Raw genomic sequence first — 115343 nt, 5'->3', positions numbered from 1 at the left:
CACAGCGGCTGAATTGGGTATGTGGTTTTGGAATCTCACTACCGACGAGTTAGTTTTTACACAAAAGTGTAAGGATCTGTTTGGACTAGACCCAGATACCGAAATTAGCTATGAATTTTTCCTCAGTTGTCTGCATCCAGAAGACCGCCAACTCACCTACGAAGCGGCTATGCACGCTATTCAGGAAAAAGCCGAATATAACATTGAATACCGCAATATTTGGCCTGATGGTAGCATTCATTGGATTGCTGCCAGAGGTCGCATCTTTGACGATGCCGAGGGTAAGTTAGTAAAAATGATGGGTACTACCCAGGATATTACCCAGCGTAAACGGGCAGAAGAAGATTTGCGTCAGCGCGAAATGCAATTAAGGTGCTTAGTCGATGCCAATATCATTGGCATTATTTTTGCCACTCCTGACCAAATTACTGAGGCTAATGACGCTTTTCTCGACATGGTGGGCTATACTCGCGAGGAGTTAGTGGCAGGTGAGATATACAGACAACAAATTACTCCACCAGAATACGCCGGTCTCGATCAGCGGGGGCTAGAGGATCTGTTGAGTTTTGGGGTATGTACTCCCTATGAAAAGGAATACATCCGCAAGGATGGTTCCCTGATTCCCATACTCATTGGCGGTGCTTTGGTGCAGCGAGAACCAATATCTTGGGTCTGCTTTATTCTGGATCTGACTCAAATGAAGCAATTAGAGAAGACACTCAGGCAACAAGCAGAGGAACTCCAACAGGCTAATCGCCTCAAAGATGAGTTTCTGGCTATTCTCTCCCACGAATTGCGATCGCCCCTAAATCCAATTTTAGGTTGGTCAACGCTGCTCAAAACCCGCAAGTTTGATGAAGCAGCGACAATTCGTGGCTTGGAGACTATTGAACGTAACGCTAAGTTGCAGATTCAACTGATTGATGATTTGCTGGATGTGTCCCGGATTATTCGCGGTAAGCTAAGTCTGATTTTTACTCCCGTTAATTTGGTATCTGTAATTGATGCTGCATGGGAAACAGTGCAATTAACCGCCGAAGCTAAATCCATCCAAATTCACAAGCAGCTTGATTCTAATGTCGGTCAAGTGGTGGGGGATTTCTATCGCTTGCAGCAAGTGGTAGGTAATTTACTCTCAAATGCGATTAAGTTTGCTTTCTCAGATAGCTGCATAGAAGTTGGACTGTCAGTGGTGAGCGAAGAAGATTCATTGCCAAGCTATGCTCAAATCACAGTCACAGACGCTGGTATTGGCATCTCCCCCGAATTTTTGCCTTATGTATTTGAATCCTTCCGGCAAGCAGATAGCAGCACAACCAGAAAGTTTGGTGGATTGGGGTTGGGATTATCAATAGTTCGCCATTTAGTAGAGTTGCATAACGGTACTGTGGCAGTAAATAGTCTGGGAGAAGGACAGGGAGCAACGTTTACTGTGAGATTACCTCTGATGAGGAAGGAAGAAATCGAGGAGGAGAAGGGATTGGGGGCAGAATCCGAGCAGTTTAACTCCTCACTCTTGGGTGGAGTACGGTTACTGATTGTTGATGATGAAGCTGACACCCTGGAGTTTGTCAGCTTATTGCTTGAACCCTATGGAGCGATCGCAATTTTGGCAACATCAGCAACTGAAGCCTTAGGAGCATTAGCTCAGTCCCAACCTGATATTTTAATCAGTGATTTAGCAATGCCAAAAATGGACGGATACAGCCTAATTCGCCTGATTAGAGCTATGCCGCCCGAAAAAGGTGGAGAAATTCCGGCGATCGCCCTTACCGCCTACACAGGAGAGAGTATTCAACAGCAAGTCTTAGCAGCAGGTTTCCAAAAACACATTGCCAAGCCAGTGGAAGCAACTAAATTACTAACCTCGATTGTTGATTTGCTAAAGCATTAGCGGAACTGAAAAATTTTTCTACTCTGATTTGCCTTCTTCCCCTGTTTTTGCTTCCTCTTTTGGGCGTTGGGTTGCAGGAGGATAATCAATAAATTCTTGGGTTCTGGTCGTATTGGTAGTAGCGCCTTCTAATAGCTGATCCTCAGGATTTACAGATTTGTCAGCAGCAGTATCCATCCGACCTTCAGTATTAGTGTTAGGTTTATCGCCAGTGCCTTTATGGCTTGCATGACCGCTAGGCATAACTTTCACTTCACATTGGTAGAGTAAACACACCATCAGCTTAAACTCGGTGGTTATCAGGCATAAACTACCAGAAGGCTGAAATCTCAATCGGCTCAACAGTAGATAGTTGAGAAGGTAATGAGTTAATAACTCAAACCGAATCTATAGCTATTTTCAGTTGAGAGCAATACACCCAATTTGTAGGGGTACAGCAACAACGCTCTGCCCCTACCGCATATTGCACCCCATAGAGAAAGGACATAGTCAATGACTTAAAAATAATCTAACTCCCGGCGTCCTTCCAAGGCTCTAGCCAAAGTCACCTCATCGGCATATTCTAAATCTCCACCCACAGGTAAACCAAAAGCAATCCGCGTTACCTTGGTAAACGGTTTCAGTAGCTGACCGACATATAACGTTGTCGTTTCCCCTTCTACACTCGGACTAATTGCCAAAATCACTTCTTCAGGTTTTTGCTGACTTACCCGCCGCACCAAAGGCTGAATGTTCAATTGTTCCGGGCCAATACCATCCATCGGGGAAATTACCCCACCCAAAACGTGATACTTGCCTTTATACTCGCGGGTTTTCTCCAGCGCAATCAAATCACGGGAATCTTCTACCACACAGATAATTTTGTTATCCCGCTGGGGATGACGGCAGATTTCACAAATTGGGTCAGCCGATAGGTTAAAGCAGACAGTACAAAAACCCATCTGTTTTTTTGCGTCAATTATCGCTTGCGCCAAAGCCTCTACTTCTGTTTCTGGACGCTTCAAAATATGCAAAGCCAGCCGCTGGGCAGATTTGGGGCCGACTCCCGGTAGGCGTTGCAGTTGCTCAATTAACCGTGCTAAAGGGCGTGCGTAAACCGTGGCTTTGTCTCCAGTGTGTTCTCACCTTTACTATGATGCCATTTTTGGCATGTTTTGGAGTGGTGGGTTAGTTTATCAAAAGCCAAGCAGACAGAGACACACCCTACCTGCCACAGTTCGATGTTCTCAGATCTTTGTGCCCTAGTCATTATTGCAACATAAAAATAATGCAACTATTCCAGCTATTATTGATCAAATATGGCTGGCAGATCCAGAAGATGAGTCAGAAAATATAATCATTTATCATCGATTTATCTAGAGTTTCATAGTGTACACAAGTGATGATTTCCATAAAAAAATAATTATAATAAGTGCAAATATTATCAACAATGTCAAATATCTATGATGGTGAGTTACTTTCACTAACTACAAGTGAATAACTATGCTGCAAGCTAAAATTTTAAGTAGGGACACAGTAATGCTGTGCCCTTACCGTGTCTTACATCGAATTAAATCTCGATAGTTTAATAACTTGGCTGGATTTCCCGACTACGTTTGAAATAAATTACCGAAAAAATCGTAGTGATCTAGTGCTTCCAAAATGCCCCAAGCATAATGCCCTTGAGCAAAATAAATCTGTGGATAGCCCCGTAGCTTCTCGATTTCTTGACTGTAATTTCCAACCACAACTGCCAGCGTGTTTCCACCCAGCATAGATTCATCATTACCTGAAGCTCCAGCCACCAAGAACCGTTTAACAGGTAATCCCCATTTCAAAGCAACATAACGAATAGCATCTCCTTTAGAAGCCCGGAGAGGCACCAAGTCAAGATACATATTATGACTGTAAATTCCTCTGACAGGAAGCTGAAGCTGACGCAGATGGCGGATTATTTCCAAGAAGCTAGGCGATTTGGCTTCATCAACAAAGTAGCTGATCTTCAACTTGCCTTGAGTCTCTGGTGGCTGCAATTCCACACCAGGGATCTGCTTCATGGCTTGATGAATTGCCTCCGATTGCCAATGAGAGCCAATGTGTCTTTGCCAACTCGTGTCCGTCACTATCTGAGGTCCGTAGTATATTTCACTGCCTGCTGAGGTGATTAGCAAATCCGGCATTGGGAACCGCCATTCCTCCAACATACTCAAAGTACTTTCGAGACTGCGGCCGGTTGCAATACCCACTCCAGTTGTATGTCCCTCGTTACGGATTCGCTGAATCAACTGTTTTAAAGCTTCCTGGTCGCCCAATAGTGTGTTATCAATTTCGCAAACAAGGAAACGGTCAGCAGTTGGTAGGCGGTTTGTATCATGCACATTCCAGTCCGGATGCTCGGCTGCTGGAGATTCGCGAAGAGGACTGAGCAGAGATTGAATTCGTCGTTGTGGAAATTGGCGTAATTTCTGCAAATATTGCTCTACATGACTATCCCAGGAGAACTTTTGTCGGACATTACTCAGTCCGTTAATAGACCAGGATTGCCATTGTTCAGCATTTGTCAGAGTTGTTCGCAGTGCATCTTGGATATCTTTAATATTAAGAGGATCAATCAGCAGACCATTCTGGCAAGCTGCCACAATATCCCTTGGTCCGCCGTCAGCAGTAGCAATAATTGGTACACCAGATGCCGCCGCTTCAATCAGGGTCAGTCCAAATGGCTCTGTTAATGCTGGATTGATGAAGACTCCTTGTGTTTTAGCTGTCAGCCGATATAAATCGGGCACATCATCAGCATTGTGGTGTTTGGGATAAGCAATATAACCATAAAGGTCGTAGCGATCAATTAATTGCAAAATTTCCATAAACACCTGGCGTGGTCCCGATTCCATCGCCAAGATATCCTCTCGTTTTCCCAATACAAGCACTAGGTTTGCCAGGTGACGCAGTTCCGGATCTTCGCCATAAGCCTTGATCAAATTACGCACATTTTTACGCATAGCCGGACGGGAGATCGCCATGATCATTGGCTTTTGAGGATCTTTGAGAAACCGCTGCAATTCCTTTTGAATCGGTGGGTTCTGCCAATCATCGGCTGCTGGGTAGAACCGCTCCAGCGTCACACCAGGGGGAATCACCACCATTCGTTCGGGTTGATAGCGATCGTAAACGCTATACTGCTCCTCAACTTCTTGATGAGTACTCGCTACGACTAATGCTGCACTGCCAAGTGTAGTTTCTTCAGCTTCAATTCGCGTAGTAATGTGAAAGTGATCTTCAATGACATCCAGTTTAGTTCCCTGTTCTAGTAATCGTTGCTGCTTAATACGTCCGAGGGAGTGACCAGTATGCACAAGGGGAGTTCCTAACCAGCCAGCTACTCGACAGCCTACATAGCCAGCGTCCGCATAGTGCGTGTGAATAACATTTGGTATTTTTCCCACTTTGCGAATGTGTCTTAGCAATTCATCGGCAAAGGTATCTAAATGCGGCCAGAGAACTTCTTTGCGGAGGTAGCGGCGTGGGCCACAGGACAGGCGAATTATTTGGGCTTTATCTGAGAGAATCTCTACTGGTTGAGCGTAGTCTTGGCTCACTTTTGGGTCGTTCACCAAGCGAGTGACTAGGTCAACTCTTTCTACTTGTGGGTTTTTGGCTAATGTAGAGGCAAGTTCAACTACATATTTTGTTTGTCCACCTGTATCAGCATCTCGTCCTAACTCCAGATTATGTCCCCGAATTAAGCCATGAACACTGACCAGTAGAATGTACAACCCTGGACTGTGTGACATCGTGTCTTCCTTCATAATTGACCGTATAACAGGCTATATCTAACCTTTTTATACCAAATGGATCGTGACTGTTACAGGCTAGATATCTATACAGATGGAATGGAACAGTTATGCTCTCTAATACACCTTAGCAAGCATCTGAGACTCAAAAACAAAAAACGCCCTCCAATTTAGGAGAGCGTTTTTTATTCAGCTAGAGCTTCAGATTAACCGTTGATTGCAGGCGCAGTCAGAGCTACGGGAGCAACATCAGCAGCAGCCAAGTCTAGAGGGAAGTTGTGAGCGTTACGCTCGTGCATCACTTCCATACCCAGGTTAGCGCGGTTGATGACGTCAGCCCATGTACCGATGACGCGACCTTGAGAATCAATGATTGATTGGTTGAAGTTGAAACCGTTCAAGTTGAAAGCCATGGTGCTCACACCCAAAGCGGTGAACCAGATGCCGATTACAGGCCATGCTGCCAACAAGAAGTGTAGTTGACGGCTGTTGTTGAATGATGCGTATTGGAAGATTAAGCGACCGAAGTAGCCGTGGGCTGCAACGATGTTGTAGGTTTCTTCTTCTTGTCCGAACTTGTAACCGTAGTTCAAGGATTCGGTTTCGGTTGTTTCCCGAACTAAGGAAGAAGTTACGAGTGAACCGTGCATTGCTGAGAATAAGCTTCCACCGAATACACCAGCTACACCTAACATGTGGAAGGGGTGCATCAAGATGTTATGTTCAGCTTGGAACACAATCATGAAGTTGAATGTTCCAGAGATCCCCAAAGGCATACCGTCGGAGAATGAACCTTGACCAATTGGGTAGATCAAGAATACTGCTGTAGCAGATGCCAAAGGTGCAGAGTAAGCTACGCAGATCCAAGGACGCATCCCAAGCGGTAAGATAGTTCCCACTGACGACCGAGGTAGCAAGCGCATCCGATCAAGAAGTGGAAAATTACCAGTTGGTAAGGACCGCCGTTGTACAACCACTCATCTAAGGAAGCTGCTTCCCAGATTGGGTAGAAGTGTAAACCGATAGCGTTGGAGGAAGGAACAACCGCACCGGAAATGATGTTGTTTCCGTAAATCAAGGAACCTGCTACTGGCTCACGGATACCGTCGATGTCAACGGGAGGCGCAGCGATGAAGGCGATGATGAAGCAGGTGGTTGCAGCTAGTAGGGTAGGAATCATCAACACGCCGAACCAACCGATATAAATCCGGTTTTCGGTGCTGGTGATCCACTCGCAAAAGCGATCCCATACGTTGGCGCTGGAGCGCTGTTGTAAGGTTGTGGTCATTTTTTTATGAGTGCTTTGTTTTATGAATGTTGATAGGTGGTTTTGCCTATCTGTATACAACCATAACGGCTTAACTGAGATTTGTAAATATATCTTAATACAGATTTAATTATAGCAATTATGAGTTTTACTAATATGTTATGGATGTGACGCACAGAAGGCTAGTTTTTGTACGTCACTGTTGATTTGCTCAACCAGGAGGCCAGGCTAGATGCCGTCCTCCCAGGATATGTAGATGTAAGTGGTAAACAGTTTGACCACCGTCAGCACCTGTATTAATGACTAGGCGATAACCGTTTTTTAGTCCAGCTTGTTCGGCAACACGCTTGGCTGTTAATAAAAGATGCCCCAATAGAGCATGATCTTGAGATTCGGCTTCAGCTAGTTGGGGAATGGGTTTTTTGGGAATGACGAGGATGTGAACTGGTGCTTGGGGGTTGACATCTTTAAACGCCAAGGCTAAATCATCCTCATAAACAATATCTGCGGGAATTTCCCGACGAATGATTTTGCTGAAAATCGTATCTATGCTTGCACTCATGCTAGGTTGCCTATGTATATGCTAAAGATTTTAGGCGATGGCGTAGCCCATCGCTTCTAGCGATCGCATGGTGTACTCTCATAATTGGGGTGCGATCGCTTTTTCGTAGGGAAAAAGTTAAGCTGTTATGTAGTGAATGCGTCTAAACCTCAATGACGAAACCTGCCGATGTCAGCACCAAACGCTTAATTAGCCTCGCACCGGACAACTGGGTAAAATGGGTGACGCAAATACCTGATGTGGTTGCAGGGGAAATTCTCAACTCAGAATTCCAGTGGATTAGTCGAGAAAGTGATGTACTCATCCGCGTGGAAAGTCAAGAGTACGGAAAGTTTCTGGTTCTCAATGAATTGCAATTGCGCTATAAACCAGAAATGCCACGACGAATGCGTGCATATTCAGGATTGGCTGAGGAAAAGTATAAATTACCAACGTATCCTGTACTAATTAACATTCTGAAAACAGGTGAAGCAGAAATACCGACGCGATATGAGTCTAATCTTGCTGGGTTACAAGTTCGTCAAGATTACCGAGTGATTAACCTCTGGGAAGTAGATGTTAGAATTGCCTTAGAGCAACCTTTACCGTCTCTACTTCCTTTTGTGCCGATTCTCAAAGGTGGTGAAAATGAATCCACAATTCGGGAAGCATTGCGTTTATTGCAAGCTGATGAACAATTAAGCCAATTAGAAACGGTTCTGGCATTTTTTGCGACCTTTGTACTAGATAGCGCCTTAGTTCAGGAAATTATGAGGTGGGATATGACAGTTTTACGCGAATCACCTTGGTATGAAGAAATACTGCAAAGGGGTAAAAAAGAGGAAAGACTCTCAAGTATTGAGCTATCTTTAGAAGTTAAATTTGGCAATGAAGGATTAAAGTTCATGCCTACAATTTCTGAAATATCCGATCTTGAAACACTAAAAACAATACAACGCTCAATTCTCACAGTTGAAACTCTAGAGGAATTAAGACTTGTAATGGAAAACTTGTAAGAGTTAATCGTTGAGTAGTTAATTTATTGTTAGCAGTATTGGGGCAAAGGTATCTGAATTTGACATTGATTTTACCTAATTCTGAATCTCGCCGCCTATCTGTTTAACGTTGACCGTTTGAGCATCCACAATTCCCCCTGCAAATTGGGAATTGGGTTGATAATAGATAGAAAGTTTTCCTGAATTTTCTGCTAGTTGTTTATTTTGTTGATTAATTGTAGAAAATAGCTGATTAATAAATTTATCTTTATCCTCAATTCTGGCTTGATATTGTGCCTCTAATGCTTTATGTGCAAATTCATAGCCTTGCATGAAATCACCATGAATCTTTGTCTTGTCAGCATCAGGTGAAGCATTAATTCTAACTACAATAACTCCATCGCCTTTCTTTTCAATGATATTAACATCTAATTGAGCGCCTTGATTTTCAATTTCTATTTTCTTAAAGGAGTAGGCGAAAGCATCCCAGTCTATACCATTACGGAAAATTAAATCAATGGTTTCTAAAGATTTTTGAAAAAGTTTGGTGAATTCTCCTGGTGCAAATTTACCGCTACTAGGACGGCGTTCTTGTTGATTTTCTCGAAGATAAATGTATTCACAAATTACATTATCTAATTCTGTATTGCTGTTAGTGTGCCAGTCTTCTATACAAGCTCCTGTAAGGGTCGCACGGGTAAAATTTGTTTCTAGAGCTTGAATTCTTGTGAAGTCAGCCCCACTGAGGTTAGCCCTACTCAGGTCAGCCTCTATCAGGTCAGCCCCTCTCAAGTCAGCCCCTCTCAAGTCAGCCCCTCTCAGGTCAACCCCACTGAGGTAAGCCGCTCTGAGGTAAGCCTCACTGAGGTTAACCCCACGGAGGTCAGCCCTAGTTAGGTCAGCCTCTATCAGGTAAGCCCCTCTGAGGTTAGTCCTACTTAGGTCAGCCCCTCTCAAGTAAACCCCACTGAGGGCAGCCCCACTGAGGTCAGCCCCTCTCAGATCAGCTTCTCTCAGGTCAGCCTCACTCAGGTCTGGTTCTATTTCAGGATTTTCTTCCCTCCACTCATTCCAAAATTCTACCCCTCGAATAAGTATTCGGAAGTGTTCCTGATTCGCCATTTAAGAAAAACCTCAACATAATAATTAGAAGAATACCAATACAACAATTTATTCAGCTTCTTGCCAACCTTTAATAGCACCAACAATAAAAGCACCAGCAGGGTTATCAATAGCTTTTTCAAAGGCAGCTAAACCACCTTCTGTAATTGCTCTGATTGCTCGTTTTTTTAGATTTGGATTACCTTCAATGTGCTTGATGGCTTCTGCTGCTACTATCAATTGCTCTGATGTTGTGGTGGTTGGGTAAGTCTGCTCTAATTGATTGAGGAGTTGTTGAATCTCTGCTGCTGCTTCTGCTAGATTTTGTTTTTGCTCAGGTGTGATGGTGATATTGCCGCCTATTTGATGTGCTGTCACTGTTTCAGCACTTATCACACCACCAGTAATGTAAGCGCCTTTGAGGTCAAAACTAGAAGTTTTACTGTTTGTGCTTGGCTGGTTTTCGTTATCTTGCATATTATTCATAGTATTTACTTGTTCTGCCTAGCTCATGCTACCACTACAATCAACATTCCACTAACCGAAGGCTCCGGAATAACTTGACATTTATCGCGGCAGAACATCATCGAGACGCAGTTGAAGCGAGGGTAAAAGAGGAGATTTAATAAATTCGCCTAGACGATATTGTTGTTGGCTGTAGTCTTCTCCAATTAGTTGACAAACTGTAAATGTGGGTTGTTTTGGTTTACCAATAAAAACAACGCCACCCAGTCCCCGATAATCGACAATCCAATATTCGGAAATTCCTAACAAGGCGTATTCTTCAACTTTACGGGCATAATCAGTTTCCCAGTTGGTGCTGACCACTTCAACTACTAATTTAATTGATTGTCCTAAAGCAATGACTGGTTCATGTTCCCAAAAAGGTTCATGGTGAAGCACCGTTTCATCTAATACTATAATATCAGGACGGCGGGCTGTGGCTGTCTCTGGGAAAGGACGGATAAGACAGGTGCGAGGAATAAACCAGGGGAGTTGGGCGGTAGTAATGGCAATACCTAGTTGGGTTGCCAGTTTACCACCGACGGTTTCATGGGGGCCAGTTGGTTCCATGTCAATCAATTCTCCGTCTGCAAGTTCATAGCGGGGGTTGTTACCATATTGGACGAGGAATTCTTCAAAGGTTAATGGTTTTGTTAATGCTTGAACCATAAGTCACCTACATCTTTAGCTGCTATTATTTTAGCTTGATGTTTTCCTTATTTTCTGATTATTAACAGTCTTATTGCGTGATTTCACTCATGCAAATGTACCTAGCCATCTGCTAGAGATTTTAAAGGTTCCCTGTATATATTTAAGCAATGCTGGCTAGAGTCTGGAGTGCATCAATTGTTGGCATCGATGCCGTTAAGGTAGGGGTAGAAGTCGATGTTTCTGGGGGTTTACCGGGAATTGTGATTTTAGGTTTGCCAGATTCAGCGGTTCAGGAATCAAAGGAGAGGGTAAAAGCAACGCTGAAGAATGCGGGTTTTGCTTTTCCGATTCGCAAGATTGTGATTAACTTAACTCCGGCAGATTTACGGAAGGAAGGGCCGGCTTTTGATTTGCCGATTAGTGTGGGAATTTTAGCGGCTTCTGAGCAAGTTAGCGCTGATTTGTTGGGGGATTATTTATTCTTGGGTGAAGTTTCCCTTGATGGGAGTTTACGTCCTGTTGCTGGTGTGCTTCCTATCGCTGCAACGGCTCAAAAGATGGGAATTGCTGGGTTAGTTGTGCCGATGGATAATGCTCAAGAAGCTGCGGTGGTGGAAGGATTGGCTGTTTATGGTTGCAACAATATTGCTGATGTGGTGAATTTTTTGAATCATCCGGGGCGTTACAAACCTGTGCAAATTGATGACAATGTAGATAAGTTGCAGGGAACGTCTCTAAATCATTTGGCAGATTTGCAAGATGTGAAAGGACAGGCTCATGGACGACGTGCTTTAGAAATTGCGGCGGCTGGTGGACATAATTTAATTTTTGTCGGGCCGCCTGGTAGTGGTAAAACTATGTTAGCGCGGCGTTTACCGGGGATTTTGCCGCCGTTGTCTTTTGCTGAGTCTTTGGAGGTGACGCGGATTCACTCGGTGGCTGGGTTGCTAAAGAATCGCGGCTCGTTGGTGCGCGATCGCCCTTTTCGCAGTCCCCACCACTCAGCATCTGGGCCTTCTCTCGTTGGTGGCGGTAGTTTCCCCCGTCCTGGAGAGATATCTTTATCCCACTTTGGTATTTTATTCATGGATGAGTTGACAGAATTCAAAAGAGATGTCTTAGAATTTTTGCGTCAACCGTTGGAAGATGGGTTTGTAACGATTTCCCGGACTAGACAATCGGTGACGTTTCCGGCTCAGTTTACTTTGGTGGCGAGTACCAATCCCTGTCCTTGCGGTTACTATGGCGATACTATCCAAGCGTGTACCTGTTCACCGCGTCAACGTGAGCAATATTGGGCAAAGTTATCTGGGCCGTTGATGGATAGAATCGATCTGCAAGTGGCGGTAAATCGCTTAAAACCAGAGGAAATTACTCAACAACCGACGGGAGAAGCATCAACATCAGTCAGGGAAAGAGTGCAACAAGCACGCGATCGCGCAATTACCCGCTTTCAAGCAGAAACAAATCTGCGTTGTAATGCCCAAATCCAGAGTCGTCATCTCCAGAAATGGTGCAAACTAGATGATGCCAGCCGGAATTTATTAGAAGCTGCAATTAGAAAACTAGGGTTATCGGCCAGAGCAAGCGATCGCATTCTCAAAGTAGCCCGAACCATTGCAGATTTGGCGGGAGATGATGACCTGAAACCCCAGCACGTAGCAGAAGCGATTCAGTATCGCACAATTGACAGAATGCAATAGGTAATGGGTAATAGGTGATAGGTAATAGGCAAGGGGTAATAGGTCATAAGGCAATAGGCAATAGGCGATGGACAAGAGAGTTTTAGCTATGTGCATCCGTTTTTACATAGTTATCTTTACCTATGCCTTTTTACTAGAGATACTTGTTATTGCTGGTAAATCACCTCTAATAATTCACTCGCTTGTACTAGAGATGGCAAAACTCGGTAAGCAAAACTTTTTATTTCCGGAGATGGCTGTTCTATATCTGGAACCATAATAGTACGCATCCCAGCTTTAAAAGCTGCTTCCACACCTACACATGAATCTTCAAAAACCACACATTGCGGGGGCATAATATTGATTCTATGACTAACTTCCAGAAAAATATCTGGGGCGGGTTTGCCTGCTGCAACATCTGCACTGGTGACAATTGTCGTGAAATATTGGTAAATACCAGCGTCGATTAAACGGCGGATGGTTCTGGTGCGAGATGTACCAGTTGCCAATGCTATGACTACTTCTAAATCACTCAGTTGCTGGAGTAAATCTAAAACACCTGCTTTTATGGGCAGACCTGCTTGTATTTCTCGCTCATCACCAATTTTAATGCGTTGGGCTGTTACAGACTCAAAAGGGAAGCTGTCTCCATATATTTTTTTAAAGATTTTTTCCCGCCAAGATAAGTCTCTACCAACAAATTTGTGGTATAAATCATCGCCAAAGTTGTAGCCATGACTTTCTACGGCCTGTTTCCAAGCCCACCTTGCAATGCTTTCGGTATCAAAAAGCAGACCATCCATATCAAAAATTGCGGCTAGGAAAGCTTGCGACACATTAAGTCCTTCAATTAACGCTTGACAACATTCAAATATATCAGTAGAGATGAAAATTCTTGCCTCTAAAATGTAGTATTTCTCTAAAATGATGGCTCACAAATCTATGACTGCTAAACGCTTCTATTACATTGGCTTTGGGCTAGAGGATCTGGGTTCAGCACCACCGAAGATTGCTTTATTATCTGGAGATCCGCAACGGGCCTGTTTAATAGCCGAAACTTATTTGCAGGATGTGCAGTTGTTGTCGGAGACTCAATAGCTATGTAGGATGTTTACCCAATGGTCGCCGGGTTTTATCTGCTACTAGTAGTATGGGTGCGCCTTCTCACTCGTATTGTAGTGAATGAGTTGGTACAAGTGGGCATCCAGCAAATTATTCGCATTGGGACTTGTGGATCTATTCAATCCCATGTACCAGTTGGTAGCATTGTTATTAGTAGTGGGGCATTATGTCGTCAAGGTGCGGCTCAAGATATTGAGCCTGTAGAGTATCCAGCCGTTGCCGATCCTTTTCTCACCGTGGCCTTAGTGAAAGCAGCACGAGAATTAAAGGTTGAGCATTATTTGGGGATTACGGCGTCGGTAGATACCTTTTACGAAGAACAGGAACGCAAGAGTTCAGCGAATCCCAATTTAATGCGATCGCCTCCGGCGGGCGCTTTGTGGCATCACCGAAGAATATCGACGGTTAAATATTTTGAACTACGAAATGGAATGGGGCACGCTGTTTAAAATGGCGGGTGTTGATAATTTTGCTGCTGCTGCTGTTTGTGGGGTGGTAGCTCAACGCACCATTGCAGAAAATTTCATCTTACCTCAGAGGTATCTTGCTATCCAAAATGCGATTGCTACTGCTATAAATGCCACAAAATATTTGGAATAATCTGCAAAATCACGAATTTATTAACTTGATTAATTTTGTAAAGATTCATTTTCGGGTAAATATTTTTATCTGCACTTTATCTAATCTTTAATTAATTAATATTAAATTACAGGTAATATGTTCTAGATTAGATTTGGTCTGATTTTATGAGGACGATTTAAGACCAGTCAAAAAGTATAAAAAGTATCAAACGTTAATCCTAAATGCATTTAGAAAAGGATTGCTTAAGTAGTCGCTAATTGTTTATCGCTTCAGCAACCATCGAATGTAAGGATTGTAGATTTGGGATTTTGGCAAAGTTGAGACTGCGAGGGCTGCTGGATCATTTTTAGGGTTTTTCTTCTTAATCGAAAATCTAAAATTCGGTCAGGGGCATCTGGTAAAAAACTTATTTAAGACAATTCGGAGAAGTAGTTAACATGAATGATGCCTTGAGGCGTTGGATGATGACCGGTAACTTAGTTTTGATGGCAGTCATACCAACGCTGACCTTTTTATCATTGTCGTATCGAGTCACAGCTAAAGACCCAGGAGTATGTTTCATGGTGACATCCTCTGGTAAAACTATTAGTTTGGGTATGCTTTGCGGTACAACTATGCCAAATAGCGAAATTGCCCGGATTCCTAAGGTTACAAAGATCCGAAATGGTGAAATTGCTCGGATTCCCATCAAACGCCGCATTGGCAAGACGCCTGTAATTGAAGTCACCTTTAATAACAAACAAAGCTTTGAGATGATTTTAGATACAGGTGCTAACGGCACTCTGATTACTCGCAAAATGGCAAATACTCTCAAAGTCAAGGCTACAGGTAAGATGCAAGCCCTAATTGCTGATGGCAGCAAAGTCGAATTCCTCACTGGACAAATAAAATCGATGGCGGTTGGTGCTGTTGTCGCCAAAAATCTGAAAGTTGCGATCGCCCCAAAAGCAGGTATTGGATTATTGGGGCACGATTTTTTTGGTAACTACGATATTAAGCTTTTGGAAAAAGAGGTGGAATTTCAGCGCCGCTAGTCCAGAAATTCTGCCAAATTGGGTACATCTACCCAGCTTGCTGTTTTATGAGATTCATGGGATAAATCCATCAACAACTGGGAATAAACTCCTTCGCGCAGGGATGGTGTAATTTCCTGGTGAGTTTCGATTCCCTGCACCCATTGATCGACAACGCGGATAAATGCAGAAATTCGTCCATCAGCATAATTTTGCGGAAACAGTAACTCCTGGGGGATTTCGATTTCCGTCAGGGGTTTACCAGGCTTGTTCCCCCAAACCCGAAATCCATGTATATAATCTTTTTGATTTTCACTGCCTAAAATTAACGTCCCGCGATCGCCATATACTTCTATCCAATGGGTTCTCGATGCATATACCGCTGCACTGATAGCAACTTGGCAAGGTGTACCATTTGTCAATTCCAGCGATAACATACAGGTGTCGTCTGTCTCCACTGGCTTTAATTCCCCGGTAGCTGGGTTAATTCTCGCTGGAATGGCAGTACTCAAATGGGCGTTTAATCTGCGTACTGGGCCAAATAGCCAGTGAATGTAATCAAAGGCATGGGAACCCAAAGACCCCAATGCACCACCGCCCTTATCTTGCTCAGAATACCAATTCCAAGGGCGGGAAGCATCTGCACGAGAGGAACCAAACCAATCAATTTTAATTAAGCGCAACTCACCTAGATAATCTGTTGACAACAGTTGAGCAAAAAATTGCCACCCTGGGACAAAGCGAAATTCAAAGTCTACAGCGGCTAAGACGCCTTGTTTTTTAGCTAACTGATAAAGTTCTTTGGACTCAGTGGCATTTAAAGTTGTCGGTTTTTCGAGTAATAAATGTTTCCCAGCTTGCAGCACTGTTTTTGCCATTTCATCATGCAGAAATGGCGGTGTAGAGATGCTGACTGCTTGCACTGCTGGCAAAGCAACAATGTCTGCAAGGCGATCGCAGGCGTGGGGGATATGATGCGCTGCTGCTATGGCTCTAGCTTGATTAATATCTCGATGATAAACGGCAACTACCTCGGTTTGAGGATGTGCTTGAAATCCGGGAATGTGGACTTTTTGACCAAATCCGGTGCCGACAATTGCCACTCCAATCATAATATCTCCGTCTATATACTTAATTTGATTTTTACCGCAAAACTCGAATCGTCAAAGGATATCGATAATGCTCTCCATTGTATGCTTTGATGCCTGCAAAGGTCACCAGAAATAATTGTACTGACAGGATGAATAAAATAAACATCATGAACACAATTAGTAAACTATCTAAGGTGGTATTTACATGATTTGATGCCTGATTGCTAGTCACTGCAAGACCAAAACTGGTTACCATAAAAAACAAAGAGATTATGATGATAATAAAAGTATAAAACGTCAATGAGATTTGAAAGTTCAAAGCCTCTTTACCTTGAAGATCAATCCAGGGGTATTGTGCTTTTTTTAATTGCCAAATCATCAATGGTGGCAAAAGATTTACTGGTAAAAATAACGGCAAACCGAGAAAAATAAAACAACACAAGATTATCCATGCTAAAAGCGCTGAGAGATGACACAACATCGCCCATATACGCATTTGTTGTTTTGGTTTTTCTCGTTGCATGGCTTTTAATTTTCGCAGTGATTGAGGGAGTAATCCTCTATTTTACTACCAAGAATCGCCTAATGTAAGGGGAAAACTAGCGATTGCATCGGAAAAACCCATGTAACGGGGTACCTTGTAAATACGCGGGTGGCTGAAGACAGGTGACGCCCTCTAAACAACTCCGAACAAAGTCAGGAGAGGGGGAGGGCAGTTTAATTTCTGAAAAAAAATATTATTAATCGGAACATAAGCTACCTATAATAACTCTATTAGTGTAGGTAGTATAAAAGTCAAGCCATTTAATTAGATATATCTTTATTATTAAAGGATTAGATTGATGAGACAGCAGATTTGGTCTGTAACTCAAAAGTTAATTGTTAGCAGTCTACTAACACTATATTCGATGACTCCTGTACTAGCTGTACAAGACGAGCAACTAACCCGTGCGGAAGTTTACAAGCTAACGAAGATAGTCGAACTGTTGCTGCAAAATCAAACTCGACGCCCAGCAAAAGCAAAAGATGTAATAGTTCCACGAGATGCAGTTAGGACAGGCGTTAGCTCTGAAGCTCAACTTTTCTTTAACGATAAATCATTAATTCGAGTAGATCAGAGTAGCACATTTCGATTTGAACCAGGTGTGCGTCGCTTTCAACTACCAAATCGCATTGCCCTTCAGGAAATGATCTTTAAGTTGGAGAATGGCACTACTTTAATTTTAAGTCCACCAGGTAGCGTTGGCACGGAAATTGAAACGCCAGAAAGTAAAATAAGTATCCTGGCAGTACTTCCTGCTGCTAATACTAATAATTTAAGTCAAAATAACGGTGGTGCTGTACAACCGACAGCAACTAAACTCGCTCTATCTCAACCAGCAAATCAAGCCAGTGCAGTGATGGTGAGTCACAATTCAGCACGTAACATCACACAAGTTTATGCTTTGACGGATGGAGATATTAAAATCTCTGATTTGAAAGATAAAAAAATCGTTGCTTTAAAAGGTGGTCAGACAGTAGCTGTCAAAAATGGAGTGGTAGGAAATGTACAGGAATTTGACTTAAAAGGATTTTATAAAATAATCACTTTGACTGGTGGTATCGGGCCAGGACAAGAAAATTTAGTTGCTCAAGAAGCGGTTCCAGTGCAGGAAACACTCAAAGCTGTGAGAATTGAAACTTTGGCAGCATTGAGAAATCAAACGAAGAGAATAGAGGGATTTACTAAGACTTTCTTATCAGATGCTTTAAATGGTACTGAGGGAGATTTAAATCCTCGTCCCCGCGCTTCAGTTAGAATTATTAACCAGCAAGTTATCACTGGTACATTCGTCAAAACAGGAGGAAATAATGGCATGTTTATCCCTGATAATAGTTCCAACTCTCCAAAACAAATTTCTGTAGATTTTGATGAAGGTACTGTTACCATTGATGGCACAACAGGTATATCTAATAAAGCTGGTTTGAATGGTAATAATGCAAGTGGCTCAGTTATCGATGCTAATGGTCAAATAACCCAGATTCAAGTTTTTGGGGTCAACGGTGATGAACCCCAAGAGGGAATTCCCTATTATGGTAGTTTGACAACTGGGGTAGCACGCGATCGCTAATCGCTAATTTGTCCAGATATTTATGTGTGATGGGTGATGATGATCTACAACAAATTATTGTTCTTATCTGGAACAGCAGTATTTTGTTTAGCTGCACCAGCTTTGGCAGTTAATGCAAATGAGGAAAATATTCGCAATTTACAAGTAATTTACTCAGAAAAGTCGGAAAATTTAGACAACATATCTCAGAGTTATGAAGACTCTGATAGCAACGACGAGCGGTTGAACTCAGTATCACAATTATCTGATATTCAGCCTAGTGATTGGGCTTTCACGGCATTGCAATCTTTAGTTGAACGTTATGGTGTAATTGCTGGTTATGGCGATGGAACATTTAAAGGCAACCGTCCCTTAACTCGCTATGAATTCGCCGCAGGTTTACAGGCAGCATTAGATAAAATTAATCAATTAGTTGCGGCAGGTTTAACAGAGCAAGTTAAAAAAGCTGACTTGGAAACATTACAAAAACTCCAAACAGAATTTGCAACCGAATTAACAAATTTAACAGGGAGAATTGCCGACTTAGAAGCGCGTAATGCCAATTTAACAGCCCAACAATTTTCGACTACTGTCGGTTTGGGTGGACAAGTAATCTTAGGTTTAGCAACGGGTTCTGGTGGTAAGCCTCCAGGTAAAGGAGAAGCTAACACAATTTTGACTCAACTCACACAATTGCAACTGGTGTCTTCTTTCAATGGTAAAGACCGTTTTCGCATTGGGTTGGTAACGGGGAATAGTGCGGGAGATAGCTTTGGTAATCCTGAAGCTTTTAACACCAATATGGCTAGGCTAGCTTGGCAGGCAGATTACGAAAATCAGGTAAAATTGGATTCTTTAGAATATCGAGTTGCTGGATTAGGCGATCGCGTTGTTTTCACTTTCAAACCTGTAGGATTCAGTTTAGGCAGTGTTCTCAGCGTTAACTCACCCTACGCTGACGCTGGAGGAGGGGCTATTTCTCTCTTTGCTGGTTCATCTCCCCTTTTCAAAATTGGCAGTCTTGATGCTGGTTTAGGCTTTGATTGGTTGCTTTCTGATACAGTTCGCTTGCAATTTGCCTATGGTACTAGAAATACTAATGATAGTAACCAAGGTTTATTTAGTACAGATCATAGTGCTTTGGGAGTGCAATTATTATATAAGCCAACTTCTTCTTTAATTACTGGTTTAACTTATATAAATGCCTATGCGAAAGATGGTCAATTAGATACTGGCACAGGTAGCGGCAATGCTGATACTTCTGGTGGCTTAAATGCACCTGCTCAAATTCATGCTCTCAACGCTAGCATGAAATGGCAACTAACTAATCAGGTGGTTTTTAGCCTTTGGGGAGGTGCAGTCGTAACTGATGCCTTAACATCAGATGCAGTTGCGCTGACTACTACATATCAAGCTTCTTTAGGTTTATATGATCCTTTTGGTAGAAAGGGCGATTTATTTGGGTTGATTATTGGTCAACCGCTCAAGTTGAATAATGGATATTTATTTACCAACATAGACCGAGGAAATTCTACACATTATGAGGTTTTTTATCGTTTTTTAGTGAATGATAATATTGCTATTACTCCGGGATTTTTTATTGTGACTGACCCTGGACATATTTCGAGCAACAATGATATTTTTGTGGGGGCAATTCGGACTACTTTTAGTTTTTAGGATTTTTAAACTAATTGACTTGCTTTTAACTTGTTACAAATGAATATGAAATCTACGCAACTGCCCTAGTTAAGCTATATTATAAGTTATGCTGCAAATTTCTAACAAAATCATTATTTCCGATAGCGAAATTGAAATTAGTGCGATTCGGTCTCAAGGTGCAGGAGGCCAAAATGTTAATAAGGTTTCTACTGCCATCCACCTACGATTTGATATTCAGAATTCATCATTACCCGCTTTCTATAAAGAACAGCTTTTGAAGTTAAATGACCGACGCATTACCCTTGAAGGGGTTGTTGTCATCAAATCTCAAGAACACCGAAGCCAAGAAAAGAACCGGGAGGCAGCTTTTGAACGACTTAAAGAACTCGTTAAAAATGCGGTCATACTGCCCGAAAAACGCAAACCCACTAAACCGACTCGCAGTTCTCAAAGAAAACGTCTTGACAGTAAAACTAAGCGAGGACAGATTAAGTCCACGAGAAAGCAAGTAATTGATTAAAATGCAATGGCTTCTGAAGTGATCCTAAATAATATGTGTATCCGATCCAAAAATGCTAACAATTACTAACGATTTTCTGCTGTTTCTTCCTGTTTCCACCTGGAAGTGTCGACACTATCCAGTCCACAGGCTCTCCCCGACTAATCTAGCCGCTTCTTGACTTAAATTAATAGCAGCGTTAATTGTTGGCATAATGCTAACCCTCGATTCCAGGCGTGTCTTGCTACTCCTGCGTGTTGTGCCAGTAGTAGACGCTGCTGCTTGCTTACCTTAAGTTTTGTCTTGAATCCTATTAGCATGATTGTATTTTACATAAAAATGCTAACTTCATCTTAAATTTGATGCATTTGGCGGCAAATTAAATGTGAGTAATTGGTAGTAATTGTTAGCTTTTCGCTAACTGTTAATTAACCCTCACGGGAGCAGTAGGCATCACATTTCTTCAGTCAATGTCTTCAAAGAAGAGTCCCCCAGATGCCCACACTCACCCGAACGCGAACAGCGTCTCGCTATCTTCGGGGAGTGTGTGGAGTACGTCACCTAGAACGGAAAGCCCGGAATTTTGACTGGAATCGGCACGGGGATTTTGTCTCGCACTTGGTCAACCGCCCGATTGATCGTCCGATCTATCTCTCCCTGCACCAGAGCTTTTGCAGCAGCCTGGGCAAAACCGGGTTGGTTTGTCATGCCCACATCAAAGATACAGCCTTCCAGTAGGCTCGCCTCTACACCTGCTTTACGGCAAACGTTTTCAGCCGTTCGCAACTGCGCGGGCAGCAAAGAGCTGAGGGTGAGGTAACGTTGGGGAAAACTCGGATTGCTAAAGGTTTCAGTAGATTGACCCAACCCATAGTCAAATAAAGACTCACTAGATCGAATTCGCCAACTGTTCCCAAACTCACGATGCAGTTGATCTAGAAAGGCTGTTTCTAGCTGAGAGAGCGGAATCGGAGTGGGCAGCAAGTTGTTGAGGGCGGAGGTGAGTTGACCGTAACTGGATTTTGCGGGAATTACTTTGCCAGCGCGGGTTTGCAAGTCGTTCGCTGCATTGCCATCAATATTGCCCAGTAAGCCATTGTAACCTCCCGGTTGGGTAGCAGACACGCTGGCAGTGACATTCAGAAAAGTCAGCTTTGCTACCTGACTCAGGCGCACAGTTACCTGTTCACCCGTTTTCCACTGAATCACATATTGCTGATCGCTGCGCTTTTGCACCACACCATCGGTTAGCGTCAGGATGCCGTTTTGCAACTCCACAGGTTTGCCATTTACCCAGAGCAGTGAGGGGTTGGAGTTAGGCGCATTTTGAGCATAGAAGGCAACGCGATCGCTTCCAACCTTCATGGCAACCGCCGTGTTTAGGGTCAGTTGTTGCCCTGATACTTGGGATTGACGCGTCTGCACCGCAAACTTGCTATCCTGAGACTGGCTCAATAAAAACTCGCCCACTGTCTGGAAACTGTAGCGGAACCCATCAAATGTGATCAGGTGGGGGTCACCGTAGCTCGTGCCAGTTTTGGTACTGCCGCTACTATCCGTTTTGCTGCTACCGCCACTAAGCGAATCAGAATTAGGGCTACTACTGCCGCCACTCTTACCAGGTTTGTCTTTCTGACAAGGATTTTCTTCCACAGTAACATCCACCAGCGTAGATTGAGTTGTCCCTGTCACTGCTAGCAGGACTTTGCCAGAGGGCGCGGATTCTACCCCTGATGGCGAAGAGCCATCTTTGCATTGGCAGGTTTTCGCCACACAGTAGCTTTTGGCAAAACTTTGGCTGAACTTAAGTACATCGCTACTGCCGCCATCCCAGCGCAAAGCTCCGTACCCTTTGATGTTGAACTTGATGATTTTACTGTCAGGAAGGGTGATGTCGTATAAGGCTTGGTTTACAGGTAGGATTTCTACGGAAAGCGGAGCAGATGTAGAAATAGCAATTGGGGTCGGTTCTCGCTTGTCTAAAGTGATGCCAGGACCAGTAGTGTCCCAGTCGGGCCCGGCTTTAGTAAGTCGTGCCAACCCAGCGGCCCAATTGGTCAGGAACATATCGCCCACATCACTGACTAGTTGTTTGAAGAGGATGTCGGAATTGTTGGAAGTGTTTTTGAGTAGCTGATCAAGTTCTTTCCAGACGTTGACCCCGTTGTTTTTCAGGTGGGCGTAAAGTCCGATGGCATCATACTTCCGACTAAATAAGGCTTTGGCGTTAGTCAAATACTCTTTCCAGCTAGGACTACTAATCTTCGTTCCGCCCACATATTCTTCTGCTGCCCATTGAGCAGATCCTTCAATTAACCAGTCGGGAAGCTCCTTGGCTACGATTAATTCATTCTGGAAACAGTGGTATACCTCGTGGGCAAGGAGCGATTTGTCTTGCTGGTCATTGGAAAAGGGGGAAAGCCAAACGATCCAGCAGGTGTCCATTTTTTCGCCATCGGGTTGCTCGACCCATATCCCGTTTTCTTTCTTAGCTCGAACAGTATATGCTCCTGCATCACCTTTTAGCTTTTTGATGTCGTCGGCAAAGTTGGGAGGAGACGTTTTTTCGTCTGTGATTAAAATCGGGCGGGTGATCTTTCGTCCAATCAGATTACCCAAATCGGTGGCAGTCTTAGTCACCATCCCGTAAGGTGGAAAAGCCGAAAGTGCAGGCTTGGGGTAAGTGACCACCAGCAGCAAAACACTACTCAGCAGGATTAAGAGAAATCCAATCCACTTTCGTTTTAACTTCATGTTAAAGCTCTTCCTAATAAATATCTCTGAAAATACTCAAGACATGACCATCGCCGCACTTTTGATACTTTTATTTACCAAGGCTAATTTACAGCAATTTTTAGGTAAATAGACCACGCGGTAGGGGCACAGCAATGTTCTCGGCGGCGGATGTGGTTCAAATAGATGAAAACTGCTGTAATTAGCGATCGCAAATATGACGCTCATCTTCTTTGACATTTGGGTTATTCTGGAGGTAGTCTGTTAATCTCGCACACCCCCGCTGCATCAAATCGTCTAAATCTAAATCCCACAGCATCACCCCGGCATCTTTACCGCCACTCAGCAACAATTTACCATCGGGACTGAAACTAAGGCTGTTAACTCGATGTGGATGTCCCAAAAGGGTTTTGAGTAATGTGCCGGTTGGAGTGTTCCACAGTTTGATCGTATTGTCAGCGCTACCAGAAGCGAGAATTTGACCGTCAGGGGAGAAACTCAGGCCCGTTACACCATCGCTATGTCCAGCGAGAGTATTGATTAACTGTCCTGTGGTGACATTCCAAAGCTTGATAGTATTGTCCCAACTGGCTGAAGCCAGGGTTTTACCGTCTGGACTAAATTTTACGGATGCGATCGCTAAATTATGTCCAGTAAAATTCTTGAGTAGCATCCCATCTATTCGCCAAAGTTTAACTGTATTATCAGCACTACCAGAAGCTAAACTTTTACCATCGGGGCTAAAACTGACAGTTGTCACCTCATCAATATGCCCTATCAGCGTTTGTAATAGAGTACCATCTGCAATTCGCCATAACTTAATTGTTTTATCAGCACTAGCAGAAGCAAGAATACGACTATCTGGACTAAAACTAATACTTGTAACTCTGTTATTATGTCCTGTAAATATTTTAATTAACTGAAAATTTTGACTATTCCAAACTTTAATAGTTTTATCGGCGCTAGCCGTTGCCAAATATTTTCCATTCTGGCTAAAAATTACAGCATTTATAATATCTGGATGTCCTTTAAACTTTTGTAAGTTAGTCAATTTATCTCGTCGCCGAATAGTGATATTTCCATCCCAACCAGCAGATGCAAATATTTTACCGTCAGTATTGAAACCAACACTATTAACATTGCCTTCTAGCAGTTCATTATTCGGCACTTGCCACAATTTAATAGTTTTATCAGCACTAGCAGAAGCGAGAATTTTACCATCTTGGCTAAAGCTGACATCCCTAACCTGTTCACCATGCCCTTTCAAAGTAGCTAATAAACTCCCATTTAGCCGCCAAAGTTTAATAGTATTGTCAGCCGCAGCAGATGCTAAAAACTGATTATCTGGACTAAAGCTGATGCTGTTGACTTGTTCGCTGTGAGATTCTAGAGTTTGTAATAATTTACCGTCAGCATTCCACAACTTAATAGTTTTGTCACCACTAGCCGAAGCGATATATTTACCATCAGGACTAAACTTAATCCGGGTAATGCGTCCTTTATGTCCCACTAGACTCGTAATTAACTTACCATTTGATGCCTGCCAAAGCTTCACCACATTATCTTCACCACCAGAAGCGATAACCTGACCATCAGGGCTAAAGCAAACAGTATTTACCCAACCATTATCAGCATTCCAACTATTGATGAGAGTGCCATCAATGCGCCATAATTTCACAGTATGATCCAAACTACTAGAAGCAAGAATATTCCCATCATGGCTAAAACTTATATCTGTAACAATATCAGTATGTTCAGATAAAGATTTCACTAACCTACTATTGGTTTTAAAAGTTCCTCCTTCTTTATTATCTTGGCGTTCTTGGCGTTCTTGGCGGTTCGTTAAAAAAAATTTCTCCCCTAATCCGATATCATTGCCAAAAACTTGAATAGTATTATCAGCACTAGCCGCAATAAACTTACCATCAGGACTAAAAGCAACAGATATAACTCGGTTTTTGAATCCCGGAAAAGTTGTAAATAATTGCCCAGATGAATTCCAAATTTTCACCGTTTGATCATCACTAGCAGAAGCGATAAACCTACCATCATGGCTAAAACTGACAGCATTAACTTGTTGATTATGACCTTGCAAGCGGTTAAATTCTTGAGTTTGAGTAACAGCTTGCTGAAAACTCGCCGCAGTTGCAAATTGGATATCTTTTGGTGGTGCAAAAACTTGCTTAAGTTCTCGCCCAGATTTCACACTCGCAATTAAAGCTTCCAATTGCTGATTAGATAATAATAAAGCTTCCGACGAGGCATTCAAAGCCGCAACTTCTCGTAACTGAGCAGATTGTTTTTGGAAGTATGCCAAACCACCGAAACCACTAGCAATAATTCCCAAAATACTAATAACTGCAATAGCCCTTTGCGCTTGTCTAAGTCTCTTCTTTTGCTCAAATTGCTGCCGCTGTCTGGCTTCTAAACAAGCAGCGATGAAGTGTTGGACATCTTGAGACAATTCATCTGTATATTTAACATAAATTTCTTCCGCCTCCCCTAGGCGAATGCCAGACAGCAAAAAATCAGCTTGTTCATCGTTATGTTTCCATAAAGCAGCTGCTTGCTCAACTTGCCGTTGCGATCGCAGTCTACTACGATTTTCCTCCAACCACCAGCGCAAAGTTGACCAATGACGAATCAGAATTTCATGAACTACCTCTATCGTCACCACCGAAGAAGAAGCGATAAGAGAAACTTCCTCACCTTTGACACTCCCCACAGCCTCATCTAAATTCACCACCACCAACTTACCAGCAGTTAAAGCTTGCAGAGTTCTTTCCACCAACAACGCCGGATATCTTTGCACAACCAACTCAGACTTAAAAACTCTACGCCGAGTATCTTCCGTACCTTCTCCTAATTGCGTAAGCGATAGAAAAATCCAGCGAGCGCAATCTTGAGTTTGGCTATCTAAACCGTCATAAACCGCCTGAGCCTTGCGTTCCAACGCTCCTTTAATTCCACCTACCTGCTGCTGATAAGCGAACAACGTCAACTCACCCCCTTGACGGAACTCCCACAACTGTTCGAGAACAAATTCCAACAGCGGTAAATCACCCGCCGAGTGATTTAACTCCTGTAACAAAACTTCCACCAGTCCCGGTTCTACCTTTAACCCCACTTGTTCCGCTGGGTTAACAATTACACGGCGATAGTCCTCATCACTCAGGTTTGGTGGTACTAAGACACTTGACTGTTGCAACCATCTAGCCAGCGCAGAAACTTCCAAACAAGCCGCGATAAAATCAGCCCGTAAAGTCATCACCAATTTAAACTTATCAGGTGCATATTCCACCGCCCCCAAAACCAACTCTAAAAACCGCTGTCTATCCTCACTCGGCGCTAGGGTGAATAATTCCTCAAACTGGTCAATTACCAAAACCACCATTGGTTCCGGCCGGCTACGTATCCAGTAGACAAAGCCTTCTACTCCCTGATATAACATTCCTTCTAATAAGAGATGAGGGGCGAGATTTTCCCCTTTCCCCTCCCCTGCAAGTCTGCGTGCTAAAGCATCCAGAGGTCTTGTACCCGGACACAAGCTTTTCATCCACCAAGAATCACTACCAGGGAGTTGTTTACCAAGACGCAACTGAGCAATTAACCCCCCATGTACTACAGAAGATTTACCGCTACCAGACGCACCCACCACAGCGAGAAAAGATTTCTGTCCTAACTGGCTAATCAACTGCCGGGTTAAAGTTTCTCTACCATAGAAATATTGAGCGTCTTCTTCACCAAAAGCGCGTAACCCCCGATAAGGGCAAATTTTTAAATCCAGTGCTGCTTTATTGCTGCGTCCACCAGTAGTTGGCGGGATGATTTCTATCACACCCTGGGTACCTGATAGCCAAATGTGTAAATTCAAAGCACCAGCCAGGTATACTTGCAATTGGCTAATCCAGCCAGCGACTGATAAGCCGGCAGGTTTAGCAGCAGCATTCAAAGTATCAGTAAGCGCTTGAGCAAACTGTTCAGGATTAACTTTCGGGGAGTTAGCCGCAATAATACATTGTCCCGTCTCAGAACCAAGTTGCAAATCTTCTACCCATTCCTGTAGAGACGCCATAAATCGCGCATCAACTACCGGACAATCTAAAATAATGATTTGTTGCGCGACTTGAGAACGACGTAACTGTTTTTTTAACCACGAACGACCCAACCAGATATCCTCTAACAAAACAAAAGCCGCTTCCCCAGTTGGGGTTTGGGCTAAACGTCCCCGCAGATATAACAAAACCGTGGCTGGTTCTTCAGTTCTCTGTCGCTGTTGCTGACTGAGTGAACGCAGACATTCTTGAATCGCCGCGCGGATATCTTTAACCGTTGTGGTTCTAGAACGAGGTAAGTACTGCAAATCAAAAGCAGCAACACTAGCCAACATTTTACTAAAATCCAGTGTTTTCTGAGAACCGCTAATTCCCTCTATTACCAGTGCTGTTCTTGGAGGACGGAATTCAGGAATTGCCGGAATATTCCCTAAAATGAGTTCTCCGACTCCTTCGACAATTCGCTTCGGCGTTTGTAGCGGGTATTCACTAAATAAATGAGTGTCTCCTTTACCTCTTTTCTGCTGATTAATTAGTCGTAATTGTTGATTAGTTTTATCTATATATTGCAGCGTTTGGTAATAAACATACCGATAAAGTCCATCAGCAGAAATTAACCCTTGTACATCTGCGGCATCGCCTTGTAAACCCCGCATTAAATAATAAGTAAATACTCCATGTCCCAGTTCAGGAAATTCCCATGATTGCTGTTCTGTGTCGCAAGAAAGTAGAGCATAAAAACCTTTACTTTTTGCAGCGCGTTGCTGCAATACTTCTACCAATTGCGGGGTAGGATTCATCCCCCTGAGTGTCATTCCCCCACTATGACAAGCATCCAGCCAGACTAACTGATTCTGTGCCCTACTATTACCTAATAGCTGCAACAATTCCTGCACAGCTAAAGCTGTATTTGGTAAATCATCTTTTTGCGTATCTGCTAAACACAGAAATGCTTGCTGATTTTGAGGCTGAAGCATTCCGTGGCCGGAAAAATAAAAGAGAATTGTATCCAGTGGTGCCGCAGCCGCAGTTATTTGCTGTAAAGTTGTCCGCACCGTTGCTAATAATGAAAATTCCTGAGCAAAATCATGATATATTTTTACTTCTTTTTGCAGAAATTGCTCCTGTGTTGCACCTGCTAAGGCTTCTGCTAATATCTGACAATCCACTGCTGAATAGCGTAGAGGAGGAATTCGTTTATCTTGGTATTGGTTGACTCCCACTAGCAGCAACCAAAGTTTAGAGGTAATTGTTTGTTTACCTGAAGTTGATTGACTGGTAGCAACGCCGCGTGGACACATTTTTTAAAATTAAAAATTCAAAATTTTTCCATTAGGGAAAACCAGACTAATATTATGGCTAGTTTTAACTTACTTTACTTTATAGATTGACTGTCATTGTTTTATGCAAGTTTAGTAATTACTGCCCAAAATAAGTAAAGATACTTAAGATGACTTAAGGAGTTGAATAAAAGGGTACAGTATTCTCAATAATACTCACAAGGAAGGAACTATTAGCAAAATGTCTGATACCCATGATCATAACGTTATTAACTCGCGAAAAACCAAAACTCCTCTTTTTAGTTTAGTTCTAGTATTCATCATGGGTCTTGGTGTCATCAATTTAAGAACTACTCAGCCAATAATACCGATTTTTGGTTTTCATGGCATCACTGATACTAAAAATACTGCTCTGCAATCTGAACAAGGAGATATGGACTACCCCCGAAAAGATTTAGAAAAACTCCTGGAGTACTTAATTATTCATGATTATTGGTTCTTAAGCGCTGAAGATTTATATGATTTTTTTTTAACAAAATCAAAAGAAATCCCGGCTGCACATCGCCACCAAAAGCCAATTATGCTTACCTTTGATGATGGTTATAAAACAGTATACACAAATTTACTCCCCCTGTTGTCGAAGTTGGAAAAGAAATATCAACGAAAAGTAAAAGTTGTTTTATTTATCAATCCAGGTACTTTAGCTAACGAAAACAGCGTTGCTTCAACTCACTTAGGATGCCGGGAATTGAGAGAGGGATTGCAAAAAGGATTTTTTGATATTCAATCTCATGGACTAACTCATAAAGATTTAACAGAAATTTCTCGTCCCCAGTTAGTTAATGAACTATTACGAGCTAGGATTGAACTGAGAAAATGTACCCAAGATTTAGACCCAGACCAAAGAGTAGCATCTCATCTAGCTTATCCCTATGGGGCTTACAATAAACAGGTAGAATCTTATGTTTTTAAATATTATTTATCGAGCTATTTATATAATAATGAAACCCTAGACTCTAGCTGTTCGACAAACCACTATAAAATTCCTCGTTTAATGGTTAACCGCCGCAAATCACCCAAGGAACTAATAGAAATGGCTGAAAAATTTCCATTAATTGAGAATAAATCTCAGCCTAAAGATAAATGTTAATATGTTAGTTAGTGAACGGCGAGCATATTTCACAAAAATGAGCAAGGTCGAGCTAAGAATGTAGAGACCACATATTACAGTTTCTAAATTGTGTATTGCACGCAATCGATAACTTGCTATATCAGACCATTTACTTTTAATAAAAATCCAACAGCACAAACTTGGTTAGTAGTCTTTTTGGTTTATTTACCAAACTAAAGCTTTTTTGGTGGATGTAATCTATACTAATTCTAGATTCTACACTTAAAGTTACTATTTGTCACATTTTGAATTAAATCGTATTAAATATTACAATACATCTTCCTTTTGTCGTGTTAGAGTATACTTAAGTACGTAAGCATTCTAGATTCAACGTAAAATATTTCCAGCTAAAACCCTCGCCCAGTTTAGAGGTATTTTCAGTTTAATTGTTACTACCATCTTAACATTAGGTTTAATTATAATAATTTTGGAAAGTTAGTTGCTAAATAATTAAAGTTTCAAAGCCTTAAATTTGAATTACAGGAGATGCATCAATGCCAGGCATTTTAAGAATCAAAGACAACGTTGGTACTACGACATTCAAGCAAAGTGCCCAACAAGCGAAAGACCTTAAAAAGGCTGACCCTACGTATTTAGCTAAAGCAGGTACACTATTTTTTGTCTCAACGATTGATCGTGGTTCTAGTGATGCCAAAAGTGCTAGTTATTATGGTGGTGATCACTGGAAAGTGACTTTTAAGGAAAAGCTGAAACCTCAAGAGGGAGGCGACCCTATACAGACTTGGTTTGTTTATAGGGAGCATGTAGAAGAATATAGACTAATACCTTAATTCTAGCCATAAAAATTTTGTGTCTGCTAGTTACATGGTTTTCTGTAAAAGATTTGTAACTAGCTTTATTAATGTATTTTTCATAGGAAATTTGGAATTGCTTATGACTTATTTAGCTAATAAAATTAATAATTTACTTTTATTAATTGTCAAAAATGCGATCGCCTCTGGTGGGCTGTTCGCGATTGCGCGGAGCGCAGTGCCGGAGGCAATCGCACAAATTCTGGCTGTAAGCGCGATTATCTCACCCGTGCAAGCCCAGTCTATCACCCCAGCGGCTGACGGCACAAACACAACAGTCACTCCCAACGGCAACCAGCTAGATATCAATGGCGGTTCCCTCTCTGGAGATGGCGCGAATCTTTTCCACAGCTTCCAAAAATTCGGTCTTGACGCCAACCAAACAGCCAACTTTCTTTCTAACCCCAATATCCAGAATATTTTGGGGCGAGTTGTTGGCGGTGATGCTTCGATTATTAATGGTCTAATTCAAGTTACTGGCGGTAATTCCAACTTATTCTTGATGAATCCAGCCGGAATGATCTTCGGGCCGAATTCCCAGCTAAATGTACCCGCATCATTTACCGCCACAACTGCTAATGGTATTGGGTTTGGTAATAATCTTTGGTTCAATGACGTTGGCAACAACAACTACGCCGACTTAATAGGAACCCCCAGCGCCTTTAATTTCAGCACCTCTCAACCAGGAAGCATCATTAATTTTGGCAACTTGGAAGTAGGTAATGGCAATAATTTAAATTTGCTGGGTGGTTCTGTTGTTAGTACCGGAAAGCTATCAGCACCAGGAGGTAATATCACTGTTGCTTCTGTACCTGGTGAGAAACTGTTACGCATCAGCCAACCCGGACACTTGCTGAGTTTGGAGATTTCCCCCATATCCGGTGGTATATCTGCCCCCACTTTACCCCAACTGTTAACAGGTGGAAATTTCACTAACGCCACTAGCTTAACAGTTAATAGTAACGGACACTTAGAACTGACAGGTTCTGGCATTCAGGTAAATGCTGGGGATGTAGTCGCCAAAGGGTTGACATCACAAACAGCAACCCTGTCAGCTGCCAATAATTTAACTTTGCCAGAAAGTCAACTGAACACAACAGGCAATTTAAACCTGTTAGCTCAAAACACCGTGCAGATACGCGATAGTGTAGCTAACTCCTTTTCGGCGACAGCAGGGGGAAATCTCCACATCCAGGGCAATCAAAACATTGATATTCTCGCCCTGAACCACCCCCAAACACCTTTTGTCAGTGGCGGAAATCTCAGTTTAATCAGCGATGGTATTGTTTCTGGTGATGCTCACTTTAGCAGCGGTGGAAAGTTTTCGATTCTCAAGCTATCGGGTAGTGCAGGTAACTTTGTCAGTCTCTATGATCCAATTATTACAGCAAACAGTGATGTTGAGTTTGGCGATTACACAGGGATAGCGCTGAAAGTAGAAGCGACAGGAAGTATTAAGGGTGGAAACATCAAAATTACAGGTGCAGATATAAATAGTAGTGACCCAGAATTGAAGGATGGCCCCAATCTAGTATTACGCGCTGGCTTGAGTTCAGTTGCTACAGATAATCTTCCTCAAAATAATGTCGGGAATCCATCAACCGACTTCAAAAAACCTAACAATGCCTTATCACCGGCTGGGAGTATTCAGGTAGGAAACATCAACACCGACAACGCAAATGGCGATGCTGGCTCCATTACTTTAACTGCATCTGGTGACATTATTACAGGTTCACTTCTTACCGTTGCTCAGTTGAACGCTGGAGCAGTTACCCTCACAGCGAATGGCAATATTAATACAAACCAAATAGACGCTAGTTCTGTTAGTGGGATTGGGGGAAATGTAAACTTGACGACTACCCAAGGTAATATTGCTACTAATTTCATTAATGCTACTTCTGGTAATGCACAGGGTGGAGAAATTACTTTAACTGGTAATGAAAACTCTATTGTCGGCAATGTGCAAACAACAAATAATAGCATTCTGATTAATGGTGCAACTACTTTTAACAACACCCCAATTACAGTCAGTAGCGACGCATCGGGGGGAAATATTACCTTTAATGGCACAGTTGATGGCAATGCCGATGTAACTGTTAATGCTGGTACTGGCAACGTTACCTTAAATGGATCTGTTGGTGCAATAACGGCGTTAAGTAGCTTTACTAGCAGCGCCAGCAACACCAATGTTTTTAGTAATATCTTCACAACAGCCAATCTTCAATTAAATAGTCCCGTCAACTTAACTGGCAGTGGTGCGAAAACTTTCGACTCGACTACGGGAAATATCACGTTTGGCAATACAGTTGATGGGGCAAGTGATTTAGTTGTTAATGCTGCTACTGGCAACGTTAACTTAAATGATGCTGTGGGAGAGATAACACCGTTAAGTAGCTTCGCCAGCAACGCCATTAATACTAATGTTGCCAGTAACATTTTCACAACAGGCAATCTTACTTTCAATAGTCCCGTCACCCTGAATATCTTAACTAAACTAGGCGGCAATGCTACTTTTAACGCTGGAACTAACCAGATTATTCTGAATTCTGGTTTAGATGCAGGTAGTAATAATTTAACTTTAACTGCTGATGAAATAGACTTGCTCACACCTAACTCAGTAACTGGCAGTGGGAATCTAATACTTCAGCCATTTATAGCCAGTCAAAATATTGCACTTGGCGGTAATAGCGATAGTGGTGCAGGCACTTTAGACTTGACCAAAACTGACTTAGCAGCCATCCAAGATGGCTTTAATTCCTTAACTATCGGACGCAAAGATAGTATTGGAGTGATTGATGTTAACGCTGTCACCTTCAACGACCCAGTCACAATTCAATCTGCTGGTAGTATCAACGTTAATGGGTCAATTACAGGCAATAACGCCGCCATCACCCTCAATGGCCCAACTGTGCTAAAGGCTGACATTACTACCACCAACAACCCAGCCATTAATTTCCTGAGTTCAGTCTTGTTAGGTGAGAATGCAACTCTTAACTTTGGTAGCGGCAATATTACCTTCAACAGCACAGTAGATGGCGCCAAAGATTTAATTCTGGCAGGTCCAGGGAATATTACCTTTCAAGGTGCAGTGGGTGGAACATCGGCACTGAACAAGCTGGATATTACTGAAGCTACCAACACTAATGTAGCTAGCAACATCAGCACCATCAGCAATCTCATCTTGAATAAGCCTGTAACCCTTACAGGCACTGGTCAAAAAGAATTTAGTTCTCAAGTGGGTGCGATCGCGATTAATTCCAGTTTAGCAGCAGGTAATTCTGATTTAATCTTGACTGCAAATGAAATAGACTTGTTCACACCTAACTCAGTTACAGGTACTGGCAACATCACACTTCGGCCATTTACAGCCAGTCAAAATATTATACTTGGCGATATTAACGACACAAATGCCACCAACACTTTAGACTTGACCAACACTGACTTAGCAGCCTTAGCCGATGGTTTCAATTCCATTACTATCGGACGCACAGATAGCAGTGGAGTGATTGATGTTAACGCTGTCACCTTCAACGACCCAGTAACAATTCAATCTCCTACTGGTAGTCTCAACGTTAATGGGTCAATTACAGGTAATGACAATGCCTCTCTTATATTTAATACTAATTCCATCACCCTCAATGCTGGCATCATCACCAATAATCAGCTTTCGGGTACAGCCAATACGGTGAATATTGGTGCTAATGGCTTAATTCAAAATGGCATTGATGTCGCTGCAAGGAGTGCAAATGTCAATCTAGCAGCAGCAACTTACACTCAGACACAGCAAATTGGAATTAATAAATCCCTGACTGTGACGGGTGCAGGGGCGAATAATACTATTGTTAGTGGTGGTGGAACAACTCGCGTATTCGACATTTCTGGAGATGGCACCAACGTCACTCTAGATAGTTTAACGATTACAAATGGTTTCAGCGGTTCTTTGGTAAACGGTGGTGGTATCCAGAAAACTGGTTCGGGGACGCTGAATGTGATCAACAGCACTATTTCTAATAACAGGGCAAATAGTGCTGGCGGCATACTGAATCAAGGTGTTGGGACGCTGAATATTACCAACAGTACTATTTCTAACAATACAGCCGGTGGTGGCGGCGTTGCTGGTGGAATCTGGAATGATGGCGGCACTCTGAATATTACCAACAGTACTATCTCAGGAAATAATTCTCTTACCAACGAAGCTGGTGGGATATGGAATAAAAGTGGAACCACCACGTTGATTAACAGCACTATCGTTGGCAACACAGCAAATTTGCAAGGTGGGGGTATCTGGATACAAAATGGTACTGTAAACCTGAATAATACAGATATCACTGGCAACACCGCACAATCTGGCGGTGGCATCTACAACTCAGGTACATTCACAATCGCCGACAGCACTCTTTCTGGCAACTCGGCAACATCCGAAGGCGGCAGCATCTACAACTCAGGGACAGCCACAGTCAGCGCCAGCATCCTTTCTAACAACTCGGCAACAAACAACGGTGGCGGTATCTTTAACTCAGGGACAGCCACAGTCAGCGACAACAAGCTTTCTGGCAACACCGCACAATCTGGCGGTGGCATCTATAACTCAGGTACAGCCATAGTCACCGAAAGCGGCATCGCTGATAACTCGGCAACAAACAACGGTGGCGGTATCTATAACTCAGGCACAGCCACAGTTAGAGATAGCACCATTGAGGGCAACTCAGCGCCATTAGGCGGGGGCATTGCCAACTATGACGCATTCACAGTCAGCAACAGTAACCTTTTGGGCAACTCGGCAACATTAGGCGGCGGTATCTTTAACTTTGGCAACTTCACAGTCAGCAACAGCCAACTTTCAGAGAATACGGCACTAAACAACGGCAATAGTATCTATAACTCAGGGACAGCCACAGTCAGCAATACCACCCTTTTTAGCAACTCGGCATCTTTAGGCAGTGTCATCTACAACAACAATGGGCCTCTCAGTCTTAAGGATAATTCGAGCATTATAGGCAGTAATACAGGGTTAGTCGTAGATGGTTCAAGTGGTCTAATTACCCTAGGTAATACTACTTTTTCTGGTCAAACAGGCGACTATATTAGCCTAATTAATGGCGCACTGGCAGGGCAAGAAATTGATGCCACTGCTGTCACCTTCGATGGTTTAACGGGTGCAACTGCAACATTACCTCAACTATTCGGTATAGAAGATAAAATTACCCATACGATTGATAATTCGGCAGTTGGTTTTGTCCGCGTCAATCCTAACAATGTATATGTGACTCCTTTGAGCGGCAATATTCAAAGAGGTGTCAATGCAGCTACCACCGGAAATATGATCAATATTGCCAGCGGAACTTACACTCAGACACAGCAAATTGAGATTAATAAATCTGTGACTGTGGCGGGTGCAGGGACGAATAATACTATTGTTAGCGGTGGTGGAACAACTCGCGTATTCGACATTTATGGAGATGGCACTAACGTTACCTTAGATGCATTGAGGATTACTGATGGCAATGCTGGCAGTAACTATGGTGGAGGCATTCAAGTAGGAAGTGGTAGTGTCCTAAACCTCAGCAATAGCACCATTGCTAGCAACTCGGCAAACTTAGGCGCTGGCATCTTCAACGGTGGCACAGCCACAGTCAGCAACAGCACTATTGAAGGTAACTCGGCAGGACAACACGGCGGTGGCATCTTCAACGATCTCACAGTCAGAGTCAGCAACAGCACCATTGAAGGTAACTCGGCAACAGACTTAGGCGGTGGCATCTACAACAGTGTAGGCACAGCCACAGTTAGCGACAGCACCATTGAAGGCAACTCAGCAGGATTAGGCGGCGGTGCGATCGCCAATTTTGTTACAGCCACAGTCAGCAATAGCACCCTTGCTGACAACTCAGCACCATTAGGCGGCGGCACCATCTACAACGGTTCTGGATCTTTGATTCTGCAAGATAATTCCAGCATTACAGGCGGTAATACAGGGTTAGTCGTAGATGTTTATGGTTCAAGTAGCTCAATTAGCCTAGGTAACACTACTTTTTCTGGACAAATAGGCGACTATATCACCCTAATTAATGGCGCACTGTCAGGGCAAGAAATCGATGCCACTGCTGTCACCTTCGATGGTTTAACGGGTGCAACTGCAACACTACCTCAACTATTCGGTATAGAAGATAAAATTACCCATACGATTGATAATTCAGCAGTTGGTTTTGTCCGCGTCAATCCTAACAATGTATATGTGACTCCTTTGAGTGGCAATATTCAAGCAGGTGTCAATGCAGCTACCACCGGAAATACAATCAATATTGCCAGCGGAACTTACACTGAACCAACAGTCAATATCAATAAACCTGTTAATCTTATCTTTGATGGGGCAGGAGCAACAATAAATGGTAATTTGACAACAGCAGCAGGCGGTACAATTGGAATTTCTGGTATCCTGACAGCCAATGGAGACGACGGCATCAATTTCAGTGATTCCATCAGCTTGCTGAACAACTTTACACTGACTAGCAATGACATTACTTTTAATGGCGCAGTAGATGGAAACAGTGATTTAACTCTCAACGCCAGTGGAAATGTCAACTTAAATGCTGTAGTGGGTGGAACAACTGCGTTGAGTAGCTTCACCAGCAACGCCACTAACACCAATGTGGCGAGTAATATCAGCACAACGGGCAATCTTCAATTTAATAGTCCTGTCGAGCTAACTGGTAGTGATGCGAAAACCTTCAACTCTAGTGACGGCGATATCAACTTCAATAATACAGTTGATGGCAACAGTGATTTAACTCTCAATGCAACTACAGGCAACGTCAACTTAAATGCTGCGGTGGGTGAAACAACTGCGTTGAGTAGCTTTACCAGCGACGCCGTCAACGCCAATGTTGCTAGTAACATTAATACCACAGGCAATCTTCAATTTAATAGTCCTGTTATCCTGACTGGTAGTGATGCGAAAGTCTTTGATTCTAGTGATGGCGATGTCAACTTCAACAATACAGTTGATGGAAACGGTGATTTGACTCTGAATGCAACTACAGGCAACGTCAATTTAAATGCTGCGGTGGGTGAAACAACTGCGTTGAGTAGCTTTACCAGCAACGCCGTCAACGCCAATGTTGCTAGTAACATCAATACCACAGGCAATCTCACCTTTAATAGTCCTGTCAACTTGACTGGCAATTCCATCTTCAATGCTGGAACTGCCAAGATTGTTCTAAATTCTGGTTTAACAGCAGGTGGTAATAATTTGACTTTGACTGCTGATGAAATAGATTTAACCGCATCAGCTAACTCGGTAACAGGTAGTGGAAATCTAGTACTTCAGCCATTTACACCCAGCCAAAATATTACTGTTGGCGGTGAGAGTGATGGGGGTGTAGACACTTTAAACTTGACCAAAATTGACTTAGCTACTTTGAATGATGGCTTCAGTTCCATTAGTATCGGTAGCCTGGATGGCAGTGGCGCGGTTAATATCGACAATTATACTTTCAGCGACCCTGTAAATTTTCAATCTCCCTTTGGTAGTATTAATTTTAATGGGTCAATTACAGGCAGTGACAATGCCGCTTTTACTTTTGATACGGATGTAACCACTTTCAACGCTGGGATTACCACTAACAATCAACCCCTCACTTTCACCAAAAAAGTCTTCCTGGGTACAGGTGCAGATGTAATTTTTAACACGGGTAATAGCAACATTAGCTTCGAGAATGCTATTGATGGGGCTGGTAATTTATCTCTCGCTGCTGGTACTGGAAATATTATTTTTGGCGGTAATATCGGGAGCACAACTCCTTTAAGTAGCCTCAACATCACTAGCGCTGCCAGCACTACTATCCCCGGCGATATGGCGATCGCTAATGGTGATATCCAGATTAACAGTCCTGTGATCTTTACTGGCAGTGGTGCAAAAGAAGTTAACGCCGATTCGGGAGCGATCGCATTTGCAGATACTTTAGCAGCGGGTGACAACAATCTGCAATTAACTGGTAATACCATTGATGTTGGCGGTAATATTACAGCGACTGGTAATGGCTCAATTGCATTTTTAGCAAATGAAAATGTGACTACTAGCAACATCACTACAGAAGCTGGAGATATTACAGTTATTAGCGAAAATGGTGCGATCGCCACTGGCGATTTAAACTCTAATGTTGATGACGATGGTGATGGTGGCAATACTACCCTGAATGCTGATGGCGACGTGATTACAGGCGATATTTCTTCGCGCACCAATGCCGGCGATGCTGGGGAAATTGCCCTCACCAGCACTACAGGCGCAATCGACACTGGAAACATCAATTCTGATACTGCGTCTGGAAATGGTGGTGCAGTTACTGTTATGGCACGCGATCGCATTAATACTGGCATCATCAACACCAGTTCTCTCACTGGTAATGGTGGCGCAGTCAAACTAGATCCAGACAATGATATTGTAGTCAAATTTATCAATACCCAAGGTGGCACCAGCGGCATCGGTGGAAATGTAGATATTTTCACAAAACGCTACTTTCAAGCTACAGACACCTTCACCGATAGTAATGGTTTCAATGCCAGCATCTCTACATTTGGGGCATTGGGTAGCGGTGAGATCACAATCAATCATGGCGGTGATATCTTTATAGTGGGCGACGCCACAACCAATGGTACTGCTGGAGTCATTAGCACTGGTTTGACAAACAGCATTTTACCCACCCAGTCAATTGTTGGTAATTTCACGCAAGGCGATATTCAAATATATTCCCAAGTTCGACAAGCAGTCACATTGCTGCCAATCACAAATACTCCAAATCAAGAAGAAACAACAGAGGCAGAAACTACAGTTGTTGACTTGCCATCGTTACCCACTAATAACACTTCATCAGTGATAGCTGACAGCGAAGCTATTAACGAATCAGAGGAGAATAACACCCAACAATTTACTGTATTTCTGGGGTTATCCACGCAAGAAACTTCGATTAAAACAGAGGACTCACAGGCCATCCTTCAAAAAAACCAAGCAGCTACAGGTGTCAAAACAGCAATTGTCTATGTAAACTTTGCTCCGGAAAAATATATACCGAATTCTGGAAATTCAATCAACGTAGTCCAAGATAGCGATGTATTGCGTTTGGGGATTGTTACAGGAAATGCTCTACCTAGCTACAAGTCAGTAACGGGTGCAACGAGAGGGAAGGTTCTGGCTACGTTGCGAGAATTTAGACGGGAAATTTCCGATCCTAATAAAGCTGGTACTACCACCTATTTAGCCAGCGCCCAGCAACTTTATCAATTGCTGATTGCACCAAGAGAAGCAGAGTTACAACAGCAAGGCATTAATAATCTGATGTTTGTGATGGATGAAGGATTGCGATCGCTTCCCGTCGCCGCTCTCCACGATGGTAAGCAATTTCTGATTGAAAAGTACAGTCTGGCGCTAGTACCAAGTTTTAGCCTTACCAACACCACATATCAGGATATAAAAGGCGCTCCAGTTTTGGCAATGGGAGCCGAGAAATTTACCCCAGAACAACAACAAACAGAGTTACACGCTGTACCACTAGAGATTCCTACCATCGTCCAGAAACTGAAGCGGGGTAAATACTTCCTTGACCAAAACTTCACTCTGGCCAATCTCAAGGCCCAACGTGCTGCCACACCATATCAGATCATTCACTTGGCAACCCACGCAGACTTTCCCAATAAACAGAGCGGAGGTAAAAATAAATCTTATATCCAGTTGTATGACAGCAAGCTACAGTTCAATCAAATCAGTCAGATGGGGTGGAATAACCCACAAGTGGAATTGTTGGTGCTCAGTGCTTGTAAATCAGCAGTAGGTGATGAAGACGCAGAGTTAGGTTTTGCGGGGTTAGCTGTTAAAAGTGGTGTCAAGTCAGCAATGGCGAGTTTATGGTATGTGTCAGATCCTGGAACTTTGGGTTTGATGACTGAGTTTTATAGCAATTTGAGTACTGCCAGAATTAAAGCAGAAGCATTGCAACAAGCGCAATTAGCCATGCTTCAGGGCAAAGTGCGATTAGAAGGCAATCAGTTTATTGGCTCTCAAGGTAGCATCCCACTCACACCCGAACAGGCTGGGTATTTGCAGACCAACATCCAAGGCAGTCTCAAACACCCTTTTTACTGGGCAGCCTTTAGTATAATTGGCAGCCCCTGGTAAGCCTGAGTTATATCAATTTCGGATCATTACTTATGTTCGGTTTAATATTTATCATATAGCCACACATCCTAACACCCCTCCCTGCTTGCGGGGAGGGGGGAAAGATATTAAAACCTAAAAACTTTTTGGGTTTTTAGGTTTTAATTTCGGGGTTTTTCGCTTTGATAAATAGAGAACTTTTGCCAACCCTACTCTTGCATTCCCGCATACAGCAGTCGTACAAATAAACGTACACCATCATCATTCTTTAATGTATAATATGATGGAGCTTCACTGTTACCAATCGCGCACAAATCAGACAGCAATTCTGGATGGAATTGACAAGTAAAAGAGCGTCGAATTTTTTTGGTTTCAAAGTCTTTGTAGTTAATGCATGTAGCCGAACATTCCGTAACTATTTCACCATTTTCTCCAGCAGTTGAACAAAGTATTTCCATGGCGTCGGGTAATTGTATCAACCATGATAAACAACTACCAGCTATGATATGTCGGTAAGGAACAATGGCATCATGTATCATTCGGTAAGCCCAATTAGCAAACAAGATGGCTTCTTCATTGACTTCATCCGAATGGAACATTGAAATCGATACTTCGTGTTCGTATTGAATAGTTGTGTCAATTACACCTTCATGTGTATCGGCTGTTACATCATGAGCATGGATAATTTCCCAAGGAATACCATTAGCTTCGCCATTGGGAGATTGATATGGTAACAGAACGCGCTTACCTACTTCCTTTGCTTCGTTGCGGGTCACAGCAAAATGGTCATCATCCCAGCCAGTAGCGACAGTGCGCCCATCGCGCTTTTTGATTTGCATTGTCTTGCCCATAGTTGCGATGCGGGAAGCAACCGCTTGCAGCGATTTGATCGCTCTCCCGTCCTTGTCGCGTTCTAATGATGTTAATGAGAGGACTTGTTGGACTGCTTGGCGGATGAGTCGTATATGACCTTCAGCAGCTAGCTGGTGTCCCACACAAATAAAGATTACGGGTGCGCTAGTAGGCGATCGCGAGATCAGTAATTTTTCTACAAGGGCAAACATATCAGCTCGCGGACACTTGGGACTTGTCCAAGTAGATGCATCGTACACCGACGGGTTACCGCCTTCTACTACCACAGCATAACCTGAAGTAATTGCCGGCACGACTACCTCAAGGTCGATAATTCCACTCGACCAAACAGGTAAAAGTATTGAATCCATATCGGCGACTTTCTGAGCAATGTAGGCAATATTTTTGGAGGCTCTAACCTCTTCGCCGTTTTGGTTAACTCCCACGTGTTCCCACGGTTCGATGATAGTTATAGATTGGCGAAACAAAGTGGGATGTTTCAGCAAAAACTCCAAATCTTCCCGTCCATTAATCACCTTTTCTAATGGCTTGGCGTTTCCCCATTCAAAAATCCCGTCCTGATCAAATAGCTCTTTCTCAGACAGCGGGTTTTCTGAGGTTCTATCTTCTAGGAAACGACCTAACAAAATATGTGCTGATTCAAAATCCACAAAGCCTGAGTGTAAATAACCAGGTGTTAGACGCCAGTTGGCTGTGGTGATTTGATTTTTGGGAAATTTGATAGTTTCTTTCATAATTGACTTGATATTAATCTAAACTCCAGCCTAAAGCTTCAGCCACTTGACCTGCTAACTCTAACGGATTGAATGGTTTAGCGATCGCAGTTTTTATCCCCATTTGAGCATAGCGGCGACGGTCAGAAGCCTGGATTTTAGCAGTTAACAAAATCACCGGAATCTCTTGTGTTGCCGCATTTGCTTGTAGTTTCTCAAAAGTGGTAATGCCGTCCATATCTGGCATCATCACATCCAGCAAAATTGCATCTGGTTGGTAAGCCTCAGCTTGAATTATCCCCTCTTTTCCAGAACTCGCCGTCAGTACGTCCCAACCTGCAACGGTTTCTAAGCAAATCTTGGCAACTTCTTGAATATACTGCTCGTTATCAACCACTAGAATTCGTTTTGCTGCCATTATCGCCCTCCGCTTGTTGGTTGTGTGTTAATCGTCCCAGCAAATCCATCACCCGTTGTTCAAATTCTTGAATTGTGACTCGCCCTTTGGTCAAAAATTCTGTATGTCCTAATTTGAGTCGCTGGCGTTCCGACGCGTCTAGATCCTTGGCTGAGTAAACGAATACTGGGATACTACAAAGCTGATTGTGCTGCTGTAGCCAGTCTACTACTGTAAACCCATCACTCTCCGGTAGAATTAAATCGAGAATCAGAACATCAGGATTAACTCTTTGGCTGAGACGGATCGCCTCCCGTCCGGTTTTAGCGAGGAAAGTTTCAATCTCATGTCGCTCAAATATAGTGATCAGCAAGTCTGCTAAATCGTTATCGTCCTCAACAATCAGAATCCGGACTCGCTTTGAGGGTTCACTGATCAATTGTCTGAGGGATTGCAACAGATAGCTTTCTTCAACTGGCTTACTCAACCAATCGACAAAGTCTGCACCGGGTTGATTACTTTGGCAAGGTTTGTAGACACTACAAATCAAAATCGGGATATCTTTCGTATCTTCCCGTTCCTTTAATACTGCCATTGTTTCCCAACCATTCATCCCCGGCATCAGCAAATCTAGCAAAATTACGTCTGGATTTTGGGACACTGCTTGAGCGATCGCTTCCTCACCTGTAGCAACTGCAACCACCCGATATCCCCGTTGTTCCAGCAGAGTTCGCAAATCGGTACGGATCAGAGAATCATCATCGCAGACTAACACTAGAGGAGAGTCTTGAGTCACCAGTTCTGATACCTGAATCTGGGCGGTTTCTAATTCAGCGCTTTGGGGCGGCTCGATAATCGGGATTGTGAAGTAAAAACTACTACCCTCACCCAAAACACTCTCCACCCAAATACGTCCACCATGTTGCTGGACAATGCTCTTGGAAATTGCCAAGCCCAAACCAGTACCCTCATGGTTACGTGAATCAGAGGAATCAACCTGTTGAAACCGTTCAAAAATACTATCGAGTTTCTCAGCCGGTATGCCACGTCCGGTGTCTTTGACCATTAACAGAATTTCATCTTCTTGCCTTTGCGCCGTCAGCCAAACTGTAGACCCAGACGCCGAAAATTTAATCGCATTACTTAGCAGGTTGGTCAGAGTTTGGACAATGCGATCAGGGTCAGCCCATAGCTGGATGGATAGACTGTTCATGGCTAGAGTCACCTTTGCTTTGTCGGCGAGGGGCTGCAAGATATTCACTACTGACCCAATCAGGTCAAGCACATTGCAGCTTTCTCTTTCCATTTTCACCTCACCCGACTCGATCCGCTCAATGTCGAGGATGTCGTTGATCAAGCGTACCAAGCGCTCGGTGCTATCGGTAGCAATTTGTAGCAGGCGTTTTCCCTGCTCTGAGTCTGTGGGTAGCAAACCACTGGCTAGCATTCCGAGAGAGCCGTGAATCGAAGTGAGAGGTGTGCGGAGTTCATGACTGACCACAGAGACAAACTCATCTTTCATCCGCTCGATTTGCTTGCGCTCTGTTATATCACGTAAAATTACGGTATAAACAGCTTCTTGCCCTACATCTAATTTAGAAATGGAAGCTTCTGCCGGAAATTCAGTTCCATCTCTGCGGCGGCCAAATAGCTCCCGACGTTCTCCCATTCTCCGGGCCAGACTGGGTGATTTACCAAAGTCAACCACATGCTGACGATGAACCTGAGAAAAGCGCAGTGGTAACAGTAAGTCCAGCCGTTGTCCGATAACTTCTTGGGCAGAGTAGCCAAAAATCTTCTCTGCACCTTGGTTAAATAAAGTGATGCACTGATTGCCATCAATAGAAATAATTGCATCATCAGCAATACTTAAAATTCCTTCAAACCGAGTTTGAGAAATCCGCAGTGCTTCTTGTGTTCGCTGACGCTCATCAAGTTCTGACTGTAACTGTTGATTAACCTTAATTAACTCACCAGTGCGCTCTGCTACTCTTAATTCCAGTTCATTCTTCGCATTGTAGATATCTGCCTCCATCTGTTTGCGTTGAGTAATATCGCGGGCCACAACCTGAGCAGCCGGTTTTCCCTGGTAAACAAAAGGAGCAGCTACTACCTCTAAGTCCATCACTGTATTATCCAGCCTCATCCACTTTTGTTCTAATAATGGAACTGGCTGTTTAATTTCTCTCAAGTATGTGATTCGCTCTTGTACCACTGCTTGAGAACTTGGATGTACAAAGTCAAGTATTTGCTTGCCTAGTAGTTCTTCGGCTTGTGTTGCACCAAATAGATTGATGGCAGCACTGTTTAAAAAGACGAATTTTTCTTCGTTTTGAATAAAAATTGCCTCTGGGCAGAGTTCTACTAGCTGTTGGTAACTAGACTCACTCTGCTGTAGTGCTGATTCCACCTGCTTGCGTTCGTGCAACGCGGCTTGCCGTTCGCTAATATCCTTGGATGTACCCAGCATCCGGATTGGCTCACCGGCTGCATTGTAATAAAATCTACCTTTGCGCTCAATCCAGTGAATGCTGCCATCTGGCCAGACAACTCGAAATTCATGACTATAGTCGATTTTTTGCTGACAAGCTAGAGTTATTGACTGCTGTAAGGCTTCTCTATCTTCTGGCAACACACAGGCGCAAAAGGCTTCATAGGTGCCATTAAATGTCCCAGGAGCTAGCCCGTATAATCGGGCATTGCTGTCAGACCAAATAATTTGGTTGGTAGTGATATTCCAGTCCCAGCTTCCCAGGTTTACTGCTTCCAGGGCCAGAGAAAGACGTTCTTCACTTTCTCGCAGTGCCATTTGGGCTAATTGGCGATCGCGCTGATTTCGTAAAGCGACAATCCCATAAGCCAAGTCGTCTGCTAGTTCTTTCAGCAGTTTCACCTCATCAGCATCAAAGGCATCTGCAATAGCTGCGTAAATATTCAACGCCCCAAAAGCTTGATTATCAGCAGTTAAAGGTAAAGCAATCGACGAAGTATAACCGCTGTTACTAGCTTGACACTCCCAAATCTGGTAATTAGGGTCTGTAAAAATGTTCTGGATGATCGAGGTTTTACCTGTACGAATAGCTAGACCCGCAGGACATTGTCCGTGAATTGTGTCTCCCCAAGACAGGTTCAGAGATTGCAAAGATCCATCTTCGTAACCTGCTTGAGCTGCTGGGCGGATATGTTTCTCTGCATCATGTTCAGCCAAGCCCACCCATGCCAGTCGATAGCCGCCGACTTCAACAATTATTTGGCAAATTTGCTGTAGCAACTCAGACTCGTCTTGAGCGCGAACGAGTGCTTGATTGCAAGCACTCAATGTCTGAATCGTCCGATTCATCCGCCCAATTTCAGTTTCTGCTCGTTTATTTTGAGTAATATCACGTGTAATGGCTAACTGCACTATTTTGCCATCTGCTTTGTTACGCAGAGGTACTGCATGAGTTTCTAACCAACGACGATTACCCTGGAAGCTAATAATCTCAAACTGCATACTTTCATGATTGCCCTGACAGACGCTTTCATTCAGTTTGCGAAACGCCTCTTGATATTCTGGGGCAATTAAAGAATAAACTGACTTGCCAATCACCGTGGTACTGCTGTTTGCTTCAATCATCGCCAGTCCGGCTGGATTCATCGCCAATAAAGTCCCATCGGCTGCAACCATTTTGACGCATTCTGGCTCGGCATCAAATATAGCTCGCCAGTGATTTTCCTGTTCGGCTACGGGAGTTTTTGGGGTTTGAGTTATGCGCCGCCGCAGTCTGATCCGCTCCAAGCGATTGATAATCCGGGTAACTAGTTCTGGGCCAATGATCGGCTTGCTGACAAAGTCATCAGCACCAATGCTAAATACTTGATTTACGATCTCGGCATCACTATGAACCGTGAGAAACAAGATCGGCAACTCACTCCAGCGCGGATCATTCCTTACCACCTGGCAAAGTTCAATTCCATTGGTGTAAGGCATTTCTACATCGAGAATCAGCATATCTGGTGTCACAGCTTCCAGGGTCTCCCAGAACTGCCGTGGGTCATTCAGGGCGATTACCTTCAGTCCCCAAGGACTAAGTAAGGTTTGCAACAATGCAAGAATTTTCGGGTCGTCATCCACAACCAAAATTTTGGCTTCTGCATGGGGAGCATTTTGCAGCACTTGTGTCACTGCTTCTAGCACTTGGGCTGTGGGCATTGGCTTCTGCAAAAAGGTATGTCTGCCATTGCGAGCCACTTGCAGGCGGTTGGTAAAGTCTGTCTGGTCGGTGAATACTAGAACTGGGATGGGAGGTTGGCATTGGCAAAGCTCCCCTAAAAAATTCCCACTATCTTCTTGATGAGCAGCAACACTAGGATCGAGCAGCACCACACTGGGAGGCTTTTGGTAAAGTTGTGTTCTAGCTGCATCTAGACTGGTGGCAATTTTCACTTTTAGCCCCCAATTCGCAGATTCTGTCGCCAACTGTTCCCCTAAGGTGGTGTCGCCCTCAACCACCAACACCAAAGGATTTTCCTCGACAGTTGGCGGCAAAAATACTGCTTTCTCCGCGTTAACCTCAATTTCCTGACGCAATAGCTTCACCCAGGTTTGGAGGTTGCTAATCTCAGATGCACTCAAGGTTTTACCAGATTTCAGCAGCAGCTCAATTCTCCGTGCTAAGTCGTTCGCCCAAGCCAAGCCAAATGTGCCTAATGACCCTGCCAATGTGTGGGCTTCTTGGGTGGCTTGCGATCGCAATTCTAAATTCAAACACTTTTGACCGACAGCAACAGCCGCTTGTTCCAGCACCTTTACCTGCTCGTCAACCCGCCCGCGAAATCGTTGCCAAATTCCCCCAATTGCTGCCAGTGTTTGCTGCTGTTTCGGTAAGTCTGACTCCGGTTGTTTTGTTCCTGAAGATTTGCCAGGAGAAATTTTCGCCCCTTCTTCTTCCTGAGATTTCAAGCGATAGCCAATTCCATACACTGTTTCTACCAAATCACCGGGTGCTCCCACAGCTTTTAGTTTCTGCCGTAACCCTTTAATATGGGTGCGAACAGCTTCTTCTCCTGGTGTGTCTTCATAAGACCAAAGATGCTCCAAAATCATGCCGCAGCTAAACACCCGGCGGTTATTTCGCAAAAATAGTTCTAACAGAGCATATTCTTTTGGCGTCAGCGAGAGTAAATCATCAGCGTAAGTAACTTCACAACTACTAGGGTCTAGCCGTAAACTGCTCCACTCCAGCACAGGTTGCGAAGTTACCCCACCCCGGCGCAATAACGCCCTGACACGAGCGACTAACTCTTCTTGCTCGAAGGGTTTAACTACATAGTCATCTGCACCAGCATCTAGCCCAGTCGCCTTTTCATGACTGCTACCGCATCCTGTCAATAACAGTATTGGCACTTGCCGACCACTAGCCCGGATTTGCCGGCATAGACTAATGCCATCTAGCTTCGGCAGCATGACATCTAGGAGGATTAAATCATAATTGTAAGTTTCGATTAAATCCCAAGCCACATCACCATCAGAAGCAACTTCAACAGCATAGTTTTGGTCAGTGAGAACGGCAGTGAGTGCATAAGCATTTAACTCGTCATCCTCTACTACTAAAATCTTCATATTACAAGCTTTCTTGATGGTGATAATTTTAACATAAGCTATTAGGGCAGCAGACAACACTGTGTCAAAAATGCCAGCAATTCAGAAAACAGCGGAGTGCCGTACTGTCCGCATTCGCCTTTTTTCTCAGCAAATTTAGAAACTGAGGGTCAATAAACATTTTGATCAAGAGAATAAGTAAATTGTTTTTAGCTATCCTCACAAGTTCCTCAAATTTTTGCCCGATAATTTTTTTATAAGTAGAACTGATTCATGAATTAAGCAACTTCATAGATGTGCTCCAAATTATTGGAGATATTGGTAATTTATACCAAACCAGCATCTAGAAGCCTGAAACTGCCGTTACCAATTAGCAAAAACCGGAGGTCTATATGTTTAAAAAGATTCTCATTGCATTGGATCGCTCAGAAATAGGCAAGCATATTTTTGAGCAAGGGTTGGCTTTAGCTAAGGTAACATCAGCTAGCTTAATGTTAGTTCATATCCTGTCTCCCGAAGAAGAAGGTAGTCCCAATCTACCTGTATTGTCTAACTTGGACTACTACCCAGGAATGACTACTCAAAGCTTCGATTTATACCAAAAGAACTGGGAAGCCTTTAAAACTGAAAGTTTGCAGATGTTGCAATCTTTCAGCGCTCAAGCGAACACGGTAGGTATTAATACAGAATTTACTCAACCCTATGGCAGCCCTGGACGCATTATTTGCGACATAGCCCGGAATTGGGATGCTGACCTAATTGTCATCGGGCGTCGAGGTCGCACTGGGCTAATGGAATTATTACTTGGTAGCGTCAGTAACTATGTTCTCCACCATGCTCCTTGTTCAGTGCATGTCGTCCATCCTCCAGTTAGTCTGACCAATCAAGAAGCGGTCAAAGAAAATACAGTAGCTGTCGGCGTTGCTTGAGTGTCAACCACCCATGACTAATCGGAAGTTAACGATTCTACTGGCGAGGTAGTTTTTGCAGCCAACCTTGAGCATAGAGGTTTTGCCATCAGAGACTCTTTAACCGCTAGAAGGCATTTAAGACGGAGTAGGAGAAACCGAAAAACTAGATACCGTCAACCGAGATTTATGAATAGAAATCGTCCACAAGGATGGTTAGCACCAAGCTTAAAAAGTCGAATTGACAACATTAAAACTTGGGTAAATAGGTTGCGTAAATTTGCCACAATTGAAGCGATTAGTCAAGAATTAGTCCGCTTTGATATGCAGTTAATAAGTAACCCAGATATCCAGTTGAGGGGAAAATTAAGACTCTAAAGAACCGACGGAGAGCCTAATTGTGTGTTTTAACCCTCTTCTATCTGCAAACCTGCCTGCACCGGATCAAAATTTTGAGGAAAATGGGTAGCGCGATCGCAATCTGCTTTTTCTAGTTTCGCTCCCTTGAGATCAGCTTGGCGGAGATCGGCGGAAATCAACAAAGCTCCCCGGAGATTAGCATTTTGCAGATTAGCTTGGCTAAGATCCGCAAAGCTGAGGTCACATCCTCTTAGATTCGCTTCTCTCAGGTTAGCTGCACTTAAGTCAGCATAGCTGAAGTCAGATCCTTTCAGGTCAACACCTTGCAAATCAGCATCACCTAATTCCGCTTTACTAAAGTCTCGTTTTCCCGCTGCGTACCCTTCTATGAGAGTAGTGGCGCTATTAATTGGCTGTTGAAAATTTACTTCAGGCATAAAACAGCCTCACAGGTTAACTTTTTCTGACTGTAGTGGAACTTTTGATCAGTGACATTCCACCACACAAACTGATCATAGAACCGCTGGTGTACAAAGCGGCAGAGTCCAAAAATATATTTTCTGCTCCTTACCTCTGGCCTTTCTGTGGGAATTTGCCAAAATTTCCCATTTCCTCACAAGTTCCTCAAATTTTTCTTTTAAGTTCAGATAAATAGCCCTTGGCAAATCGATAACAAATACAAAGGAGGGCAAAATTATGCCATCCCTGAATTTATTAGCTGTTTTCAATCCCTCGAATTACTGGCGAAGTGGTAATATTTCTCTACCCTGGCAAGCGATCGCTCAAAAATTTCAAATCTCACCAGAGGAACTGGTGTTAAGTGATTTACGTGACCTTTCACATACACAGATACCTGCTCAAATTGACCGGATTGACCCTGATGACTCATCTCGCGATACTCTAGTTTTCTGCCTGCCAAAGCTGAAAATGCCCCCAAATTCAGAAGATGATGTGCTGGCTTCAGGTTTCGTCAGACTAGACCGAGGTCAGCCGATGCCTAAAGGACTGGGTGAACCATACCTAGAAGTGGTTTATGGGTCGGATGGGCGGGAACGTGGGGTGAGACTCGTTAATAAACGTCTGATTGTCTGGTTTAATTTGATACCTGCTCCTGAAGACAATGGGCGGAACTGGTTTTCTGGTTCAGCCACGAGTGTACAGCTTGACAATCTAGAAATTCTTGATCCTTTTCGGTCAGTCAAGGGTGAATGGCTGGGTCAAGACCCGGAGAAACGTTGTCTGCAAGTAAGTACGCTGCAACTGCCAGGGCATTCTCATCCTAAATCACCTTACTATCAAGTGTCTTTGTTCAATCATGCTTATCGGCTGGTTTCTCAATCTAGTGGACCTGTGCGCGTCAGCATCACCATTGCCTCAGAACCTTTTGACTATATGGGTGCAGACCCGGTGACAGGTCATAACCGTCATTTAGTATGTGAACTTTATCGGGTTATTAGCTTGTATGCTGGTGCAGACTACTTGATTGAAGAACTATTTGTCAAAGGGAAACCCAAGGCTGAAGAAGACTCTATTGTTGATGGGCCAGAATTAGTCAATCTTCCTTTTGGGCTGCACTACTTTACTCACATGAATCTGGGAAAAACCCAAGATATTGAGCAAGTATTCCCTGTGCCTGATTGGTTTGCTGTGGGTTCTACTACACCCCCCTATGCGGCTTACGGCTTGGCGACAAATTTGCACATCGAATCAATGACCCACCCCCACGAGGGTAAACAAAGTTGTTTCTCTTGGCAGTTGTTACCTGGCAAGTCTGCAAAGTGTTTGCATCTATTTATGCGCGGTCAGCCAGAAGGATTTGATGCTAAGGTAGGTCATTCTTGGTACGAGTTGATCTACAGGCCATTAACGGCGGAAATCTACCAAGATGCTGAGGTACCAAGCCAAGCACTTGTGAGCCAAAGATTAGTTAATGTCTAAGGGAAAAAGCGAGAGGGAGTAGCTCAAAAAGATGGCTGGAAATATCATGGTGATTGGTTACGGTAATGCTTTATGTAGTGACGATGGTATTGGGCAAAGAGTAGCTAATGCGATTGAATCTTGGCATTTATCAACTGTGGAAACCCTAGCAATCCAACAACTGACTCCTGAACTGGCGGCAAGTTTAGCAAATGCTGATTTGGCAATTTTTGTCGATGCCTGTATGCATTCCGCTGAAGCAGATGAAGTCCAAGTGCGTCCGCTCTCACCTTCTCCTGCCAATTTTATCACCAGAGATGAGGTCGATCCGCGATCGCTCCTCGCTCTGACTCAATCTCTTTATGGTCACTGTCCCCCGGCTTGGTGGGTGACTATACCTGGCACCAATTTTCAGGTGGGTGATGCCCTCTGTAACCCCTTCGATCTACACTTATCACCAGTTGCCCGAACTGGAATGGCGATCGCTTTGGTAAAAATTATGCAAATTCTGGGCCAATGTCAAAATATTTGGATGAACTTGAATTCTCAGCATCATCTACCAAAAACTCCCTCTGCTGATTCATCTTTCATCCAAGCTAAATGTAATACATCAGTTCCCTACGTTCTCTAGTTACTCGCCGCTCACAAAGGTCTTGGAGTGTATATTTTTGCAAAACTGTATTAGCGGCCTGACGTGCTTCTAGCCAAACATCCTGAATAACCTCACCTTCTACTGTGTGCTGATGCGGATCAAAACTCGATGGTACTGGATCTAAGCCTTCCATACAGTTCAAAGCGTCTAGCAGCGTAATTTTTCCCGGTTCTCGCGCCAGAACATAGCCACCTTTAGCGCCACGTATACTTTTAATTAGACCTTGACGCCTTAATGTTGCCAGCAGTTGTTCTAAATAGCGGCTGGGTATATGTTGCAGTGCCGCTATCTCTCGTATTTGTAGCGGTTCGCCTTTAGGATAGCAGGTTGCCAGTTCTAACAAGGCTAAAATTGCGTATTCTGATTTATTAGAGAGTTCCACAGGGGTAAAGCTTTAAATTTCCACCTAAAGCAGCAAAATGGTTGATTTTTTACCTTTAGCAAAAGCTGAAGCAAAGTTACAACCCAAACTTTTACTGATAGTTTGCCTACATCTTAAGGGCTAACAACGATAGAAGCAAATATTTTTATTTTTCAAGTTGATAAATAAAAGTGATGATTATAGTCACTGGGTGCAATATTGCCAACAGCGGGCACTTTGCGCGATGGCGCAAAGAGCGGTCGCTATTTAAATAAAAAGCCGTTACAACCAACTCAGCAGCAAGCTTTGGCGATACCAAAGTCTGTAGATGTCCTTTAGAAAGCAGTTAGCCTTTTTTGATAGCTTTGTCAAAGCTAATGAGAAGCTGTGATTCTTTCTGGCGGGTTTTGACTGCGGAATAGTTGCCGCATCCATTGGAAAGACACGAAATTCAATAATAAACCAATCAAAAATAGTAGCATCATTAAGGCGATTTGATACCAGATTACCTGTGGTAGCAGCCAGTCTAAAATCAGATGAATTAAATTCATGACGCTATAAAAGACAGTCACACCAAAATGAATTATTCGGTAGCGTCTGGAATCTGTAAAAGCAGTGGCAATTATTGCCAGCATTGGGAGGACAAAAAAAACCAACATCAACCACATAATTCCGGAAATATCATTGATTGATGCGGCTTTTTGAGATTCAATTACAGGTAATCCGTGGAAAAGTGGCATTAAACTTAGTTGGGTATGAAACAGCGTTCCGAGTAGAAAGACTGTCCATAGGACGATAATTTTTTCCCGATAGTTAATGGTCATTTTCTCCGACTTCCTCCGGTTGCTGAGGCGGAAAATTTAAAGTTTGTAACCGATTTGACGAAGTAACTGTTGACGCGCTTTCACGTCTTCGTCACTTTCGATTCCTTTGGGTGAAAATCCATCGATAACGCCGAGAATGCCGCTTCCTTGTGCTGTTTGGGCGAGAATTACTTCTACTGGGTTGGCTGTGGCGCAATAAATTGTGCAGACTTCTGGACACTGCTTGATGGCGTTGAGGAAGTTGATGGGATAGGCATCTTTGAGTAAGATGATGAAGCTGTGACCTGCCGCGATGGCTAGTGCATTTTCAATCGCTACTTGTTGTAAAAGGCTGTCATTACCCGCAATCCTGATGAGACAAGCGCCTGAGGCTTCACAGAAAGCGATCGCAAATTTTACCTGTGAAGATATCCCGACCATGATTTCATACAGGTCTTCCACTGTTTTGATAAAGTGGGTTTGCCCCAAAATAAGATTACAACCTTCAGGAATTTGCATTGCCACTGATTTGAGTTCCATTTTTTTCACCTCTTCGGCTTTTGGTGTGATTCTGAGGCGACTTGATTTAATTTTGCTTGTATATCTGCCCACTTAATGCCTGCTAAACTCGGCAATACAACATGAGCAGCGCCGACTCTCTCAACCGGGCCGAGTCCTACAGTCCACATATCAGCAGCTAAAGCCGCCTCAATACCTGCGGCTGCATCTTCGACAACTACACATTGATTTGGTGGGAGTCCTAGCAGTTCGGCGGCGTGGAGAAAGAGGTCAGGCGCTGGTTTGGGTAGTTGTACACTATAACCATCGGCGATCGCATCCACCTGATCAGCAATTCCCAATCGCGACATCACCTCACGAGCATTTTTACTGGCTGAACCGATGGCAATTTTAACTTTATTTTGCCGCAGATCATCCAAAAGAGCGATCGCACCTGGTAACAAATCTTTTGGTGTAATGTTTTGGATAGACTCTACATAGTAGCGGTTCTTGCGTTCCATCATCTCCTGAATTTGCGCTTCCGAATATTTCCTATCCCCAACTATCAACATCAGCGAAGCCCGACGAGATACACCCCGCAATGCTTCGTTATCTTCTCTACTAAAAGGTATACCCTCTTCATCTGCTAACTTTTGCCAAGCTAGATAATGAAACTCCGCTGTATCTGTTAAAACCCCATCTAAATCGAAGATCACGCCCCGGATATCGAGAAAGTTGGGACGCAAATCAAACTCGTGCCATTTACCGTGCCAGTGCAGCTTAAACTTCAGGCGTGTCCAGCCTGGGGGCAGGTGAGGATTGGCTACAGGGCCACTTTCGGTTAATTGGATACCTCCAAACCCCAAAACTACCGCCTGCCAGACACCTCCAGCACTAGCCCCGTGAATTCCTTCATTGGTGTTACCTCGGTGATCTTCGAGATCCACCATTGCTGCTTGCATAAATCGTTCATAAGCCTCCATCGTTTTACCTAAATCTGAGGCTAAAATGGCGTGAATTGCTGGGCCTAAGGAGGAACCATAGGTGATATCTGTGCGCGGTGCATAGTAGTCCCAATTTACCTGCAATGTTTGCAGGTTGTAGGGAAATTCTGCTGATTTCCGCATGAGATAAAGCAGCATCAACACATCTGGCTGCTTCAGTACTTGGTGCTTGTTGGCTGCTTCAATGCCCAGAATCACTTGCATTGAGCGATCGCGTGGTTCGTAGTCTGCTAAGTTGATATCTGCTAATTGGAAAAATCCCTCGAACTGCTCAATTAATCCGGTTGCGGGATCGTCAAGAAGCAAAATTTTGGCGATAATATCTTGCCAGCGCGATCGCATTTCTGAAGTAATTTGCAGTTTATCCTCTAAGTCAGCAGCTCGCTCTGTCCAAGTATGACGCAGCCAATCATCGATTAACAGGGCTTTATCTAGATGCCATTGCACCATCCGATTAGTGAAGGCATTATTGTGGACAAAGTCGTGGTATTCATCTGCACCGATCACCCCACGAATTTCATAACGTGCGGATTGAGGATTAAACTCAACCCGGCTACCCCAAAAAATAGCGGTATCGAGAATGATCTCTGCACCACAGTCGCGCATCCACTGATCGTCACCAGTTACTTGCCAGTAGTACCAGACAGCATAAGGGATATCTGCATTGTTGTGAATTTCGCGATCGCGACACCAAATCCGCACATCTTCGCCATAAAAATCACTGGGGAGTGCCCAACGCGGTGTCACCTCATCACCCGTATCAGCACTTTCCCATGCATACATCGCTCCCTCATGCCCAGAATGGGCTGCTTTACGTCTTGCTCCATTTAAAGTGTGGTAGCGGTAATTGAGTAAATTGCGGGCAATGGTTGGTTGGGTAAAAATAAAAAATGGCAGGATAAATATTTCTGTATCCCAAAATATATGCCCACGATAGCCAAATCCCGAAAGAGTTTTTGCGGGAATACTCACTTTGTCATCATGTCTAGGAGCAGCAATCAGCAGTTGAAATAGATTGTAGCGAACAGCAAAAGCAGCAGTGCTATCCCCCTCAATCACGATATCGCTTTGCTGCCAAATTTCATCCCATGCTTGTTTATGGGCATCAAGTAGGGTTGTGTAGTCGGGAAGTTGGGCGAGTTTTTGTCTCGCGGCTGTAACTGGGGACTCAATATCCCGCGAGGTAAAAACTGTGACTACCTTCTCCACCACCACTGTTTGCGGCGATAAGCTAGGCTCTACTGTTGGTGAACGCACCTTTAAGGTAGCATTCAAGGTAGGATAACCGGGTACAGTGTTAACTTGCAACGATGCCTCGGTTCCCGATATCCTCATCCTTGCAGCCATACCAATATCAATCCGGGAGTTACGGGTGCGGCTGTGCAACCATATCCCGTGATCAGTTTTACCTTGGTCTATTTCTTCCCAGTGATTGAAACCTTGATTTTCTGGATAGCCGTTGATGCTAGCTTGGACTTCAATCGAGCCATCAAAATTTACGGGTGTTAGTTGGCAGCGTTGTCCTAAGACATGCTCATCCGCTAGACTGGCAAAGCGTTCAAAATAGATGTCTATTATATTACCCTTGGGACTACGCCAACGCAAAGAACGGCTGAGAATTCCATGACGCAAATCAAGCCGTCGTTCATACTGCAATATCTCACCTTGATCGAGACGGAAGCGATGGGCTTCGCCCCGCTGGGAGCGATGGGCTTCGCCCCGCTGGGAGCGATCGCGCAATGTCTCCAAAGGAGATTCGCTATTAATCGTTACCACCAATGGTAACCAGTCAGGACAGTTAGCGAGTTCTGTATACACCACAGGCACTTCATCATAGACGCCGTTGATTAAAGTAGCTGGTAATGAACGAGTATAGCCTTCCTCAAAGCTGCCCCTCGTAGATAAATAGCCGTTACCAATGGTGAAAATAGTTTCTCTAGAGTGTGACTGCTTGGGGTCAAACTGGTTTTCGATTAATATCCAGTCTGTGTAATTAAAAGTGCGGGAGCGATCAGTTGTATCCATTACCATTATGTTTGTTAAATTCAAAGAATATTTAATTCTTCAACTGGAAATTTTGAATTTAACTCATTTGCCGTGCTAAAACCTTTTCGGCTCTGGGTTTATAAATCAGATGAAACAAAGCTTCCATATAGCGATCCCTAGCTTCGTTATTTTCCGGACAGACAAAGTTCCAGAAACTAAATATTTTCGCTATTAGTAACAACTGATTGACGTGTAAATCCCAGTTGTACTTATGACGAATTCGCTGAATCATCCATTCTGAAGTTTCCAGCCAGTATTGAGGGTCAGCATCGCATTTATCCAAAAAATCCAAAATTTTCTTGGCTGTTCCTTCTAAATCTGTTGGGTTGAGGTTAAATCCATGATCTCGGTCTTCGATAATTTCTAATGAACCACCAAATTGAGTTGTGAAAGTTGGCAATCCAGAAATCATCGCTTCCAAAATGTTCCTACCAAAAGATTCAAAGTGGGCAAAGTGGATAAAAATTCCCTGGCAATCGCCAACTACTCGGTAGGCTTCACCCATTTCTCGGCTAGGAAGGCGCATCCCCAGCCAGCGGGTATTTCCATATAGATCATAATGAGCAATCATGTCGTGGAGTTTTTGGATTTCTTCTGCTTCTCCTGAATTTGTTGCCTCAGATGGATGCAGTTTACTCGTTAAAATAATCAGATTACAACGCTCTTGCAATGCCTGACTTGTACCAAACAATTCTACTAAACCCGTGAGATTTTTGATGGCGTTAGTCGGAGAAACAGAAAATATTGGTCTTTTGTCGGGGTTATTTAACTGCCCAATAATTTGCGGTTCTTCACTCTTGAAAAGTAAATCGTGAAATCGTTGGCTGAGGTTGGGATCTCGGTCTGCTGCTTGGCTGTAGGGAAAGAAGATATGCTCACTTACTCCTGGTGGCACTACATTAAACTTAGGACTAAACAAATTAATCCCATCAACCACGTGATACAACTGGGGCATAGTAAAACACTTATAAGATTCATACTGTCCCATTGTGTCTGGTGTGCCAACAATTTCTTGGTATGATGAGGTGATGATAAAATCAGCAGCATTCATGCTGATTAAATCGGCGGTGAATTGAGTCGAGAAGTGGTATTGATCTTCTAATTCTTGCCAATATAGGCTGCTAAATAAGTATTTAGGCTTTTCTAGGGAGTGGGCAATGTTGCATTGAGTGACTTTGAGACTACGAGACAGAAGAAAAGCCACTAAATTACCATCGCTGTAGTTACCCACAATTAAATTGGGCTTACCTTTGAATTCAGCTAGCAGTGCTCTTTCGGCGTCAATGGCAAATTTTTCTAAATATGGCCAACTCTCAAATTTAGAAATCCAGTTGTTGGTAACTTCTGGATTAGTTCCAGTAAAGGGAACACGCAAAATCCAAGCATTTTCTGTACCTTGGACTTTTTCTAGAGGCAGGTCACAAAGTGTACCTTCGCAGTTAGGAATTAGGCGAGTGAGAATAATCACGTGAGGTTGAATGCCTAATAAGTCAAGCCCCGCGAGTTGGATTTCTGTGCGTAATTTGTTTTCTAAACTGCGAGCTTGTTCAAGGACATAGATCACTTGACCGAGTGTTTCATCTCGTCCCAAAACACCCTCTTGGGCTACCCAGCCATGTATGGAAATGAGGACGACGCGAAAAATAGCCGGAACACGGGCCACAAAGGCTTCGAGAATGGCAGGTTGTGGGCTGTCAATCAGTCGGTCGAGGAGTTGGAGGGTTTCGCTGACTCGTGCCGCAGTGTTACCCCAACCTGCTTCTAAGCCAAGTTCTTGGAGGTCAAAGCGAAATTTCTCGTAGGGTTCGTTAGGAGGGTGCGAGCTTAGGAATTTCAGCGCTTGGTAAATTTGTTGGGCTAGCTGAATACCTGATGTAATGCGATCGTTGAGCAGTAAGCGAATCCCATCGTGTCGCAACCCTTGTATTGCTTGAAACAATATCTCTAACCAATACTGGGGATCAGTTAATAATTGATTGCACAGATAGTGGTTAAGGAAGGCTAGACCTTGACCAATATTTCTGGAATCGCTGATTGTGGGGGAATTCTCGTAAAACGGGTGGAGGTCTATTTCCAAGATGCGGGGTTGGTAGCGGTTAATCAGGCGATCGCGCACATCTAATAACGCCTGGGGTGTCATCGGCTCAAAACTGGTGAAATCCGCTGTTAACCGCCAGACTTCTTGGCTACCAATCCGGGGACGAATCACAAACCAAGTACTTTCCTCTTCCAGAATTATTTCATGGGTATACTCTATAAGTTTGCCAACAGAAGAAGAGTGGTAAAAATAAGCAGGCTTTTGAAATTGGTGGCAGTAGTCAGTAAAGGCTTGCAGAATCTCGTTTCTCAAAAAGTAACGCTTACCTATGGCGACTAAGTTAAATATTAACTGCCGTAGTGCAGTTTTTTCCTCACTGTCTAAGACAGATTGAATCAGTTTATACATAATTAATTCTCAAAATCTAGCTAAGTTACGACCTCATTTTTTATCTCCTCACTCAACAACTGTAGTTCTAGATCACATAGTTCTCTTCTCTGAGGTGCGTTGCTTGTTGTAGCATAAATCCCCAAAAAACCTTTTACTTCTAGCTATGGGATGAAGCTCTGGGGGTATTTCCCAGAGATGGAAGTATTCAATTAGCACTAAATAATGCAGGCTCCAGTTTGGGTAATCTCTACCACTTGTAGGATGTGATTTTGTCAACGATGAATGTGTCAGTTTATTATATGCATAACCACTTACAGAATTAGATTTTGTCAACGATGAATGTGTCAGTTTATTATATGGATGAATATTTGTAGGATGTAGTTTTGTCAATGATGAATGTGGCAGTTTATTATATGGATAGCTATTTATAGAACGTGATTTTGTCAACTCCTAATGTGTCAGTTTATTATATGGATAGCTATTTATAGGACGTGATTTTGTCAACTCCTAATGTGTCAGTTTATTATATGGATAGCTATTTATAGGACGTGATTTTGTCAACTCCTAATGTGTCAGTTTATTATATGGATAGCTATTTATAGGACGTGATTTTGTCAACTCCTAATGTGTCAGTTTTGTATCTGTTTGTTTTATTAAATAAATGCCAAGTTGGCTACAGTAACAGATAAAAAATAGTATTCTGTATATGATAGAACTATCAGTGTTCTCGATTCTCAAGTCAAACAATAGACATAGAGAGCTAAAGTAATTAGAACTTGCCTAGACTGTTAATGAGGGTAATGAGTAATATGTGAAGTAAGAGTTATGAGTGATCAAATGTCTGCTTTCAAACCTCAAAAATGCCAAAGCAAAATTGTGCCAATTACCAGTTCCTAATTGCATCCAAAAATCCACCTTGTACAACGACTGTTTAAGACAGAAGTCACATCTGCACTGCAAGTTAGTTATAAAAAAATAGCTAATCATGTCAAAGCAAATGCAATGTTAATAGTATTGTGTTTCCTAGATACAAGGTATGTTGATATTTAAATGAGAATCCCTTGCTTTGCCAGACTGTAGATACTAACTAGCTAATTTGCCTCGGTTGCAAATTTTGATTTTTGTCTTTTGTCTGGTTACTAGTTGTGAAAATGTTTTACTCGATTCATACTTTCAGGTAACTGCACTCTATGGCATTATATTTTATTCCATAGAAGTTACATCCAAGCCGCCACATTGCAGATATTCTACTATTTGGCAACTGCGAGAAGGTGGGAGCAATTTATAAACTTCCAGTTAGGTAAGTTATATCAAGGTGAGCCATGAACTACCAAATGTCTTCTTCTCAAAACAATTTACATAGTGCCATCACTCCTGAACAATTAAATCAGGTTATCGAAGCTATTACTGAGGGTAGATATTCCTGGGCCTGTGTACTGATTTTACGTTTCGTTGGTTACAATCCACTCCACTACATCCCGCAACGAACTTATAGTCGTTTAATCAAAGAAAATAGACAAGTTATGACTGCACCTGTATCAACAAAACAAAAAATGCCCGGAAATATCAAATCTTCTTTGAATAGCTCTAGTCATAGAGATTCATCTAGAGTTTTAAGCAGAATTAATTAGATTTTAGAGAACCTTTTGTTTTTCTGTTGAAAATCTTCCATCAGCCTAATTAAAGTTTGAACTTCTTATAAGAATCCTGGCTGATTTTTTTAACCACAGATAAACACAGATGGACACAGATAATTCAGGGCGTGCTTATCAGTGTAAATCTTGTGATTTATCTGTGTTTCCATTTTCCTAAAATTGACCTTTTTTGAATTGGAGCGGAGCGACTTGACTTTCACAAAATCTTTATTGGAGCTATTTTGATCTTGATTTCTTTTAAAGTGTAATTACTCTATTTTGAATTTGCGACTTTTTCCTCTCTTCCGAATCTAAGAGTAGCATTTATCAGTCTTTTATAAATTAATAAAACTCAGACTTATGATGATGATTTAAAGTTTTTGATGCGGCAAATTAATAAATATTTAATTATAAATTTAATTTTCAAATTAACAACTAAATCAAGCCTAATTTAATAATTTTTTGTAATGCATTCTCAAAGGTCATACCTTGTTTATTCGCGATAGATAATAATACTATTGCTGCTGAACGCATAGAATTATCACAATGTATGAGTAGTGGTTTAGGTAACTCACTAATTATCTGAAATAACTGGAGCGCAACTTGATGATTTATGCCCTCAGTTTTGGTGGGAAGATTGAAATAATTCAATCCTAAAAACTCAGTTTTTTCCTGTTCAAGATCCCACCAGCCAGTTTCGTCTGTGAAGCGGAGATTAAGCACAGATTTGTAACCATCATCAGCAATCTGCTTTAACTGTTCTGGTGTAATTTGTCCGGCGATTGCTAATTCATCATTAATCTTCCTGACAACGTTCATTATACTTGCCTTTCGAGTAATGAGTGATGAGTTAGACCAAGTTTCTAGCTAACTCAAAACTCAGGTATAGAGTTTAGAGAAACTCCAGAGATTTTATTTATTCACAGGCACATATATAAAGACGTGAATTCTGGCACCTGTAATGCTATCATCACTTGAAGTAAACAGCCTGCTAACTGCGGCTAGAATGTAGGTTATTACTTGTTGATAATTTTTCTCCATTGATTGAATGATTTGCTGTAGTTTTATAGAGTTAGACATAAATTTGTCTCCTTTGATGAAATCTGAGTTGGGCAATTTAATTCTTTATTCCCTACCTTCAAGAAATGAAAAGACAAATCTGTTTTGACTGAGGCATACTTGTTACCAGTGAGCAAGTTACCTATTCAGTCAGCGGGGATGAATAATTAATTGCTAGCGTTAGCTGCACTCTCAAAATAGAAGAACAATTTGAGGAACTTGTGAGGAAATCTCCCATTCGGAAAAACTTTATCTACTTTGGGGAGTTAGATAATATTTATTTATCGGTGGTGTGGGCAGCCCAGGTAAGCCCAAATGATCTGAGCCAAGTTCCTCAAATTTTCGCAATCTTGGCTAAAAATTCGTTTTTTGTCACCAGCATCTTGGCATTCAATAGGGTTATCTGCTGTACATGATGGGCGGTTGAGGCATTTATCTCGACGAGAAGAACTTACTAACTCTGGGCGCTGAGTATGTGGTTTAAATTTTGCAATAATTCTTTGGCTGTGAAGGGTTTTGATAAAAATGCTTGAACTTGGATTCCAGTAGATTGGGTAAATAGTTCTGTGGAGCTTAGTCCGCTAAAAGCAATAATTTTTACCTGTGGGTTCATTTTTTGCAAAGTGCGGATGGCGGTGATCCCATCCATTTCTGGCATCATCATATCCATTAAGACTGCACTGATTTGATACTTATGCTGGGCGTAAAGTGCGATCGCTTCGATGCCATTACTAGCAGTCAGAGACCTGTAGTTGTGGTTTTCGAGGATGATTTTGGCAATCTCACGAATTTGGACTTCATCATCCACAACTAAAATCAGTTCTCCTTGTCCTGGAACTATTTCTAGGTCGTCTGTGCCTAGCACTTGGGTTGCTTCTACGGATGGCAAAAATAACTTGAATTGAGTGCCTTTACCAACTTGGCTGAAGACATTAACAAACCCGTTGTGGCTTTTAATAATCCCCAGCACCGTTGACAGACCCAATCCTGTACCTTTGCCGACCTCTTTTGTGGTGAAAAATGGCTCAAATATGCGATCTAAGATTTCTGGCGGCATCCCAATTCCTGTATCCGCAACAGTAATGACAATGTAATGCCCGACTTTAGCATCAAGATTCATCTGGGCATAGGCTTGGTCAATGTACATATTTTCTGTACAAACCCTGAGAGTGCCGCCATCTGGCATGGCATCACGGGCATTTACAACTAAATTCATCAGTACTTGATGCAGTTGTGTGGCGTCTCCAGTAACAGCCCAGAGGTCTTCCGGTATCTCTGTAGTAAATTCGATACATCTGGGAAACGTCTGCCTGGCAATGTGAATAATTTCTGCAATCAGATGCTTGACTTGAACAATCGTGCGCTCACCTTTAAATCCACGGGCAAAAGATAATACCTGTTTGACTAAAGCTGCACCGCGTTTGGAGTTGTTTTCGATGATTGTCAGTAGTTGTTGATAGCGCTCATCATGCTGGGAATATCTCATCTTGAGCAATTGCGCTGCTGCCATAATTGGCGTCAATATATTGTTCAAGTCGTGGGCAATGCCACCCGCAAGAGTGCCGAGGCTTTCCAGTCGCTGGGCGCGGAAAAACTGCGCTTGGAGTTGTTTTCTTTCTGTAATGTCGGTATCAACGGTGAGGATGGATTTTGGTTGCCCTAGGGCATTGCACATCAGTGTCCAACGGCTTTCAACAATAATTTCCTGACCGGATTTGGTAATTTTCTGCAACTCACCCTGCCATGAGCCAGACTTGATGACGGTTTGCAGGGAAGCGATCTCTTGCTGCTGCGAAGTTTCTGGGTAGAATAACTCGTTGGGGTTCTTGCCCAGAGCTTCCTCAGCTTGCCAACCGTACAACCGCTCTGCACCTTGATTCCAGAATAAGATTTGGGTTTGTAAATCGCGTACGAAAATTGCGTCGGTGGCGATATCAAGTAGAGCCGCTTGTTCGCGGATTTTTTGTTCTGCCTGCTGGCGTTCGTGTAGGGCAGCTTGCTGTTCAGTGATGTCAGTAAAGGAAGCAACCGCTCCATAAAGGGTAGGATCATTGCCATGAAATAGCGGTTGGGAATTAATCGAAATCCAGTTTAATTGTCCATTCGGCTTGTAGATTCCCATGACTACATTGCCATAAGATTCACCTGTTTGTAAGGTCAATGCTACTGGATAACTGTCATGATCAAAGGGAGAGCCGTCTTCATGAATGCTAGACCCCAGGAATTTGCCAGGGGTATTGCCGATCATCTGTTGGGCGGTAAGCCCAAGAATGCTTTCAGCGCTGGTATTGCAGGCGAATATCTTGCCATCAGTATCTACGAGCAAAATCCCCTCGCGCAAGGCTGTGACAACTGAACGATAAAGTTCTTCGCTTTCTCGGAGTGCGATTTCTGCCTGTTTGCGATCGCTAATATTTCTCGTTGTACCAATCATCCGTATTGGCTGGCCTGTGTCGTTATAGTAAACCTGACCTCTGCCGTTTAACCAATGTTGGCTACCGTCGGGCCAAACAGCCTGATATTCGATCAGAAATTCGACTCCTTGCTCAATGCTGCGTTTTACAGCCTGACTAAACGGCTCGCGGTCTTGCGGATTAATTAAATTGAGAAAGTCTTCAATGCTGGGGCACGATGTGCCGCTGGGTAGACCATAAAGTGTACCTACATTGGGAGACCAAATTTTATCCTGGGTGAGGAGATTCCAGTCCCAGATTCCCATATTGGCTGCTTCTAGAGCTAAACTCAGTCGGGACTCACTTTCTCGCAGTAACTCTTCTGCCTGCTTGCGATCAGTGATATCTTCGGCAATGCCACCATAGGCAGAGATATTTCCTTGTTCATCTCGTATGGCAAAGCCGCGATCCCAAATCCAGCGCACTGCTCCATTAGGTCGCAATATTCGATATTCTAAATCTGTTGACTCGCCCAGTTTTTGTTGTTCCAGTTTGACAATTAGGCGATCGCGATCCTCTGGATAAACTGTATCTATCCAGGAGTTAGGCTGGTCGCGCAAACTCTGACAAGAGCGTTCCCAAATTTTCTCATAAGCAGGATTTACATACAGGTTGTCCCCGGACTCCAGCTCGGCTATCCAGATAAGCGCGTGGGTGTTTTCGGCAAAATGGCGAAATTTCTCTTCACTTTGCCTTAGTGCTTCCTCTGACTGTTTGCGCTTGGTGATATCTTCGGCAATGCCACCATAAAAATAAAGATTACCTTGTTCATCGCGCATGGCGAAGCCCCGATCCGAAATCCAGCGCACTGTTCCATCAGGTCGCAAAATCCGATATTCTACATCACTCGGTTCACCAAGGCTGTGTCGCTGTAGTTTGGCAAAAATGCGATCGCGATCGTCTGGATGAATTGTGTCTATCCATTTCTCCGGCTGGTCGCACAGACTTTGGCAAGACCGTCCCCAAATCTTCTCGTAAGCAGGACTCACATAAAAGGCTTCTTGGAATGAACCTGAACTGGCAATCCAGATAACTGCCTGGATATTTTCGGCAAAATGGCGAAATTTCTCCTCACTTTGCCGCAATTCTGCCGCCATCTGCCTGCTATCGGTGACATCTCTGCCTACCGCTTGTAATTCAACTACCTCTCCTGTTTCATCCCTAATGGCAGCAACATTCCATTGAAAGTAGCGAACACCATTGACTGTGGAGGCGCGTTGCTCATCAGTCGTCAACCGATAGGGTGGCAATGTGATCAGCCTCATATTTTCCATGACTTCCACCATGTCATCTGGATGGAAAAACTGAAATAACGACTGACCGCGGAACTCATCTAGTTGCTGGCCAAACGCTTCACAGGCTGCTGTATTCGCAAAAGTAATCCTCATTTGCAAATCAATCCGGACAATCAAATCAGACTGACTCTCAACAAGCTGACGATAGAGTTTCTCACTCTGCTGCAATGCCTCCTCAGCGCGTTGACGTTCAGTGATTTCTCGTTGCAACAGCACGTTAGCTTGAGAAAGTTCTGCTGTGCGTTCTGCCACCCGGTTTTCTAACTCTTCAGTAGCTTGGCGCAGTGCTTCCTCGACCCGTTTGCGTTCGCGTAGCGCAGCTTGCTGTTCGCTAATGTTACTCAGTAACCAACGACAGCCGATTCGCTTACCTTGAGCATCACACACAACAGCTACCCTGATACTAGCTGCGAAAGGTACGCCATCCCGTGGCTGGAGGAAAGTCTCCCAGTGCTGTAAGTGCTGCAAATTACGCAGTTGAGTGATAAAGCTCTGGCGGTCTGACTGGGCAATAAACACAACTAATGGTTTGCCGACCAAATATTTTTTGCGTACAGAAAGCAGATTTGCTGCTGCATGGTTAGTTTCTTGGATGATGCCATCTGCATCGGTGACTAAGTAGCCATCAGGAGCAAACTCAAACAAATCTTGGTAACGCTGGCGCTCTAATTCTACTATCTCACGGGCAACGGCTAGTTCTTCGTTTTGTTGACGCAGTTCCTCTTCCACAACTTGGAGTTCTTCTAGAGTCTGCTGAAGTTCCTCGTTAATTTGGAGCGCTTCAACAGAGTCTGCCTCTACCAATTGCCTGAAATGATTGTGAGTTTGACAGTGTACAGCATCTATTTGTCGATTTTCCTGGCTTAATTCGGCTTGTGGATGTTGTAAATTTTGCTGCAAACCTTCAACAACACCAACCATGTTCACTAGGTCAAACGCTTGCAGCAAATTTGTTTCGGTCACAATTCCTAGCAAGTGTCCCCCATCGTCCACAATCGGTAAATGGCGAATTCTATGCTGACGCAATAGTGACCAAGCTGTGAAGATATCCTGAGCATCTGTTGTCGTCAAGGTGATTAGTTGCCGCGTCATCACCTCAGCCATTCTCGCTTTGGATAAGTCTATCCCAGTAGCTGTAAACCGGACTATATCACGCTCCGTGAATATGCCTAATAACTGGCCTCCCTCTACCACCAAGACATAGCTAGTTGTTTGGTGGCTCCAGAGGTTTGAATTACATGATGGATTGAAGCTAGTCAGTGTCAAACTATTACTTCGTTCCTGATTCATCAAGAAAATAGCATCGACTACATAACTATCAGGGCTAATCGTTAAGGGAGAACGATCAATAACATGATATAAAGTAGGCAAATCAATTAGATGCTCATTGAGTCGCATAGTTAATTCATCAATCTTAATTATCTTATTTTCGTCAGAACAATTTAGAGAAACTTATAGGAAGCAAATTGATGTAAATCAGCATTTATTGTCTTATAACAACCAATTTATCCAGTTTATCCCTGAATTACGCTATGCCAATCTTACAAGGCAGTATGTGCGGGCTATGGCCGAAATTAGTAACCTAGTTAGGACGGCAATGGAATTTTGTAGTTGTCAAACTCATTCTATTGTCAAATTAGGGATAGATGATCTTTTATCTTCAAGAGATTACTCTAATTGATAGTTTTGGCAGTCATGCGGGATAAAAATTGATGAATCAAAATGGCTCAAACAGGTGAGATTGCCTGATGAAGGAGCACCTCACACAAACGCCTGACTACGCTCACTGACATTTTCTCTCTTTGGTGATATGTAGCCGCTATCCTCAAGCATAGCAGTAACGCCACTTCCATCTTAATCTTCTCAACAACAGGTAACTCTTAAGTCGCCATCACTACAGATGATGACTTTTATTTAAAAGAGTCAGAGCTTTCATCTTACTTATTTGTAAACCTTTGCTTTTGTGCAATTACAGTTTGCTAGTGTGGCAACCTATCAGTAATATAAAACACATTTAGATAGCAGATTGACTGATGAATGTTAGGCATAGATGAGAAAACTGATGAAGTACTAACGAATCACCTCCCTAAGCAAATTGTATGTAAATTCAATCTATTTTTTAGAAAAAATTAAATTTTGACATATTTTACTAGGCACTGTTCGTCTTTGATTGCGTGTGTCGTATTTTATAGACAAGGTAAAAGAAGTAAAACAGATTACCAAATAATTACTGTATCAGCAGATAAAAGAGAGTTAAAAGCACCCCTTGGCTAGGGGAGCCACTGCTCGACTAGAGTTTCCCGACTTAAAGCAACTGGTATGGGGTTCTAAGAGTTGTAGCAACTGCCGTCAAGTGGCGTGGGTTGGCGTGATCTTCAATAGATTCAAACGTTAACCGAACCGTATTAGAAGTGATTGAGAAAGTCATCCCGTCATACCATTTCCCTTAGAGGATGTTTGAAAAGTCGTTCATTCATGATAAATCAAACACTCGTAGCTCCCCCTAAATCCACACCACTTGCTACAACTTTGCAAGCCAAACCTGAGTAATAACCGCGTTAGCATGCTGTGGCTTAAAGATGAAGATTAAGCAGAACTGAGCAGATAACTCGACAATAAATACATTTGAGTCAATCTGCAATTGAGTCATATTTTCTTATATGTGTACCCTTATACAAGAATTTCTGTCATATCTCCAATAAGGTGAAGATGAGAGACTAATTAGTGGACAGCTGATTTCTAATTCTTGAAAACGAATAGGACAGATATAGCTAATCAACTTTCATTTCCTAGATCAATTAATAATTAGTCAAGCACATGACTCTATTAGGTAAATCTAAGTTAGTTTCATCTTTGAAGGTAACCGGCGGAGCTTTCTTGCTGGTTTCTTTTGTTAGCTTCAGGGCAAATAGCGCTACAGTTTCTGAGGGATTTGAATCTGGGACAAAAGCCGCCTACGCTGCGGCTGATGTTACACTCAATACAGGCATTTGGAATTTAAATGATGCCTTGATTGGCAATACTACCAGCGATGTCAAAAGCGGGACTCAATCTACCCGCATTCGTAACAGCGGTAAAGTAACAATGAAATTTGACCGCACCACAGGTGCTGGTACAATTACTATCAAGCACGCCAAGTATAGTTCTGATGCTAGTACCAATTGGGGTTTATGGTGTTCGACCAACAGTGGAACTTTATGGGCACAAGTCGGTTCGACAATCACCACCAGTTCCACAACACTGGCAACAGCAACTTTCACGCCTAATATTTCTGGTACAGTGCGCTGTGAAGTTCGCAAGACTGATGGCACAGCCAACAGAACCAATATTGATGACATTGTCATCACCGATTATGGCTCTTCTGGTGGGACGACTCCTCCCTCTCTACCTGCTGGTTCCGTGCCATTCTTTGACAATATCAACAACTCTGTGTCTGGATTAGCATACGGCAGCCCCGCCGATGTTACACCCATTGCCCCAACTCTAAACAGCTTTGACCAAGCTGTAGTTAACCTGTGTAGTGCCCCTGGTACAGCCATCAGTAGCGCCAGCTTTCAGACTTTGATGAATAACAATCCGACTGTGTTGGCAAATATCAAACAATATGTGGGCGGATTTCTGGTTGCTGGAAGGACTTCGGATGCACAGTTTTTAGCAGATTTGACTGCTGTCTGGTTTAATGCAGATGGCTTTGAGCATGTGTTCTGTGGAGAACCTGTTGCCGGCGGTTCCATTGGCGGGCTACATTATGTTGGTCGTTATTTAGAACTGCAAGAGAAGGGTTTGGCTGGAAGATTAACCAATAATACTTCTAGAGAAGAAGTTATTCCTAACGTAATCTACACGATGGGGGTAATTATGAAGGTAGGTAGTGGTACGGCTCAATCTTCCATTAAAGGTTATCCCTACACCTTGAATGCACAAGAGTTTCTAGAAAAAGGTGCTTTAGGTTATAAGCAAAATCCCAATATCGGTTCCACTAACTCGGCTTGTAATTTGACTCTAACTGATAATGGTCAAACCTTTTCAGCGGTGTTTGTGAGAAGAGATGGTGGTATCCGCACTTTCTATCCTGATGCTACTCCTAGCGGTAATCCCAACTGTGCGCCTTAAGAGATACAGGACTTACGCAACTGGCACATTAGTAGAGTGCGTCAGATGTCAAAAATCTGTTTATTTGCCAGATATATCGAGTCTGACGCACCCTACAATAGATGTTTATTGTGATACTTGCCTAAGTCCTAAGATAGTTTGAAGTAAGAATTTAACCTCATTCCTAGGGTGGGCATTGCCCACCATTTTTTGTCTTTACATCTACAATCGGTGTTGATGCTGGGAATGATTGGGTGAGGCGATCGCATTCATGAGAGACTTCTATAGCCATCAGATTTGATAAAACCTGTTAGAAACACAGTTTCTAGAAGAAACCGGGTTTTTCTTTTTCTCAAATAATTTATTCTTGGTATAAGATGACAGTATGAGCATTTAGAGGTAATGCACGAATTAGCTATATCAATTGTTGAATGCATAGCTGTTACCAGTCAATCTAATCCAGCCAGTGCATTTGGTGAAATGACAATTACAGAGTAGCAAGCGGCTGGACTGGTGAAACCTTCAATCATTAAGCCAGCTTTAACTACAGTTGAGAAAAGTCTGGTAATCAGGAAACTTGGTCAACTTCAGGAATTAGACAGTCAAGTTCTACAGAATCTTCTACAGACAATTCTTGGTCAATAGACTTTAACCGGGAAATAGCGATCGCGCCGATATCGAACGAAAAGAGAATAACTCACTAAACTAGGGCTACTGAAGGTACTTGAGGCGTTGCATCTTGAACTGTCAGCACTGAGCAAGTTGTGTGACGGAGTAGGTAATTGCTGACGCTACCCAACAAAAACGGACTTAGTCCACTCAGACCATGACGACCGATAATAATTAAGTCAGCTTTCCACGTTTCAGCTACCTCACATACTTGAGGGCAGAAATCGCCGATTTCTTGAGTAAATTCAGCCTTGACACCTGCGGCGATTGCCTGGTTAGTGAGTGATGTGAGTAATTCAATTCCCTTTTGTTTTAGAGAGTCCCAGTATCCTAAAAAGTAGTCTAAATCTCTCGTTTGGGGAATTGCGTAGATATCCTCTTTTTGTAGCTTTGGAGGGTTTCTGTAGCGTTTATCAAAAGGTGAGAGAACTTGCAATAAAATCAATTGGGCATTATTGGCTGTTGCTAAAGATAAAGCTTGCTCAAAAATATGCGAGTCAATTGTATTATCATTAATCACTACTAAAAGTTTTTGTAACATTTTGAAGAAGTCTTAATTTAAATGTGGTTAGTTAAAATTCATCAGTTATAAGTCATTAGCAGGAAGCTTGTAGAGACGTTGCATGCAACATCTCTACATTATTTTTCTCCAGATATCTAATGATTATTTGCTTCAGCAGCGGCGATTTCTAGTAGGGTTTTGAGTACTGAGTCAGGGTTGAGGCTGATCGAGTCAATCCCCTGTTCTACTAAAAAGCGGGCAAATTCTGGGTAATCACTGGGTGCTTGGCCACAAATACCGATTTTGCGTCCATGCTGTTTAACAGTGGCGATCGCATTTGCAATCATTCGCTTCACCGCTGCATTGCGTTCGTCAAACAGATGGGCCACTAAACCTGAATCCCGATCTAGTCCCAAAGTTAATTGTGTCAAGTCATTGGAACCAATAGAGAAGCCATCAAATACTTGACAAAATTCATCTGCTAGCATCACGTTACTGGGTAACTCACACATCACATAGACTTGCAAGCCGTTTTCTTGCCGTACCAAGCCATGCTTTGCCATTTCTGCCAGCACCCGCTGTCCTTCTTCAGGAGTACGACAGAAAGGTACCATTAAAATCATATTGGTTAAACCCATCTCATCCCTTACCCGCTTCATCGCCTGACACTCTAAGGCAAAACCCTCGCGATAGCGCTCATCGTAATAGCGAGAAGCACCACGCCAGCCAAGCATCGGGTTTTCTTCTTTGGGTTCAAATTGTTTACCTCCCAAAAGGTTGGCGTATTCGTTGCTCTTAAAGTCGGAAAGCCTGACTATGACTGGTTTGGGGTAAAAAGCCGCAGCGATCGTCCCAATCCCTTGCGCTAGTCTATCGACAAAGAATTCTGCTTTATTTTCATATTGAGTAGTTAACTCAGCAATTTTATATCTAGCAAGTTCATCTTCTAACTGATCAAAGTGCAGCAATGCTAGCGGGTGGACTTTGATGTGATTAGCAATAATAAATTCCATTCGCGCTAATCCCACCCCATCGTTAGGAATAGCTGTTAAACCAAATGCTTCTTCTGGATTGCCCACATTCATCATGATTTTGGTGTGGGTGCGGGGCAAGTTTTCTAGTGGTATTTGTTGGACTTCATAAGGCAATAAACCTTGGTAAACTTTGCCTGTTTCGCCTTCAGCACAACTAACAGTAATTTCTTGCCCAGTTGTCAACACAGCGGTGGCATTACCACAGCCAACTATTGCCGGAATTCCCATCTCTCTAGCAATAATTGCCGCGTGACAGGTTCTGCCGCCAGAGTTGGTAACGATCGCACTGGCACGTTTCATAATCGGTTCCCAGTCGGGATCAGTGCGGTTTGTCACCAGTACTTCTCCTGCTTGAAACTGGTGAATTTGCGGCACATCGAGAATAACTCTGGCTTTACCTTGGCCGATCATTTCCCCGACACTACGGCCCGTAAGCAGCACTTGACTTTTTTCTTGGAGATGATAATTGCTGAGGACATTTTTTACCTTCTGGGACTGTACCGTTTCCGGACGAGCTTGAACGATAAACAATTCATTGGTTAAACCGTCTTTTGCCCATTCAATATCCATCGGGCTATCAATCCCATGCACTTGGGTATAGTGCTCTTCAATCACACAAGCCCATTGCGCCAGTTGTAAAATTTCTTGATCATTCAGGGCATATTGGCTGCGTTCAGAATGGGGAACGGTGATGTTTTTGGTTAGTTTCATCCCCCCCAAGTCATAGACCATCTTAATTTCTTTACTACCCAGGCTCTTTTTGATAATTGGGCGATATCCCTGCTTGAGGGTAGGCTTAAATACTAAATATTCATCTGGGTTAACTGCTCCTTGGACTACGGTTTCACCCAGTCCGTAGGCAGCAGTAATCAGTGCTGCATCTTTAAAACCTGTTTCTGTGTCAATAGAGAACATCACGCCAGAAGCGGCCAGGTCAGAACGTACCATTTTTTGCACCCCTACCGAGAGGGCAATGTTGAAGTGGTCGAAGCCTTTATGTTGACGGTAGGAAATGGCACGGTCGGTAAAAATTGAGGCAAAGCACTTGTGGCAAGATTCTAGTAAAGATTTAATACCGTGGACGTTTAAATAGGTTTCTTGCTGTCCGGCAAAGCTAGCATCGGGTAAGTCTTCAGCGGTGGCGCTAGAACGAACGGCAACATCGGTATCAACACCATAGTCTTGGCAGAGAACTTGGTAAGATTGTGCGATCGCTTGCTGCAATTCTTGAGGAAATGGCGTTTCTAGCATCAAATATCTGGCTTTTTTACCACGCTGCCGCAGATTGTTGACATCCTCCACATCTAAATCTGCAAAAATCTTTTTCAGCTTGGCTTCCAAACCTGCCTTAGAGATAAAGTAGCGATAAGCATAAGCAGTGGTAGCAAACCCTGTGGGAACTTTCACCCCTTTCGGTCTAAGTTGCTGAATCATCTCCCCCAACGAAGCGTTTTTACCACCAACCAGGGAAATATCTGCGATCCCAACTGTACCAAAAGGTAACACTAGGGCCTGTTCTCTTGGCACTGGGCGATCGCTTTCTTGATTAAGTAATGTTTCTAACATATTTTAGATTCCCTTACTCCAACAGATATTTAAGCAGCGTGTACTAAATTGATCTGCTCCTCATCCGCACGGTTATGTTTATAGTCCAATAGTTTGAGGATCTTGTGAGGATATATTTCTTACAGCTATTTACAAGCAGAAAATTTCCGGAAATTGTGAAGTTATAGCTTTAATTAGCCGGAAATGGTGAAGTTACAGCTTCCATTAACTTCCATGTCATCGGTTGGCAAGTATGTATAAATATTAAGGATAAATATATATATATTAATTAATCACATTAGTATTTTAAGTTTCCTCACAAGTTCCTCATATTTATAAATTAAAGTCAAAATATAAGTAAGCCAATTGTTTTTAGTTCCCCTGGGGTTGTCAACAGGCTGCCCTAATTAGCAATAACAAATTTATTAACAGGATTTACAAAAATATGAATTACTGTCCTTGCTGCTCTACGGTGCTCTTACAACATATACGTACTTCTGGAACTTACTGGTTTTGTCGTAGTTGCTGGCAAGAAATGCCTGTATTCTTAGGTAATAGTTCTAGTTCTTTATCAGCGGCTATCTTAGAGAAGATGCCTAAAAATTCCAGTAAAAAGAACATAGTAAAAATCCTGATTACTTAAGTAAGTAGCGATGGGTTACTGACCGTATAAGATTAAAAATTAACTGGTGGAATGATAGCTATTCATAACATATTTAATTTCTCTTGCAAGGGCATAAAAATTCTTATGCCCATTAGTGGGCTACTACCTGCCATAGCCATAACTTAGCTAACAATTGAAAAACAAGGAATTTTCCCTTGGGAAAAACCTGGACTTTCATTGGTAAGCCAACGCTTGTTGGCTGCTTTCACCATCTCGTTTTCACCCAAGATATGGGGTTATGCCGCCAACAAGCGCCGAGTCTATGCATCTAACGACTAGATTTTGGATCAGGCTGACCAATGAAAGGATAACTTTAATCAAACCCCAATCTACAGCCAGAAGCTAATCTAGAGACTTAAATCCCCCGAAGTCCTTCGGGGGATTTATATTTTCAGATATTAGTGGTGAATTTTGAATTGATTTGGGTTGCTGCGAAGAAAGTGGCGATTTGTCAGTGCAGCTTTAATCTTCTTCCCAGTCTTCACGGCCGATGAGGTCGATAATCCTATCTCTGAGCAAATATTCGTTCTTTTCTAGCTCATGCTCAAAATAAGCCCATTCCCGGTCAGGAATATATCTACAAATGGCATAAATTGGCTGTTGACGGTTAACAAGTCCCTTTTTTACCAGTTGTAGTGCTTCTTCCTTAATAACTTCAATGTCGTATTTAATCGCAGTATCCATAGCTCGTTCCTTCGTCTTTGATCAAGGAATTAAGATTCCAGGCAATAACTTCTTTGCCTCCACTTTAAACTTATCAAAAAATTGGCGAAATTTGTGAAGAATAAAAATATTAATACTTGCTGGAGCCAGACGCATTTTTTGAGACCATAAGTATACCCCCTCTAGAGGTATTCTTGCAGAATTAGTAGGCTGACGTCACCAGTTGTCAACAAAACTGGATGTGGTTACCCTCACTTTAGGCTTGCTAAAAGGTAAGCTAGGGAGAAGGATAAAAAATTTACTGCTTCTTAGTTCATCCCAATTATCCAGAGGAGTTATTTTATGTTTCTAAATCTTGACAAAGTTCGCCCATATTTTCCCGCTTTAACTGGTGAATGGACTTTTTTTGATAATGCTGGCGGCTCACAATCCCTAAAAAAAGTCGTAGATAAAATTAGTGAGTTTCTCCTAACTTCTGATGTCCAGCCGGGGGCTTCTTATGGTATCTCTCAACTGGCTAGAGAACGGGTGGACTTGGCAGCTAGGGGAATGGCTACTTTAATTAATGCTGATTCTCCTCAAGAAGTGGTGATGGGTCCATCGACAACAATGATGTTAAAAGTCCTTGCCCTTTGTTTGTCTAAAACCTTAAAACCAGGCGATGAGATTATTGTCACTAATTGTGACCATGAAGCAAATATTGGCGCTTGGGTTGCTTTAGAGCAAAAAGGAATAAAAATAAAATTTTGGCAAGTTCGCCCAGATACTTTAGAACTACATTTAGAAGATTTAGAATTATTAATGAGTCAGCGTACAAAACTGGTAGCCTTGACTCACGCATCTAATATTCTCGGCACCATCAACCCCATTAAAGAGATTGCTGCCTTTGTGCATCAGCGGGAGGCGATGATTTGTGTAGATGGTGTTGCTTATGCCCCACATAGATTAATTGATGTCCAAGATTTAGATGTGGATTTCTATGTTTTGAGTTTCTATAAAGTCTATGGACCACATTATGCTTTACTCTATGGTAAGCAAGAGCATTTATTAACAATGCCTGGATTGAATCATTATTTTATTGATCAGACAAATATTCCTTATAAATATCAGTTAGGCAATGTTAATTTTGAGTTGAGTTATGGCATGTTGGGCTTATGTGATTACCTGAGTGAATTAGCACAACTGCATTACGGTAATGAAACAGCACCTGATTTACGATCGCAAATGGGGCAGATATTTGACTTAATCAGCAGCCATGAAGAAAAAATTGGCTCACGCTTGCTGAACTACCTCAACAGCAAGTCTGGTGTACGCGTGATTGGTCAAACACAGGCTAACTCTCAATCTCGTGTTCCCACTATCTCTTTTGTGGTAGATGGAATTCATAGCTCGACCATTCCGCCAAAAGTTGACCCACATTATATTGGTATTCGTTACGGGGATTTTTATGCTAAACGACTAATTGAATATTTGGGGTTAGCGTCCCAAGGTGGCATAGTGCGGGTGAGTATGGTGCATTACAACACACTTGAGGAAGTTGACCGTCTGATTGCCGCTTTTGAGCAGATATTTTAGGTAATTGGTAATGGGTAATTGGTAATTGGTAATTGGTAACGGAAGTTATTTTCGCCGAGTTGTACTAGCACAGAAAATTATTTAGCTAAGGTTGAGGAGGTGGTGTATCTTCTTTCTCATTCGTCTTGTTAGCTAAGGAGAGAGGCCCTAGACGCGCTAATTTGGGGGTTGGTAGGGTAGCGGCGACAGGAGGAGTTGGCGGGAGGATCAGATTAAGTCCGCTATTGCCTAGAGTCGCTGGAGTTTTGCCGCTATTCCCGCCTTTAGTATCAGGAGTGCTGATAGCTCCACCAGAGAGTTGTTCTGCTGTGGCGTCGGTTAGTTCTTTAACTAAATCTGATGGAGTTGAGGCGAAGTCACTACGCCCAGATTCGGTATTCGCACTTTTGGTTATGAACATTTGTTATTAATCTTTTCTAGCAGGCACCTTGCCAGAATAAGTCATCCAAATTCCTATTGGGATGAACCTTCAGAGATAATTCTTCTGATACATTAAGCTTCAGAAGCGGGTATGAGTACCTTTTGCACAGACTTTAACAATTGATCGGCACTGAAGGGTTTGGGTAGAAACCCTTGAATGCCAATGTTCGTAGTCCGTGCTAACGCTTCAGCGCTAGCTAATCCACTCATGGCAATAATTTGCACTTGTGGGTTGATAATTTGCAAGGTGCGGATGGCAGTTCCCCCAGCCATTGCAGGCATCATCATATCAATGAGCACTAGCTTAATTTTATCTTTGTGCTGGTTATAGACTTCTAAGGCTTCAATGCCATTCTGGGCTTTCAATACTTTGTAGTTATAGATTTCCAAGGTAGTTTGAATAATCTGAGTAATCGACACTTCGTCATCCACCACTAAAATTAATTCTCCCTGTCCTGCCAACATTTGTGTCTTAAGTACCATTTGGGAGGTACTTTCCTCGCAACTTGGTAGATAGACGTTAAATTGGCTACCAACTCCTACCTGACTGGAGACTTCAACAAAACCGCCGTGGCTTTTAACGATGGCCATCACCGTAGATAAACCCAGCCCGGTACCTTTGCCAATTTCTTTGGTGGTGAAAAAGGGGTCAAAAATTTTATCAATGATATCTGGGCGAATGCCAACTCCATCATCAGCAACTGTAATCAACACATAGAAACCAACTTTTGCCCCGATGTGCTTTCTAGCATAGTTTTGCTCAATAAACAGTTTATTGGCAGAAATCCGCAAGTTACCGCCGTTAGGTATGGCATCGCGAGCATTAACTACTAAGTTCATCAATACCTGATGTAGTTGGGTGCTATCTCCAAAAATATTCCCTAGGTTGGCATTTATCTCGGTTTTGATGTCGATGGATTTAGAGAATGTGCGTTTGACTATCTGTTTGATGTCTTCTATCAAGTACCATGCTTGGACAATTGTCCGCTTACTTTCGGAACCACGGGTAAACGACAAAATTTGCCGCACTAAATCCGCCCCCTGTTTAGCATTGCTTTCTAGCATCTTGAGCATCTGCTGTGAACTCTCATCAAGATCGGGATGTTTTAGGGGCAGCAGTTGGGCGATTGTCATGATTGGGGTGAGAATATTGTTGAAGTCGTGAGCGATGCCGCCAGCAAGAGTTCCCAGGCTATCTAAGCGTTGACTGCGGAAAAGCTGGGCTTGGAGTTGTTTTTTTTCTGTGATGTCGGTGTCAACAGTGAGGATTGATTTGGGTAAGCCTTTGTCGTCAAGCATTAGTGTCCAGCGGCTGGAAATAATCACTGGATCACCATTTTTTTTTAATTTATGTAACTCACCTTCCCAGAAACCATCGGCAACAACGGTTTCTAAAGCCTTTGCTAGTTGAGGTGTAATTTTCTGAGACAAAAGTTTCCCGGCATTCTTTCCTTCAGCTTCTTGCTTCTGCCAGCCGTATATCCGCTCTGCGCCTTTGTTCCAAAATAAGATTTGGTTGTGCAAATCTTTGACGAAAATTGCGTCTGTTGAGATATCTAGCAGGGCAGCTTGTTCGCGGAGTTTTTGTTGTGTATGCTGACGTTGGCTAATGTCTCTGAACAGCCAGCGTAATGTGCTTGGCTTTCCCTCATGATCCCAGATTGCTAAAGCATTTAGTTCAGATGGAAAGTCTATCCGCCCCTGATGGTGGAATAGTTGTAACTCTTCTGGGCCAATATTTCCCTTTTCCTTTAACTGCTGGATAATCTGACGATATTTCTGGCGTTCTGTTTGATGCACAAAAACAAAAAGGGGCTTGCCGATTAAGTAAGACTGGCGGACACTCAGTAATTGCGCCGCCGCATAATTGGCTTCTTGGATGAGTCCATCTGCATCGGTGACTAAATAACCCTCTGGGGCAAAGTTAAATAAATCCAGGTAACGCTGGCGTTCTGCTTCCACAAGATGGCGGGTAGCTAACAATTCCTGATTTTGTTGCTGTAGCTCCTCTGCCAACACCTGAGTTTCTTCGAGAGAGATGGAAATTTCGGCGATCGCTTCTTTTAATAAATCCATAGAGGAATTTTGCTCTGCTGACAGCCCCTGCCCCTGTCCTGCACGCTGCAAAAGGTCTTCTAATCGCTGATGTGCCCCTGTAATTGCCAGTTCAAAATTTTCGCTGGTCATGATCTTTTCCTATATTTAAGTTAATCTAAATCTCTAAATCCCTCTATTGCTGCCGTCGGCGTTGCTCAATATCTTGGAGGGAAACCATACTGTTAATTTTGTCTATATCTGCCATCATCACAACTACCCCCTCCACTTCCATACCAAACAGGGGTGTGACTGCAACATAACATTTAATCTGCTTGCCCCGACGATTGACGGCATCGAGAATCATTTCTTCAAATTGATTTTGTCCAGACAAGGAATCACGGATAGCCGCTCGCAGTTGCTCCATAGGTAAACCTATGTCTAGACTGAAGATAGATTTGCCGACTACTTCATCAGTCCGCAAACCCCACAGATCCTCCACCAAATAATTCCAAATTAAGATATTAGAGTTTTGATCAATGACGACAATTCCAGCTTGAAGACTTCTGAGGATGGAAACTAGGAAGACATTTGAGTGATTGAGTTCGACAGTGCGCTGACTCAATTCATTATTAATTGTGACTAATTCCTCATTCGCCGACTGGAGTTCTTCGTTCATCGTCTCCAATTCTTCGTTGGTAGACTGGAGTTCTTCGTTGGTGGTTTCTAATTCTTCGTTGGTAGACTGGAGTTCTTCGTTGGTGGTTTCTAATTCTTCATTGGTAGATTGCAGTTCTTCGTTGCTGGACTCTAAATCTAGTCGGTAGCGTTTTAGATCTTGATGAAGTTGATTGTAGCGGGTGACATCATTGAAGGTGATGCTAACGCCGATCAGGCTGTTATCGCCATCTTGCAAAGGCACAATTTGCACATCCAGATATTTAATTTCTGCATTGGGCAAATAGCGCTCTACATTTGCCAGCGCAACGGGACGGCGATCGGTATATGCTTTTTCAATTAGCGATCGCAATTCTATTGGACGATAGGAGAGTTCCAAATCTTGGAAGGGACGAGCTAAATCTTTGGGTGACAGACTAAACAAAGTCCGCGCCTTCTCGTTAACTAGCACGAGAGTGCCTTTGACATCAACCACTATTTGAGCGATCGGTGCCAAATCAAAAGCTTGTTCGCGGATGCGGAGGTGCCGCGTTAAACGGTTGCTAACCTCATCATCCCCTGTATTTGCCATCACCAAAAGGCGATCGCGTGTATTCGGCACCGCTACTTTCGTAAATATGCGATTTTTCAAGTCAATTGGCGTAAACAGATTGCTATGCAACAACAGCATCTCTGCTTTCCCCAAAAACAGATAACTGTTGTTATTCAGCGCAAAATGAAAGCGAGCCAAAATCCGCCCCTGAACCTCAGTATTAAAATACATCAGTGTGTTGCGACACACCAGCAGGTCTAAGCGGGAAATCGGCGCATCTTGAAACAAGTCATGGCGACCAAAAATCACTGAACGGCGCAAGTCTTGGCGGAAAACATAGTTGTTCCCTGATGCCTCAAAATATTTCTGTCGCAGTTCCTCTGGCACAGCCTGGACATCTTTGGCTGAATACACAGCTAGACGAGCTTGGTTGAGCGCTTCTTCATCTACATCTGAGGCATAGATTTTCACCCGTTGGCGAAATTCCTCTACTCCCATAATTTCTGCCATCAGCATTGCCAGAGTATAAGCCTCCTCACCAGAGGCACAACCAGCGCTCCACATCCGGATAGGAGCAGAATCTTTTTTACTATTAACTATATCGGGCAGCACTTTCTCTGCTAGTTGTTCCCAAGCTGCGGTATCCCGAAAAAAGCCTGTAACGTTGATCAGGATGGTGTTGAACAGATTATTGAACTCGTCTGGATAGACTTCCAGATAGTCCATGTAATCCCCAAAGCGCTCTAGATTAAATATCTGCAACCGCTTATTTACCCGACGCATCAACGTTGAGCGCTTATAGCCTGAAAAATCAAAGCCCCGGCTTTGTCTCAGATAAACAAGTAGATTTTCAAATTCAGGGTCTTTTTCTAGAGTAGTCATAAGCACTGGGGATTTGGGTTTGGCGACTAGGAACAAGGGCACTTGGTAGGGAAAGCATCTCCCTTATTCCCCCCAATTACCAATTACCGATGCCCAATTTCTTGATTCAATCATTATCCATAACCAAAGTTACCAAAGCTGAAGATATTTCATCCAGACGGAGAATAAAATCGACATTTCCTGTCTTAATTGCTGCGGCGGGCATTCCAGAAAATTCGGCACTTTTATCATCCTGAACAATCACAGTACCACCCATTTTTTTGATCGCTTCTACCCCCATCGCCCCATCACTACCCGTACCCGTAAGCACAACTGCGATCGCGCGGTCTTTATAACTAGCTGCAACTGATTCAAACAGCAAATCAGCCGAGGGGCGGAGGAAATGCACCAATTCCGACTGAGATAATGAAAGCGTGCCGTTACGGTTGACCAGCAAGTGATTATTAGGTGGCGCAATGTAAACCGTTCCCGGTGCTAACAGGTCTCCCTCCTCCGCCTGCTTGACATTCAGTCCCGTCCGACGACTGAGAATCTCAGCCATCAGTGAACGGTGTCGGGGGTCAAGGTGTTGCACAACAACGATCGCCGCTGTAAAATCTGCGGGCAGAGTTGATACCACTTGGGTGAGAGCAGATAGCCCACCTGCCGAAGCTGCTAAAGCCACAGCATCGAAAGCAGCATTATTAAAGCGAGGTGGAGAATTTTTGGCATTTTCTGCCATCTGGTACATGGTTTGTAGGCTATTAAGATTAGCCAATTTGGCTAGATAGATTTAGCATAGATGATTTTCAACTCATTCATCATCCCTAAAAAAATATATAGTAGATTTTTAGTCATTAATCTATCAAAAGGATGAGTTAATTTTCCTCCTCCAACATTTGCTTTGCCTGCAAAAGTTGCTGTTTAGATTCTTCACTAATAATTGGATATTTAAGATTTAGTTCTTGGAGTTTTTTGCAAATGATGTCCGCCACTACTAAGCGTGTAAACCATTTGCGATCAGCCGGAATTATATGCCAGGGTGCCCATTTAGTACTAGTATAGCAAAAAGCTTGCTCATAAGCGGCCATATAGTCATCCCAAAACGCCCGTTCGCGAACATCACTGGCAGAAAATTTCCAATTTTTTTCCGGCGAATCTATTCGCTTCAAAAAGCGATTTTTTTGCTCTGATTTCGAGACATTGAGAAAAAATTTGAGAACGATAATTCCATTGTTTACCAGGTATTTTTCAAAATTATTAATATCTTCAAACCGCTGTTTCCATATCTTACCATCCTGAGGAAATTGGGGTAACTGTTGCTTGAGGAGAATTTCTGGATGCACCCGCGCCACTAGCACTTCTTCATAATATGAACGGTTGAAGATGCCAATCCGCCCCCGTTCTGGCAAAGCCTTCATCGAGCGCCACAAGTAATCATGGTCTAATTCTTCCACACTCGGTTGCTTAAAACTAAACACCTGACATCCTTGGGGATTCACACCAGACATCACATGTTTAATTGTGCTATCTTTACCAGCGGCATCCATCGCCTGAAAGATAATTAGCAAGGCATAAGTATTTTGAGCATAGAGAATATTTTGGTAATTTGCTAGTTGTTCAATGCCTGTCTGCAATCTTTTTACTGCATCAGCTTTTTCGATAAATTCAGCTTTATAGGCTGGGTCATAGTCTTTTTGTAAAGAAATGATTGCACCTGGCGGAACTAAAAAATCATCATAATTCATCTTAAAAACTTCCCAACGGCTGCTGATACTTTGTTACATTCTAAAGTACTGAATCCCCAGAAATTTATTTTATTAACTAAACAAAATTATTCGCTTCATAACTTACAAATTTACACCCTGGGTTTTTGCAGATTTGTGGTGATATGTCCCACATTTTATTGATCTACAGTTATCAACCACGAAGCTTACCAATACTCGGTTTTCTCTGGTTTAAATTTTGGCATGGTTACATAGGGCTAACGCTGATACTTCGCTTGCTACAGGCAGATTTTGAATTACCGAGGACGCATCGATTCTCTACCCAAAATAAACAGCCCCGCTACCCCCAAGCTCACAAACCAAATATATTGATACCAATATTGCCGAATTTGCTCAACTTTATCGAGTTCTGGATGCAGCGTATTCAGATAAAGCAACAGCAGCAGAATCATGAGTGCCCCAAATCCGACAAAACTTAAACCAACAAAAATCCGTGCTGGTTGCAGTTCCAAATCGCTAATTGTTTCTAAATCAATTTTTGCCAGATCATTTAAAAAGCCTTCTGCCAAAAATGAAGCAGCTTGCAATCTTGTGCTCACTTTTGGCGGTAAAATTGGTGTCAGCGCGGCTACAGTGGGGCGACGAAGCAAAGCCTCGGTATTTCGCAATAATTCCAAAGGCTGAGGTTTGGGGCTTGGTTGAACAAATTCGCTATTGTCTGTAGCAGTTGGGACGGTGGTTTTGACTTCAAAATCCATCGATAGCATGCCTCAGAAGAAACAGGATATCCATAGCCTAGCGAATTCTTCAGCTGCGATCGCAAATTTCTTCGGCATTGGGTAGGGACTTGATCAATAATTACCCCTGTCCCCTGCCCCAATTACAAATTAGCTGACTGACTGTAATTTTTCTAGTCGCGCCAAAACATCTGCGCTGTGAATACTTGGGTTGACCTTGACAAAAGTCTCCCGCAAAATCCCTTGAGGATCGATGATAAAGCTATGGCGCATAGATACAAAGCCAATCCAAGAACCGTAAGCTTTACTCACTGCACCATTAGTATCTGCCAACAGAGGGAATTTTAACCCTTCTGAATCGCAAAATTCAGCGTGGGAATCAACATCATCAGCACTAACACCAATAATCTCGGCGTTTTTTTCCAAATATTTCGGCAAGTCTTGCTGAAAACGACGCGCTTCTATGGTGCAACCAGAGGTAAAGTCTTTGGGATAAAAATAGAGTACTACCCACTTACCCCGCAAGTCAGAAAGAGAAACTTTGCCATTACCTGTGTTGGTTGGCAAAGTAAATTCCGGCGCCGGTTGATTGATTGCTGGAAGTTTACCACCAATGGCCTTAGCCGCTGGGGTAAAGTTCAACCAACTGATGAGTGCAAAACAACTGGCAAAGAATATGCTGAAAAAAGTGCGACGGGAAATCATGGTGTAACCCAGAATAATAACTTAACATAAGTTATCATTCTTGGTCGCTGCTATTCTAACTCTAAGTGAGATTCGGGAGGATTTTCTGCAATTTCAATGTATTGGCTATCTAGGAGAAAGGCTCCCTTAGCAAAGCGAATACCCCAATATCCTCCAGGACGACGGTCTATAACTATACCCTCTTCGCCAAGATGAATCACATCTGGGGGGCGCAGCATCGGCATCGGTTCAGCGGTTTTGACGTAGGGCGGTAGGGCCACAACACGGACTTTACTACCAATAGCAAATTCTTGGGACATTTTCAGACAGCTAGAAGTTTAACTAACTCATAACTCTAACTGCTAACTTTTACCAGGGGGATTGCCTAATTTGCTATGTCTGCGAACAAATTAGCAGGCAATTAATTTGCATAATATGTATATTTTGGGTTGAGGTGGGCAGCGTTACCCACCCCGGATTTTTCAGGCTGAACTGTTTAGGATTATTGGGAATTGCTTTGTTGACGGCGCAAACGACTATTCTCTTCTATTTGCTGTATTTGTTGCTGCTGTTTGACAGTGAGGATTCCTTGGATCTGTTTTCTCGAAGACAGAAAAATCTGCTGAATCTGAGCTTTTTGTTTGTCAGTGAGATTCAAGGAAGCAAAAATCTGAGATTGAGACTGACCGCTTTGGATTGCAGTTTTGAGTTTTGCCTTTTGTGTTGGGGTGAGAATTTTAGTAATTTGGCTGCTAGTGTTGCGTTGAATTGTCTGGAGTTGGGTTTTTTGTGTATTCGTTAGCCCCAGGCTTTGTAATGCTTCTTGTCCTGGTACTTCTACACCTTGCTGGCGTGAAGGGACTTTTGTTTGTGCTTGCACGGCAAACGGGGTAGCAGTTAAAGTTAGGACAACGACTCCAGCTAGTAGCGATAATTTGTTGAATCTCATTGATTACCTCAGCTGAGTTTTGAGCTTTCAAAAATCTCTATATTATAAACAAAATATTGGTACTTTTCAAATAAATCTCATCTTTTTCTTGCTTGTGCTTCAGCCCTAGTAATTCACCAACCTAGAAATTACGGCTGAGACTGACATATTCAGCGGATCTTTGCGTCCGAGCCTCAGCCTAATTAGGTTAAATTAGCGATCGCTACACACCAGGGCCTTTTTGTTGTTGACGGCGCGCACGACTATTTTCCCGGAATTGCTTCATTTGTTCGAGCTGTTCGGGTGTGAATACTGCTTGAGTCTGTTGTTTCGAGGACTCCATGATCTTCTTGATTTGGGCTTTTTGATCTTCAGACAAATTCAACGCCGCAAAACCCTTCTTTCCACGCTCACCTCTTTGTTGTGGACGCTGACCCTGACCTCTTTGAGCTTGGCGTTCAGCTTTCAACTTCTCTAGTTGTGCCTTTTGTTCTGCGGTGAGAACTTGATCAATTTGGGCGCGGGTACTCTCGCGAATTTGCTTGAGTTGGCTTTTTTGAGCATCCGTTAGGTTTAGTTTTTGCCAAGGGCCCCTTCCTTTAGCTTGTGCAATTAACAGGGGTGAAGAGGAGGCTGTTTGTGCTTCAACAGCGAAGGGGATTGCAGTTAAACCGAGAGCGATCGCACCAGCTATAAATGATAATGTTTTGAGTTTCATGGATTGTCTTGTAGTTTTTTCTAGTTTCGATGCCACCATCATAGAAAGTGATCTCCAATAGCCACATGAGGAGAAAGTCACGGTTATACCCATGACTAAAGTAATGACTTCACTCTAAATAATGTGACAAGTGATTAAGTAGAAATTACACTGTGTACATAAAAATGCTAAAAAACCAAACTGATAGAAGTAAGCTTTAATAATTCACAATCTAGAACCTAGAATCTAAAATAGTATGAATCCTCCGATTCAATTTAAAAATCATCCTTTTCGGTTTTTGCTTTATTTGGAGTGGATATTACTAGCGATCGCCGTTTTGACGGCTATGCTGCCCTCTCCTTCACCGCGATTTGCTAACAGAGCACCAGAACTGGCAATTTTTAGTCTGACTATTTTTGGGTTAATGGGCTTAAGATTGCCCACTGGTAACAACGTAGTTAAAGTTATCTACACAGCCAGTGAAATTTTATTGCTTTTATTAACTGGAACTTATGGTGGTAGAACTGCTCGCTTATTTCCCTTTCTCTACATAATTTTAGTAACTCGTAGTTGCTTGATTTTTCAGCAGCTTGGGCGGTTGGTAGTTACATGTCTATCGTTTATCTTATTTTTGCTGACACTAAATTATCGTTCTCCCAAATTCCCACTACCGCCTCAAGCACAGGAAAGATTTTGGTTTTTTACTTTGAGTTTAGTATTATTATTTGGCTTAAGTTTAGTGTTTGTGCTGCTATTAATGAATACGGCTTTATCTGAGCGGCAGAGTCGAGAAAGACTAGCAATCGCTAACGAAAAACTACGTCAATATGCTCTACAAATTCAAAATCAAGCAACTTTAGAAGAACGTAATCGCATTGCTCGTGAAATCCATGATTCATTGGGTCACTCTCTGACTGCTTTAAATCTGCAACTAGAAACTGCCGTCAAACTTTTTTCATCTAACCCAACGAAAGCGCAGACATTCTTGGCAAGAGCTAAAGAATTAGGATCTAAAGCGTTGCAAGATGTGCGACAATCAGTTTCAACCATGCGTAATCACCCCATACAAGAGCAATCTTTAGAACAGGCAATTGGTATACTCGCAGAAGATTTTCACCGCTCAAATGGTATTTTACCAGTTTATCAAATCAACCTTGAGTATCCCCTGCCAATTGAAGTTAGCACCGCAATTTATCGCATTATCCAAGAATCATTGACAAATATCTCTAAGTATGCAAAAGCATCAGCAGTTAAACTAGAATTAACTATGACAGCAGAAACCTTGCGGTTAATCGTTCAGGATAATGGTAGAGGTTTTGATTTACAGCAAAATACTACTGGTTTTGGATTACAAAGTATGCGCGAGCGCACTTTAGGACTAGGAGGTGAGTTTAAAATTAACAGCGCTCAGAATTCTGGTTGTCAACTTATAGTTAACATTCCCTTATCTAGGTTCAGATGATGATTAAAGTATTACTGGTAGATGACCAAAGTTTAATTCGTCAAGGATTAAAAGCGTTATTGGAACTAGAAGCAGATTTAGAAATAGTGGGAGAGGCAGAAAATGGTGAAATGGCGGTTGAATTGGTTGCTGAATTGCAACCAGATGTCGTATTGATGGATATCAGAATGCCGATTATGGACGGAGTCGCCGCCACGCGGGAAATGCACAAGCGCTTTGTCGGCATCAAAATTTTAGTATTGACCACCTTTGATAATGATGAATATGTGACTGCCGCCTTACAGAATGGCGCAATGGGTTATCTACTCAAAGACACACCCTCAGAAGAGTTAGCTGTTGCCATTCGCGCCGTCCATAAAGGATATACTCAACTCGGCCCAGGAATAGTAAAAAAACTTTTGACTCAGTTTTCCACTATGGTCTCAACCCAGTCACCGCCTGCCCCACCTAGTTTAGTTGAACTGACACCGAGAGAAAAAGAGGTTTTGCGGTTAATTGCTACGGGTGCTAGCAATCGAGAAATTGCTCAGGAACTATACATTTCTGAGGGAACTGTGAAAAATCATGTGACGAATATTTTAAATAGGCTAAATTTACGCGATCGCACACAAGCAGCTATTTTCGCTAATACATATCTATCCTATTTAGAATAGCATAGCTAAAAAAAACCAAAATTTAAATAGTAATTATTACCTATATACCCAGAATTATTGCTGGTTAATAGTCATTACCAAAATATACTGAATAAACATTTGTAACAGATTAAACTAATCCGTAATCGCTCGGTTTGATAATAATGTATCCCCAAGCATAATCAATTTAGTCAGGGAACTGATTGAGAAAAAACGATTTAACCAGATCCACTATTGCTTAAATATCAATTCGGCATAGCGTTTAAAGCCTGAGTTTTCATACTTATCTAAAATCTGTATAATTAGTTGCTCTTGCCCAGTTCTACTGTAAGAACTCACCTTATTTAAGGTTTGTTCATCATCACTCTAGGTTACAAAAATATATGCCAGATTTATTGCGAAAAGAACTAGGTGATTTTAATAGCATTGCCTGTTTTAAAGCAGTGATTGTCGGGATAGAAGACGCCCTAGGAGAAAAGGCTACAGCTATTGCCCTAATCTCAGCAGGTCGTGCGCGAGGTAAAAAACTAGCTCAAGAATTAGGCTTTGTCGGCGGCTTAACTTCCTTAGAGGAGGCAGCAGAAAAATTGAAGCTGGCTTTAGGTAAAGAGGGCACACGGTTGTGCATTGTTGAGAAAATTATTTCTGAAGGCGAATCCATTAAAGTGTACACCTCTGAAACCGTTTGTTCTGCCGGAGAACAGCCAGGTTCAAACCGTAAATGTACTTTTACAATGGGTGCGGTGTGGGGAGCTATCGAGCAACTAATCGGCAAGCGACTAAAGGGGGTACATATCGAATCGGTACTTCGGGGTGGGACTCACGACGTATTTGAGTTTACTCCCTTGGAGTAATATGTGCATAAGTCAAACGTATACAGATTTTCTTTCTTTGAATTTGAGCTGATCGGAAATTAAAATCTCACAAAAATAGCACAACTAGAGAATAATCAAATGGCAATTAATACAGAAAAACTTACCCTTGTTTTACAAAACTTTGTTACTGCTACGACTGATGTCCAAGGAGCAGCACTTGTCACCCCCGATGGTCTACCTTTGGGAGCCAGCTTACCCGGTGGAATGGATGAAGAACGGGTATCAGCAATGTCAGCTTCCATGCTTTCTTTAGGGGAACGCATCGGCGTTGAGTTAGCTAGAGGTAGTGTTGACCGCATCTTTGTTGAAGGTAATAAAGGCTTTGGCATTCTGACTAGTTGCGGCGAAGATGCTGTCTTACTCGTCTTAGCAAGTGAAACTGCTAAACAAGGTTTGCTGATGCTAGAAATCAAACGTGTTCTGGCAGAACTAAAGCTGATTTTGATGTAATTATTAGCTTTGTTTAACTCAACAACAAAGGTAACTAAGTTAAAAGTTCTCTTGTAGACAAATACTTCGGTCTCTAGGGAACTTTACATTTGCCACATACAAGCCGTTAAAGTGACTGAAGATTTAGCATTCACTAGGGACTAATCATTATTTGTTTGTTGATGGAGTAAAAAAATTATGGAAATTATGCGGTTGATTGTCACAGGAACGGTAGGCGCTGGCAAATCCACTTTCATTCGTTCAATTAGTGAAATTGAAGTAGTAGACACGGATACCCGCGCAACTGACGAAACAGCATTGCTGAAAAAAAGAACCACCGTCGCCCTTGACTTCGGTCGATTGCAATTTGGCCCTGACATGGCGCTACACCTTTATGGCACACCTGGTCAGTCTCGCTTTGATTTTATGTGGGATATTTTGATTCGCAAGGCTCACGCTTATATCTTGTTGGTAGCAGCGCATCGACCTAGAGAATTTCGTCAGGCACGTAAAATCATTAACTTTATGAACCAGCGGATGCAGATTCCCATGATTATTGGTCTCAGCCATACCGATTGTCCCGGAGCTTGGTCTGAGGAAGATATTTTCTTCGCCCTTGGGTATGTGGATGAGAATGACCGACCACCAATTGTGCGGGTGAACCCAACGGAAAGAGATTCCGTAGCTGAGGCGGTAATTACTCTAGTACAACACTTGATGGAAAGTTGTGCAGTTTAATCTATTTGATAAAATCTGCATTTTTAGTAAAAATGTACCAATTAAATAAGAACTTAATTGAGGTTAAATCAACATATATTTCTTGCTGACTTATTAATTTTCGATGAATATAGTTTTATCAAAACTTGATAAAGCTTTACCTCAGATTGGAATTTGTCTAAGTCCGTATTTTTTACAGGTAAAAAAAACTAAAATCTTAAGAGAGAGTAATGACACGGATTTAAATACAGTAGAGTACAAGCTAATATAAATCCATACAGCCAAAAGATTATTTGAACCAATTAACAAAGGAAAAAATTATGGCTATTACTGGTAATTTCGCGGATTTTTCTTTGCCAGAGCTACTTCAATTTTTAGATCATGGGAAAAAGACAGGTGTGCTCCAGATTCAGTTTTCATCTGAACAGACTGAGAATAAAGTCAAACAAGTTTACTACATCTGGTTACATCAAGGTCGCGTTATTACCGCAGCGGATCGCTTAGATCAAAAAAGTTTAACGTTAATGATTACTCAACGGGGATGGATCAGTGAGCGCGTTATCTCTAGAGTCACTCAGATTTCTGCTAGTTCTATAAGCACGCCACTTGGCCTATTTCTCAAGTCCCAAGGAATGCTGCAACCGGAACAATTAAAACTTTTATTTAATACCCAGGTACTGCGGCCAGTATGTGCCTTATTTCAAATTCAAAATGGTCTATTTACATTTAATCCAGTAGTAAATTTGCCGTTGCCTTTAGCAGAAATGACTGGTCTAAGTATGTCAGCCACTGAAGTCATACTCATGGGTTTGCGAGCTCTGCGAGACTGGAAAGCCTTGGCAGATAAATTGCCAGACTGCACCTCAGGCTTGACAAGTTTAGTTGCAAAACAACCCCAGATGCAACTCAATGCTCAAGAGTGGCAAGTATGGGAATTTGTTAATGGTAATGTTTCCTTAAATAACATTGCTCATCACCTCAGAATACCTGTAGAAACTGTGCAGCAAATCGCCTTCAGACTAATCGTAGTCGGTTTGGTAGAAGAAAATTTTCTGGTTGCTCCTTCCTCTACATTAACGTTGGAAGACTCCATTCCCGAAGTCTTAGCTGAACCAGTGCCGGAGCCAAATCAAAAACCAACTGTTAGTCAGTCATTTCTCAAAAGTTTAGTGGGTTTTCTGCGGAGTAAGTAGTTGACATACAGAAAATATCTAAATTGTACAGTATCGAGGGTTCCCAACCCTGAGGGAAACTAATTACATAAAAATCATCCGGTATTAGCGTCTCGAATGATTTGATACAAAAGACCTATTCGTATAAGATTTACCCGTTTTTAGGATTAATTATGACTATAGATCCTCTCGCTTTTATGGCTACTCTAGAAAACCGCATTGGTTTAACTTCAGAAGATAAATCTCTTTTAAAGCTAAATGAAGCATGGGGCTTAGAAATTGCTTCAGAAATGGCAGATCATTTTTATGCCTATCTAGGACGCGATCCTGAAATGAAAGCCATTTTAAATGCAACTGAGGGACGAATCCATCGGCTACGTGAAACATTCGTTCAATGGTTTCATGAAATGTTTACCGGAATGGATGATTGGGGGAATACTTATGCTCAACGTCGCTGGCGCATTGGGGTTGTTCATGTACAGATTGGAATTGGCCCTCAGCATGTGGTTCCAGCGATGGCCGTTGTGGTTCATGAAGTTGGTAGAAAACTGAAACTCAATGGTAAACCGGAGGCATTACAAGAATCTTTGGGTAGAATTTGCATGATTGATTTAGCTTTTATTGAGCAGGCTTATGTAGAAGTTTCTAGATCTGCCGTGCTGAAAGAAACTGGCTGGTCTGAGGCTTTGTTCAAACGCCTAATTACACATGGCGCAGCACTGATGTAGGCTGAATTTGGCATTGCTGAATTTGGATATGAAATTCAAAAATCAAGTATTTTAAACTCTTAACTCTCCGCAGCTTTGCGTGAGGCAAATTCATACTTTCAATCAGCAACGCCCTAAATTTTGATTACTGTCAGAGACAGGATGAGCTAAGTTTCACGAAACTTGACTAAAACATCCAGCTATATTCTTATTCGGATGTGATACTTGCATCAGTACTGACAAAATTGAAAGTGCTATAGCATATTACTTTAGAGGGTGCGTTAACGTAGTGTAACGCACCCTAAATATTTAAGATAATTTAAATAATTTCAGGCATTCGGTTTTTAAAATGCCTTTTGTTACCTTGATTGTTCTAAAAGATTTAGCGATAATTTCTTCGCAGGATATATTAATTTGTCCCTGATTTATCGAGATTAGATCTTCAATTGAGGCACCATAGATAATCTCTGAAATACCAGTCCACACACAAGCAGTTGCACACATCGGACAAGGTTCACCAGTTGTATATATGCTATAACCCTCTAAAGAAGGGTTTTTTAGTTTGGTTGTTAAACTCCGAATGACATTGATTTCTGCATGGGCAGATGGGTCGCTGTCTTGCCTCACAGTATTATAGGCTACGGCAACGACTTGATTATCTTTGACAATCACCGCACCGTAAGGTGCATCCCCTTTTTTCGCTTCTTCCAGTGCTAGTCGCATAAAATATTCTTGATTCATATTAGCGAGTGAGGTTAGCATGATAATGGTTAAGAATATCGCATTTTTTATGTTCTTGCTGCGAGTTCATTAAAACAAATTTCTGTTACATATGTTACTGAGTCGGGAACAAACAGAATTCTATTTAACTGACCTAGAAACACCAATGGGTAAGGCAATTAATTTAACAATTGCTGCATTGGTTTTCATCTCATCAGGAATTTTCGTCGCTGAAACTTATAATATTCCTGATTATATACGGCTACAGTTAAATCTGATAGATACCGCCATATTAATAATTTTTGCGGTGGAATATCTAATCCGATTGTGGAGTGCGGAAAACAAAATTAAGTATATTATTAGCTTCTATTCTATTATTGACCTAATGGCAATTTTGCCATTTTTTCTAGGGCTAGTAGATATCCGCTTTATCCGTTTGCTGCGCTGGTTCCGGATTTTAAGGTTAATTAGGTTTATCGATCATAAGTTTTTATTTGGTAGTATTAGTAGCGAAGATGGTGTAATCTTTGCGCGGATATTATTTACTTTATTTGCAATTGTCTTTGTTTACTCTGGCTTGATTTACCAAGTAGAACATCCAGTAAATTCTCAAGGTTTTAATACTTTTTTGGATGCGGTTTATTTTTCTATTGTCACGATGACAACTGTAGGATTTGGCGATGTTACGCCTATTTCTGAATTAGGTCGCTTGCTAACAGTATTAATGATTATGACAGGTGTTGCTTTAATTCCTTGGCAAATAGGGGATTTAATTAAGCGATTGGTGAAAACTGCTAATCAGGTAGAAATTGTTTGTTCAGGTTGCGGTTTAGCTTTTCACGATGCAGATGCTGGGTTTTGTAAAAGGTGCGGGACAAAAATATAATAACGATTTTCCGTAAAAGCTTTGGGTCTCGGTGTAGAAATTTAGTGGTGAAAGCCAACCCAAAGTCAACTATTTACCAAATGATATTTTCTCATCTACCTACTTTAGGCGTAAGGCTGGGTTTTCGGAAACCTTTCAAAAGTGATTTGTTTTTCAATCGCCGAGAAAATCACTTATTTTCTTTTTGTTTAGTTTCGTCTAGATATATCATTTAAGGGTTTTTATTAAGTTTATTTACAATCGAGATAATTAAGTATTTTTCTAGGAAAAAGCAATAAAATAAACCCACAACAACTAAAGCCATGAAATTTGCTACTAATACTATTTGCAAAACTTTTTGTGTCGTTTTTTTGAGTTTAACAATTACTGGTTTTTATCTCCCCAGTAAAGCCATCACTGTAGAGGAAGTACCTGTGCCCAAAGCCAATGGCTGGGTGACAGATACTATTGATATCCTTAGCCCAAAAACCGAAGCCAAAATTAATCAGCTAATTGACCAGTTCATTTCATCAATGTTTTCAAAAAAATCACGCAGGAGTAGGAGTAGTAGTAGTGGCAATGGTGATGGTGGTGGTGGTGGCGATGGTGGCGGTGGTGGTTGAGCTATCTTCTTATCCCAATTCCCCATAAGGTTGAAACAAATATGATCCCCCAACCTCCCTAGCCTTAAGGGGTAAAGAAAAATGATATGTATCAAGTTTTAAGAGAAATGGTATGACAACCAACTTATATTTACAGTAAAGGCGGGTTTATTTCTTTGCCGCTGCTGTAGTCAGATTCAAAAGCGTGAGCATAATTGTTGACATTTAGAGCGATAAATTCTTTATAGCGATTCTCGGTCGGATGAAATACAAGCGAGGGCGGGGAAAACCCGCCCCTACAGGGTTGGCGATTTAAAACTGTACCTAACTGATCTGAAAACCGCTATAAGTTATTTCAGGCATCCACCCCTCACCTCAGACTTTAATGGTTAGCGCTAGGATGTCTATGTCTTTTTTAAGAATATAAAAAATATGCCGCAAAATTTTTACGTAAATCCGGCGACAGGCAGTGATAGCAACCCTGGTAGCCAACAAGCGCCGTTCAAAACCATTACTCAAGCGCTAAAACAAGCCACTATTGGCGCTAAAATTCAACTAGCAGACGGTAATTATAATGCCGCCAGTGGTGAAGCTTTTCCCTTAACTGTTGCAACTGGGGTGATAGTGGTGGGTAATGAGGCTAACAAAGGTAGTAGTATTTTGATTGAAGGAGGTGGTAGCTACCTCAGCCGCACTTTTGCTGGTCAAAATGTTACCTTTGTGCTGCTGAATAGCGCTGAACTCCGAGGAGTGACTGTGACTAACTTGGCTAGCCGTGGTAGTGGTGCATGGGCTGAATCGAGTACTCCTACCGTTGCTAATAGCACTTTTACTAATTGCAAGCGTGAGGGTGTTTTTGCAACTGGTGATGCTAATCCAGTGATTCAAGGTAATGTGTTTAGTGAGAATGCAGCTAATGGAATTGCGATCGCTAAAAATTCCCAAGGTCAAATTCAAGGTAATACCTGCGTTAAAACTGGTTATGGCATTGCCATTAGTGATGCTGCATCACCCACACTTATAGATAACAAATTTTCTGAAAACCGCTCTGGGATTGTCATTTCTGGGACTGCGCGTCCTGTGCTGCGGAATAATCTCAGCGAAAGAAACACTGACGATGGTGTGACGGTGATTGCCACTGCTTTACCCGATATCGGCAGTACCAATAACCCTGGTGGTAACATCTTCCGCAATAACGGTAAATTTGATTTGCAAAATGCCAGTTCCAACAAGCTGGTTTCTGTGGGAAATCAAATAGATCCGGCTAAGGTTACAGGAAAAGTAGAGTTTGCAGATAATACAGTACCTGCACCAACGCCTACCCCAACACCAACACCGACACCAACACCGACACCAACACCGACACCAACACCGACACCAACACCTACCCCAACACCTGCACCCAGTGACTTAACAGACATTAGTACTCATTGGGCAGCTGCGTTTATTCGGGAATTAGTCAAACTGGATATAATCAAAGGCTTTCCCGATCGCACTTTTAAACCCGATGCGACAATGACACGGGCACAATACGCCGCTTTGCTGGTAAAAGCTTTCAACCCGAACAGCAAACGCACTGCTAGCAAATTCAAGGATGTACCAGAGAAGTTTTGGGCATTCCAGGTTATTCAGCAAGCTTATCAAGGGCAGTTTCTCTCTGGGTTTCCCAATGGTGACTTTCGTCCTAACCAAAACATTCAGCGCGTGCAAGTAATTGTCTCCCTAGTGAATGGATTGGGGTTATCTGCGAGTGCGGGAACGGCCAAAAAAGCTTTCGATGATCAAGCAAAAATTCCTGAATATGCCAAGCCTGCGGTTATAACAGCTACTGAAAAGCGGATCATAGTTAATTACCCGACTGCTAAACAACTCAATCCTACTCGCGATGCAACACGCGGAGAGGTAGCGGCGTTGGTGTATCAAGCTTTAGTGAATAGCGATCGCGTGACGGCAATTAACTCCCCTTATATTGTGACTGTTTGACCCCTCTGGTAAACCTCTCCCCGTTGGCGTAAGTCTGCCGTTTAGCATAGCGGGGAGAGGCTTAAAAATTGAATTTTATATCACACTAACTCGTCAGGGTTTACACCCAATTCTCTTAATTTAGTTGCTAAAAGTTGCGATCGCTCCCAACCCGTCAGCAGCAAATTACCCTGATTATCCCACCAGCGCAACCAAGGTAATTCAAGATTTTGATAACGACCTTGCCAAATTCCCAACTCTACACCCATCGCTTCAAGGGGAAAATGTCCGCGTTCATTGGCGGGTAATAGCTCATAATGACCCTGCACTAGTTGATACATTTCTACACTGGCTTTTTTCACCTCATAAATGCCATAAAAGGGAACTCTAATGGCTTGTTCATAAACCCAAAACTTGCCCGTAATTGGTGTTTTGTCTCGTTCTTCTGCACCATTACCAGAAACAAATTCCAAAACAATCAGCGGTGCGACATATTCTTGCCAAAGTACATAAGAACGGCGAACTAGACCATTTAAAGTTGGGGGTACATTGGGAACATAAAACCAGTCTGGTGCTTCTGCACCGCGTTCTGGTGGTTCAGTCATGCGCCAATAAATACCGCTATCTTGACCGATGCAATATTGTCCGTCGGGGTGGATTTTTTGCAAGATTGGCTCAATAGAATCTGTCAACAATATGCTTTGAGGGTGTTCTTGCAGATTTTTCACAAATGTCCCGTCAGATTCTGGTAGCTGCGTGTGGTCTGGTAGGGTGGTTTCAATGTCTGAGAATATTGGTGTTGAGGTCATGGAACCTCCTAGATTTGGGGGGTTATAAGTAATATGGCATAATTAGTTGGGGAAATGATGATAGTTAGCACAGATGCTCAGTGCTGTCAATTTTACTTTTATTTTATAGATATCCTCCCAGACTTATGAATTCAACAACAATGCAAGGGTTATTATTAAGCGATATAACCAAGCTTGAATTAAAACAATTTCCGATTCCAGCAGTCAACTCACACAATGTTTTAGTCAAGGTACAAGCAGTAGGATTGTGTGGCTCAGACTTCCATATTTTTTCAGGAGAAGCTAATTACAACACAGATAAACGAGGAAGACCGATTCCGCTAGTAGAGCAACCGCAGATTCTCGGCCATGAAATTGTGGGAGTGGTTGCAGAGGTTGGAGAGGAGGTCGAAGATTTACAAATAGGCGATCGCGTAGTTTTAGATCAAGGATTAAACTGCTTTAGTAAGCAGAAGAAGCCACTGTGTGAATACTGTGCTACGGGAGATTCACACCAATGTCAGTTTTACACTGAGCATGGTATTACTGGTTTACCGGGGGGTTTGGCTGAATACATCGCACTTCCTGCTGTCAATCTCATACCTATTAATTCAGACTTAGACCGAGTGGAAGCCGCTTTAACAGAACCACTAGGTTGTGTAATTCATGCTTCAGACAGAGTTATTCGCTCTCGCACTCGTTACGCAATTGGTGCTGAAGAAATTGACCGTAGCGTTAAATCAATTCTGATTTGTGGGGGAGGGCCAGCAGGATTGATGTTTATCCAGTATCTCCGAAATGTTCTTCAATATGATGGTTTGCTGTTGGTAAGCGAACCAAACGCATTTAGGCGAGAGTTGGCTACAGGCTTTGGTGCGGTAGCGATTGATCCATTAGTGGATGATTTAGCTGAAGTAGTAGAAGAAAAAACTAACGGACGACGAGTAGAGTATCTGATTGATGCGTCTGGTGCAGGTTCGGTGTTCAATTCTATCCCTGGCTTGATTCGTAAGCAGGCGACGATTTTACTTTATGGCTATGGTCATGCAGGGGCCGATGTGAGTGTACTGAACAATTTACAGTTTATAGAGCCGACCTTGGTGACTGCTACAGGTGCATCAGGCGGTTTTGATTCTCAGGGTAAAACGCTCACATATCAAAAAGCGCTAGATTTGCTCGAATCCAAGCAGATAAATGTTGGGTCGTTGATTACTCACCGTTATGAATCTCTCGCAGATGTCCCTCAGGCTTTTGTCAGTGACCATCAAAACCCTGACTATATCAAGGGTGTGGCTGTGCTGTGAGTAACAGCACCCGCATAGCGATCGCAATTAATCAGGACTGACGCAAAAACTCTCTCAAACCCTTCTTCCTTTGTGTCCTTTGCGTTCTTTGCGGTTTGTTTCTTCATGATGAAAGCGATCGCAATTAATGTTTAACTCCAAGGAACATTTTCAATATAGTCCTCATACCGTTGCTTTTTTGCTATACGGTTCCAGTATTCGCCTTTATATTCAAAAAGGTTTAACAGAATAAGTTCTAAATACCATAATCCAAGTTCATAAGCCTCTCTTTGTTCCTCAAAGGCGCGGTTAAGAACTTTTTGACGTTTTTTCGGATTAGAATGAACGATTGCATTACGTATTTCTGTTAAAGCTTGTACGCCGTCAAGAACGTTCAAGTTTTCCTACATGAGTTATGGCATAGCCTCCCTGTGATTGCAAGAACTCCATAATATTTTGAAGGTTTCCTACGCTATCAATGGAAACTCTCCAACCCTCAGCTTCTAATGTCAGCCTTTTACACCATTCTTTGTTTTTGGTTGATACATAAGATCCAGTAAATTCGTGAAAGTTGGTCAGGTGAAACAGTATATATGATAAATTATGTCCCGAATCTAACACGACAGGGTTATCTACAACACCTGAAATCTTGTAAAGTCTCGAAAGAAACCCTTTTGCAGAAGCTCCAATTTCTGTAATATTTAAGGAGATTTCTTTACCTAAAATTGGTAAAGGCGAACTAATAGAATTTGAAAATTCAAACTTTATATCGGGATAAGGCAACCATTTAAAGTAAACCTTTCCATGCTCCGTATATGTATTTCCTTCTTGAACAATTTCCAATGAGCATGAATAAAGTTCGATATCTTGATTGATAGGTTCGTTAGGTTTTCCAGTCCAGTAAATTGGTTCAATTGCAGAGGGATATTGTTGATAAATGTCTTCCGAAGATACCATTGAGACTTTATTCCTTTTACTGAAGAAAATATTGCTGTTGCTTACTGAAAATACGCTAATTCTGTTAGGCAACTTTTAACTTCAGTAAAATTACGCAAAATTCAAGATTATTCCCTTAACCAATTTTCTAAATTAAGTCCCTCAACTCTTAACAAATCAGAATCATCTGAAACTAAAACCAAACCGCGTACAATTGCTGTCGCTGCTATCAATACATCAGCCTCTTGTATTTTCCTGCCTTTTCTTTTTAAATACGCATGAATTTCGCAGGCTTTTTCTATAGTTTCTAAATCATCTAAAAATAAAACTCTGTATATTCGGCAAAATTCATCTAATTCAGATATCTGCCTCGTAGCATTTGCATGAAGCAATCCTCTTTTTGATTCAAAATAGGTTATACAACTTATAAATACATCCTCTCCTAAAAAACGTACTTCCTCTAATTTGGTATTTATTTTTTGATTCTTCTTCAAAATAGGCGTTAATATATTTGTGTCCAGGAGATAACCCATTGATTCTTATCTCCTTTTTACTGCTGATTCAAACTTCTCCATTTGCTCTGGTGTTAAATCATTTAACGTCCCAGAAATAGCCTCAATTACCAAAATACTGTCAATTCTTTTGGTTAATTCACCGTCAGAAATAGCATTTATAAATTCTGGGGAAAACTTATCCAACAATTTAACTAAACGTTGAATCATTTCTTCTTTATCTAATCTTTCTTGATAAAGTTTATTTTCTTGAATCAACTTATCAACGATTTTTGATAACCGTGCGATCGCGATATCCCTTTTGCCCGAAACTTCTTGCATAATTTCTCCAGTACTATCAACCAGTTGTTTATCAAACAGGGCTTTTTCATTCTCATCTAGACCGCCTCAGAATCAATTCTGAGTCTAATAGCGAAAGTCGTCTAAAGACGACTAAAATAAATTTCCAGTCCGTTGAAACGGACTTTAGCTATTAGCCCTGAACTTCAGTTCTGGGCGGCTTCTCTTTATCAAATATTCTACTATTCTTGTAATCCGGGCTAGAAGTTCATCTTTCTCCCTTGAAACCTCCTCCATAACTCCCCCTCATCCATCAACCAATTACCCCAATTATAAACAATCCTCCTTAGCGAACCTCCGCGCTTCCCTCAGCGCCCCTTTGCGTTAAAAAAAGGGCGAGCCTTTCAGCCCACCCCATAAAAAACATCAGAGATATTATGTTGCTATTAACCCAACAATGCCTTAGCTTTAGCTAACACATTCTCAACAGTGAAACCAAACTTCTCCAGACAAGTACCACCTGGAGCCGAAGCACCAAAGGTATCGATACTCACGGTGTCGCCTTCAGTGCCTACATACTTGTGCCAACCGTAACTGCTAGCAGCTTCTACAGACAGACGCTTGGTGACAGCTTTAGGTAGAACAGACTCTCTATAAGCTGCATCTTGTTTGTCAAACAAAGTGGTTGAAGGTAGGGAGACAACACGGACTTTCTTACCTTCCGCTGTCAGTTTCTCAGCTGCGGTGACAGCTAGGCTCAACTCTGAACCAGTTCCAATGAGGATGATATCTGGTGTACCTTGGCTATCTACCAGAATGTATCCACCCTTAGTCACGCCTTCAATAGATGTACCTGTTAAGTTAGGGACGTTTTGGCGGCTGAATGCCAACAGAGTGGAAGCATTTTGGCTGGCCTTTTCAATTGCCACTTTGTAAGCGCCGGAGGTTTCGGTTCCGTCTGCGGGGCGAATTACAGTGAGGTCAGGAATGGCTCGCAGGGAAGCTAGCGTTTCAATTGGTTGGTGGGTGGGGCCATCTTCACCTTGACCAATGGAGTCGTGGGTCATTACCCAAATCGAGCCTGCTTGAGACAAAGCGGCTAAACGAATAGCAGCACGCATATAATCTGTGAAGATTAGGAAAGTCGCACCGTAGGGAATTAATCCCGAATTATGCAACGCTATACCATTACAGATTGCGCCCATACCATGTTCCCGCACACCAAAGTGGATGTTGCGATTTTGGTATTGTCCTTTCTGAAAGTCGCCAAAGCCCTTGATTTCAGTCAGGTTGGAGTGGGTTAAGTCAGCAGAACCACCAATTAACTCAGGTAAAACTTGAGCTAGTTTGTTGAGGCAGGTTTCTGAGTGTTTGCGGGTGGGTAGTGCTTTGTCTTCGGCGGTGTAGGTGGGTAGTACTTTATCCCAACCGTCAGGTAGTTTGCTGCTAAGAAGACGCTCAAATTCAGCCGCTTCTTGGGGATATTTAGCTTTGTAGTCAGCAAAAGTCTTGTTCCAGTCGCTTTCGTAGCCTGCGCCGCGTTCTACTGCTTTGCGTGTGTGGTTGAGGGCATCTTGAGGAACTTCAAAAGGCCCGTGTTGCCAACCCAAGTTTTGACGAGTTAATGCTGTTTCGTCTGGACCCAAGGCTGCACCGTGAATACCAGCGGTGTTTTGCTTGTTGGGGGAACCGTAACCAATGGTGGTTGTTACCTTAATTAGGGTTGGTTTGTCGGTGACGGCTTTGGCTGCGGCGATCGCTTTTTCAATTGCTGCTAAATCGGTATTGCCATCTTCGACATGGAGGACGTGCCAACCGTATGCTTCAAATCGCTTGGAAACATCTTCGGTGAATGCTACATCTGTAGAACCATCGATGGAGATGTGGTTATCGTCGTAGAGAGCAATGAGTTTACCTAATCCCAAATGCCCTGCGAAAGAAGCAGCTTCACCAGAAACGCCTTCCATGTTGCAACCATCACCGACAATTACATAGGTGTAGTGGTCAACTAACTTGGCATCGGGTTTGTTGAACTTAGCAGCGAGATGGGCTTCGGCGATCGCTAAACCGACGGCATTGGCAATTCCCTGACCCAAGGGGCCTGTGGTTACTTCTACACCTGGTGTTTCAAAGTTTTCTGGGTGTCCGGGAGTTTTAGAACCCCATTGACGGAATTGCTTAATGTCGTCGATGGTGACGCTATCGTAGCCTGTCAGGTACAGCAAGGCGTACTGCAACATACAGCCGTGACCAGCAGACAAGACGAAGCGATCGCGATTAAACCATTGGGGATTTTTGGGGTTAAACCGCATAAATTTATCCCAAAGTACAAAAGCCATCGGAGCCGCGCCCATTGGCAGTCCAGGATGTCCCGATTTTGACTTTTCTATGGCGTCAACAGCCAAGAAGCGGATCGAGTTAATACAAAGTTCTTCGAGGGATTGGGTTGCAACTGCCATAATCTCTTGTTCTTAACGACGGGTTAGCACTATGAGTAGCTTTTTCTGACTGGGGTCATTTGAGATTTCCCCAATATCTTCATCATCCCATTCCCGATTGTTGATGGACAAGCGGGATCTTCTGAGTTTCTGGTGATCAATAAAGCTATTAATTTGGTCATGCTGAACTAAGAGTTCAGCACGGAATGACATCTATCATACTTTCCTCTCCTCTGGTAAAAGAAGAGCTGACCAGCAGCAAAATTGGTGTTTTTAGAGGTACTTCTTAAAGGCTAGCGTGACATTGTGACCGCCAAACCCAAAAGAATTGGATAGCGCCACCTCTACGAGTTGAGCGCGGCTAGTATGGGGCACATAATCTAGGTCACACAGCGAGTCAGGATTTTCCAGATTGATTGTTGGTGGAATTTGATCATTGGCGATCGCCAATACAGTGGCTACGGCTTCAATGCCTCCAGAACCTCCCAAAAGATGACCAGTCATCGATTTGGTGGAACTGATTGCCACATGATAGGCAGATTCTCCCAAAGCTTTTTTAATTGCTGCGGTTTCCGTTGAATCATTAGCTGGGGTGCTAGTACCATGAGCATTGATGTAGCTTACCATTTCTGGTGTGAGTTCCCCATCCTTGAGTGCCAGTTCCATGGCTCTAGTAGCTCCTATACCACCGGGTACTGGGGAGGTAATATGGTAAGCGTCACAGGTCATGCCATAGCCAACCATTTCAGCATAAATGCGAGCGCCACGACTAATGGCGTGTTGCAATTCTTCGAGAATCAAAATTCCCCCACCTTCACCCATGACAAATCCGTCGCGATCCCGATCAAAGGGACGACAAGCATTAGCGGGGTCATTGCGAGTTGAAAGCGCTCGCGCTGCGGCAAATCCGGCCACAGACAAGGGTGTAACTGCCGCCTCACACCCCCCGCAAATCATCGCCTGGGCATATCCCCCTTGAATTAGGCGAAACGCATCTCCTATGGCGTTAGAACCAGCGGCACAGGCTGTCACAGAGCAGGAATTTGGGCCTTTAGCACCAGTGTGAATTGCTGTTAATCCTGCTGCCATATTGGGGATCATCATCGGGATCATGAATGGGCTACAGCGATCGGGTCCGCGGTTTAAGTAGATAGTTTGCTGGTCTTCTAAAACCTTAATGCCGCCAACCCCAGAACCGATGATGACACCTATCTGTTCTGCATTTAGGTCATTGATGACCAACTGCGCGTCCTCTACAGCCTGTTTTGCAGCCGCAATCCCAAATTGGGCAAACCGATCCGCACGCTTGGCTTCTTTGCGCTCCATATAATTACATGGATCGAAGTTTTTCACTTCACCAGCAATGCGGCAATCATGGACAGACGCATCAAATAAAGTGATGTAGTCAATGCCGTTACGTCCACTTAACAATCCGTCCCAATATTCAGCTGCTGTGTTGCCAATAGGTGTGATCGCGCCAACACCAGTTACAACAACGCGGTTACGTTTATAATCTGTCATGACTTAGTTAAAGGTGGCGAGAAAGCTGCAAGCAAAATAATCACGAGTGCTGAGTTTCAAGTCCTGAGTCAAGAGTTTACTGTTTGTTTGATAAATTATGCTTGGTGCTTTTCCGAGAAAAGCCTAGTAGAGTCTATAAACTCAGCACTCAGCACTCATGACCAGGCAATTTTTTAGGCGGATGCGGCAACGTTATGGTTGATGTAATCCACTACCTCTTGGACCGTTAAAATCTTTTCGGCGGCTTCGTCAGGAATTTCGATCTCAAATTCTTCTTCCAAAGCCATTACCAGTTCTACGATATCTAAGGAATCAGCCCCTAAATCATTTGTAAAACTGCCGTCTGGTACGACTTGTTCCGGCTTAACGTCCAATTGCTCGACGACGATTTTCTTTACCCTTTCAAAAATATCTGCTTGGCTCATAGATAAAAGTCCTTAATTGAGTTGCTATGATTTGCTCTTAATTGGCAATGTTGTTTTGAGCATATACATCTTATCGGAAAGCGTGATCGTCCGTATATGCCCCAGCCCCAAAAGAAGTTTGGCTCAGTGTTGGTCTGAATGCTCGATGGAATGAGGTAAAGCCGAATTTGGGCACAGCGGTCGGGAGCGTATTGCCGAATAGTTTTCGTTCAGCAAACTTTAACACCGATTCCTCCCAGGAATAGGGTAACAGAACCCAATCTGGTGTTTGTCGGCTAAAGAGTGCGCTTTGCGCCATCGCATATACCGCTCAATGCTTTCTGTTCTCCAAAATGTCTCAATCGGGTTTTCACAACTATGCCAATAAAACTAACAGGTTCTATCGCTCCCTTTATGCCAAACCGCATTCAAAATTCCTGTAAGGATTAAAATTGAAAAAAGCGACGTAAGCCTTACAAGACAATGGCTCTACACTAATTTAGCTTTAATTAGCATCAATAAATTCGGTAGAGCCAATTACAAAGAATGATAAAACAGTTATTGTCAGGGCAGTTGCCCTACTCAAATATATTTCTATGCTATCTCAGACACTGAAATACGCTTACTTCCCTGGCTGTGTAGCTCAAGGTGCTTGCAGGGAACTTTACCTCTCAACTCAGGCCCTCACCCAAGCATTGGGCATTCAATTAGTTGAACTGAAAAAAGCTGCTTGCTGCGGTTCAGGTACGTTTAAAGAAGATTCCCAACTGTTGGAAGATACGGTCAACGCTAGGAATATTGCCCTAGCAGAAGAATTAAATCTGCCCCTACTGACCCATTGCAGTACTTGTCAGGGTGTTATCGGTCATGTTGATGAACGCCTGAAAGAATGCCGGTCAAGCAATCCCGCCTACATTGAGCAGGTTAATGGTTTGCTGCACAAAGAAGGCTGTGTACCTTATCGTGGGAGTACTGAGGTTAAACATCTCCTCTATGCTCTAGTGGCAGATTACGGTATAGAGGAAATTACCAAACGTGTCACCCGTAAGTTGACTGGGTTAAAATGTGCTGCTTTTTATGGCTGCTATCTCCTCCGTGCCCAAAAGTCTATACCCTATGACGACCCTTTTCAACCGGAAGCGATGGAAAACGTGTTTCGTGCAGTAGGTGCAACACCAATTTATTACCGTGGTCGTACACAATGTTGCGGTTGGCCTTTGTCTAGCTACGCCACTACCCAATCTTTTAAAATGGCAGGCATGCACATTCAAGAAGCCTTGACAACTGGCGCTGATTGTATTGTCACCCCTTGTCCTTTGTGTCATTTAAATTTAGATTCTCGTCAACCAGAGGTGGAAAAGGTTATCGGTCAAAAGCTAGGTTTACCAGTGTTGCATTTACCTCAGTTAATTGCTTTAGCACTAGGGGTCAGCCCTAAAGACTTAGGTTTAGAACGCCACATTGTTTCTACTAAGCCAGTGTTAGAAAAATTAGGATTTTAGTGGTTGAATCATCAACTCAGCAGAGTAGGCTGGCAAGATGCTTCTTGATATCTCATTTGAGAAAATTGACGGCTCAAACAAGATGCTCTCGTAACTATGATTAACACTCAGGCTACGAGAGCTTAATTTAGTTAGACTTTACTTGGTATAGCAGTTGAACTTGCCAGATTTAGATTTTGAATTTTGGATTGAAGGAAAAACCCCTTCACTTTTGGCCTAGTTGGCGTTGCAATTGTTTTAGGGTTTGATACATGGATGGTAGGCGGCTATAAACAGCAGATATTTTGAGATATAGTTTGTGAGAAACTGCTGGACTACCGGAAACAATCTCTCCTGGCCCTATATTGTTGTGAATTCCAGCTTGCGCCGATGCGATCGCACCATCGCCTATTTTAACCTGATTGGCAACTCCTACTTGTCCAGCTAGGATTACCCGATTCCCTACTTTTACACCTCCTGCCAATCCCACCTGTGCGGCCATTGCACAACCAGCACCTATTTGGCAGCCGTGTCCTACTTGTACTAAATTATCGATTTTGGTATTGCGACCTACCCGTGTTTCACCAACGGCTGGGCGGTCAATGGTACTGTTGCAGCCAACTTCTACGCCATCTTCTAAGACTGTGTAGCCAGATTGTTCCATTTTGAACCAACCACTACGGGTAGGCACAAAGCCGAAGCCTTCGGCACCAATGACGGCACCACTGTGAATTACACAATCTGCACCAATGCGGGTGCGTTCTTGGATGGTGCAGTTAGCATGTAAGGTAGTGCGATCGCCAATTTTGGCATCTGGATAAATCACCACGTTGGGATGAATAATTACATTATTGCCAATCTCCACCTCTGGCTGAATCACAACATGGGCACCAATATAAACATCACTACCAATTTTCGCCGTCGGGTGAATCACAGCACTGGGATGAATGGATGGTGCTGGGCGATATGGTTGATAGAAAAGAGCGATCGCCTGGGCAAACAATAATCGTGGTTCCGGGGTCGCTATCCAAACAATACCTCTTTCTTGTGCCAGTACCTGTAATTCTTCGTCTTGGGGCAAAATTAAAGCACTAGCGTTCGTCTGGCTAACAAACGAGGCAAATTTTGCTCCTTCTATATAACTGAGACTGCCATTGCTAGCTGCATCCAAGGGCGCTACTCCGTTAATATCTGGGTCGTAGCCTGGGTTAGCGGTGAGGCTGTGGTTAGTGGCGGTGTCGCCCAATAGGTTAATGATTTCGCTGAATTTCATGATTTAGAGCTATCTCTGCGTATTTTTGCCTGAATCTGTAGTTCCCATAGCCTTTCCAGCTAAATAGGCGGTTGTCCAAGCACTTTGGAAGTTAAAACCGCCAGTAACGCCATCAATATCTAATATTTCTCCAGCAAAGTACAGACCAGGAACTAAGCGACTTTCCATTGTTTTGAAGTCAACTTCTTTGAGTTTGACACCGCCACAGGTGACAAACTCTTCTTTAAAGGCTCCTTTGCCATTAATTAAGTATTCCCCTTGGGTGAGTTCCAGCACCAGCTGATTTAACTTTTTGTGAGGAAGTCCAGCCCAACGGTCTTCTGTGGTAATATCTGAACGAGCGACCATATATTGCCAGAGGCGATGGGGTAGATCAATGCCGCGATGTAAGGCGATCGCTTTTTGGGGCCATTCTTGCTTCACTGCTAATAATTTTTTCCGCACCTGTTCTTGCTGCAAATCAGGCAACCAATTGATCAATAATTTGGCTTGATAATGGCTATCATGCAAAACTCTCGCACCCCAAGCAGAAAGCTTGAGCACAGCTGGGCCACTCAAACCCCAGTGGGTAATTAGCAAAGGCCCTGTTTGTTGGAGTGGGGTTTTTCCGCCCGCAAACAACCGTAACTGCACAGGGTTCACACTAATTCCCGCCAACGCCCGCAGGGTCGATTCGGGAATGTTAAAGGTAAATAAGGAAGGGACAGGTGGTTCAATTTGATGACCTAACTCCCTAGCGATTTTATAACCTATCAGGCTACTACCCGTGGCAAGAAGTAGGCAATCGCAATTTTTCGTCTCTCCCGACTTGAGAATAATCTCAAATCCCTCTTCTTTCCCCGACTCTTGCGGAGATAATTTTCGTTTTACTGAGACTACAGGTGTCCCAATACGAAGTTCTACCCCAGCCGTGGCCGCAGTTTTGATCAAACATTCCACAATTGTTTCTGAAGTATTTGTCACAGGAAACATCCGTCCATCAGCTTCAATGTTCAGATATACTCCCTGAGCCGCAAACCAAGCTGCTGTATCTTTAGCTTGAAAGCGAGTGAACGCACCCCGCAAAGCGTTTGCGCCTCTGGGGTAATTTTGCACCAAACTCTCTGGTTCAAAGCAAGCATGAGTGACGTTACAGCGCCCCCCACCAGAAATCAGTACTTTCGCTAATGGTTGGCGACTGGCTTCGAGTAACGTGACGTGGGCATCAGGGTTAGCTTGAGCGCAAGCGATCGCGCCAAAAAATCCCGCTGCTCCACCCCCAATAACTACAATGTTTAACGGTAACAAGTTCAAAAATATCTCAATAGCACCTACCCTCTAGGCTAGCCGTTATTTTCACACTTCCACTAGTTGAAATTTATCTCTTTTCGCATCACAAACCAAACACACCCAATCTTCTGGTATGTCTTCAAAGGCTGTGCCCCTTGAATATTCCTTCGTTGGCTGGAATGAAGCAAGTTCGTTAATTTATCCGAAAGTTACAAAAGAAAGGTATCGGCTCAATAAGTAGGGGTTGCAGAAGAAAATAAGTGAAGCGATGCACACACAGTGTCATAAAATATGCAATATGACGCAAAAGCTTATTTCAAATGAAAAATCAGTATGCGATTTGCTGCAAACCATCGAGCCAAAAGGGATTGCAGACGAATCCATGCGTCAGACAGTAGAGGTATTACTGAACCTAATAGAGCAATTACAATTAAAAGTAAAAGGCTTAGAATCAGAGAATCAACACCTGCGGGATGAAAATAACCGATTAAAGGGAGAACAAGGGCAGCCAGAGATAAAAGCCAAGAACAAAAATCGTAAGTTGGGAATCAGCTTTTTTGAGTATGTGCGTGACCGCATTTCTCAGGTTGGGAAGATTCCATTTTTGGAGACTATTATTCGCGAAAAATCTGCTCTCAATCCCTTGGGTTGGTCATGGATGCCCGAACAACTCCCTCCCCCGAACTATTGAGCGGATACGAATTAACTATTACCTTAGTAATCTCTCCGGAGGACAAAAACAGCGGGTAGCGATCGCTCGTGCTTTGGTGAGTCGTCCCCAATTAGTTTTAGCCGATGAACCAACTGCTGCGTTAGACAGTAAGACTGGTCGAGAGGTTGTAGAACTAATGCAGCATTTGACTAAAGAACAAGGTTGTACCATCTTGCTTGTAACCCACGACAATCGCATTTTGGATATTGCTGACTGTATCCTTCATATGGAAGATGGTCATCTTGCGAAAGAACTAGTAGCCTAACTCCTATTTTAGCGCCAAAAACCGGCTCTTCAGCTATTAAACTGCTGATCCAGCAGATTACAGGTAATTAGCATCCACTTAAGAAAGTCGGAATAAACGGATTGTAACAATGGGGGGTGCGGAAGGTGGGATATAAAGCAGGGTTTCTGTGATCCAACAGCTGGCACTACTGAATAGAAGCGGCAAAAACGTTACAAGACTGAAGACTTGTTTTCTGTTACCTGGATGAACGTTTCAAACTCACCATTGGGCGTCCATTGGATTGCCCCATTTTTGCCGGTGAAGAATACTTTTATATTTGCTTTACTCAGTTCCGACAAAGTTTTTTGGTCAAAGTTGGCAGAAGAACTATTCCTCGAAGATGTGCCAGTGCCGATCACCACCTGTGGTCGCAGAGCCAAAACTAAATCTTTCAAAGACTCAGAGGCACACCACAGCACTTGTGGACGAGACAAAGTCCCTGTCTTAACTAGCTGTGTTATCTCTTGAGACTTGACATTACCGACTAATAACCAATTCTGATCAAAAACTTGCAATTGTAAGATGGGTAATTGATTGTTGACGAATTGGGCAATTATCGAACCAGCATTCACAGTTTGACCAAGTGTCAAAGATTGGTAGACTCCTTGATGCTTTTGCAGTTCCTGTTGAATTGCCTGAGATTCCGGGGTATTTTCTGGATTGCGAGAATATTTATAAAAATTTTTAATCGGTAACCGTCGCAGGAGTTCCACCCAAGCATCATTTTCATTACCTGAAAATTTACTGGCAATCGCCCAATCGATTTGATTTACGCCCTGTTGTTGCAAAAACGGTAGGATTGTGAAGCGGCCAGTATTTTCATCTCCGCTATTAATTAGAGTGATAGTCCCTTGATCTTGAATCACCAAAACTGGTTCTGCGCCGGCGGCTAATACTGTTATCCTGAATAACGTGTTAGCAGAATGCCAAACTGGAATCAGTACCAAAGCCATGGCAAGTAACCCAGCAAAACCCCACCGTTTCTGCCACCAACGCACCAGCCAAGCCAATATCATCAGTGTATAAATCGCCAGCATCTGCCAAATTGATATGCTACCGACCGCAACCAAGTTCCCTGGTAAATTACTAACAAATTCCACTAGCTGAATTAGCCAATTAGTAGGGTAATACAACACCCCAGCCAAAAAGCTTCCAGCTTCTGGCAAAATTAATGCTGCGATCGCACTGATAATTCCACCTATACTAATAATTGAGATCAATGGTGTACTCAGGATATTTAGTAGCAAGCTGTAAGTTGGCACAACTCCAAAAACAGAAAGCTGCAAGGGTAAAGTCCAAATTGTTGCCGCCAAGGGTACAGCAATCAAAGAAGCGATCGCCGGGGGTAACCAACTCAAGCGTTGAATAATCGGCGGTACCGTCACAATTAATCCCAGCGTTGCTAAAAAACTCAGTTGAAAGCCTAAGTCCCAAATCCATAAAGGGTTAAACAGCAACAACAATGTCGCTGCCAGCAGCAATGACCCCAACTGTTTTACCTTTCTTTGCAATGCTAGACCAATTAATGCCGCAAAACCCATAATTACAGCTCTGAGAACCGCAGGCTGGAAACCTGTTAAACCAAGGAAAATAATTAAAGCCAACGAAGCGAGGGTAATTTGCATCCCCTTTTTTGCCCGTCTTGTCAGCTGTAGTATTACACTCAAAATCAAAGAAGTTTGAAAACCGGAAGCTGCCAAAGCATGAGCTAATCCCGCTTTGATAAATAAGTCGCGGATATCGTAGGGTAAATCAACAGCTTTGCTGCCCAAAACCATTGCACTAACAAGTGGTCCTTGCGGTATACCCAACCAACGAACTTGGGATCGTACAATCCGCTCCCGAACTTGCCACCATCCCCATTGACGGTCTTCATCCAGCACATTTACCTGTTGTCCTATCAAACCAGCATAAGTGCCTTCCTGCTTGAGAAACTTCTGAAAATCAAAAGCGCCAGGATTTGATGCCACCTTTGGTTTATACAAAACCCCGGTCACAGCTATTTGTTGACTAGGGTATAACCCAGTAGCCTGAAGTATAGGCACCGTCACATACAATTTACCCGTTGCCCCTTTTGGTACACCTGCTGGGACTTGATCATTTTTGACCTCATCCATCTGAGTCACTTGCAGCCAAAATTGTCCCCGCTGGCTGCGAGTCAAGCGGGGATTACTCACCACTTCACCACGCACTATGACTAATTGTTCTTGATTAGTGTTTTTTCCAGAGGGTACAAATGTACTAATGTCTTTTACTCCCGGTCGTGGCACCCGCAATTGAAAATACAGAGTTGCCAACAGCCCCACCAAACCAGCAACAAGCAATATTTTAGGATAGGGAAGACTTTGCCATGTATTAGCTCCTGCCTTAGTTTTAGTAACAGCATTTTCTCGTTTCTGAGCAACTTGCCGCAAAATACTTTGGCGTCTGTGAGACAAAACTGCCATCACTATCCCCAAAATTACAATCCACATCCCACCCCAGGGAATTGCTGAAAACAGCAGCCCCAAAATATAGCCAAGACAAATAATCACACCACTCGTCTGAATCATAAAATTTTTTGTCAAAGTAACTGGCGAATATAATTCGCAGTTATGCAGGCTAAGTCCGCACAGGCCAACTTTATGAACATTTAGCCTGCTTTAGCAGACTTTGTTAGCTATCTACTAGAAATGCAATTCATCACATTTCTTCTTTGGTAACAGCAGCATCATTAATGGATGTCTCTAATGCAGAATCGCTTTAGAGATTCCAAAAGAAGGAATCCAAGCCGTGATCGGTTCTAAAACTTCACTTATATTTACCATCTGACGCACACCATTGTTGATACCGTATAAATTCTATCTCGTTACCAGGCCGATCCTGGTAACGAATGTCTAGATGCAGAGCATCTTTTGACATAGGAGATTTATTACCAAAGCAATGAGAGAATTACCCAAATAACATAAGAGGCAATTGGAATCCACAACAGCAAATCAATAATATAGCCGTAATGGAATTTCTCTGTTGGTTTTGAAATAGGTTTTCGTGAAATTGTTGCTACAACGAGTGGCAAAACAGTTGGTTGTGTGACTGGTTGTAAATTTTTAAGCAATGGGAAACCCAACTTCTCCCTTTGCTCAACATATAAATGAGCCACCTTCCTTGCCAAATGCCTAATCCGGGCAATGTAACGAGTCCTCTCCGTAACTGAAATTACACCTGCTGCATCCAACAAATTAAAAGCGTGAGAACACTTGATTACGTAGTCCAAACTTGGTAACACCAATCCTCGTTCCGTCAATTGCGTAGCTTCTTGCTCATATAAATTAAACAAGGTCAACAGCATCTCCGGGTTCGACGCTTCAAAGTTGTAGGTACACTGTTCAATCTCCCCCTGGAGATGAACATCACCATATGTAATGTAGTCTGTCCACTGGATCTTAGTAATTGCTTCCACTTGTTGGAGATACATCGCTAATCGCTCCAATCCGTATGTAATCTCAATAGACACAGGACGACAATCAATTCCCCCACACTGCTGGAAGTAAGTAAATTGAGTAATTTCCATACCATCTAACCAGACTTCCCAGCCAGTACCCCAAGCTCCCACCGTCGCATCTTCCCAGTTGTCCTCGACAAAACGAATATCGTGATCCTCCGGACGAATGCCTAAACCCCTCAAAGAATCCAGATAAATCTCCTGGATATTATCTGGCGAAGGCTTAATCAGGACTTGGTACTGGTAGTAGTGCTGGAAACGATTAGGATTTTCGCCGTAGCGTCCATCCGTCGGGCGACGGCAAGGTTCAACATAAGCCACAGCCCACGGTTCTGGCCCCAGCGCCCTTAAAAAACTATGGGGATTCTTCGTGCCTGCGCCTTTCTCCATATCGTAAGGCTGGGCGATCAAGCAACCGCGATCGCCCCAAAACTGATGCAATATAGCTATTACCGACTGAAAATTCACGCTCTACTATTCCTTAGTCAGCACAATGCATAAACCATTGTTGCCTAAACCCAGCACTATAAGGATTTTAGTCAGTGCAAAAATGGTTCCAAAATTATTTTGGAAAAAGAGTTGACAAAAGATTGTGTGCTCGCTATATTAGATGAGTGCCTGAAAAGCGAGCGCGACAGAGCGGCGCCGGAAGGAACCGAACCTTGAAAATATTATAGTTTGAAAGCCAGTATAAAACAACTAGCCTGCGTCAGTAAAAAATAACCTGACCGAGGTTGTAAGAATCGGTTGAAAGAGCTAAAACAAACAAACCAAAACGGAGAGTTTGATCCTGGCTCAGGATGAACGCTGGCGGTATGCTTAACACATGCAAGTCGAACGGTCTCTTCGGAGATAGTGGCGGACGGGTGAGTAACGCGTGAGAATCTGCCTTCAGGTCTGGGACAACCACTGGAAACGGTGGCTAATACCGGATGTGCCGAGAGGTGAAAGGTTAACTGCCTGAAGAGGAGCTCGCGTCTGATTAGCTAGTTGGTGGGGTAAAAGCCTACCAAGGCGACGATCAGTAGCTGGTCTGAGAGGATGATCAGCCACACTGGGACTGAGACACGGCCCAGACTCCTACGGGAGGCAGCAGTGGGGAATTTTCCGCAATGGGCGAAAGCCTGACGGAGCAATACCGCGTGAGGGAGGAAGGCTCTTGGGTTGTAAACCTCTTTTCTCAGGGAATAAAAAAATGAAGGTACCTGAGGAATAAGCATCGGCTAACTCCGTGCCAGCAGCCGCGGTAATACGGAGGATGCAAGCGTTATCCGGAATGATTGGGCGTAAAGCGTCCGCAGGTGGCTATGTAAGTCTGCTGTTAAAGAGCAAGGCTCAACCTTGTAAAGGCAGTGGAAACTACATAGCTAGAGTGCGTTCGGGGCAGAGGGAATTCCTGGTGTAGCGGTGAAATGCGTAGATATCAGGAAGAACACCGGTGGCGAAAGCGCTCTGCTAGGCCGCAACTGACACTGAGGGACGAAAGCTAGGGGAGCGAATGGGATTAGATACCCCAGTAGTCCTAGCCGTAAACGATGGATACTAGGCGTTGCTTGTATCGACCCGAGCAGTGCCGTAGCTAACGCGTTAAGTATCCCGCCTGGGGAGTACGCACGCAAGTGTGAAACTCAAAGGAATTGACGGGGGCCCGCACAAGCGGTGGAGTATGTGGTTTAATTCGATGCAACGCGAAGAACCTTACCAAGGCTTGACATGTCGCGAATCTCCTTGAAAGGGGAGAGTGCCTTCGGGAGCGCGAACACAGGTGGTGCATGGCTGTCGTCAGCTCGTGTCGTGAGATGTTGGGTTAAGTCCCGCAACGAGCGCAACCCTCGTTTTTAGTTGCCAGCACTTCGGGTGGGCACTCTAGAGAGACTGCCGGTGACAAACCGGAGGAAGGTGGGGATGACGTCAAGTCAGCATGCCCCTTACGCCTTGGGCTACACACGTACTACAATGCTACGGACAGAGGGCAGCAAGCTAGCGATAGCAAGCTAATCCCGGAAACCGTAGCTCAGTTCAGATCGCAGGCTGCAACTCGCCTGCGTGAAGGAGGAATCGCTAGTAATTGCAGGTCAGCATACTGCAGTGAATTCGTTCCCGGGCCTTGTACACACCGCCCGTCACACCATGGAGGCTGGTCACGCCCGAAGTCGTTACCCCAACCCTTGTGGAGGGGGATGCCTAAGGCAGGACTGGTGACTGGGGTGAAGTCGTAACAAGGTAGCCGTACCGGAAGGTGTGGCTGGATCACCTCCTTTTAGGGAGACCTACCCACTCAGATATCGAAAACAATCAGTGATTAGATATTGAGTTGGTCATCCTAAGGTCGGTCGCAGATGGTTATTGATGGCTTTCAAACTATGATTGGTTCGTTTAGGGGCTATTAGCTCAGGTGGTTAGAGCGCACCCCTGATAAGGGTGAGGTCCCTGGTTCGAGTCCAGGATGGCCCACCTGAATCAATTAAAAGTCTAAAATCTAAGCATTAAAAAGGCGGAAAGTCTTTATTTGCTAATTTTTAATTTTTAATTGTTGATGGGGGTTTAGCTCAGTTGGTAGAGCGCCTGCTTTGCAAGCAGGATGTCAGCGGTTCGAGTCCGCTAACCTCCACCTAGTGTGACGGTTACCAAGCTCAATAAACACAGCTATAAATAGTAAAAAAGTGTTAAAATAGTCTTTGTGGTATCTTAGACTGTATGGTAGGATAGTAGACCGGGGAAAATTCAGCAACTAGGCTTATATGCCAGACTGCTGGGAATGAAACCAGCCAGAACCTTGAAAACTGCATAGTGACGCGAAAAAAATTGCAGGCAGACACAGACATAAGTCATGTTCGTGGATGCTTTAAAGTGA

Annotated in this window: 84 protein-coding genes, 2 tRNA genes, 1 rRNA gene and 4 pseudogenes (1 of these 91 running past the window's edge); 37 read left to right on the top strand and 54 right to left on the bottom strand. The window is 43.0% G+C overall.

Annotated features, from left to right (window positions below; genetic code table 11):
• Positions 1-1894 carry the 3' portion of a PAS domain-containing protein gene (locus CYLST_RS08895; protein WP_015207377.1) on the top strand. It extends 1244 nt beyond the left edge of the window, so the window shows 1894 of its 3138 coding nt (coding positions 1245-3138); its start codon lies beyond the left edge, outside the window; it ends in the stop codon at positions 1892-1894.
• Between the two features lie 18 nt (positions 1895-1912).
• Here the strand turns inward: CYLST_RS08895 and CYLST_RS08890 are convergent, their stop codons facing one another.
• The 5 genes and pseudogenes from CYLST_RS08890 to CYLST_RS08870 form a co-directional block, all read right to left on the bottom strand.
• Complete coding sequence (locus CYLST_RS08890; RefSeq protein WP_041233028.1) at positions 1913-2137, bottom strand: hypothetical protein; 225 nt, start codon at positions 2135-2137, stop codon at positions 1913-1915.
• 254 nt (positions 2138-2391) lie between these two features.
• Positions 2392-2955, bottom strand: a complete 564-nt coding sequence (gene recR, locus CYLST_RS08885) for a recombination mediator RecR (protein WP_041233027.1) — start codon at positions 2953-2955, stop codon at positions 2392-2394.
• A 528-nt stretch (positions 2956-3483) separates the two neighbouring features.
• The gene (locus CYLST_RS08880; protein WP_015207375.1) at positions 3484-5664 is read right to left on the bottom strand and encodes an HAD-IIB family hydrolase; all 2181 of its coding nucleotides are present in this window, start codon (positions 5662-5664) and stop codon (positions 3484-3486) included.
• Positions 5665-5870: 206 nt separating this feature from the next.
• Positions 5871-6952 (bottom strand): annotated as a pseudogene (psbA, locus tag CYLST_RS08875) (photosystem II q(b) protein).
• A gap of 190 nt (positions 6953-7142) precedes the next feature.
• Positions 7143-7493 carry a histidine triad nucleotide-binding protein gene (locus CYLST_RS08870; protein ID WP_015207374.1) on the bottom strand — a complete coding sequence of 117 codons (351 nt, stop codon included), beginning with the start codon at positions 7491-7493 and terminating at the stop codon, positions 7143-7145.
• Positions 7494-7645: 152 nt separating this feature from the next.
• On the opposite strand from CYLST_RS08870, the gene CYLST_RS08865 reads away from it, so the two are divergent.
• Positions 7646-8488 carry an RpnC/YadD family protein gene (locus tag CYLST_RS08865; RefSeq protein WP_015207373.1) on the top strand — a complete coding sequence of 281 codons (843 nt, stop codon included), beginning with the start codon at positions 7646-7648 and terminating at the stop codon, positions 8486-8488.
• Between the two features lie 75 nt (positions 8489-8563).
• Here CYLST_RS08865 and CYLST_RS32220 read toward each other — a convergent pair whose 3' ends face one another.
• The 3 genes from CYLST_RS32220 to CYLST_RS08850 form a co-directional block, all read right to left on the bottom strand.
• Positions 8564-9589, bottom strand: a complete 1026-nt coding sequence (locus tag CYLST_RS32220) for a pentapeptide repeat-containing protein (RefSeq protein WP_015207372.1) — start codon at positions 9587-9589, stop codon at positions 8564-8566.
• Between the two features lie 48 nt (positions 9590-9637).
• On the bottom strand, positions 9638-10054 hold the full coding sequence (locus CYLST_RS32215) for a cell division protein ZapA (protein WP_051056108.1): 417 nt from the start codon (positions 10052-10054) through the stop codon (positions 9638-9640).
• An 81-nt stretch (positions 10055-10135) separates the two neighbouring features.
• A complete protein-coding gene (locus tag CYLST_RS08850) occupies positions 10136-10741 on the bottom strand; it encodes a Uma2 family endonuclease (protein ID WP_015207371.1) in 606 nt (201 codons plus the stop codon).
• A gap of 149 nt (positions 10742-10890) precedes the next feature.
• Here CYLST_RS08850 and CYLST_RS08845 point away from each other — a divergent pair, with 149 nt between their 5' ends.
• On the top strand, positions 10891-12426 hold the full coding sequence (locus CYLST_RS08845) for a YifB family Mg chelatase-like AAA ATPase (protein WP_015207370.1): 1536 nt from the start codon (positions 10891-10893) through the stop codon (positions 12424-12426).
• A gap of 146 nt (positions 12427-12572) precedes the next feature.
• Here CYLST_RS08845 and CYLST_RS08840 read toward each other — a convergent pair whose 3' ends face one another.
• Positions 12573-13241, bottom strand: a complete 669-nt coding sequence (locus CYLST_RS08840; RefSeq protein ID WP_015207369.1) for an HAD family hydrolase — start codon at positions 13239-13241, stop codon at positions 12573-12575.
• Positions 13242-13329: 88 nt separating this feature from the next.
• Here CYLST_RS08840 and CYLST_RS36525 point away from each other — a divergent pair, with 88 nt between their 5' ends.
• The 4 genes from CYLST_RS36525 (at position 13330) to CYLST_RS08830 (ending at position 15143) form a co-directional block, all read left to right on the top strand.
• Complete coding sequence (locus tag CYLST_RS36525) at positions 13330-13503, top strand: hypothetical protein (RefSeq protein WP_342663873.1); 174 nt, start codon at positions 13330-13332, stop codon at positions 13501-13503.
• 20 nt (positions 13504-13523) lie between these two features.
• Positions 13524-13976, top strand: coding sequence for a nucleoside phosphorylase (locus tag CYLST_RS36520; protein WP_342663872.1), 453 nt, complete (start codon positions 13524-13526; stop codon positions 13974-13976).
• Positions 13954-14127 (top strand): hypothetical protein, encoded by a 174-nt coding sequence (locus tag CYLST_RS36515; protein WP_342663871.1) that lies wholly within the window; start codon positions 13954-13956, stop codon positions 14125-14127. Before CYLST_RS36520 ends, CYLST_RS36515 begins: the two co-directional genes overlap by 23 nt.
• A 419-nt stretch (positions 14128-14546) precedes the next feature.
• Positions 14547-15143, top strand: coding sequence for a retropepsin-like aspartic protease family protein (locus CYLST_RS08830; RefSeq protein ID WP_015207368.1), 597 nt, complete (start codon positions 14547-14549; stop codon positions 15141-15143).
• Here the strand turns inward: CYLST_RS08830 and CYLST_RS08825 are convergent.
• Both CYLST_RS08825 and CYLST_RS08820 read right to left on the bottom strand, forming a co-directional pair.
• Entirely contained in the window at positions 15140-16234 is a 1095-nt protein-coding gene (locus CYLST_RS08825; protein WP_015207367.1) for a Gfo/Idh/MocA family protein, read from the bottom strand. The genes CYLST_RS08830 and CYLST_RS08825 overlap by 4 nt on opposite strands.
• A 31-nt stretch (positions 16235-16265) precedes the next feature.
• Positions 16266-16736 carry a DUF4870 domain-containing protein gene (locus tag CYLST_RS08820; RefSeq protein ID WP_015207366.1) on the bottom strand — a complete coding sequence of 157 codons (471 nt, stop codon included), beginning with the start codon at positions 16734-16736 and terminating at the stop codon, positions 16266-16268.
• Between the two features lie 319 nt (positions 16737-17055).
• Here CYLST_RS08820 and CYLST_RS08815 point away from each other — a divergent pair, with 319 nt between their 5' ends.
• From CYLST_RS08815 to arfB, 3 genes are all read left to right on the top strand, one after another.
• Complete coding sequence (locus CYLST_RS08815) at positions 17056-18324, top strand: FecR family protein (RefSeq protein ID WP_015207365.1); 1269 nt, start codon at positions 17056-17058, stop codon at positions 18322-18324.
• Positions 18325-18360: 36 nt separating this feature from the next.
• Entirely contained in the window at positions 18361-19980 is a 1620-nt protein-coding gene (locus tag CYLST_RS08810) for an iron uptake porin (protein WP_015207364.1), read from the top strand.
• Between the two features lie 88 nt (positions 19981-20068).
• Complete coding sequence (gene arfB, locus CYLST_RS08805) at positions 20069-20482, top strand: alternative ribosome rescue aminoacyl-tRNA hydrolase ArfB (RefSeq protein WP_015207363.1); 414 nt, start codon at positions 20069-20071, stop codon at positions 20480-20482.
• Positions 20483-20643: 161 nt separating this feature from the next.
• Here the strand turns inward: arfB and CYLST_RS33230 are convergent, their stop codons facing one another.
• From CYLST_RS33230 to CYLST_RS08795, 3 genes are all read right to left on the bottom strand, one after another.
• Positions 20644-20781 carry a helix-turn-helix domain-containing protein gene (locus CYLST_RS33230; RefSeq protein WP_245587481.1) on the bottom strand — a complete coding sequence of 46 codons (138 nt, stop codon included), beginning with the start codon at positions 20779-20781 and terminating at the stop codon, positions 20644-20646.
• 241 nt (positions 20782-21022) lie between these two features.
• Entirely contained in the window at positions 21023-23215 is a 2193-nt protein-coding gene (locus CYLST_RS32210; RefSeq protein WP_015207362.1) for a VWD domain-containing protein, read from the bottom strand.
• 181 nt (positions 23216-23396) lie between these two features.
• A complete protein-coding gene (locus CYLST_RS08795) occupies positions 23397-28550 on the bottom strand; it encodes an nSTAND1 domain-containing NTPase (protein WP_015207361.1) in 5154 nt (1717 codons plus the stop codon).
• Positions 28551-28770: 220 nt separating this feature from the next.
• Here CYLST_RS08795 and CYLST_RS08790 point away from each other — a divergent pair, with 220 nt between their 5' ends.
• From CYLST_RS08790 to CYLST_RS08780, 3 genes are all read left to right on the top strand, one after another.
• Positions 28771-29679 carry a polysaccharide deacetylase family protein gene (locus CYLST_RS08790; protein ID WP_015207360.1) on the top strand — a complete coding sequence of 303 codons (909 nt, stop codon included), beginning with the start codon at positions 28771-28773 and terminating at the stop codon, positions 29677-29679.
• A gap of 515 nt (positions 29680-30194) precedes the next feature.
• On the top strand, positions 30195-30491 hold the full coding sequence (locus tag CYLST_RS08785; RefSeq protein ID WP_015207359.1) for a hypothetical protein: 297 nt from the start codon (positions 30195-30197) through the stop codon (positions 30489-30491).
• 103 nt (positions 30492-30594) lie between these two features.
• Positions 30595-40680 (top strand): CHAT domain-containing protein, encoded by a 10086-nt coding sequence (locus CYLST_RS08780; RefSeq protein WP_015207358.1) that lies wholly within the window; start codon positions 30595-30597, stop codon positions 40678-40680.
• 188 nt (positions 40681-40868) lie between these two features.
• Here CYLST_RS08780 and CYLST_RS08775 read toward each other — a convergent pair whose 3' ends face one another.
• From CYLST_RS08775 to CYLST_RS08765, 3 genes are read right to left on the bottom strand one after another with little or no spacing between them, the layout of a single operon-like run.
• Positions 40869-42266 carry a hypothetical protein gene (locus CYLST_RS08775; protein ID WP_015207357.1) on the bottom strand — a complete coding sequence of 466 codons (1398 nt, stop codon included), beginning with the start codon at positions 42264-42266 and terminating at the stop codon, positions 40869-40871.
• A 13-nt stretch (positions 42267-42279) separates the two neighbouring features.
• Positions 42280-42663 (bottom strand): response regulator, encoded by a 384-nt coding sequence (locus tag CYLST_RS08770; RefSeq protein ID WP_015207356.1) that lies wholly within the window; start codon positions 42661-42663, stop codon positions 42280-42282.
• Positions 42635-48244 (bottom strand): response regulator, encoded by a 5610-nt coding sequence (locus tag CYLST_RS08765; RefSeq protein WP_015207355.1) that lies wholly within the window; start codon positions 48242-48244, stop codon positions 42635-42637. Before CYLST_RS08765 ends, CYLST_RS08770 begins: the two co-directional genes overlap by 29 nt.
• A 371-nt stretch (positions 48245-48615) precedes the next feature.
• On the opposite strand from CYLST_RS08765, the gene CYLST_RS08760 reads away from it, so the two are divergent.
• A complete protein-coding gene (locus CYLST_RS08760) occupies positions 48616-49152 on the top strand; it encodes a universal stress protein (protein ID WP_015207354.1) in 537 nt (178 codons plus the stop codon).
• Positions 49153-49179: 27 nt separating this feature from the next.
• A pseudogene (locus CYLST_RS08755) lies at positions 49180-49485 on the top strand (RRXRR domain-containing protein); the annotation flags it as partial.
• 53 nt (positions 49486-49538) lie between these two features.
• Here CYLST_RS08755 and CYLST_RS08750 read toward each other — a convergent pair.
• On the bottom strand, positions 49539-49928 hold the full coding sequence (locus CYLST_RS08750) for an Alr5209 family pentapeptide repeat protein (protein ID WP_015207353.1): 390 nt from the start codon (positions 49926-49928) through the stop codon (positions 49539-49541).
• Positions 49929-50187: 259 nt separating this feature from the next.
• Here CYLST_RS08750 and CYLST_RS08745 point away from each other — a divergent pair, with 259 nt between their 5' ends.
• Both CYLST_RS08745 and CYLST_RS08740 read left to right on the top strand, forming a co-directional pair.
• Positions 50188-51429 carry a hypothetical protein gene (locus CYLST_RS08745; protein WP_015207352.1) on the top strand — a complete coding sequence of 414 codons (1242 nt, stop codon included), beginning with the start codon at positions 50188-50190 and terminating at the stop codon, positions 51427-51429.
• Positions 51430-51460: 31 nt separating this feature from the next.
• Positions 51461-52039: a hydrogenase maturation protease gene (locus tag CYLST_RS08740; RefSeq protein WP_015207351.1), complete on the top strand. Its 579-nt coding sequence runs from the start codon at positions 51461-51463 to the stop codon at positions 52037-52039.
• Here the strand turns inward: CYLST_RS08740 and CYLST_RS08735 are convergent.
• The 5 genes from CYLST_RS08735 to CYLST_RS08715 form a co-directional block, all read right to left on the bottom strand.
• Complete coding sequence (locus CYLST_RS08735; protein ID WP_015207350.1) at positions 52005-52442, bottom strand: Rrf2 family transcriptional regulator; 438 nt, start codon at positions 52440-52442, stop codon at positions 52005-52007. The two genes, CYLST_RS08740 and CYLST_RS08735, sit on opposite strands and share 35 nt — an antisense overlap.
• 353 nt (positions 52443-52795) lie before the next feature.
• Positions 52796-53245: a hypothetical protein gene (locus CYLST_RS08730; protein WP_015207349.1), complete on the bottom strand. Its 450-nt coding sequence runs from the start codon at positions 53243-53245 to the stop codon at positions 52796-52798.
• 36 nt (positions 53246-53281) lie between these two features.
• Positions 53282-53764, bottom strand: a complete 483-nt coding sequence (locus CYLST_RS08725; protein ID WP_015207348.1) for an adenosine-specific kinase — start codon at positions 53762-53764, stop codon at positions 53282-53284.
• A gap of 5 nt (positions 53765-53769) precedes the next feature.
• A complete protein-coding gene (gene pgmB, locus CYLST_RS08720) occupies positions 53770-56751 on the bottom strand; it encodes a beta-phosphoglucomutase (RefSeq protein WP_015207347.1) in 2982 nt (993 codons plus the stop codon).
• Between the two features lie 58 nt (positions 56752-56809).
• Positions 56810-59218 (bottom strand): sucrose synthase, encoded by a 2409-nt coding sequence (locus tag CYLST_RS08715; protein WP_015207346.1) that lies wholly within the window; start codon positions 59216-59218, stop codon positions 56810-56812.
• Positions 59219-60534: 1316 nt separating this feature from the next.
• Between CYLST_RS08715 and CYLST_RS08710 the strand changes: the two genes are divergently transcribed.
• Positions 60535-60831, top strand: a complete 297-nt coding sequence (locus tag CYLST_RS08710; RefSeq protein WP_245587480.1) for a HetP family heterocyst commitment protein — start codon at positions 60535-60537, stop codon at positions 60829-60831.
• A gap of 438 nt (positions 60832-61269) precedes the next feature.
• On the opposite strand, the gene CYLST_RS08705 is transcribed toward CYLST_RS08710, so the two are convergent.
• From CYLST_RS08705 to CYLST_RS32205, 3 genes are all read right to left on the bottom strand, one after another.
• Complete coding sequence (locus tag CYLST_RS08705) at positions 61270-61653, bottom strand: protein tyrosine phosphatase family protein (protein WP_015207344.1); 384 nt, start codon at positions 61651-61653, stop codon at positions 61270-61272.
• 93 nt (positions 61654-61746) lie between these two features.
• Positions 61747-61914 carry a hypothetical protein gene (locus tag CYLST_RS35140; RefSeq protein ID WP_015207343.1) on the bottom strand — a complete coding sequence of 56 codons (168 nt, stop codon included), beginning with the start codon at positions 61912-61914 and terminating at the stop codon, positions 61747-61749.
• Between the two features lie 433 nt (positions 61915-62347).
• Positions 62348-67039, bottom strand: coding sequence for a PAS domain S-box protein (locus CYLST_RS32205; protein WP_015207342.1), 4692 nt, complete (start codon positions 67037-67039; stop codon positions 62348-62350).
• 1419 nt (positions 67040-68458) lie between these two features.
• Here CYLST_RS32205 and CYLST_RS08695 point away from each other — a divergent pair.
• Entirely contained in the window at positions 68459-69754 is a 1296-nt protein-coding gene (locus CYLST_RS08695; RefSeq protein ID WP_015207341.1) for an EndoU domain-containing protein, read from the top strand.
• A 679-nt stretch (positions 69755-70433) separates the two neighbouring features.
• On the opposite strand, the gene CYLST_RS08690 is transcribed toward CYLST_RS08695, so the two are convergent.
• The 3 genes from CYLST_RS08690 to CYLST_RS08680 form a co-directional block, all read right to left on the bottom strand.
• Positions 70434-70943 carry a universal stress protein gene (locus CYLST_RS08690; protein WP_015207339.1) on the bottom strand — a complete coding sequence of 170 codons (510 nt, stop codon included), beginning with the start codon at positions 70941-70943 and terminating at the stop codon, positions 70434-70436.
• Between the two features lie 116 nt (positions 70944-71059).
• Positions 71060-73504, bottom strand: a complete 2445-nt coding sequence (gene ppsA, locus CYLST_RS08685) for a phosphoenolpyruvate synthase (RefSeq protein WP_015207338.1) — start codon at positions 73502-73504, stop codon at positions 71060-71062.
• A gap of 1105 nt (positions 73505-74609) precedes the next feature.
• Positions 74610-74831 (bottom strand): DUF4327 family protein, encoded by a 222-nt coding sequence (locus CYLST_RS08680; protein WP_015207336.1) that lies wholly within the window; start codon positions 74829-74831, stop codon positions 74610-74612.
• A gap of 321 nt (positions 74832-75152) precedes the next feature.
• Here CYLST_RS08680 and CYLST_RS08675 point away from each other — a divergent pair, with 321 nt between their 5' ends.
• On the top strand, positions 75153-76385 hold the full coding sequence (locus CYLST_RS08675) for a cysteine desulfurase-like protein (RefSeq protein WP_015207335.1): 1233 nt from the start codon (positions 75153-75155) through the stop codon (positions 76383-76385).
• An 85-nt stretch (positions 76386-76470) separates the two neighbouring features.
• On the opposite strand, the gene CYLST_RS08670 is transcribed toward CYLST_RS08675, so the two are convergent.
• From CYLST_RS08670 to CYLST_RS08625, 10 genes are all read right to left on the bottom strand, one after another.
• Positions 76471-76785 (bottom strand): hypothetical protein, encoded by a 315-nt coding sequence (locus CYLST_RS08670; protein WP_015207334.1) that lies wholly within the window; start codon positions 76783-76785, stop codon positions 76471-76473.
• 92 nt (positions 76786-76877) lie between these two features.
• Entirely contained in the window at positions 76878-78992 is a 2115-nt protein-coding gene (locus tag CYLST_RS08665) for a PAS domain-containing hybrid sensor histidine kinase/response regulator (protein WP_015207333.1), read from the bottom strand.
• A 43-nt stretch (positions 78993-79035) separates the two neighbouring features.
• Positions 79036-80931 (bottom strand): CheR family methyltransferase, encoded by a 1896-nt coding sequence (locus CYLST_RS08660; RefSeq protein WP_015207332.1) that lies wholly within the window; start codon positions 80929-80931, stop codon positions 79036-79038.
• A 106-nt stretch (positions 80932-81037) separates the two neighbouring features.
• Positions 81038-81661 carry a chemotaxis protein CheB gene (locus CYLST_RS08655; RefSeq protein WP_015207331.1) on the bottom strand — a complete coding sequence of 208 codons (624 nt, stop codon included), beginning with the start codon at positions 81659-81661 and terminating at the stop codon, positions 81038-81040.
• Positions 81662-81788: 127 nt separating this feature from the next.
• On the bottom strand, positions 81789-82658 hold the full coding sequence (locus CYLST_RS08650) for a polyphosphate kinase 2 family protein (protein WP_015207330.1): 870 nt from the start codon (positions 82656-82658) through the stop codon (positions 81789-81791).
• Between the two features lie 275 nt (positions 82659-82933).
• Entirely contained in the window at positions 82934-83395 is a 462-nt protein-coding gene (locus CYLST_RS08645) for a hypothetical protein (RefSeq protein ID WP_015207329.1), read from the bottom strand.
• A 129-nt stretch (positions 83396-83524) separates the two neighbouring features.
• Positions 83525-84079 (bottom strand): peroxiredoxin, encoded by a 555-nt coding sequence (locus tag CYLST_RS08640; RefSeq protein WP_015207328.1) that lies wholly within the window; start codon positions 84077-84079, stop codon positions 83525-83527.
• A gap of 50 nt (positions 84080-84129) precedes the next feature.
• Complete coding sequence (gene sipA, locus CYLST_RS08635) at positions 84130-84378, bottom strand: regulatory protein SipA (protein WP_015207327.1); 249 nt, start codon at positions 84376-84378, stop codon at positions 84130-84132.
• Between the two features lie 182 nt (positions 84379-84560).
• The gene (locus tag CYLST_RS08630; protein WP_015207326.1) at positions 84561-85007 is read right to left on the bottom strand and encodes a hypothetical protein; all 447 of its coding nucleotides are present in this window, start codon (positions 85005-85007) and stop codon (positions 84561-84563) included.
• A 202-nt stretch (positions 85008-85209) separates the two neighbouring features.
• Positions 85210-85746: a Spy/CpxP family protein refolding chaperone gene (locus CYLST_RS08625; protein WP_015207325.1), complete on the bottom strand. Its 537-nt coding sequence runs from the start codon at positions 85744-85746 to the stop codon at positions 85210-85212.
• Between the two features lie 193 nt (positions 85747-85939).
• Between CYLST_RS08625 and CYLST_RS08620 the strand changes: the two genes are divergently transcribed.
• The 7 genes from CYLST_RS08620 to CYLST_RS08590 all read left to right on the top strand — a co-directional run bounded on the left by CYLST_RS08620 (position 85940) and on the right by CYLST_RS08590 (position 91698).
• On the top strand, positions 85940-87145 hold the full coding sequence (locus tag CYLST_RS08620; RefSeq protein WP_015207324.1) for a sensor histidine kinase: 1206 nt from the start codon (positions 85940-85942) through the stop codon (positions 87143-87145).
• Positions 87145-87798, top strand: a complete 654-nt coding sequence (locus tag CYLST_RS08615; RefSeq protein ID WP_015207323.1) for a response regulator — start codon at positions 87145-87147, stop codon at positions 87796-87798. Before CYLST_RS08620 ends, CYLST_RS08615 begins: the two co-directional genes overlap by 1 nt.
• 362 nt (positions 87799-88160) lie before the next feature.
• Positions 88161-88631 (top strand): hypothetical protein, encoded by a 471-nt coding sequence (locus CYLST_RS08610; protein ID WP_015207322.1) that lies wholly within the window; start codon positions 88161-88163, stop codon positions 88629-88631.
• A gap of 99 nt (positions 88632-88730) precedes the next feature.
• Complete coding sequence (locus CYLST_RS08605; protein ID WP_015207321.1) at positions 88731-89102, top strand: roadblock/LC7 domain-containing protein; 372 nt, start codon at positions 88731-88733, stop codon at positions 89100-89102.
• A 177-nt stretch (positions 89103-89279) separates the two neighbouring features.
• Entirely contained in the window at positions 89280-89819 is a 540-nt protein-coding gene (locus tag CYLST_RS08600) for a GTP-binding protein (RefSeq protein WP_015207320.1), read from the top strand.
• Positions 89820-90118: 299 nt separating this feature from the next.
• A complete protein-coding gene (locus tag CYLST_RS08595; protein WP_015207318.1) occupies positions 90119-90991 on the top strand; it encodes a DUF4388 domain-containing protein in 873 nt (290 codons plus the stop codon).
• A 152-nt stretch (positions 90992-91143) separates the two neighbouring features.
• Positions 91144-91698: a protoglobin domain-containing protein gene (locus CYLST_RS08590; protein WP_015207317.1), complete on the top strand. Its 555-nt coding sequence runs from the start codon at positions 91144-91146 to the stop codon at positions 91696-91698.
• Positions 91699-91986: 288 nt separating this feature from the next.
• Here the strand turns inward: CYLST_RS08590 and CYLST_RS08585 are convergent, their stop codons facing one another.
• Positions 91987-92418: a nucleoside deaminase gene (locus CYLST_RS08585; protein WP_041233521.1), complete on the bottom strand. Its 432-nt coding sequence runs from the start codon at positions 92416-92418 to the stop codon at positions 91987-91989.
• A 91-nt stretch (positions 92419-92509) separates the two neighbouring features.
• On the opposite strand from CYLST_RS08585, the gene CYLST_RS08580 reads away from it, so the two are divergent.
• The 3 genes from CYLST_RS08580 to CYLST_RS08570 all read left to right on the top strand — a co-directional run bounded on the left by CYLST_RS08580 (position 92510) and on the right by CYLST_RS08570 (position 95847).
• Positions 92510-93283 carry an ion transporter gene (locus CYLST_RS08580; RefSeq protein WP_015207315.1) on the top strand — a complete coding sequence of 258 codons (774 nt, stop codon included), beginning with the start codon at positions 92510-92512 and terminating at the stop codon, positions 93281-93283.
• Positions 93284-93585: 302 nt separating this feature from the next.
• Positions 93586-93885, top strand: a complete 300-nt coding sequence (locus CYLST_RS08575) for a SelK/SelG family selenoprotein (RefSeq protein ID WP_015207314.1) — start codon at positions 93586-93588, stop codon at positions 93883-93885.
• A 411-nt stretch (positions 93886-94296) separates the two neighbouring features.
• Positions 94297-95847, top strand: coding sequence for a DUF1565 domain-containing protein (locus CYLST_RS08570; RefSeq protein ID WP_015207313.1), 1551 nt, complete (start codon positions 94297-94299; stop codon positions 95845-95847).
• An 80-nt stretch (positions 95848-95927) separates the two neighbouring features.
• Here the strand turns inward: CYLST_RS08570 and CYLST_RS08565 are convergent, their stop codons facing one another.
• Positions 95928-96635, bottom strand: a complete 708-nt coding sequence (locus CYLST_RS08565) for a Uma2 family endonuclease (protein WP_015207312.1) — start codon at positions 96633-96635, stop codon at positions 95928-95930.
• Positions 96636-96760: 125 nt separating this feature from the next.
• Here CYLST_RS08565 and CYLST_RS08560 point away from each other — a divergent pair, with 125 nt between their 5' ends.
• Positions 96761-97918 carry a zinc-dependent alcohol dehydrogenase gene (locus tag CYLST_RS08560; protein ID WP_015207311.1) on the top strand — a complete coding sequence of 386 codons (1158 nt, stop codon included), beginning with the start codon at positions 96761-96763 and terminating at the stop codon, positions 97916-97918.
• Between the two features lie 131 nt (positions 97919-98049).
• On the opposite strand, the gene CYLST_RS08555 is transcribed toward CYLST_RS08560, so the two are convergent.
• From CYLST_RS08555 to acpP, 8 genes are all read right to left on the bottom strand, one after another.
• Complete coding sequence (locus tag CYLST_RS08555; protein WP_041233024.1) at positions 98050-98295, bottom strand: hypothetical protein; 246 nt, start codon at positions 98293-98295, stop codon at positions 98050-98052.
• On the bottom strand, positions 98282-98854 hold the full coding sequence (locus tag CYLST_RS08550; RefSeq protein ID WP_041233023.1) for a YopA family protein: 573 nt from the start codon (positions 98852-98854) through the stop codon (positions 98282-98284). Before CYLST_RS08550 ends, CYLST_RS08555 begins: the two co-directional genes overlap by 14 nt.
• A gap of 107 nt (positions 98855-98961) precedes the next feature.
• A complete protein-coding gene (locus CYLST_RS08545) occupies positions 98962-99366 on the bottom strand; it encodes a type II toxin-antitoxin system VapC family toxin (RefSeq protein ID WP_015207310.1) in 405 nt (134 codons plus the stop codon).
• A gap of 6 nt (positions 99367-99372) precedes the next feature.
• Positions 99373-99666 carry a hypothetical protein gene (locus tag CYLST_RS08540; protein ID WP_015207309.1) on the bottom strand — a complete coding sequence of 98 codons (294 nt, stop codon included), beginning with the start codon at positions 99664-99666 and terminating at the stop codon, positions 99373-99375.
• A 404-nt stretch (positions 99667-100070) separates the two neighbouring features.
• Positions 100071-102083: a transketolase gene (tkt, locus tag CYLST_RS08535; protein WP_015207308.1), complete on the bottom strand. Its 2013-nt coding sequence runs from the start codon at positions 102081-102083 to the stop codon at positions 100071-100073.
• 12 nt (positions 102084-102095) lie between these two features.
• Entirely contained in the window at positions 102096-102275 is a 180-nt protein-coding gene (locus CYLST_RS08530) for a hypothetical protein (RefSeq protein WP_015207307.1), read from the bottom strand.
• Positions 102276-102335: 60 nt separating this feature from the next.
• Entirely contained in the window at positions 102336-103583 is a 1248-nt protein-coding gene (gene fabF / locus CYLST_RS08525) for a beta-ketoacyl-ACP synthase II (protein WP_015207306.1), read from the bottom strand.
• A gap of 173 nt (positions 103584-103756) precedes the next feature.
• Complete coding sequence (gene acpP / locus CYLST_RS08520) at positions 103757-104008, bottom strand: acyl carrier protein (protein WP_015207305.1); 252 nt, start codon at positions 104006-104008, stop codon at positions 103757-103759.
• Positions 104009-104583: 575 nt separating this feature from the next.
• Here acpP and CYLST_RS08515 point away from each other — a divergent pair.
• On the top strand, positions 104584-105489 hold the full coding sequence (locus tag CYLST_RS08515; protein ID WP_015207303.1) for a CoB--CoM heterodisulfide reductase iron-sulfur subunit B family protein: 906 nt from the start codon (positions 104584-104586) through the stop codon (positions 105487-105489).
• A gap of 205 nt (positions 105490-105694) precedes the next feature.
• Here the strand turns inward: CYLST_RS08515 and lpxD are convergent, their stop codons facing one another.
• From lpxD to CYLST_RS33215, 3 genes are read right to left on the bottom strand one after another with little or no spacing between them, the layout of a single operon-like run.
• Entirely contained in the window at positions 105695-106741 is a 1047-nt protein-coding gene (gene lpxD / locus CYLST_RS08510) for a UDP-3-O-(3-hydroxymyristoyl)glucosamine N-acyltransferase (protein WP_015207302.1), read from the bottom strand.
• 9 nt (positions 106742-106750) lie between these two features.
• Positions 106751-108028, bottom strand: coding sequence for a BaiN/RdsA family NAD(P)/FAD-dependent oxidoreductase (locus CYLST_RS08505; RefSeq protein WP_041233520.1), 1278 nt, complete (start codon positions 108026-108028; stop codon positions 106751-106753).
• A gap of 48 nt (positions 108029-108076) precedes the next feature.
• Positions 108077-108208, bottom strand: a complete 132-nt coding sequence (locus tag CYLST_RS33215) for a rubredoxin (RefSeq protein ID WP_085960767.1) — start codon at positions 108206-108208, stop codon at positions 108077-108079.
• A gap of 100 nt (positions 108209-108308) precedes the next feature.
• Here CYLST_RS33215 and CYLST_RS35500 point away from each other — a divergent pair, with 100 nt between their 5' ends.
• Both CYLST_RS35500 and CYLST_RS08495 read left to right on the top strand, forming a co-directional pair.
• Positions 108309-108701, top strand: coding sequence for a hypothetical protein (locus CYLST_RS35500; RefSeq protein WP_015207300.1), 393 nt, complete (start codon positions 108309-108311; stop codon positions 108699-108701).
• 7 nt (positions 108702-108708) lie between these two features.
• A pseudogene (locus CYLST_RS08495) lies at positions 108709-108987 on the top strand (ATP-binding cassette domain-containing protein); the annotation flags it as partial.
• 191 nt (positions 108988-109178) lie between these two features.
• Here the strand turns inward: CYLST_RS08495 and CYLST_RS08490 are convergent.
• Together CYLST_RS08490 and glyQ are read right to left on the bottom strand one after the other, a co-directional pair.
• Positions 109179-111560, bottom strand: coding sequence for a ComEC/Rec2 family competence protein (locus CYLST_RS08490; RefSeq protein WP_015207299.1), 2382 nt, complete (start codon positions 111558-111560; stop codon positions 109179-109181).
• Positions 111561-112090: 530 nt separating this feature from the next.
• Positions 112091-112957: pseudogene (gene glyQ / locus CYLST_RS08485) on the bottom strand (glycine--tRNA ligase subunit alpha); the annotation flags it as partial.
• 304 nt (positions 112958-113261) lie between these two features.
• Here glyQ and CYLST_RS08480 point away from each other — a divergent pair.
• The 3 genes from CYLST_RS08480 (at position 113262) to CYLST_RS08470 (ending at position 115100) form a co-directional block, all read left to right on the top strand.
• Positions 113262-114750: ribosomal RNA gene (locus CYLST_RS08480) — 16S ribosomal RNA — on the top strand.
• Between the two features lie 119 nt (positions 114751-114869).
• Positions 114870-114943 (top strand) — tRNA-Ile (locus CYLST_RS08475).
• Between the two features lie 84 nt (positions 114944-115027).
• Positions 115028-115100: transfer RNA gene (locus CYLST_RS08470), tRNA-Ala, on the top strand.
• Positions 115101-115343: the final 243 nt, after the last annotated feature.

Origin of the sequence: Cylindrospermum stagnale PCC 7417, from assembly GCF_000317535.1 — a bacterium.
In the GTDB taxonomy this organism is placed as follows: Bacteria; Cyanobacteriota; Cyanobacteriia; order Cyanobacteriales; family Nostocaceae; genus Cylindrospermum; species Cylindrospermum stagnale.
Note: the sequence above shows the minus strand (reverse complement) of the source record. Positions and strands in the feature narration are given on the sequence as shown.

What these genes read in the sequence shown, in the direction of transcription:
- CYLST_RS08890 (WP_041233028.1), bottom strand. Translation starts at nt 2,137, where the DNA reads ATGCCTAGCGGTCATGCAAGCCATAAAGGCACTGGCGATAAACCTAAC.
- CYLST_RS08880 (WP_015207375.1), bottom strand. Translation starts at nt 5,664, where the DNA reads ATGTCACACAGTCCAGGGTTGTACATTCTACTGGTCAGTGTTCATGGC.
- CYLST_RS08870 (WP_015207374.1), bottom strand. Translation starts at nt 7,493, where the DNA reads ATGAGTGCAAGCATAGATACGATTTTCAGCAAAATCATTCGTCGGGAA.
- CYLST_RS08865 (WP_015207373.1), top strand. Translation starts at nt 7,646, where the DNA reads ATGACGAAACCTGCCGATGTCAGCACCAAACGCTTAATTAGCCTCGCA.
- CYLST_RS32220 (WP_015207372.1), bottom strand. Translation starts at nt 9,589, where the DNA reads ATGGCGAATCAGGAACACTTCCGAATACTTATTCGAGGGGTAGAATTT.
- CYLST_RS32215 (WP_051056108.1), bottom strand. Translation starts at nt 10,054, where the DNA reads ATGAATAATATGCAAGATAACGAAAACCAGCCAAGCACAAACAGTAAA.
- CYLST_RS08850 (WP_015207371.1), bottom strand. Translation starts at nt 10,741, where the DNA reads ATGGTTCAAGCATTAACAAAACCATTAACCTTTGAAGAATTCCTCGTC.
- CYLST_RS08845 (WP_015207370.1), top strand. Translation starts at nt 10,891, where the DNA reads ATGCTGGCTAGAGTCTGGAGTGCATCAATTGTTGGCATCGATGCCGTT.
- CYLST_RS36525 (WP_342663873.1), top strand. Translation starts at nt 13,330, where the DNA reads ATGATGGCTCACAAATCTATGACTGCTAAACGCTTCTATTACATTGGC.
- CYLST_RS36520 (WP_342663872.1), top strand. Translation starts at nt 13,524, where the DNA reads ATGGTCGCCGGGTTTTATCTGCTACTAGTAGTATGGGTGCGCCTTCTC.
- CYLST_RS36515 (WP_342663871.1), top strand. Translation starts at nt 13,954, where the DNA reads ATGGAATGGGGCACGCTGTTTAAAATGGCGGGTGTTGATAATTTTGCT.
- CYLST_RS08830 (WP_015207368.1), top strand. Translation starts at nt 14,547, where the DNA reads ATGAATGATGCCTTGAGGCGTTGGATGATGACCGGTAACTTAGTTTTG.
- CYLST_RS08825 (WP_015207367.1), bottom strand. Translation starts at nt 16,234, where the DNA reads ATGATTGGAGTGGCAATTGTCGGCACCGGATTTGGTCAAAAAGTCCAC.
- CYLST_RS08820 (WP_015207366.1), bottom strand. Translation starts at nt 16,736, where the DNA reads ATGCAACGAGAAAAACCAAAACAACAAATGCGTATATGGGCGATGTTG.
- CYLST_RS08815 (WP_015207365.1), top strand. Translation starts at nt 17,056, where the DNA reads ATGAGACAGCAGATTTGGTCTGTAACTCAAAAGTTAATTGTTAGCAGT.
- CYLST_RS08810 (WP_015207364.1), top strand. Translation starts at nt 18,361, where the DNA reads ATGATGATCTACAACAAATTATTGTTCTTATCTGGAACAGCAGTATTT.
- arfB (WP_015207363.1), top strand. Translation starts at nt 20,069, where the DNA reads ATGCTGCAAATTTCTAACAAAATCATTATTTCCGATAGCGAAATTGAA.
- CYLST_RS33230 (WP_245587481.1), bottom strand. Translation starts at nt 20,781, where the DNA reads ATGCTAATAGGATTCAAGACAAAACTTAAGGTAAGCAAGCAGCAGCGT.
- CYLST_RS32210 (WP_015207362.1), bottom strand. Translation starts at nt 23,215, where the DNA reads ATGAAGTTAAAACGAAAGTGGATTGGATTTCTCTTAATCCTGCTGAGT.
- CYLST_RS08795 (WP_015207361.1), bottom strand. Translation starts at nt 28,550, where the DNA reads ATGTGTCCACGCGGCGTTGCTACCAGTCAATCAACTTCAGGTAAACAA.
- CYLST_RS08790 (WP_015207360.1), top strand. Translation starts at nt 28,771, where the DNA reads ATGTCTGATACCCATGATCATAACGTTATTAACTCGCGAAAAACCAAA.
- CYLST_RS08785 (WP_015207359.1), top strand. Translation starts at nt 30,195, where the DNA reads ATGCCAGGCATTTTAAGAATCAAAGACAACGTTGGTACTACGACATTC.
- CYLST_RS08780 (WP_015207358.1), top strand. Translation starts at nt 30,595, where the DNA reads ATGACTTATTTAGCTAATAAAATTAATAATTTACTTTTATTAATTGTC.
- CYLST_RS08775 (WP_015207357.1), bottom strand. Translation starts at nt 42,266, where the DNA reads ATGAAAGAAACTATCAAATTTCCCAAAAATCAAATCACCACAGCCAAC.
- CYLST_RS08770 (WP_015207356.1), bottom strand. Translation starts at nt 42,663, where the DNA reads ATGGCAGCAAAACGAATTCTAGTGGTTGATAACGAGCAGTATATTCAA.
- CYLST_RS08765 (WP_015207355.1), bottom strand. Translation starts at nt 48,244, where the DNA reads ATGAAGATTTTAGTAGTAGAGGATGACGAGTTAAATGCTTATGCACTC.
- CYLST_RS08760 (WP_015207354.1), top strand. Translation starts at nt 48,616, where the DNA reads ATGTTTAAAAAGATTCTCATTGCATTGGATCGCTCAGAAATAGGCAAG.
- CYLST_RS08750 (WP_015207353.1), bottom strand. Translation starts at nt 49,928, where the DNA reads ATGCCTGAAGTAAATTTTCAACAGCCAATTAATAGCGCCACTACTCTC.
- CYLST_RS08745 (WP_015207352.1), top strand. Translation starts at nt 50,188, where the DNA reads ATGCCATCCCTGAATTTATTAGCTGTTTTCAATCCCTCGAATTACTGG.
- CYLST_RS08740 (WP_015207351.1), top strand. Translation starts at nt 51,461, where the DNA reads ATGGCTGGAAATATCATGGTGATTGGTTACGGTAATGCTTTATGTAGT.
- CYLST_RS08730 (WP_015207349.1), bottom strand. Translation starts at nt 53,245, where the DNA reads ATGACCATTAACTATCGGGAAAAAATTATCGTCCTATGGACAGTCTTT.
- CYLST_RS08725 (WP_015207348.1), bottom strand. Translation starts at nt 53,764, where the DNA reads ATGGAACTCAAATCAGTGGCAATGCAAATTCCTGAAGGTTGTAATCTT.
- pgmB (WP_015207347.1), bottom strand. Translation starts at nt 56,751, where the DNA reads ATGGATACAACTGATCGCTCCCGCACTTTTAATTACACAGACTGGATA.
- CYLST_RS08715 (WP_015207346.1), bottom strand. Translation starts at nt 59,218, where the DNA reads ATGTATAAACTGATTCAATCTGTCTTAGACAGTGAGGAAAAAACTGCA.
- CYLST_RS08710 (WP_245587480.1), top strand. Translation starts at nt 60,535, where the DNA reads ATGTCTTCTTCTCAAAACAATTTACATAGTGCCATCACTCCTGAACAA.
- CYLST_RS08705 (WP_015207344.1), bottom strand. Translation starts at nt 61,653, where the DNA reads ATGAACGTTGTCAGGAAGATTAATGATGAATTAGCAATCGCCGGACAA.
- CYLST_RS35140 (WP_015207343.1), bottom strand. Translation starts at nt 61,914, where the DNA reads ATGTCTAACTCTATAAAACTACAGCAAATCATTCAATCAATGGAGAAA.
- CYLST_RS32205 (WP_015207342.1), bottom strand. Translation starts at nt 67,039, where the DNA reads ATGCGACTCAATGAGCATCTAATTGATTTGCCTACTTTATATCATGTT.
- CYLST_RS08695 (WP_015207341.1), top strand. Translation starts at nt 68,459, where the DNA reads ATGACTCTATTAGGTAAATCTAAGTTAGTTTCATCTTTGAAGGTAACC.
- CYLST_RS08690 (WP_015207339.1), bottom strand. Translation starts at nt 70,943, where the DNA reads ATGTTACAAAAACTTTTAGTAGTGATTAATGATAATACAATTGACTCG.
- ppsA (WP_015207338.1), bottom strand. Translation starts at nt 73,504, where the DNA reads ATGTTAGAAACATTACTTAATCAAGAAAGCGATCGCCCAGTGCCAAGA.
- CYLST_RS08680 (WP_015207336.1), bottom strand. Translation starts at nt 74,831, where the DNA reads ATGGATACTGCGATTAAATACGACATTGAAGTTATTAAGGAAGAAGCA.
- CYLST_RS08675 (WP_015207335.1), top strand. Translation starts at nt 75,153, where the DNA reads ATGTTTCTAAATCTTGACAAAGTTCGCCCATATTTTCCCGCTTTAACT.
- CYLST_RS08670 (WP_015207334.1), bottom strand. Translation starts at nt 76,785, where the DNA reads ATGTTCATAACCAAAAGTGCGAATACCGAATCTGGGCGTAGTGACTTC.
- CYLST_RS08665 (WP_015207333.1), bottom strand. Translation starts at nt 78,992, where the DNA reads ATGACCAGCGAAAATTTTGAACTGGCAATTACAGGGGCACATCAGCGA.
- CYLST_RS08660 (WP_015207332.1), bottom strand. Translation starts at nt 80,931, where the DNA reads ATGACTACTCTAGAAAAAGACCCTGAATTTGAAAATCTACTTGTTTAT.
- CYLST_RS08655 (WP_015207331.1), bottom strand. Translation starts at nt 81,661, where the DNA reads ATGTACCAGATGGCAGAAAATGCCAAAAATTCTCCACCTCGCTTTAAT.
- CYLST_RS08650 (WP_015207330.1), bottom strand. Translation starts at nt 82,658, where the DNA reads ATGAATTATGATGATTTTTTAGTTCCGCCAGGTGCAATCATTTCTTTA.
- CYLST_RS08645 (WP_015207329.1), bottom strand. Translation starts at nt 83,395, where the DNA reads ATGGATTTTGAAGTCAAAACCACCGTCCCAACTGCTACAGACAATAGC.
- CYLST_RS08640 (WP_015207328.1), bottom strand. Translation starts at nt 84,079, where the DNA reads ATGATTTCCCGTCGCACTTTTTTCAGCATATTCTTTGCCAGTTGTTTT.
- sipA (WP_015207327.1), bottom strand. Translation starts at nt 84,378, where the DNA reads ATGTCCCAAGAATTTGCTATTGGTAGTAAAGTCCGTGTTGTGGCCCTA.
- CYLST_RS08630 (WP_015207326.1), bottom strand. Translation starts at nt 85,007, where the DNA reads ATGAGATTCAACAAATTATCGCTACTAGCTGGAGTCGTTGTCCTAACT.
- CYLST_RS08625 (WP_015207325.1), bottom strand. Translation starts at nt 85,746, where the DNA reads ATGATGGTGGCATCGAAACTAGAAAAAACTACAAGACAATCCATGAAA.
- CYLST_RS08620 (WP_015207324.1), top strand. Translation starts at nt 85,940, where the DNA reads ATGAATCCTCCGATTCAATTTAAAAATCATCCTTTTCGGTTTTTGCTT.
- CYLST_RS08615 (WP_015207323.1), top strand. Translation starts at nt 87,145, where the DNA reads ATGATTAAAGTATTACTGGTAGATGACCAAAGTTTAATTCGTCAAGGA.
- CYLST_RS08610 (WP_015207322.1), top strand. Translation starts at nt 88,161, where the DNA reads ATGCCAGATTTATTGCGAAAAGAACTAGGTGATTTTAATAGCATTGCC.
- CYLST_RS08605 (WP_015207321.1), top strand. Translation starts at nt 88,731, where the DNA reads ATGGCAATTAATACAGAAAAACTTACCCTTGTTTTACAAAACTTTGTT.
- CYLST_RS08600 (WP_015207320.1), top strand. Translation starts at nt 89,280, where the DNA reads ATGGAAATTATGCGGTTGATTGTCACAGGAACGGTAGGCGCTGGCAAA.
- CYLST_RS08595 (WP_015207318.1), top strand. Translation starts at nt 90,119, where the DNA reads ATGGCTATTACTGGTAATTTCGCGGATTTTTCTTTGCCAGAGCTACTT.
- CYLST_RS08590 (WP_015207317.1), top strand. Translation starts at nt 91,144, where the DNA reads ATGACTATAGATCCTCTCGCTTTTATGGCTACTCTAGAAAACCGCATT.
- CYLST_RS08585 (WP_041233521.1), bottom strand. Translation starts at nt 92,418, where the DNA reads ATGAATCAAGAATATTTTATGCGACTAGCACTGGAAGAAGCGAAAAAA.
- CYLST_RS08580 (WP_015207315.1), top strand. Translation starts at nt 92,510, where the DNA reads ATGTTACTGAGTCGGGAACAAACAGAATTCTATTTAACTGACCTAGAA.
- CYLST_RS08575 (WP_015207314.1), top strand. Translation starts at nt 93,586, where the DNA reads ATGAAATTTGCTACTAATACTATTTGCAAAACTTTTTGTGTCGTTTTT.
- CYLST_RS08570 (WP_015207313.1), top strand. Translation starts at nt 94,297, where the DNA reads ATGCCGCAAAATTTTTACGTAAATCCGGCGACAGGCAGTGATAGCAAC.
- CYLST_RS08565 (WP_015207312.1), bottom strand. Translation starts at nt 96,635, where the DNA reads ATGACCTCAACACCAATATTCTCAGACATTGAAACCACCCTACCAGAC.
- CYLST_RS08560 (WP_015207311.1), top strand. Translation starts at nt 96,761, where the DNA reads ATGAATTCAACAACAATGCAAGGGTTATTATTAAGCGATATAACCAAG.
- CYLST_RS08550 (WP_041233023.1), bottom strand. Translation starts at nt 98,854, where the DNA reads ATGGTATCTTCGGAAGACATTTATCAACAATATCCCTCTGCAATTGAA.
- CYLST_RS08545 (WP_015207310.1), bottom strand. Translation starts at nt 99,366, where the DNA reads ATGGGTTATCTCCTGGACACAAATATATTAACGCCTATTTTGAAGAAG.
- CYLST_RS08540 (WP_015207309.1), bottom strand. Translation starts at nt 99,666, where the DNA reads ATGCAAGAAGTTTCGGGCAAAAGGGATATCGCGATCGCACGGTTATCA.
- tkt (WP_015207308.1), bottom strand. Translation starts at nt 102,083, where the DNA reads ATGGCAGTTGCAACCCAATCCCTCGAAGAACTTTGTATTAACTCGATC.
- CYLST_RS08530 (WP_015207307.1), bottom strand. Translation starts at nt 102,275, where the DNA reads ATGTCATTCCGTGCTGAACTCTTAGTTCAGCATGACCAAATTAATAGC.
- fabF (WP_015207306.1), bottom strand. Translation starts at nt 103,583, where the DNA reads ATGACAGATTATAAACGTAACCGCGTTGTTGTAACTGGTGTTGGCGCG.
- acpP (WP_015207305.1), bottom strand. Translation starts at nt 104,008, where the DNA reads ATGAGCCAAGCAGATATTTTTGAAAGGGTAAAGAAAATCGTCGTCGAG.
- CYLST_RS08515 (WP_015207303.1), top strand. Translation starts at nt 104,584, where the DNA reads ATGCTATCTCAGACACTGAAATACGCTTACTTCCCTGGCTGTGTAGCT.
- lpxD (WP_015207302.1), bottom strand. Translation starts at nt 106,741, where the DNA reads ATGAAATTCAGCGAAATCATTAACCTATTGGGCGACACCGCCACTAAC.
- CYLST_RS35500 (WP_015207300.1), top strand. Translation starts at nt 108,309, where the DNA reads ATGACGCAAAAGCTTATTTCAAATGAAAAATCAGTATGCGATTTGCTG.
- CYLST_RS08490 (WP_015207299.1), bottom strand. Translation starts at nt 111,560, where the DNA reads ATGATTCAGACGAGTGGTGTGATTATTTGTCTTGGCTATATTTTGGGG.